This window comes from Streptomyces sp. NPDC055099 (assembly GCF_053607685.1).
The window spans coordinates 23,094-118,722 of sequence record NZ_JBSGUA010000020.1 but is presented as its reverse complement, the minus strand read 5'-3'; the positions used below and the strand labels follow the sequence as shown (position 1 = coordinate 118,722).

Here is a 95,629-nt window from a genome sequence, read left to right as displayed (position 1 = left end):
GGCCCGGGCCGCCGAGAGGCGGACCGGGCCGACGTACGTTTCGGTTTTGCTCAGGGAGAAGCCGGCGGATACAGGTCGCGCGGCAGCTGCGAGGCCGCCGCCTTGTCAAGGAGCCACAGCGTCCGCGACCTGCCGTACGCGCCCGCGGCGGGCGCCTGCACCTCGCCCGCGCCCGACAGGGCCATCGCCGCGGCGTTCGCCTTGTCCTCGCCGGCGGCCAGCAGCCACACCTCACGCGCCGACCGGATCGCCGGGAGCGTGAGCGTGATGCGCACGGGCGGCGGCTTGGGCGCGCCGTGCACGCCCACCACCGTCCGCTCCGTCTCACGGACCGCGGGCAACTCCGGGAAGAGCGAGGCGACATGGGTGTCGGGGCCGACGCCCAGCATCAGCACGTCGAACGTCGGCACCGGGCCGTGGTCCTCGGGCCCCGCGGCCGCGGTGAGCTCGGCCGCGTACATCCCGGCCGCCGCGTCCACCTCGTAGGCGCCGTCCGACGCGGGCATCGGATGCACCCGGGCCGGGTTGAGCGGCACCGAGTCGAGCAGTGCCTCCTTGGCCTGGGTGTAGTTGCGCTCCGGGTCGCCGTCCGGCAGGAAGCGCTCGTCGCCCCACCACAGGTCCAGGCGCGACCAGTCGATCGCGTCCTTCGCCGGGGACGAACTCAGCGCCGCGAGCAGGCCGTTGCCGTTGCGTCCGCCGGTGAGGACCACCGACGCGAAGCCGCGGGCGGCCTGTGCGTCGACGATCTTCGTGATGAGGCGGGCCGCGGCGGCCTGCGCCATCAGCTCCTTGTCGCGGTGCACCACCAGCTGCGGGGCCGCGCTCACTTCGTCGCCGCCTTCTTGGCCGCGGTCTTCTTCGCGGGGGCGCTCTTCTTCGCCGCCTCCGCGGGCTCCTCCACCGCGGGGACCGCGGTCTCCTCGTACTCGCCCAGGCGGTCCACGCCGTACCTCAGCGCGGACGCGTAGGTGTCGTCCGGGTCGAGACGGCGCAGCTCCTCGGCGATCAGCTCGGCCGTCTCGCGGCGCTTGAGCGCCACCGCACGGTCGGGCTGCCCCTGGATGGAGAGCGTGGCCAGCGAGCCGTCGGCCCGGCCGAGCACGATGGGACCGCAGTCGGTGTCCATGCGTACGCCGGTGAGGCCGGGGCCCGCGGACAGCGAGCGCTTCACGGGGACGGAGAGCCGGTCCGCGAGCCACATGGCGAGCAGCTCGCAGCTCGGGTTGAACTCCTCGCCCTCCACCTCGACCGACGTCACCTTGCAGGCGATCTGGTCGAGAGCGGCCGCGAGCATCGAGCGCCACGGAGTGATCCGGGTCCAGGAGAGGTCCGTGTCGCCGGGGTGGTAGGCCTCGGCGCGCGCGGTCAGCTCGTGGATCGGCTGCTCGGCGGCGTACGTGTCGGTGACGCGGCGCTGGCCGAGCGCGCCGAGCGGGTCCTTGGCCGGGTTGAGCGGCGCGTTGACCGGCCACCACACGACCACGGGGGCGTCGGGGAGCAGCAGCGGCAGGACCACCGACTGGGCGTGGTTGATGACCTCGCCGTACAGCCGCAGGACCACCGTCTCGCCGGTGCCCGCCTCGACGCCGACCCGCACCTCGGCGTCGAGACGCGACGTCGTGCGGTCACGGGGCGAGCGCGCGGCGCGCTTGATGACGACCAACGTGCGCGAGGGGTGCTCGCGGGACGCCTCGTTGGCGGCCTTCAGGGCGTCGTAGGCGTTCTCCTCGTCGGTGACGATGACGAGGGTGAGCACCATGCCGACGGCCGGGGTGCCGATCGCCCTGCGCCCCTTCACGAGCGCCTTGTTGATCTTGCTGGACGTGGTGTCCGTAAGGTCGATCTTCATGGGCGACGCCAGCTCCGTCCGTCTCGTGCGAGCATTTCGTCCGCCTCGGACGGGCCCCAGGTCCCGGACGAATACTGCGCGGGCTTGCCGTGCTTGTCCCAGTACTCCTCGATCGGGTCGAGGATGTTCCAGGACAGCTCGACCTCCTCCGTGCGCGGGAAGAGGTTGGCGTCGCCGAGCAGGACGTCCAGGATCAGGCGCTCGTACGCCTCCGGGCTGGACTCGGTGAAGGACTCGCCGTAGGCGAAGTCCATCGACACGTCGCGGATCTCCATCGAGGTGCCGGGCACCTTCGAGCCGAACCGGACCGTGATGCCCTCGTCGGGCTGAACGCGGATGACGATCGCGTTCTGGCCCAGCTCCTCCGTCGCCGTGTGGTCGAAGGGGGAGTGGGGCGCGCGCTGGAAGACGACCGCGATCTCGGTGACGCGGCGGCCCAGCCGCTTGCCCGTACGCAGGTAGAAGGGGACGCCCGCCCAGCGGCGGTTGTCCACCTCCAGCTTGATGGCCGCGTAGGTGTCGGTCTTCGACTTGGGGTCGATGCCGTCTTCCTGGAGGTAGCCGACGGCCTTCTCGCCGCCCTGCCACCCCGCGGCGTACTGACCGCGGACCGTGCTCGAACCGAGGTCCTTGGGCAGCCGCACGGCGCCCAGGACCTTCGCCTTCTCGGCGACCAGCGCGTCCGCGTCGAAGGAGGCGGGCTCCTCCATCGCGGTCAGCGCCATCAGCTGGAGCAGGTGGTTCTGGATGACGTCACGGGCCGCGCCGATGCCGTCGTAGTAACCGGCACGGCCGCCGATGCCGATGTCCTCGGCCATCGTGATCTGGACGTGGTCCACGTACGACCGGTTCCAGATCGGCTCGAACATCTGGTTGGCGAAGCGCAGCGCCAGGATGTTCTGGACGGTCTCCTTGCCGAGGTAGTGGTCGATCCGGAACACCTGGTCCGGGGCGAACACCTCGTGCACGATCGAGTTGAGCTCCTTGGCGGACGCCAGGTCGTGTCCGAAGGGCTTCTCGATGACCGCGCGGCGCCAGGAGCCCTGCGGGGCGTCCGCGAGCTCGTGCTTCTTGAGCTGCTGGACGACCTGCGGGAAGAACTTCGGGGGCACCGACAGGTAGAAGGCGAAGTTGCCGCCCGTGCCCTGTGCCTTGTCGAGGTCCTGAATGGTGGCCTTGAGCTGCTCGAAGGCGGCGTCGTCGTCGAAGTTGCCCTGGACGAAGCGCATCCCCTGGATGAGCTGCTGCCAGACCTCTTCGCGGAACGGCGTACGCGAGTGCTGCTTGACGGCGTCGTGGACGACCTGGGCGAAGTCTTCGTCCTCCCAGTCGCGGCGCGCGAAGCCGATGAGCGAGAAGCCCGGCGGCAGCAGGCCACGGTTGGCGAGGTCATAGACAGCGGGCATCAGCTTTTTACGGGACAAATCGCCCGTGACGCCAAAGATGACCAGGCCCGACGGCCCCGCGATACGCGGGAGCCGTCGGTCTGCGGCGTCACGCAGCGGATTGCTGCTTGACAAGATGGTCAGCCCTCCGAAGGGGTGAGGCGCTTGAGCTCCGCCTCGGTGGACTTGAGCAGGTCGTTCCAGGACGCCTCGAACTTCTCGACGCCCTCGTCCTCGAGCAGCTGCACCACGTCGTCGTAGCTGATGCCGAGCTTCTCGACGGCCTCGATCTCGCCGCGCGCGGTGTCGTACGTACCGGCCACGGTGTTGCCCGTGATCTGGCCGTGGTCGGCGGTGGCCTCCAGGGTGGCCTCCGGCATCGTGTTCACCGTGTTCGGCGCGACCAGGTCGTCGACGTACAGGGTGTCCTTGTACGCCGGGTCCTTGACGCCGGTCGAGGCCCACAGCGGACGCTGCTTGTTGGCCTGCGCCTTGTCGAGCGCGGCCCAGCGGTCGGACGAGAAGACCTCCTCGTACGCCTCGTACGCCAGGCGGGCGTTGGCGAGCGCGACCTTGCCCTTGGCGGCCTTGGCCTCGTCGGTGCCCAGCGCGTCCAGGCGCTTGTCGATCTCGGTGTCCACGCGGGACACGAAGAAGGACGCCACCGAGTGGATCTTGGAGAGGTCCAGGCCGCGCTCCTTGGCCTTCTCCAGGCCGGCCAGGTACGCGTCCATGACCAGGCGGTAACGCTCCAGCGAGAAGATCAGCGTGACGTTGACGCTGATGCCCAGGCCGATGACCTCGGTGATCGCGGGCAGGCCCGCCTTCGTCGCCGGGATCTTGATGAGCGTGTTCGGGCGGTCCACCAGCCAGGCGAGCTGCTTGGCCTCGGCGACCGTCGACTTCGTGTTGTGCGCCAGGCGCGGGTCGACCTCGATCGACACGCGGCCGTCCTGGCCGTCCGTCGCGTCGAAGACCGGGCGCAGGATGTCGGCGGCGTCACGGACGTCCGCCGTCGTGATCATGCGGATGGCTTCTTCGACGGTGACACCGCGGGCGGCGAGGTCGGAGAGCTGCTGGTCGTAACCGTCGCCCTGCGAGATCGCCTTCTGGAAGATCGACGGGTTGGTCGTGACGCCCACGACGTGGCTCTGGTCGATCAGCTCGGCGAGGTTGCCGGACGTGATCCGCTTGCGCGACAGGTCGTCCAGCCAGATCGCGACGCCTTCGTCGGAAAGGCGCTTGAGTGCGTCTGTCATGAGGATTACATCTCCTACTTGGTCGTATGTCGGCGTCAGCGCTGAGCGGCGTCGATCGATTCCCGGGCGGCCGATGCGACCGCGTCGGCGGTGAACCCGAACTCGCGGAACAGCACCTTGCCGTCGGCCGAGGCACCGAAGTGCTCCAGCGAGACGATGCGCCCGGCGTCACCCACGAAGCGGTGCCAGGTCAGGCCGATGCCCGCCTCGACCGCCACGCGCGCCTTGACGGACGGCGGAAGGACGCTGTCGCGGTACCCCTGGTCCTGCGCCTCGAACCACTCGACGCACGGCATCGAGACGACGCGCGTGGGAACGCCCGCGGCCTGCAGCTGCTCGCGCGCCTCGACGGCGAGCTGCACCTCGGAGCCGGTGCCGATGAGGACGACCTCGGGGGCGCCGCCGTCGGCCTCGAACAGGACGTAGCCACCCTTGACGGCGCCCTCGGTGACCTCGCGGTCGTACGTCGGCACGCCCTGACGGGTCAGCGCGAGGCCGTGCGGGGCGCCCTTGCCGAACTCCTTGGTGTAGCGCTTGAGGATCTCGCGCCACACGACGGCGGTCTCGTTCGCGTCCGCCGGGCGGACCACGTTCAGGCCCGGGATGGCACGCAGCGAGGCCAGGTGCTCGACCGGCTGGTGCGTCGGGCCGTCCTCGCCCAGACCGATGGAGTCGTGCGTCCACACGTACGTCACCGGGAGGTGCATCAGCGCGGAGAGACGCACGGCGTTGCGCATGTAGTCGGAGAACACCAGGAAGGTGCCGCCGAAGATGCGGGTGTTGCCGTGCAGCGCGATGCCGTTCATCTCCGCGGCCATGGAGTGCTCGCGGATGCCGAAGTGGATCGTGCGGCCGTACGGGTTCGCCTCCGGCAGCGGGTTGCCCGCCGGGAGGAACGACGACGTCTTGTCGATCGTGGTGTTGTTCGAGCCCGCGAGGTCGGCGGAGCCGCCCCACAGCTCGGGGATCACCGCGCCGAGCGCCTGCAGGACCTTGCCGGACGCGGCACGCGTCGCGACGCCCTTGCCCGCCTCGAAGACCGGGAGCTTCTCCTCCCAGCCCTGCGGCAGCTCGCCCGCGGCGATGCGGTCGAACTCGGCGGCGCGCGCGGAGTCGGCGGTGCGCCAGGCGGCGAAGCCCTTCTCCCACTCGGCCCGGGCGTCACGGCCCCGGTCGAGCGCGGCGCGGGTGTGCGCGAGGACCTCGTCCGAGACCTCGAAGGTCTTCTCCGGGTCGAAGCCGAGGACACGCTTGGTGGCCGCGACCTCCTCGTCGCCGAGCGCCGAGCCGTGCGCGGCCTCGGTGTTCTGCGCGTTCGGCGCGGGCCAGGCGATGATCGAGCGCATCGCGATGAAGGAGGGGCGCTCCGTCTCCGCCTTCGCGGCCAGGATCGCCTTGTAGAGGGCGGCCGGGTCCAGGTCGCCGTTCTCCTTGGGCTCCACGCGCTGGACGTGCCAGCCGTAGGCCTCGTACCGCTTCATGGTGTCCTCGGACACCGCGGTCTCCGTGTCGCCCTCGATGGAGATGTGGTTGTCGTCCCACAGCAGCACGAGGTTGCCGAGCTTCTGGTGCCCGGCCAGCGACGACGCCTCGCCGGAGATGCCCTCCTGGAGGCAGCCGTCACCGGCGATCGCGAAGATGTGGTGGTCGAACGGCGACTCGCCCGGGGCGGTCTGCGGGTCGAACAGGCCGCGCTCGTAGCGGGCGGCCATCGCCATGCCCACGGCGTTGGCGACGCCCTGGCCGAGGGGGCCGGTCGTCGTCTCCACGCCCGTGGTGTGCCCGTACTCCGGGTGGCCCGGGGTCTTCGAGCCCCAGGTGCGGAACGCCTTCAGGTCATCGAGCTCCAGGCCGAAGCCGGCCAGGTAGAGCTGGATGTAGAGGGTCAGGGACGAGTGGCCCGCGGAAAGGACGAACCGGTCGCGTCCGGTCCAGTCGGCGTCCGCGGGGTCGTGCCGCATCACCTTCTGGAAGAGGGTGTACGCGGCGGGCGCGAGGCTCATGGCCGTACCAGGATGGCCGTTGCCGACCTTCTGTACGGAGTCCATGGCCAGGACGCGGGCAGTATCAACAGCCCGCTGGTCCAGTTCGGTCCACTCGAGGTCTGTGGTGGTCGGCTTGGTGCTCACCCTGAGTCAGGGCTCCTCTCCACATGTCGAATGCCGGCGATGTAGATCCCACCGGCCGATGTCGAGCCTACCGCTGTAAAGACGTGCATTTTTTCGAGTCATTCCAGAGTGCCGGGGTGCGCCGCCATCCGCCTCCCGAAAGGGATCCACGGTGTTCACCATGTGATCCGCGAGCCGCTCATCTGGACTCTCACAACGAGTGCGGGACCGCTCATCTGAACGGGTGTCGGGCCGTGTTTCGGGCGCACCAACACGCCGCTCAACACGACCCCACCCCCGCGAAGGGCGAGGTATGGGCAACGTCTACAGTGGCGTGGTACGCGCGAGCCTTTACCGGATCTTCATGTCTGAACGTCCGATGCGGCTTGCTGGGAAGTCTCTGTCAGGGGTGTGCGTGACGGCCGTTGAATCCCGTCCAGCGGGAGCAATTGGGACGAGCTCTAGCCCAAGCCACCGGCCGCTCGGGGCCCGTGTCATGGCGTTCGTGGCGCTGACCAAGCCGCGAATCATCGAACTCCTCCTGATCACCACCGTTCCGGTGATGTTCCTCGCCGAGCAGGGGGTGCCCGACCTCTGGCTGGTTTTTGTGACCTGCCTGGGCGGTTACCTCTCGGCGGGCGGCGCAAACGCGCTCAACATGTACATCGACCGTGACATCGACGCCCTGATGGACCGTACGTCCCAGCGGCCCCTGGTCACGGGAATGGTCAGCCCCCGGGAGTGCCTCGCGTTCGGCATCGCGCTCGCGGTCGGCTCGACGCTGCTCTTCGGTCTCGCCGTCAACTGGCTGTCCGCCTGGCTCGCCCTGGGCGCCCTGCTCTTCTACGTGGTCATCTACACGATGATCCTCAAGCGCCGCACCTCGCAGAACATCGTCTGGGGCGGCATCGCGGGCTGCATGCCGGTGCTCATCGGCTGGTCCTCGGTGACCAACTCCCTCTCCTGGGCGCCGGTCATCCTCTTCCTCGTCATGTTCTTCTGGACGCCGCCGCACTACTGGCCGCTGTCGATGAAGGTCAAGGACGACTACGCTCGCGTGGGCGTGCCCATGCTGCCGGTCGTCGCGTCGAACAAGGTGGTCGCGCGTCAGATCGTCCTCTACAGCTGGGTGATGGTCGCCGTCTCGCTGCTGCTGCAGCCGCTGGGCTACACCGGCTGGTTCTACACCGTCGTCGCCTTCGTGACCGGCGGCTGGTGGCTGTGGGAGGCGCACGGCCTGCAGAACCGTGCCAAGGCCGAGGTCACGGGCGGCAAGCTCAAGGAGATGCGGCTCTTCCACTGGTCGATCACCTACGTCTCGCTGCTGTTCGTGGCGGTCGCGGTGGACCCCTTCCTTCGCTGAGCCCAAGACTTTCCCGACGGGCGGGGCACGTGGTGTTGAACGCCACGTGCCCCGCCCGTCGCCAGTTGATCTACCCGTCGGTAGCATCCTGCACATGGCAGAGACGCAGCAGGTCGAGGACAGCAAGCAGGCAGCCCGCGCGGACAAGAAGGCGGCCAAGCTGGCCAAGCAGATCGGTGCCTTCGCCCGGGCGCACGGCGGCGCCGAGGGGCAGGTCGCGTACATCGGGCACGAGGGCACCCGCATCGTCCTGGTCGGTGACGACGGCGGCTGGGGCGACCTGGTGGCCCCCACCTACGAGATCGCGCAGAGCGCCGTCGAGAAGGCCGGGATCACCGTCCACGAGGACTTCGACGGTGACTTCGCCGCCAAGGTGGAGACCGGCCCGTACGAGTGGTCGCGCATGGCCGGCATCCAGCTCGGCGGCAAGAGCAACCGCTGACGGCGTAGAGGCCGTGGCCAACAGAACGGCCGTGAGCAACACCTGACACCCGGGTCACCCGTTAGGACGGTAGGAGCACGTCCGTCTACAGGGAGCCCGGATGATCGAAACGCCGTCCCTGGTGGACCAGTACTGCCACGGTGTGCTGCGTACGGAGCTGGGCCTCGGGACCTTCGAGGCCCACCTCGGCCGCGGCGAGGGCCCGCCCGCGCCCGGCACCACCTTCTTCGACACCCAGACCGGCTTCGCCGTGCGCCGCTGGTGCCCGCCGCTGCTCGGCCTCGAACCGCACTGCCCGCCCGCCCGCTACCTCGCCCGCCGCCGCGACCTGGGCGTCCTCGAAGCGGGGCGGCGGCTGCTGCGGGGGAGCGGCATCACGACGTATCTGGTCGACACGGGGCTGCCCGGCGATCTGACGGGGCCCGGCGAGATGGCGTCGGCCGGGGACGCCGACGCCCATGAGATCGTCCGCCTGGAATTACTGGCCGAACAGGTGGCCGACACCTCCGGCACCGTCGACTCGTTCCTCGCCAACCTCGCCGAGTCCGTGCACGCGGCCGCCGCGAACGCCGTCGCCTTCACCTCCGTGGCGGGCGTCCGGCGCAGCCTCGCCCTGGCGCCCGAACCGCCGGGTCCCGGGGAGGTGCGAGGGGCGGCGGGACGCTGGCTGGCCCGGCGGCAGGTGGGCGGGGCGCTCCAGGACCCCGTACTGCTCCGGCATCTGCTCTGGATCGCCGTCGCGTCGGGGCGCCCGCTGCAACTGCACGCGGGGGCCGGTGACCCGCAGGGGTACTTCGGCGGTTTCGCGCGGGCGACCGCGGGGCTCGGCACCGATCTGGTCCTGCTGCACGGCTATCCGTACCACCGCAACGCCGCGGACCTCGCCGGTCTCTTCCCGCACGTGTACGCCGACCTGGGCCCCGCCCTGGTGCGCACGGGCGCTCGCGCGGCCGCCGTGCTCGCGGAGATCCTGGAGCTCGCGCCCTTCGGCAAGCTGTTGTTCTCCAGCGGCGCGCACGGGCTTCCCGAGCTGCACGTGGTGGGTGCGCGGCTCTTCGGGGAGGCGCTGGGGCGGGTGCTCGGCGGATGGGTCGCGGAGGGCGCGTGGTCGCTGCCGGACGCGCAGCGGGTGGCGGGACTCATCGCGGCGGGCAACGCCCGCCGCGTGTACGGCCTGACCGACGGCTGAGGTCAGACCGCCGAGAGCTGCGAGTCGTCGGCCTGGGCCGGCAGGCCGGCGGTGGTGTACGGCCGTTCGCGCAGCGACAGCAGGACACGCATCACGGCGATCCAGACCACGCACGAGCCGAACATGTGCAGGCCGACCAGGACCTCGGGCAGGTCCGTGAAGTACTGGACGTAGCCGATCGCGCCCTGGGCGAGCAGGATCAGGAAGAGGTCGCGGGTGCGGTGCAGCGGGCCCTTGGGGGCGTCGACCGCCTTGAGGACGAACCACAGGGCGAACGTCAGTGTCACCACGATCCAGGCGAGCACGGCGTGCAGCTTGCTGACGGTCTCCCAGTCGAAGCCCATCCGCGGCACCTCGCTGGAGTCACCCGCGTGCGGGCCGGAACCCGTCACGACGGTGCCGATCGCGATGAGCAGCACGGACGCCGCGACCAGGAACCACACCAGCTGCACCACGGCCTTGCCGACCAGCGGGCGGGCGTCGGCGTCGCCCTCGCGGGTGCGCTGCCACATCGTGACGGCGACCGCGATCAGGGCGGTGGAGAGCAGGAAGTGCGCCGCGACCGTCCACGGGTTGAGGCCGACGAGCACCACGATGCCGCCGAGCACCGCGTTGCCCATGACCAGCCAGAACTGGGTCCAACCAAGCCGGGTGAGGCTGCGCCGCATCGGCTTCTGCGAGCGCGCCGCGATGATGGCCCAGCCGACGGCCGCGCACAGCACGTACGTCAGCATGCGGTTGCCGAACTCGATGGCTCCGTGGAAGCCCATCTCGTGGGTGGCCGTCAGGGAGTCGTCCGTGCACTTGGGCCAGGTCGGGCAGCCGAGGCCTGATCCGGTCAGGCGGACGGCGCCCCCGGTGACCACGATGCACACCGTCATCGCGAGCGAGATGAGGGCGGCGCGCTGGACGGTCCGCTGCTGCGGGGTCCAGCGTCCGGCGATGAAGGCGAGCGGGTTGCGCACGGCGGAGACGGCGTCGGCTCGGGTCACGTTTGGCACGGGGACCATCGTAGGGGGCCGCTTGTGCACGGCTTCACGAGGGGGACGTATCCGGTGCTTCTGTGACGCCGGTTACGCCCTCTGCTACTCCCAGCGGAAGAACCTGCCCGCGGCGCCGAGGCCGACGACGGCCCACACCGCCAGGATCGCGAGGTTCCCCCACGGCATCCCCGCGCCGTCCTGGAGCACGTCCCGCAGGCCGTCGGAGAGGGCGGAGATCGGCAGCAGGCCGAGCACCGACTGGGCCGCGTCGGGGAACTTGTCCAGCGGCACGATGACGCCGCCGCCCACCAGCAGGAGCAGGAAGACCAGGTTCGCGGCGGCGAGCGTCGCCTCGGCCTTCAGGGTGCCCGCCATCAGCAGGCCGAGGCCCGAGAAGGCCGCCGTGCCGAGGATCAGGAGGAGGAGCACGGCGAAGGGGTTGCCGTGCGGCGACCAGCCGAGCGCGAAGGCGATCGCCGTCAGGAGCGCGATCTGCAGGACCTCGGTGACCAGGACCGACAGGGTCTTGGCCGCCATCAGCGCCCAGCGGGGCAGGGGCGAGGCACCGAGCCGCTTGAGCACGCCGTAGCGGCGCTCGAAGCCCGTGGCGATGGCCTGCCCGGTGAACGCCGTCGACATCACGGCGAGGGCGAGGATGCCGGGCGCGAGGAAGTCGACCGCCTTGCCGTCGCCCCCCGCAGTTTCAGTGGGCACAGTGACGATGTCGACCGCGCTGAACAGCACGAGGAGGAGGGTCGGGATCACCACCGTGAGGAGGAGCTGCTCGCCGTTGCGCAGCAGCATCTTCGTCTCCAGCGCTGCCTGCGCGGCGATCATGCGGGGGAGCGGGGCGGCGCCCGGCTTCGGCGTGTACGTACCGGCGGCGCTCATCCGCGCAGCTCCTTGCCTGTGAGCTCCAAGAAGACGTCTTCCAGGGTGTGGCGTTCGACGGCGATCTTCTCCGGCATCACGCCGTGCTGGGCGCACCAGGAGGTGACCGTGGCGAGCAGCTGCGGGTCGACCGTGCCACTCACGCGGTACGCGCCCGGGGTGAGTTCGGCCGCAGCGGAGTCCGGCGGGAGGGCCTTGAGGAGGGAGCCGACGTCGAGGCCGGGGCGCCCGGAGAAGCGCAGGGTGTTCTCGGCGCCGCCACGGCACAGCTCTTCCGGCGTGCCATGGGTGATGACCTTGCCCGCGTCGATGATCGCGACCTCGTCGGAGAGCTGCTCGGCCTCGTCCATGTGGTGGGTGGTGAGGATGACGCTGACGCCGTCGGTGCGCAGATCGCGTACGAGATCCCAGGTGGCCCGGCGTGCCTGCGGGTCGAGGCCCGCGGTCGGCTCGTCCAGGAAGACCAGTTCGGGCCGGCCGACCACGGCCATGGCGAGCGCGAGGCGCTGCTGCTGGCCGCCGGACAGGCGCCGGTAGGTGGTGCGGCCGCAGCTCTCCAGGCCCAGGCGCTCGATCAGCGCGCCCACGTCGAGCGGGTGCACGTGCAGCTTCGCCATGTGGCGCAGCATCTCGTCGGCGCGGGCGCCGGAGTAGACGCCGCCGGACTGGAGCATCACGCCGATGCGGGGGCGCAGCGCGCCGGCCTCGCGGACCGGGTCGAGGCCAAGGACGCGGACCGAGCCCGCGTCCGGCCTGCGATAGCCCTCGCAGGTCTCGATCGTGGTGGTCTTGCCTGCGCCGTTCGGCCCGAGGACCGCGGTGACGGTGCCCGCGCGGACGCGGAGGTCGAGGCCGTCCACCGCGGTCTTCTTGCCGTACCGCTTGACCAGGCCGGTGACCTGGACGACGGACTCAATTCCCATGCCGGGAAGTCTAGAGAGGGGCGGGGGGCCCGTGGGCAGGGGGCTGCTACCCGGCCCACTCGGCGCGCGAGCGGTGGGTGCCGAGCCAGCGCTCGGCGTACGCGACCGCGTCGGCCACCGGGAAGAGGCGGGCTGTCGCGGCGCCCACCTTGCCGCGCACCACGGGGCGGTCCCGCTCGAAGTCCGCGCCGAGTTCGTCGAAGCGTTCCTCGGAGATCGAGGTCTCGCTCACCGTCATCCAACGCCGGCCCCGCGGGGTCATGGCCGCGAAGGAGTTCTCGACCCGGGGAGCGGGGAGGCGGTACTCGGCCAGGTGGAAGGAGGTGCAGGAGTCGAAGCCCGCGCCGAGCAGCAGGACCCGGGCGCCCGATGCCTCCAGGCGGGCCAGCGGGCTGCGCTCGCCGAGGCGGCAGTCGAGCGCGTGCCCCTCCATCAGCGCCTGCGCGCGGGGGCCGACCGCCGCGAAGGACGTCTGGGGGTGGGCGCTGCGCAGGGCGCCGGGCCAGGTCCGTACGGTCTCGGGGATCACGCCGACGCCTCGGGTGGGGGCGGTGCGCGGGTCGTAGGCGGGGATGGAGGCGCGGATCTCGGGCCACCAGGACTCCGGCACGGGAGGGTTCTCCCACTCGGCCGGGTCGGAGTTGTCGCTCGACTGCGTGGGAACCACGAGCGTGCCCGTTCGGCCCAGTGCGTCGAGCAGTGCCTCGACGACGGCGATCTGGCCTCCGACGACCCAGCCCAGGGAGCTGAGCGAGGAGTGCGCGAGGAGGGTCTCGCCGGGGCTCACACCGAGCTCGCGGAGGTCGGCCGCGAGGGACGCGCGCGTACACAAAGGGCCGGTCGGAGGGGGTGTCGACATGGTCAGGGAGTCTCCACGGCCCCGCCGTCACGCGCCACCGATTTGATCGATCAGTGATCATTTCCGCAGGTCAGCTTAGGTATGCCTAAGTGATGCAGCGCACCGGACCGTGATCCCGACGCGGGTTGTCAGGCTCTGAGGAATTACGCAACAATGGCGTTGTGAAAAACGTCGGCGAGGCTCCGCAGGAGGAACTCGCGACCGGGGAGCGCTCGACGCGCAACCGGGTCGCGCGCTCCATCCTGGACCACGGCCCCTCCACGGTGGCCGACCTCGCCGGCCGCCTCAAGCTGACCCAGGCCGCCGTGCGCCGGCACCTCGACACCCTCGCCCACGAGAACGTGGTCGAGCCCCGGGAGCAGCGGATCTACGGCGCACGTACGCGCGGGCGGCCCGCCAAGGTCTTCGCGCTCACCGACTGCGGCCGGGACGCCTTCGACCAGTCGTACGACAAGCTCGCCGCCGACGCCCTGCGCTGGATCAGCGAGCGGCACGGCGAAGGAGCGGTCGTCGAATTCGCCCGCGAGCGGATCGCGGCCCAGGCCGAGGTCTACCGCAAGGCGATGGAGGCGGCGCCGCCCGAGCAGCGCACGGAGGCTCTCGCGAAGGCGTTGACCGCTGACGGGTACGCTGCTACGGCCCGCACGGCCCCCGTAGGCGAGCAGCTGTGCCAGCACCACTGCCCGGTCGCCCACGTCGCCGAGCAGTACCCACAACTTTGCGAGGCGGAGACAGAGATGTTCTCCGCCCTCCTCGGGACGCACGTCCAGCGGCTCGCCACCATCGCCCACGGCGACGGCGTCTGCACGACGTTCATCCCGCGCAACACCCCACAGTCTTCACAGACCACTGATAAAGCATCCGCAAGCAAGGCCGGGAGGAACCCCGCATGACGCTCCCCACGGAGACTGCCCACCCCGAACTCGAGGGTCTGGGCACGTACGAATACGGCTGGGCCGACTCCGACGTGGCCGGGGCGTCCGCCAAGCGCGGCATCAACGAAGACGTCGTGAAGGACATCTCGGCCAAGAAGAACGAGCCGGAGTGGATGACCAAGCTCCGTCTCAAGGGCCTGCGCCTCTTCGACAAGAAGCCCATGCCGAACTGGGGCTCGGACCTCTCCGGCATCGACTTCGACAACATCAAGTACTTCGTGCGGTCCACGGAGAAGCAGGCGGAGTCCTGGGAGGACCTGCCCGAGGACATCAAGAACACGTACGACAAGCTCGGCATCCCCGAGGCGGAGAAGCAGCGCCTCGTCGCCGGTGTCGCGGCCCAGTACGAGTCCGAGGTCGTCTACCACCAGATCCGTGAGGACCTGGAGGAGCAGGGCGTCATCTTCCTCGACACGGACACCGCCCTGAAGGAGCACCCGGAGCTCTTCAAGGAGTACTTCGGCACGGTCATCCCCGTCGGCGACAACAAGTTCGCGTCGCTGAACTCCGCCGTGTGGTCCGGTGGCTCGTTCATCTACGTCCCCAAGGGCGTGCACGTCGAGATCCCGCTCCAGGCCTACTTCCGCATCAACACGGAGAACATGGGCCAGTTCGAGCGCACGCTGATCATCGTCGACGAGGACGCGTACGTTCACTACGTCGAGGGCTGCACGGCGCCGATCTACAAGTCGGACTCGCTGCACTCCGCGGTCGTCGAGATCATCGTGAAGAAGGGCGGCCGCTGCCGCTACACGACGATCCAGAACTGGTCGAACAACGTCTACAACCTGGTCACCAAGCGCGCCGTGGCGTACGAGGGCGCGACCATGGAGTGGATCGACGGCAACATCGGCTCCAAGGTGACGATGAAGTACCCCGCCGTCTACCTGATGGGCGAGCACGCCAAGGGCGAGACGCTGTCCATCGCCTTCGCGGGCGAGGGCCAGCACCAGGACGCCGGATCCAAGATGGTCCACATGGCGCCCAACACGTCCTCCAACATCGTCTCGAAGTCCGTGGCGCGCGGCGGTGGCCGTACCTCCTACCGCGGTCTCGTCGAGATCGGCGAGGGCGCCGCCGGATCGAAGTCGAACGTCCTGTGTGACGCGCTGCTCGTCGACACGATCTCCCGCTCGGACACGTACCCCTACGTGGACGTCCGCGAGGACGACGTGTCCATGGGCCACGAGGCGACCGTCTCCAAGGTCTCCGACGACCAGCTCTTCTACCTGATGAGCCGCGGTCTGACGGAGTTCGAGGCCATGGCGATGATCGTGCGCGGCTTCGTCGAGCCGATCGCCAAGGAGCTGCCCATGGAGTACGCCCTGGAGCTGAACCGGCTGATCGAGCTGCAGATGGAGGGCTCGGTCGGTTAAGACCGGCCGACCGTCCCCCGCAGCGACTGACTTCTTGACCCAGAGAGAGAGCACGACGACAGCCATGGCTGAGGCTCAGAACATCCCGGTCGGGTCCACGACCGCCGGATCCATCGCGGTGGCCGCCGAGTCCACCGTCGCGACCCGCATGAGCGCTCCCCCGTCCTTCGACGTGGCGGACTTCCCCGTCCCCCACGGCCGCGAGGAGGAGTGGCGGTTCACGCCGCTGGAGCGCCTGCGCGGGCTGCACGACGGCACCGCGGTCGCCACCGGCGGCATCCGCGTCGAGGTGACGGCTCCGGAGGGCGTGACCCAGGAGACCGTCGGCCGTGACGACGCGCGCGTGGGCAAGGCGGGCAAGCCCGTCGACCGCGTGGCCGCGCAGGCCTACTCGTCCTTCGAGAAGGCCTCGGTCGTGACCGTCCCCAAGGAGACGGTGCTCACCGAGCCGATCCGCATCGCCGTGCACGGCGAGGGCGGCACCGCCTTCGCGCACCAGGTCATCGAGGTGGGCGCGTTCGCCGAGGCCCTCGTCGTCATCGACCACACCGGTGACGCCGTGCTCGCGGCCAACGTCGACTACCTCCTGGGCGACGGCGCCAAGCTCACCGTCGTCTCCGTCCAGGACTGGGACGACACGGCCGTGCACATCGCGCAGCACAACGCGCTGATCGGCCGGGACGCCTCCTTCAAGTCGGTCGTCGTGACCTTCGGCGGCGACGTCGTCCGCCTGCACCCCCGCGTCGAGTACGCGGGCACGGGCGGCGAGGCCGAGCTCCTCGGCCTGTACGTCACCGACGCCGGCCAGCACCAGGAGCACCGCCTCCTGGTCGACCACAACCAGCCGCACTGCAAGTCGAACGTCATCTACAAGGGCGCGCTGCAGGGCGACGACGCCCACGCGGTGTGGATCGGCGACGTCCTCATCGAGGCCGCCGCCGAGGGCACGGACACGTACGAGATGAACCGCAACCTGGTTCTGACCGACGGCGCCCGCGTCGACTCCGTGCCGAACCTCGAGATCGAGACCGGCGAGATCGTCGGAGCGGGCCACGCCTCGGCGACCGGCCGCTTCGACGACGAGCAGCTCTTCTACCTCCAGTCGCGCGGTATCCCGGAGGACGAGGCGCGCCGCCTCGTGGTCCGCGGCTTCTTCGCCGAGCTGGTCCAGCAGATCGGTCTGCCGGACGTCGAGGAGCGCCTCATCGCGAAGATCGAAGAGGAGCTGGAGGCGACGGTCGCATGACCTTCGTACGCGCCTGTGGCCTGAGCGAGCTGATCGAGGACACCCCGAAGCGGGTCGAACTCGACGGCACGCCGGTCTCGGTCGTCCACACCGAGGGCGAGGTGTTCGCGATCAACGACATCTGCTCGCACGCGAACGTCTCCCTCTCCGAGGGCGAGGTGGAGGACTGCCAGATCGAGTGCTGGCTGCACGGCTCCGCCTTCGACCTCCGCACCGGCAAGCCGTCCGGCCTTCCCGCGACGCGCCCCGTCCCCGTATACCCCGTAAAGATCGAAGGGGACGATGTGCTCGTCTCCCTCACCCAGGAGTCCTGAGGCACATGGCAACGCTTGAAATCCGAGACCTGCACGTCACCGTCGAGGCCGACAACGCCACGAAGGAGATCCTCAAGGGCGTCGACCTCACCGTGAAGCAGGGCGAGACGCACGCCATCATGGGCCCGAACGGCTCCGGCAAGTCGACGCTCGCCTACTCCATCGCGGGTCACCCCAAGTACACGATCACCCAGGGCACCGTCACCCTCGACGGCGAGGACGTCCTGGAGATGTCCGTCGACGAGCGTGCCCGCGCCGGCATGTTCCTCGCCATGCAGTACCCGGTCGAGGTCCCCGGCGTCTCGGTCTCCAACTTCCTGCGTACGTCGGCGACGGCGATCCGCGGCGAGGCCCCCAAGCTGCGCACCTGGGTGAAGGAGGTCAAGGGCGCGATGGAGCAGCTCCAGATGGACCCGGCCTTCGCCGAGCGCAACGTGAACGAGGGCTTCTCCGGCGGTGAGAAGAAGCGCCACGAGATCCTCCAGATGGAGCTCCTCAAGCCGAAGATCGCGATCCTCGACGAGACCGACTCCGGCCTGGACGTCGACGCCCTGCGCCAGGTCTCCGACGGCGTCAACCGCGTCCGTGAGACCGGTGAGGTCGGCACCCTGCTGATCACGCACTACACGCGCATCCTGCGCTACATCAAGCCCGATTTCGTGCACGTCTTCGCGAACGGCCGCATCGCCGAGTCCGGCGGCGCCGAGCTCGCCGACAAGCTCGAGGCCGAGGGCTACGAGGCCTACACGAAGGGTGGCGTATCCGCGTGACAGTGGCCCACCAGGGGCTCTCCGGCCTCCTCGACACCGAGGCGATCCGCAAGGACTTCCCGATCCTGGATCGCACGATCCACGACGGCAAGAAGCTCGTCTACCTGGACAACGCGGCGACATCCCAGACGCCGCGCCAGGTGCTCGACGTACTCAACGAGTACTACGAGAAGCACAACGCCAACGTCCACCGCGGCGTGCACGTCCTCGCGGAGGAGGCCACGGCGCTCTACGAGGGTGCCCGTGACAAGGTCGCGGCGTTCATCAACGCGCCGAGCCGCGACGAGGTGATCTTCACCAAGAACGCCTCGGAGTCGCTCAACCTCGTGGCCAACATGCTGGGCTGGGCCGACGAGCCCTACCGCGTGGACCACGAGACCGAGATCGTCATCACCGAGATGGAGCACCACTCCAACATCGTGCCGTGGCAGCTGCTCTCGCAGCGCACGGGCGCGAAGCTGAAGTGGTTCGGTCTCACGGACGACGGCCGGCTCGACCTGTCCAACATGAACGAGATCATCACGGAGAAGACGAAGATCGTCTCCTTCGTCCTGGTCTCGAACATCCTGGGCACGCAGAACCCCGTCGAGGCGATCGTCCGCCGTGCGCAGGAGGTCGGCGCGCTCGTCCTCATCGACGCCTCGCAGGCGGCACCGCACATGGTGCTCGACGTGCAGGCGCTGCAGGCCGACTTCGTGGCCTTCACCGGCCACAAGATGCTGGGCCCGACGGGCATCGGCGTGCTGTGGGGACGCCAGGAGCTCCTGGAGGACCTCCCGCCCTTCCTCGGCGGCGGCGAGATGATCGAGACCGTGTCGATGAACTCGTCGACCTACGCTCCCGCGCCGCACAAGTTCGAGGCGGGCACGCCCCCGGTCTCCCAGGCCGTCGGCCTGGGCGCGGCCGTGGACTACCTCTCGGCCATCGGCATGGACAAGATCGCCGCTCATGAGCACGCGATCACCGAGTATGCGGTCAAGCGCCTCCTGGAGGTCCCCGACCTCCGGATCATCGGCCCGGCATCGGCCGAGGACCGCGGCGCAGCGATCTCCTTCACGCTCGGCGACATCCACCCGCACGACGTGGGCCAGGTCCTGGACGAGGAAGGCATCGCGGTCCGCGTGGGTCACCACTGCGCCCGCCCCGTCTGCCTCCGCTACGGAATTCCTGCGACCACGCGAGCGTCGTTCTATCTGTACTCCACGCCCGGCGAGATCGACGCTCTCGTCGACGGCCTGGAGCACGTACGGAACTTCTTCGGCTGAGGGGCTGGCTGGGAACGTGAAGCTGGATTCGATGTACCAGGAAGTCATCCTGGACCACTACAAGCACCCGCACGGGCGCGGTCTGCGTGATGGCGACGCCGAGGTGCACCACGTCAACCCGACGTGCGGCGACGAGATCACGCTGCGCGTCAAGTACGACGGGTCGACGATCGCCGACGTGTCGTACGAGGGGCAGGGCTGCTCCATCAGCCAGGCCAGCGCGTCCGTCCTGAACGACCTCCTGGTCGGCAAGGAGCTCGCCGAGGCGCAGAAGGTCCAGGAGGTCTTCCTGGAGCTGATGCAGTCCAAGGGCAAGCTGGAGCCGGACGACGCGATGGAGGAGGTCCTGGAGGACGCCGTCGCGTTCGCCGGGGTCTCCAAGTACCCGGCGCGGGTGAAGTGTGCTCTGCTGAGCTGGATGGCGTGGAAGGACGCGACGGCGCAGGCACTGGGTACCGGAGACGTCGCTGAGAGGAAGACCGCATGAGCGAGAACGAAACGCTGACCAAGCCGGCCTCGGAAGAAGAGGTCCGCGAGGCGCTGTACGACGTGGTCGACCCCGAGCTGGGCATCGACGTCGTCAACCTCGGCCTGATCTACGGCATCCACGTCGACGACGCGAACATCGCGACGATCGACATGACGCTCACCTCGGCGGCCTGCCCGCTGACGGACGTCATCGAGGACCAGGCGAAGTCCGCCACCGACGGCATCGTCAACGAACTCCGGATCAACTGGGTCTGGATGCCGCCGTGGGGCCCGGACAAGATCACGGACGACGGCCGCGAGCAGCTTCGGGCGCTCGGGTTCAACGTCTGAGGTTCGACAGGTTGTTTTCGGTTCGGCCCCCTGCGCTGGTGCGCGGGGGGCCGAACCGCGTTCAGCTCCCCTGCGGGGAGTCGGCCTGCGCCAGTGTGTGCGCGAGGCCCTCCTTGCGGATGCGCCGGTCGATGTAGAGCAGGGCGGTCACCAGGGGCAGGAACACGCTGGCCGCCAGTTGCGTGACGAGCGTGGCGACCAGGGAGAACAGGGCGAACAGGCCGAACTGGGAGCGCAGTTGGTCCAGGAAGAGGGCCGACGTGGAGTCGTCCGGGTCGACCGACGGCGGAGTCGGCGCGGCGAACTGCAGGGGGATGCGCAGGGCGAGGGAGACGCCCATCACGATGAGACCCGCGAGCAGCGAGATGCCGAAGGTGCGCCACCAGGCGCCCTTGACCAGGCGTACGGAGCGCCGCAGCGCCGTGAACGGACCCGCGGTCTCGAGAGCCGCGGCGGCCGGGGCGAAGGCGAACAGGACGTACAGCCAGGCCGCGAGCGGCAGCGTCACCAGGAACAGCGGGAAGACCAGGCCGATGGGGATCAGCGACTGGGTCATCATCAGGAAGAGCAGCGAGAGGAAGAGCAGGGCGAACGCGGCCACCGGCAGCATCAGGACGATCGAGAGCAGCAGCGTCACGGCCAGCACGGACGGTGTCCGCGACCAGGCCCTGCGCCAGACCGCACCGAACGTCGCCGGGCGGCCGAGGACCGCCTCGTGCAGCGTGGCGGCGCACGCCGCCTGAATGAACGAGTTGACGACGAGCGTGGCGAGCATGAACACCAGCCACACCAGGCCGAACGCGACCAGGAGCGGCCTGCCGTCGTCCCAGGAGAAGTCCGCGCCGGTTTCGTGCAGGACGCGGATGTGCTCCCGGGTCGCGAAGTAGGCGAGCACCCCGCCGGTCACGGCGACGACGGTGAGCAGGCCGTAGGCCGCGGCAGCGGTGCCGAACAGCGGCTTGGCGTAGCGCCGCATGGTGGCGAACGCGCCGCCGATGACGTGGTTGGCGCCCAGCGGCGCGAGGGGTATGACGCCGGGCTTGGGCGGCGGCGGTGGCGGGGTCCAGGCGTAGCCGTTCCAGCCCCAGCCGGGCGGTGCTCCGTACGGCCCCGGCGGTCCGCCCATAGGCGGCTGGGGTCCCCACCCCGATGTGTCTGACATCGCTCTTGCGCTCCGTGGTCTCGTGCGGTTCTCGCCGCGTTGCCCCTGTGGCCCCCCACAGTGATCGCGTCACCATAGCCCGCTCACCGTCACCGCCGTTATGTACGGCCGTACGCAACGATGTGTACCCTCGTACGCATGGGATACGGACTGCTGGCCGGCGCGATCGTGGCGGAGGTGGCCGGGACCACGGCCATGAAATACAGCGAGGGGTTCAGCAGGCTCTGGCCCTCGCTGATCACCGTCGCGGGCTATCTGATCGCCTTCACGCTGCTCGCGCAGACCCTGAAGACGCTCTCCGTCGGCACCGCCTACGCGATCTGGGCCGGGATCGGGACCGCCGCGGTCGCCGCCATCGGCATGATCTTCATGGGGGAGTCGGCGGGCCTGGCCAAGATCGCGGGGATCGCCCTGGTGATCGCGGGCGTCGTGCTGCTGAACCTCGGCGGGGCGCATTGATGGCCCGCCGTTACGACCCCGAGCGGCGTACCCGGATCATCGACGCCGCGATCCGGGTGGTGGGGGAGAAGGGGATAGGCGGGCTCAGCCATCGCTCGGTCGCCGCCGAGGCCGATGTGCCGCTCGGGTCCACCACCTATCACTTCAAGACACTCGACGAGCTGCTCCTCGCCGCGCTGGAGAAGGCCAACGAGGGCTTCGCGAAGGTCGTCGCGAGCCGCGGCGGCTTCCAGGACGCCCGGGTCGACCTCGCCGGTGAGATCGCCGAGGTGCTCGGGATGTGGCTCGGCCAGGAACGCACGGGGATCGAGCTGGAGTACGAGCTGTATCTGGCCGCCCTGCGCAGGCCCGCCCTGCGCCCGGTCGCCGCCTGCTGGTGCGACGGCCTCGCCGGGGTCTTCGCCGAACGCACCGACCCGGCCACCGCACGGGCACTGGTCGCCCTGATGGACGGAATCTGCCTCCAGGTGCTGCTGACGGACGGCACGTACGACGAGGCGTACGCCCGCGAGATGCTGGGCCGGCTGATCCCGCGCGAGGGCTGACCGCCGCCGGGGTTGGCCATGATCTTGAAAGCCCTCCGGCCCGGAGGCTGAGACCGGTTCGCTCGGGTGGTGGGGTGAACGTTAGGTTTTCCCCATGACCGACACGAACGCTTCCCGCACCACCGGCGCCGTCGCCGCAGGCCTCGCCACCCTCACCGCCGACGGCACCGTCCTCGACACCTGGTTCCCCGCGCCCGAGCTCGTCGCCGAAGCGGGCCCCGCAGGCACCGAGCGGCTCACCGCCGAGCGTGCCGTGCAGCTGCTCGGTGAGGGCGCGGCCAAGGCCATCGGCCTGGACGCCCGCCGTGGCGTGGAGACCGTCGCCGTCCGTACGGTCATCGCGTCCCTCGACGAGAAGCCGGTGGACGCCCACGACGTCTACCTGCGCCTGCACCTGCTCTCGCACCGCCTGGTCAAGCCGCACGGCGTGAACCTCGACGGCCAGTTCGCCTTCCTCGCCAACGTCGCCTGGACCTCGCTCGGCCCGGTCGCCGTCGACGACGTCGAGAAGGTCCGGCTCAACGCCCGCGCCGAGGGCCTGCACCTCGCGGTGACCTCCGTCGACAAGTTCCCGCGCATGACGGACTACGTCACGCCGAAGGGCGTGCGCATCGCCGACGCCGACCGCGTGCGGCTCGGCGCGCACCTCGCCGAGGGCACCACCGTCATGCACGAGGGCTTCGTGAACTTCAACGCGGGCACGCTCGGCACCTCCATGGTCGAGGGCCGCATCTCCGCCGGTGTCGTCGTCGGCGACGGCTCCGACATCGGTGGCGGCGCCTCCACCATGGGCACCCTCTCCGGCGGCGGCAACGTCCGCATCGTCATCGGCGAGCGCTGCCTGATCGGCGCCGAGGCGGGCGTCGGCATCGCGCTGGGTGACGAGTGCGTCGTCGAGGCCGGCCTGTACGTCACCGCGGGCACGCGCGTGACCATGCCCGACGGGCAGATCGTGAAGGCCCGCGAGCTCTCCGGCGCCTCGAACATCCTCTTCCGCCGCAACTCGGTCACCGGCGCCGTCGAGGCCCGCCCGAACAACGCGGTGTGGGGCGGCCTGAACGACGTGCTGCACAGCCACAACTGACGTACCGCGCGTCCCTCTCGTCCCGCGCGGCTGCGTATGCTGCGCGGGACGACAGGAGACTGACATGCGCGGAACGGGGACCAGGGCCATGGCCCTGGGCGCGGTGGCGGTACTCGGCCTGGTGGCCGGGTGCGGCGAGAGCGCGGGGCAGGGCGAGGGCGGCGACAGCAAGGCGGCGCAGAGCATCAGCCGGGACGCCGCCGCCGGCGACCACGGCCATCCGCTGGAGAAGAGCGACATCCCCTGGAGCGGCAGCCCCAGCCCCTTCAACGCGCAGGTCAAGCTCGCCGACGGCCGACGCGTGGCGATGCACTACATGAAGGGCAAGGGGCTCTTCGTGCAGGACTACAGCCCCCAGGCCAAGGGCTGGTCCAAGTCGGCCGTCGTGTACGGGACGAAGACCGACGCCTGTCAGGGCATCACGCTCAAGGCCAAGGACGGCACCGTCGCGGCCTTCGGGGACTTCGGCCTGTACTGCGCCGACGGCGAGCCGCCGACCGAGTCGGTCGCCGCGGTCGCCACGGGCCCGCTGACGAAGTGGGCCACGCACCTCACGAAGGACTTCGACGGCTGGGAGAAGATCGCCGTCGCCGCCGGGGGCAAGAAGGTCACGTTCAGCAGGGGCGGCGAAACGCTCCTGTGGACGAAGCGCGGCGGCTTCCCCGCCGCGGGCTGACTCACCGCCGCCGGCCGCGTCACAGCGCTTCGTACGCGGCGAGCAGCCTGTCGGTCGCCTCGCGGCCTGCGGGGCGCAGCGGGGCGCGGACCGGTCCGCCGGGCAGGCCGAGCGCTCCCAGCAGCGCCTTGGAGGTGACCGTGCCGGGCAGGCCGGCGCCCATCATCAACTCGATGAGTTCCATGGACTGTTGCTGGAGCCGGCGGGCCCCGGACGTGTCGCCCGCGTCGAACGCGTCGATGATCGAACGGAGTTGGCCCGGAACGGCGTTGGCCACCGTGCTGATGTAGCCGACGCCCCCCACCGCGTACAGCGCCAGGATGAACTCGTCACAGCCGGTGTAGTAAGCCAAGTCGGTGCGTGACAGGACCTTCTGAGTCCCCATCAGGTCGTACGCGCAGTCCTTTACGGCGACGATCCGCGGATGCTCCGCGAGCCGCAGCATCGTGTCCGGCTCGATGCGCGTCCCGGTGCGCCCAGGGATGTCGTAGAGCGCGAGCGGGAGTCCCGTCGCGTCGGCGACCTCCAGGAAGTGTGCCTCGACGGCGTCCTGCGGCGGCTTGCTGTAGTAGGGCGTGACCACCAACAGGGCGTCCGCGCCCGCCTTTTCGGCGGCCAGCGCCATCTCGACCGTGTGCCGGGTGGCGTAGCTGCCCACGCCCGCGACGATCGAGGCCCGGTCGCCGACCGCCTCGGCGACGGCGCGCACGAGCGCGGCCTTCTCGTCGTCGGACGTGGTGGGGGACTCGCCGGTGGTGCCGGACAGGACGAGCCCGTCGCAGCCTTCGGCCACCAGACGCTCGGCGAGCACCTGGGCGCCGTCGAGATCGAGCACGCCGTCGTCCGTGAAGGGCGTGACCATCGCGCAGAGGGCGCGGCCGAGGGGAGGGGCCGGAGCCGTGGATGAGGGTGAGGTCATAGGGGCAGTGTCGGTACGCCGACGCTGAAGCTCCACTTAATTCTGCTACGAGGTATGCGACAGGAACACTAAGAAGTGGCCGTGAGTCGACGGTGGGCGGGGCGGGGGCTAGTGCCAACTCGCCCCCGTATGCGCCACCATGGGCCGACGGTAGTCGACGGGCGGCCGCGCGGCGGCCGGCCACAGGAGGCGTCATGAGGCTGGGCAAAGCACTCGCCACCGGGATCGCCGAGGAAGACCCGCAGGAGCGGCTGCGGCAGAAAGATCTTGGCAGCACGTGGAGTCCGAGCCCGAACCGGCGCCGACGGCCACGGAGCCGACGGCCGGGGTCCCGGCGCCCGGGGTCCCGGCGGCCCGGTGAGACTGCGGCTCCCCGCGGAACACCCGAAGGAGCCGCCGACCGGATACAAGATCGCCCGCCTCGCGCTGTCCCAGGACGGCGCGCGGGCGGGGTTCACCGGCGTCTCCCTGGGTGCCGCCCTGCCCTACGGCGTGCTCGACGAGGCCCGCTGCGTCTACGGGCGGCGGCACGCGGCCCCGCACCGCCGCTGCGACTGCGGGTTCCACTGCGTCCACGAACGCGCCACGGCCCAGGCTCTCCTGTGCACCGCCGAGCACCGCGGGGCGGCGCTGCTGCGGGTCACGGTGCTCGGCGCGTACATCCTCCCCCACTGCTTGAGGCGTGGGGGTGCCCCCAGAGCGGGGCTTCCGGTACGCGCGCCAACGGGTGCGCGCCGTGACGGTGCAGCCCTGTCGCTGCGGGGCGCGGGCCTCGGTCCTCGCGGACGCCGGGTGGGGCAGGCCGGGGTGGCGCGTGGTCGAGGGGGCGTGCGCGGTGTGCGCGGGCAGGCGTACGTCGATGCGGCTCGCGGAGTTCGCCCGCCTCGCCGGCGAGGGCCTCACGGTCGCCGCGGAGGGTCCCGAGTCCGTGCCGGGGTCGCCCTCCGAGGCCATGGGGGTGCCCGAGCTGGTCGCGGAGGCGGCGCTGCTGCAAGCCCGACTCGACCTGTTCCAGGGGGAGTTGGCCCGCCTGTCGGAGGACGAGTAGAGCCGGTGGCGCACTGTCCGGCACGGTCGCAGCGGCCTCCGTCGCGTTGACGTGCCATGGCTGCGGGGAGAGGCTCTGGCCATGACGACGCATGCGTACGCCCGTTATGTCGCGATCGGCGACAGCCAGACGGAAGGGGTCGGCGACGGTGACGAGGTGCACGGATACCGCGGCTGGGCCGACCGGCTCGCCGAGATCCTGGCCGAGGGGAACCCGGGGTTCGGATACGCGAACCTCGCCGTACGGGGCAGGCTGACGGCCCGCATCAAGGCCGAGCAGCTGGCCCCGGCCCTCGCGCTGCGCCCCGACCTGGTCACGGTCATGGCGGGCATGAACGACCTGGTGCGCCCCGGCTTCGACGCCGCGCGGGTGGCCGGCGACATCGAGGACATGTTCACGGAGCTGACCGCGGCGGGCGCGCGCGTGGCCACCGTGACCTTCCCCGACCTCGGGCGGATCTCGCCGCTCGCGCGCCGGGCGCTGCCCCGCGTCCTGGACCTGAACGCCCGCACCCGCGCGGCCGCGGACCGCCATGGAGTCGTCGTCCTCGACACCTTCCCGCACCGGGTCACCACGGACCCCCGGCTGTGGAGCACCGACCGTCTCCACGCGAGTCCGCTGGGACACGCCCGGATCGCCGCGGGCATGGCGGACGCGCTGGGGGTTCCCGGCCACCAGGACTGGACACGGCCGCTGCTGCCCCCTGCGCCCCCGGTCTCCGCGCTGCGTGCGGTGGTGGCGGAGACGTCGTGGTTCGCGGGGTTCATGGGCCCGTGGTTGTGGCGACGCGTCCGCGGGCGCTCCTCGGGCGACGGGCGGGCGGCCAAGCGTCCCGAGCTCGGACCGGTCGCCGCGTCTCCCGAACGGGCTTGACCTCAAGTTAGCTTGAGGTCGCAGGCTGTGGGCAACGGGCCGAGCAGGGCCCGTCCACACGCTGAAGGAGCAGGCCATGAAGGCACACGTCGACGCCACCACCCTCCCCGACCCGGCCCGAGCGGACGGCGGCCTCGTCTTCCTCAGCACATGGAGCACGGGCACACCGGAGCGGCAGCGGGCGACGGCCGACGCGATCGCCACGGCCTGGGGGAGCCGCCCGTGGCCGCACGAGGGCCTGCTCTCGTACACCGTGTACGCCGGGGCGGACGGCTCGACGGTGGCGCACCGCTCGCACTGGCGGGACGACGAGGCGTACCAGGACTTCTTCGCCCACGGCAGGGACGAGCGGAACGCCGAGATCGACGAGGCGGTGCCGGGCATCGAACGGCTGGGGCTGCACAAGACGCGGCTGCGGGACGGGACGGCGCGTGCGGCCGGTGACGGCCGGGCGGCCCAGGTGGTCGTGATCGCCGAGGGGGAAGCGGGGACGGTGGCGGCGCCGGGCCTGATCTCCGTCCACTTCCACGTGACGACGGACGGCGGGCGGGTGATCCGCTACGAGGAGTGGGAGAGCGGCGAGGGGCTGCCCGATGAGGGCAAGTACCGCCTGGCGTACGGGATCGAGCCCCGCTGACACCTCGTGGCCGTGTGCTCCGAAGCGGCCGGCGATTTCTCACCCATCACGCACTCCCTGCCCGGTCGTCGCGCGCCCCTTCCCCGGCACCACCGTTGCCCTGGACGGGAAGGGGAGCCGGTGGGATGTTGAAGCGATCTGGGACGTCAGGGGGTCGCCATGGCCGCAGGCAAGGAGTTCGAGATCGAGCGGGAGTTCGAGGTCGATGCCTCTCCCGCCGAGGTCTGGGACGCGTTCACCACCGGCACCGGCGGCTGGTTGTGGCCCATGGTGGAGTACGAACCCCGCGAGGGCGGAGCCGCCCCCCACGGCGGCACCGTCATTCACTGGGAGCCGCCGCACCGCCTCACCGACCGCGTCGACGACCCCGAGGGACTCCCGCCCGGCCAGACCGTCAACCGGCTCGACCGCACCATCGAGCCCCGCGACGGCGGGCGCCGCTCCTGGGTCCGCTACGTGCACAGCGGCATCCTCACCGACGACTGGGACAACCAGTACGAGGGAGTCAGCAAGCACACCGACTTCTACCTGCACACCCTGCGCCAGTACCTGACGTACTTCATGGGCCTGCCCGTCACCTTCACCACCCTCGACGGGCCCGCCCCCTCCACCGCCCCGCACGCCTTCGTCAAGCTGGGCCGCCGTCTCGGTCTGCCCGACGACGCGTCCGAGGGCGCCCGCGTACGGGTGGACGCCCCCGGTGAAGCCCTCGACGCGATGGTCGACTTCCGCAGCAGGCACTTCATCGGCCTGCGCACGGACACCGCGCTCTACCGCTTCTTCGGCCGCAACCACTTCGGTGCCCCGGTGGGCATCAGCATTCACGACTTCGCGCCGCAGGCGGACGCCAAGGGCACCGAAATGGCATGGCGGGACTGGCTGCTCAGGCTCTACGCGTAACCCCTGGTTACGGCTTGAACCTCAGCACCTGCGGGTCGTGGTCACTGTTCTGCTCGGCGAACTCCGCGTTGATGTGCACGCTGTCGTACGAGAAGCCCTTCGACCCCGGGCGCCCCACGCCAGGGCTGGTCAGGATCTGGTCGAGGACCTGCGAGTTGCCCTGGTAGACGTACGAGTAACGCTCCGACCGGGGCAGGGACTTGACCGCGGACTTCAGGGCGCCGCCCGCCTCGAGGGCGGCCGTCGTCGCCGAGAACTCGAAGTCGTTCACGTCACCGACGACCACCACGTCGGCGTTCTTCTCGACCTTCCGCACGTCCCGCACGAAGGAGTTCACGGCCTGCGCCTGCCGCAGCCGCTTCGCCTCCGATGACCGCACCGGCGGCTGGTGCCGAGAGGTGAGCCCCTCGTCGCCGCCCTTCGACCCGAAGTGGTTCGCGACCACGATCACGCTGCGCCCCCGGAAGCGGAACTCCCCGGCCAGCGGCTTGCGGCTGTCCGCCCACGCGGTGTTCGCGGGGTCGACACGCCCGGGGGAGAGCGTCAGCGCGGCACGCCCGGAGGACCGTACGACCTCCGTGCCCGTCGTCGCGTCGCCCTCGCCGCGGTCCGTGAAGGAGACCCGCTCGGGGTTGAACAGGAAGACCTGGCGGATGTTGCCGCCCGGCTCCCCGCCGTCCTTGTTGTTCTCCGGGTCGATGGACCGCCACTCGTAGCGCGGCCCGCCCGCGGCGACGATCGCGTCCGCGAACTTCTTCAGGGTCGCCTCGGCCGAGACGGTTCCGTCGTTCTTCGCGCCGTTGTCGTCCTGGATCTCCTCCAGGGCGAGGATGTCGGGCGAGGCGAGATTCGTGACGACGGCCCCGGCCAGCGCGTCGAACTTCGTCTGCGGGTCGCCCGGGTCGAGGTTCTCGACGTTGTACGTCGCGACGGCGAGCTCGCCCTTGGCCTGGCGCCGCGTCTTCTCCCGTACGAGCCCCTTGTCCTCGACCTCGCCGAGCGTCCGCGCGACCAGCGTGTAGCCGCCGAACTGGTTGAAGTCCAGGGGTCCTTCGGCGCCGCCGGACAGCGAGTCGCCGACGTTCGCCTTCGGGAAGGGCCGCTCGGAGACCGGGGCCAGCTGCTGGATCTGCAGCCGCCCGGTGTTCTGGTCGTCGTAGGACCCGTACACCGTGCCGCCGCGCCGGTTCGCGTTCTCGTGCGGCTTCACGGTGACCCACAGCTCCGAGTACGGATCGGTGGCGCCGACCACGCGCGAGGTGCCGACGCGTACGTTCATGCCCTCCAGGGACTCGTACAGGTCGAGGGCGTACGAGCGGGGCTTCAGGGGCAGCGCGTTGATGCTCCCGCCGTCAGCGGGGTCCCCGGCGGGCGCGTACGCGGACGGCACCGACTTGGCGCTCACCGTGACGGGCGCGGGCAGCGTGTTGCCGGACGACTCGACCGTCACCGTCGGCTTGGTGAGCTGGGTCAGGGACTGGTTGCCGGACGCCTCGCCGCCGGGGACGTACTCGCCGACGGTCCCGGAGACGCGGACCGCGTCGCCGGCCTTCACGGTCAGGGCGGCCGAGCCGGTGTAGACGAAGACGCCCTCGCTGGTCGCGGGGTCGGCGTCGGCCTTCGGGTCCTGGATCCAGAAGCCCTTCGAGCCGTAGGTACGGACGCCGGTCACGATGCCCGTCACGTCCGTGACCTGCTGCCCCGCCAGGGGCGAGAGGCGGGTGGTGCCCTGGATGTCGTGGACGCGCACCTCGGCGGCGGACGCGGAGGAGGTGCTCACGGCGAGCAGACCGGCGGCCAGGGCGGTGGCCACGACGGTGGAGACGGCGGCGGATCTCACGGCGGGCCGGGTGGCACGGGATATGTGCGGCATCAAGGAACTCCGGATGAGGGTGAGGTCGTATGACGAGGGTGAGAGCGAGCGGGACGGGCCGGTGGGCACCCAGCGCTCTACGCGCGTCAATCTCTTGTGTGCCCAGGGGAGTTGTCAAGGTTCGGCGGGTGTTCTCACCGTGTATGTCTCCTGACAGGGACATGAACCGGGCGGCATGGGGCGAAATCCGTCTAGGCTTCGGTCCAGCAGACCTTTCCCCGGGTGCTCGGCCCCGCCCGAGCAGGGGACGCCCCATCCTTCGGAGGAGAACCAGCCGATGTCCGTAAGTCCCGCCACCCTGCCGCCGGTGCTGCTGCACTCCGAAGCGGAACTCGCGCGGGCCGCGCTCGCCACGCCGCTGCTCTCCCGCGCCGCGCGGCTCGCCCGCTGGGCGGGCCCCGAGACGCGTGTCGGGGCGGGCGGTGAGCTCATCGAGGAGCAGCTCCCGGCCGCCGCGGCCGAGCTCGGCCTCGCGGTGGACGACCCGGATGCCGCCGCGTACGCGAGCGAGGCCTGGCGCGTGGCCGTCGACGCGGGCCTGGTGGACGTCACGGACGCGGACGAGTCGGAGGGTGAGGACGCGCCGGGCACGGTGGCCGCGGGCGAGGACCTCGCCGCGCTCACCTCCGGCAGCCCGCAGGACATCCTGGCCGTCTGGCTCAACGCCCTGGACACCGTCTACTCGGACGCGACCGTGCCTGACATGGACAACCTCCTCGACGTCCTGGAGGAGAAGGGCGAGGTCGACTTCGAGGAGCTCGGCTGGGACCCGCAGGCCGAGGCGGACTTCCTGGACGGCGTGCTCGGCAACCTCTACCTGCTCACCGCGGGTGACGCCGGGGCGGGCGAGGGCCCGGTGCCGTTGCCCGCGCTCGCCGCGTCGATGATCGTGCCCGACGACATGGGTGAGCCGACCGACGACATCCTGGAGCAGGTGTCGGACGCGATGATGAAGCTCGACGACCAGTTCCGGCTCTTCGAGCCGCTCGGGCTCGTCGAGTACCAGCCGGTCGACGAGGCCCTCATGGTGGACATCGACGAGGCCGAGGCGCCGCTGCCGGACGACGACGAGGACGTCACGCGGTACGGCATGGTCCGCCTCACCCCGCTCGGTGTGTACGGCATCAGGGCGCGGATGCTGGAGGCGGGCGTGGACGCCCCCGCGGTCGGCGACCTCACTGACAAGGGCGCCGACGCGCTGCTCGAAGGGACGGCCGGCTTCCCGCAGGCCGCCGCGCAGGCTGAGATCGAGCAGTGGCTCGCCCGGCACGAACCGCTGGGCGCGGCACGGGAGTTGCTGACCGCCGCACGGGGCGGCGACGAGGGTGCGCCGCTGCGGCGGCTGCGGTGCCAGCAGGCGCTCTCGCTGGTCGGAGACGAGGCGGAGCCCGCCCTGCGGGAGGTGCTCGACGACGCCGAGCTCGGCGGGCTCGCCCGGGTGTGGCTGGCCGAGCACGGGGCGGCCGACGTGCCCGCGCCCTCCGAGGCGATGGTCTTCTGGCTGACCATCGACACGATCGCCGCGCAGCTCGCGGCCGAGGGCAACTCGGACGAGCTGCAGGGCCTCGTGGAGGGTCTTTCAGAGCAGCACAGCGGCTTCTTCGCCGCGGCCTGGCGGGTCGAACACCCCGCCACCGCGGACGTCCTGGAGGCGATGGGGCGCCTGCACCCCGACAAGAAGGTGGCCAAGGAAGCCCGCAAGGCGGCCTTCAAGGCCCGTTCGCAGCAAGGGATGTGACCGCCGCAGCCGCCGGGCCGGAACTCCCGGCCCGGCGGCCGTCCGGTTCAGCTCAGCACTGATACATCGTCGTGTGCTTGAACGACGACGTCGCGCCGTCGAAGCCGTACGTCCCCCGGTACGCCGGAGGGTTCTGGTACTCGCCGACGATCGTGATCGTGCCGGCGCAGGGGCCCTGGCCGGCGCGCTTGGCGTCCAGCCGGATGGTGTCGCCGATGAATCCGCCCGTGATGTCCCACGGGGCGCCGCAGATGCCGGAGGTGATCTGCCCGCCGAGAACCACGTGCGGGTAGGTGTTCGGGTTGAACTTCACCTCCATCGCGAAGGTGACCGCGCCGTTGTGCAGCTCCAGCTTGGAGGTGGTGGACACCGCCTCGGCGGACACCTCCTGGGGCGCGGAGAACGCCTCGTCGCGGGTCTTGACCTCGGCGCCCTGCGGATTGTGGAAGCGGTGCTCCGCGCGGGCCTGGCCCTTCTGCTTGCGTGCCTGAGTGGTCATGGAAGCCCTCCTCTCGTGGTGCGACCGGTCAGGCCAGCTGTTCGGAGACCTCGACCCGCAGCAGCGCGCGGACGTTCTCGAAGTGGTTGAGCACGGTGACGGTCGAGGAACCGGCGAACAGCAGGCCGAGCGCGACGTTGTCGAGCGAGGTCACCAGGGACCCCGAGTCGCCGCCCGCCGAGATGTTCGTCGTCAGGATCTGGTCCTTGAAGCGGGCCGTGCCCGCCGTGCCGTAGTTGACGTCGATGGTGGCGTCGACGGCGATGATCCGGCCGAAGGAGATGTTGGTCGTACGCCCGGTCTTCTTCACCAGGTCACCGACCGCGACATTGGCCTTGCGGCGCCAGGCGCGCGGGGCGCCGCTGAAGTACGTCTCGCGGGTCGCGTCCTGGAAGTCGACGGTGCCGAGCGCCGCGTCGACGACGTTGTTGTGCCGATCCAGCGGGATCTGCGGGGCGAACTGGATCGTGATGAAGCGCTCCAGGGTCGCGATGCGGTCGGCCGGGTCCTGGCCGCCGTCGAAGACACCCGGCTGCACGATCGCGCTGCCGAGCTGGGCGCGGTTGGAGTCGGCGAGCACGTGGTTGTTGGACAGGATGTAGAACTTCGCCGGGATGCCGAGACCGGGGCCCGGCGGGTCGACCGAGGCGCCGGGCAGGAAGTCGTAGACCACGCTGCCGAGCGTGCCGGCCGTCACGCGTACGTTGCCGACCGAGGCGCCGGAGGGGCACGGGCGCATCCGGCGCTTGAGGAGCTGCGGCTCGAACGCGCCGAGCCCGGAGAGCTCTTCGAGCATGGGCCGCGAAAGGCCCGCGAGCTGCTCGCTCACACCGCCGTCGGGGCCGTACGTCACCGAGCGGTCGTCGGTGCGCCCCGCCTTGCGCTGCTGCCGCTGCGCGGCGACGTGACCGACCGCGACCACGTCGGTGGGGGTGCCGTCGTCCATCTGGGAGGGGATGACGTCCCGCTCCGGGAGCATGGACTCCGGAACCTTCTGGGTCACGAACACGATGACCGCGGGTTCGCCCGTGGGCTCTCCCTCGATCCACTTCACGCCGTGGCCGAAGCCGACGACGTTGGCCAGTGACGTCTGGGTGCCCAGGAAGTCCCCCGCCGCCTGCCGGCGCGAGCTGTCGCTGAGCTGACCGCCGGTGGGTCCTCGCATCAATTCGGGCTGGCTCACCACGCCAGACCACCTCTTCCCCTTGGTTGAAGGGTGGAGTTCCGGTCGGCTTCCGCGGGTCGTCCTACTGCGCCGCGGGCTCACCGATGGCGAGTACGCGTACGGGGACGCCTTCTAGCACTGCCGGAACCACATCTTCGTCCCGGAGCCGGTCACGGGGGACCTTGCGGGTCACGAACACGACGATCACGTCCGCTCCCGACCGGTCGTCCTTGCCGATGCCGACGCCGTTGACATTGGCCAGCTTCATCAGCCGGTCCTCATGGAGGCTGCGTGCCTGCGATGCGTCCACGCGGCTCGCCTCCCCCAACGGGTGATGCAGGTAGGGGATGTCTATTGCCGTGTGGAGGGCGGGTCAAGGCGTTCCGCACGAAATCTTGGCTTTACGGGTGATCTGCTCCTGTTGACCTTGTTTACGAAGATTCTTCCGACCACTGGCTCGGGGGCCCGGGAGCACCCGCTCACGTACGCAGATGTGAGGCGCCGTTCAGGTCGAGGACCGTGCCCGACGCCCACTCCGCGACCGGCGAGGCCAGCCACAGCACCGCCGCGGCGATCTCGTCCGCCGTACCCGCGCGGCCGAACGGGCTCTGCGCGCGGATCGCCGCGCCCTCGTCACCGCTCAGCCGGTGGGCCACCCGTTCGGTCTCGAAGAAACCGGGGGCCACCGACGCCACCGCGATCCCGTACGGCGCGAGCGACACCGCGAGGGACTGGCCGAGCGCGTGCACGGCCGCCTTGGTCGCCCCGTAGGCAGGGTGGTCGGGCTCCCCGCGGAACGCGCCGCGCGAGCCGATGTTCACGATCCGGCCACCCGTGCCCTGGTCGATCATCCGGCGCGCGGCCAGATGACTGAGGTTCGCCGTCGCGAGAAGGTTCACCGACACATGCCGCTGCCAGAGCGCCGCCCAGTCCTCGTACGACGTGTCGGCGAGGGGGTGCGGCAGATTCACGGCGGCGTTGTTGACCAGCACGTCGAGCCCGCCGAGCGCGTCGGCGGCCCGCCCCGCGACGTCCGCCGCGCCCGCCGGATCGGACAGGTCGCCGCCCACCAGGACGTGGCCCTCGCCCTTCAGCGAGGCGAGCGTGGCGCGCGCGTCGTCCTCGCGCGAGCCGTAGTGCACCGCGACGCGGTCGCCGTTCGCCGCGAAGGCCCGGGCCAGGGCCCTGCCCAGGCCGCGGGAGGCGCCGCTGATCAGGACACGGCGGTCGGTGCCTGGCAGGTTCATGGAAGGAAGCCCCTTGACGTCGGACGGCGTTCAACCGCCGTTTATACGTGAGCGGGAACGTGACGCCGACAGCAGCCCGGCCGGAACCCGCCCCAGGAGACATCATGTCGCTCACCCGCAGGGACTTCGCCAGACGCTCCGCGATCACCGGAGCGGGGGTCGCGCTGACCGGCAGCGTCGGCGCGCTCGCCACCGCCCCCCATGCGCTCGCCGCGGAGGAGACGACGGAGGGCGGGGCCGACCGGCTCGGCCGCGACCCCGGCTACGGCCCCCTCGTACCCGACCCGAAGGGCCTGCTGGCGCTGCCCGCCGGATTCTCGTACCGCGTCCTCACCCACAGCGGCAAGACGAAGCTGGAGACCGGCGAGTTCACGCCGTCCAACCATGACGGCACGGCCGCCTTCGAGGGCCCGCGCGGCGTCACGCTGCTCGTCAACAACCATGAGCTCGGCGGGCCCCGCTCCAAGTGGGCGCACCCGGTCCCGCTGACCGAGGGCCTCGTCTACGACCCGGCCGCGGCCGGCGGCTGCACCGTCGTCGAGGTCCGCCGCGGCGGACATGTCGCCGAGTGGGTGGGCATCGCGGGCACCGCCACCAACTGCGCCGGCGGCAGCACTCCCTGGGGCACCTGGCTGACCTGCGAGGAGACCGAGGACAAGGCCGGCCAGAACGGCATGACCAAGGACCACGGCTACGTCTTCGAGGTCGACCCCTACGACCGGCGGGCCAACCGCGCCCCCAAGCCCATCAAGGCGCTGGGCCGCTACGCCCACGAGGCCGTCGTCGTCGACCCCAAGCGTGGCCACCTCTACCTCACCGAGGACGCGTCAAAGCCGAACGGCCTGCTCTACCGCTGGACCCCGCCGCAGGGCTTCGAGCACGGCCGCGGCAAGCTGCGCACCCTCGCGGACGACGCGGGCGTCCTGAAGGCGCCCAAGTGCTTCGACTCCGGCGGCCGCTTCGTGGACGACCTGTCCCGCGCGACCAGGATCGGCACCGTGTACGGCGTGGACTGGGTGGAGGTCCCGGACCGCGACGCCCGCACGGTCCCGGTGCGCGAGCAGTTCGACGACGGCGACATCACGCGCGCCCGCAAGCTCGAAGGCATGTGGTGGGGTGACGGCGGCGTCTACATCGTGGCCTCGTTCGCCCGCGACGAGAGCCCTGTCGCGCACGACGGGCAGGTGTGGTTCTACCACCCCTCGCGCCGCACCCTCACCCTGAAGGTCCTCCTCGGCGTCAACCCCGATCCTTCCAAGGACGGCGCCTTCGACGGCCCCGACAACATCACCGTCTCCCCGTACGGCGGCCTCGTCATCGCCGAGGACGGCGACGGCGTCCAGCACCTCTTCGGGGCGACCGAGCGCGGCCGCACCTACCCCATCGCACGCAACGAACTCAACGCGGGCACCCCCGAAAAACCCTCCTACAGCGAATTCTGCGGCGTCACGTTCTCCCCGGACGGCAAGACCCTCTACGCCAGCATCCAGTCCCCCGGAATCCTCCTGGCGATAACCGGCCCGTGGCGGCGCCGGCGCCCTTGATCGCGGGCCGCGGGCCGCGCCGCCGAAAAAGCATTGGTGCCCCCTGAGTTCACTCTCCTAAAGTGGGACTCGTCCAGGTGCGAAGGCAGGACTTACTTCCACTCATAATGGGGAGCGGACGGGTTCGAGTCCCGTCTCCGGCACCAACAGGCCGGAGTAGCTCAGGGGTTAGAGCACCATCGTCAGTTCAGCCGAATGGGATCTCTGGACACCCGAACTCGCCGTGCCGTCTTCCCCAGCGATGTAATTCGGGGGAATTCACATGGCACGCTTCAACACCAAGGCCGCGAAGGCGCTCGTCACTTCCGCCGTGAAGTCGACCGGGCGCATCGCGCCGACCCACGAGGGCGGCCGAGGCCACCTGCGCGACCCGCGCTCCGAGCTGTTTCTGCTCGCGGTCGCGAATTTCGTGTCCCAGCGGACCTTTTACGAGGACGGGGTCGACCGCGACGACCGCTTCTCCGCGCTCGTGCGGCGCCTCGCCGTCGAGGACCCGGAGTGGACCGCGGGTCTGCTCGGCTGGCTGCGGGGCGAGGGCAACATGCGTACGGCCTCGCTCGTCGGCGCCGCCGAGTACGTGAAGGCGCGCCTCGACGCGGGCGTCACCGAGGGCCCCGCCAACCGCCAGGTCGTCGACTCCGTGCTGCGCCGCCCGGACGAGCCCGGCGAGCTGCTCGGGTACTGGACCGCGACGTACGGCCGCAACGTCCCCAAGCCCGTCAAGCGCGGCATCGCCGACGCCGTGCGCCGCCTGTACGGCGAGAAGGCGCTGCTGAAGTACGACACGGCGCCCAAGGGGTACCGCTTCGGCGACATCCTCAACCTCGTGCACGCCGCGCCCGACGCGGACAAGCCGTGGCAGGGCGCCCTGTTCCAGTACGCGCTCGACCGTCGCCACCACCCCGAGACCGCGGTCCCGCCCGAGTCCGCCCGCGTCCTGGCCGCGCACCGCGCGCTGATGGCGGTGCCGGTCGCCGAGCGGCGCGCGGTGATCACCGGGGCGGGCGGGGCCGAGCGGCTCGCCGCGGCGGGCATGACCTGGGAGGCGCTCGCGGGCTGGCTGCAGGGGCCGATGGACAAGGCGGCCTGGGAGGCGGTCATCCCGTCCATGGGCGTGATGGCGCTGGTCCGCAACCTGCGCAACTTCGACGAGGCAGGCGTCTCGGACGAGGTGGCCGGCGTCGTCGCGGCGAAGCTCGCGGACCCGGCACAGGTCGCGAAGTCGCGGCAGTTCCCCTTCCGCTACCTCGCCGCGTACCAGCACGCGCCGTCGCTGCGCTGGGCGTATCCGCTGGAGCAGGCGCTCGGCCACTCGCTGGCCAACGTGCCCTCGCTGCCCGGACGTTCGCTCATCCTGGTCGACCGCTCCGGCTCGATGTGGTCGCCGCTCTCGGACCGTTCGCAGCTCGACCGCGCGGACGCCGCGGCGGTCTTCGGCACGGCACTCGCGATGCGGGCGGCCAAGGCTGACCTGGTCGAGTTCGGCACGACCAGCGCACGGGTGACGTACGGCAAGGGCGAGTCCGTCCTGAAGGTCCTCGAGCGCTTCGGCAGCCTCGGCGGCACGAACACCACCGAGGCGGTGCGCCGCTTCTACAAGAAGCACGACCGGGTCCTGATCGTCACCGACGAGCAGGCGACGTACAACTACCACGGTGACCCGACCGAGCAGGTCCCGGCGCACATCCCGGTCTACACCTGGAACCTCGCGGGCCACCAGGTGGGCCACGGGGCGTCGGGCACGGGCAACCGCCATGTGTTCGGCGGGCTCTCGGACGCGGCTTTCCGGATGGTGCAGTTGCTCGAGACGGGCTCCTCGTGCGACTGGCCGTGGGTGCGGGCGTGGGTGCGGGCGTGAGTGCGGGTGTGAGTGCGGGCGCCCAAGACCATTGCCCGCACCGCCAGTTGACATCTAACATTTCAGTGCATGGGAGCCATGCAGCCGGTGCGGCGCGTTCTTCTCAGGGATCAGGCGTACGCGTCGATCCGTGACGCGATCGTCGGCGGGGACATCGCGCCGGGCAGTGTCGTGCGGGACGCCGATCTCGCCGCGTCGCTCGGGCTGTCGAGGGCGCCCGTCCGGGAGGCGTTCGCGCGGCTCGTCGACGAAGGGCTCCTGGAGACGAAGCCGCAGAGCCACACCCGTGTGACGCCGCTGGACGCGGCCGACGTGCGGGACGCCGCCGCCGTCGTCCGCGCCATGCACGAACTCGCCGCCCGCGGCGCGGTGCCCCGCCTGGAGCCCGCGCACCTCCAGGCCATGCGGGAGGCCAACCGGCGGTTCGCGGCGGCCGTCGCGTCCGGTGACGTGGAGGGTGCACTGCGGGCCGACGACGAGGTGCACGGCGTCCTCGTCACGGCCTGCGGCAACGCCGCCGCCGCGGCCACCATCGCCCGCTACACCCCCCTCATCCGCCGCCTGGAGAGGCAGCGCTTCGGCGAGGGCGTGTCCTGCGGCTCCGCCGCACTGCACGAGCGCCTCATCGACGCGTGCGCGGACGGCGACGCGGAAGCCGCGGCGGCCGTCACCACGGAGATCTGGCGCGTCCTGGAAGAACTCGTCCACCCCTGAAGCCCTGAACCGGCCGGAGGCCCACGTGTCCACACCTCTCGACTCGTACTCCCGCTATCCCCTCCTCTTCGGCCCCTCGCCCGTCCACCCCCTGGACCGCCTCACCCACCACCTCGGCGGCGCCGCGCTCTGGGCCAAGCGCGAGGACTGCAACTCCGGGATCGCGTACGGCGGCAACAAGACGCGCAAACTGGAGTTCCTGGTGGCCGACGCGCTCGCGCAGGGCTGCGACACCCTCGTGTCGATCGGCGGCGTCCAGTCCAACCACACCCGCCAGGTAGCGGCCGTCGCCGCCCGCGCCGGACTCAAGTGCGTGCTGATCCAGGAGAGTTGGGTCGACTGGCCCGATTCCGTCTACGACAAGGTCGGCAACATCCTCGTCAGCAGGCTCGCGGGCGCCGACGTGCGCCTCGTGCGCGCCGGGTTCGGCATCGGCATCAAGGAGAGCTGGGAACAGGCGGTGCGCGAGGTCGAGGAGGCGGGCGGCAAGCCGTACGCGATCCCGGCTGGCTGCTCCGAGCACCGCCTCGGCGGTCTGGGCTTCGCCCGCTGGGCGTACGAAGTGGCCGAGCAGGAGGAGGAGTTGGGGGTGTTCTTCGACACCGTCGTGGTCTGCTCGGTGACCGGGTCCACGCAGGCGGGCATGGTCGCCGGCTTCGCCGCGCTCGCGGAGGAGGGTGCCCGTCCCCGCCGCGTCCTCGGCATCGACGCCTCCGCCGATCCCGGCCGTACCCGCGAGCAGATCGCCAGGATCACCCGCGGGACCGCCGAACTCATCGGCGTGCAGGCAGAGGTGAAGGACGCCGACATAGAGCTGGACGCGCGCTATCACGCGGGCACCTACGGACTGCCCGACGAGGCCACTCTCGACGCGATGCGGCTGGCGGCCCGCACGGAGGGCATGGTGACCGACCCGGTGTACGAGGGGAAGTCGATGGCCGGGATGATCGATCTGGTGGACAGGGGAGAGATCGCGCGCGACGCGACCGTCCTGTACGCCCACCTCGGTGGGCAGCCCGCCCTGAATGCCTACAGTGCCCTGTTCTGATCCCTCCTGTCCCGGCCGGTGGATCAGGGGCTCCGTCGGGGGCCGTGGGGCACGTATGTGCGCGTCGTGCGCGTGGTGCCACGGGGCAACTACGTACCGCTACGAGGAACCTGCAGTTGTGTGTCGGTTTGATGCCGATGTGAGGACCGTGTGAGCTCGGAGCATGGTGCGGCGGGGTCCGGAGGGCGCATACTCAGAACATGACGAGGCCCCCCGGTACCCGACGCCACCTGCCGAACAGCCCTTTCAACGTTCCGCCGCCCCCCGCGCCGCCCATCGAGCAGTTCGCCGTGGGCGACCGGGTCTCCCACGATCAGTACGGACTCGGACGGATCGTCGGAGTGGAAGGCGAGGAAGCAGTGGTCATCGACTTCGCAGGCCGCCAGGGAAGGTTCCTGAGCCCCTATCCCAAGCTGGCCAAGCTCTGACCTGACGCACGCCCGCGCGCGCGTCCCCACGTACGACAAGGGGCGGCCGACGGGGAAGGTTCATCCCTTCCCGGCGGCCGCCCCTGCGCTTGCCCTCAGCGGTCTTACGCGTCCGCCGGCGGTCTCTCGTGACCGTCGGCGGACGCGCGGTGGCTACAGCGCCTGCGCCGCCGGCTTCACCATTCCGCGCACGGTGCGTGACTTGACGAAGTCACCCATGGCGGTCATTTCCCACTCGCCGGTGAACTGCTTGATGAGCTTGGCCATCATCACGCCCGTCTGCGCCTCGGCGTTCGTGAGGTCGAAGCGGACCAGCTCCTCGCCCGTCGCCGCGTCGAGCAGGCGGCAGTACGCCTTGGCGACCTGCGTGAACTTCTGGCCCGAGAACGAGTTCACCGTGAAGACGAGACCCGTCACGTCCTGCGGCAGCCGGCCCAGGTCCACGACGATCACCTCGTCGTCACCGCCGCCCTCGCCGGTGAGGTTGTCGCCGGAGTGCTTGATCGCGCCGTTCACGATCGACAGCTTGCCGAAGTAGCAGCTGTCCACGTGGTTGCGCTGCGGGCCGTACGCGATGACGGAGGCGTCCAGGTCGATGTCCTTGCCGCGGAACGCGGGCTCCCAGCCGAGGCCCATCTTGACCTGCGAGAGGAGCGGCTTGCCGCCCTTGACCAGGGACACCGTCTGGTTCTTCTGGAGGCTGACCCGGCCCTTGTCCAGGTTGATCTTCCCGGCGCCGGGCGCGGGGGCCGCGGGCGCCGGGGGAGCGGCGGGGGCGGCGGGCGCGGCGACGCGGGGGTCCGCGACCGGCGGGGGCGGACCCTGGACCGGGGCGCCGGACGGGGGCGCCATCGGAGCGGCGGGCGCCGGGGCGGCCGGGGCGGCGGGCTCCTCGACCGAGACACCGAAGTCCGTGGCGATGCCCGCCAGGCCGTTCGAGTACCCCTGACCGACGGCGCGCGCCTTCCACGCGCCGTTGCGCAGATAGACCTCGACGATCACCAGAGCGGTCTCGCCGCCGAGCTGCGGGGGCGTGAACGAGGCGAGGACGGTTCCGTCGTCCGCGTTGCGGATGGTGGCGGTGGGCTCGATGCCCTGGAAGGACTGGCCCGCCGCGTCCGGGCTCGCGGTGACGACGATCTTCTCGATGCCGGCGGGCACGGCACTGGTGTCCACCGTGATCTTGTCGGGCGTGGTGCCGCCACCCGACTGATAGGTCACACCGGGGCCCGAGGGCTGGTTGAAGAAGATGAAGTCGTCGTCGGAGCGCACCTTGCCGTCGGCGGTGAGCAGCAGGCCCGACACGTCGAGCCGCACCGGAGCGGCGACGTCAACCGCCACACGGGTGGCGGAGAGAGGGATGTTCGAGCCGGGTGTCATAGCGGTCATGTCCGGGGTAACGAACGTCCCGGCTTTGCCGTTCCCTTACCCGCGGAAGTTTCTCTCTCCGCCCCGCGGCCTCTCTAGGGCACCACCACGATCTTCCGGCCCACACCCGAGGCGAACCGCTCCAGTGCCTGGGGGTAGGTGTCCAGGGGGAGCCTGTCGCTGATGAAGACGTCCGGGTCGAGGACACCCCCGGCGAACAGCTCCGCCGCCCGCTCGTAGCTGTGCAGGACCGCCATCGACCCGGTGATGGTGATCTCCTGGTTGTAGATGCGGTACGGGTCGATGCTGACCCGCGTCGCGTAGTCGGCGACGCCGAACTGCAGGAACGTCCCGGCCTTGGCGACGCGTCCGATGCCGTCCTGGATCGCGTTCGCGTTCCCCGTGGCGTCGACCACGATGTCCCAGCCCTGCGGCCGGTCAAGATCGTCGGCGCCCGCGGCCGACCCCGAGACACCCAGCTGCCGGGCCGTGGCGAGGCGGTCCGGGTTGAGGTCCACGATGTCCACGCTCGCCGCCCCCGTCCGCTTGGCGAGCTCCAGCATCATCAGGCCCATCGTCCCGGAGCCGTAGATCAGGACGTGGGCGCCGAGCCGGGCGCGCAGCACGTCGTGGCCGCGCACCGCGCAGGACAGCGGCTCGATGAGGGCCGCGTCCTGGGTGCGTACGTGCTCGGGGAGCCGCACGCAGTTGGCGACGGGCGCGACCGCGTACTGGGCCGCGCCGCCCGCCGTGGTGACGCCGATCGCGGCCCAGCGCTCGCAGAGGTTGTTGTGGCCGGTGCGGCAGTAGCGGCACTCGTGGCAGTACAGCGAGGGATCGACGGCGACCCGGTCGCCGACCGCGAGCTCCGTGACCTCGCGGCCGAGCCCCACGACCTCCCCGGCGAACTCGTGCCCCGGCACCACCGGCAGCGTGGGCGCGAACTCGCCCTGCAAAATGTGCAGATCGGTTCCGCACAGACCGCACGCGGCGACCTCGACGACGACCTCGCGCGGCCCCGGGGTGGGGTCGGGCACCTCGCCGACGACGGCCTTGCCGACGGACTCGATGATGGCGGCCTTCACTTGACGGCTCCCAACGACAGGCCCTGGACCAGCTTGTCCTGGGCGGCGAACCCCGCGGCGAGCACCGGCAGGGAGATCACGAGCGACGCGGCGCACACTTTCGCCAGGAACAGGCCTTGGCTGGTGATGAAGCCGGTCAGGAACACGGGCGCGGTCTGGGCGACGACGCCCGTCAGGACCCGCGCGAAGAGGAGTTCGTTCCAGCTGAAGATGAAGCAGATCAGGGAGGTCGCCGCGATGCCCGGCAGCGCGATGGGGGCCACCACGCGCGCGAGGATGGTGGGCAGCCGCGCCCCGTCGATCTGCGCGGCCTCGATGATCGCGACCGGCACCTCGGCGAGGAAGGACTGCATCATCCACACCGCGATCGGCAGGTTCATCGACGTGTAGAGGATGACGAGCAGCCAGATGTTGTCGAGCATCTCGGCGTTCTTGGCGAAGAGATAGATCGGCAGGAGGCCCGCCACGACCGGCAGCATCTTGGTGGAGAGGAAGAAGAACAGGACGTCCGTCCACTTCTTCACCGGCCTGATGGAGAGCGCGTACGCGGCGGGCAGCGCCAGGACCAGCACGAGCAGGGTCGAGGCCACCGAGGCGACCGTCGAGTTGATGAGCGCGGGCCAGGGGCTCGCGCCGCCGCCCGAGCCGAAGAACTCGCGGTAGCCGTCCAGGGTGAGGGAGGCGGCGACCGAGGGCGGATTGGTCGCCGCGTCCTCCTCCGAGTGGAAGGAGGTCAGCGTCATCCAGGCGATGGGCAGGAAGAACAGGATGCCGGCCAGCCAGGCGGCGAGGCCGAGGCCCGCGGAGCCCCGGATACGAAAGCGGCTCCCGGGCTGTGACTGCGGCTGTGGCTGTGGCCGGGTACGTGTCTGCGTCGCGACGGTGCTCATGCGCGGGACGCCTCCTCACGGAACAGGGACGAGACGACCCGCAGCGCGAAGGTCGCGATGATGATGGAGCCGATGACGACGAGGACACCGGCGGCGGACGCCAGGCCGTTCTCGTGGGCCTGGTAGAAGCTCTGGTAGACGGTGTAGGGCAGGTTGGCCGTGCCCAGACCGCCCGACGTGATCGTGAAGACGGCGTCGAAGTTCTGCACGATGTAGATCGAGCCGAGCAGCGCCCCCAGCTCCAGATAGCGGCGCAGATGCGGCAGCGTCAGATACCGGAACACCTGCCAGTTGCCCGCGCCGTCCATCCGGGCCGCCTCGATGAGCTCACTGTCGCGGCTCTGCAGCCCGGCGAGCAGGATCAGCATCATGAAGGGCGTCCACTGCCAGATCAGGGAGGCCTCGATGGCGATCAGCGGGGTGTTGGACACCCAGTCGGGCTGCGCCGCGCCGTCACCGCCCACCCAGTGCAGCAGGCCGTTGAAGAGGCCGTACTCGGGGTTGTAGAGCGCGTGCTTCCACAGCAGCGCGGCGGCCACCGGCACCAGCAGGAACGGCGCGATGAGCAGCGTGCGCACCAGTCCGCGCCCCCGGAACTTCCGGTCGAGGAGCAGGGCGAGCCCGAGGCCGATGACGAGGCTCGCGAGCACCACGGTGGCCGTGAGCACGATGGTCGTCAGGACGGACTTGCGCAGGTCGGGGTCGGTGAGGACCTCGGAGTAGTTGTCGAGCCCGGCGAAGCTGCGGGCATCGGGGTAGAGGGCGTTCCAGTCGAAGAAGGAGATCACCAGCGTGGCCACGAAGGGGAGCTGGGTGACGACGACCATGAAGATCAGGGCGGGCAGGAGCGGGGCCCTGGTGGCCCAGGCGCGCAGCCTGCCGCCCGGCTTCCTGGCCGGGGACACGTGCGCCTGCGTGGGCGCGACGGCGGGGGTACTCGCGGTGGCGGTCATCGTCCCTCGTACTCCTCGGCGATCTTCTCGGCGAGCTTCTGTGACTTCTTGAGGGCCGAATCGACGGACTGGCGTCCGGCGATGGCCGCGCTGATCTCCTGGGAGACCTTCGTGCCGAGGTCGGTGAACTCGGGGATGCCGACGAACTGGATGCCGGGCGCGGGCCGGGGCTGCACGCCCGGGTCACGCGGTTTCGCGCCCTCGATGGCGGCATGGGTGACGTCCTGGAAGGCCGCGGCTTCCTTGCGGTACTCGGGGTTGGCGTACGTGGAGGCGCGCTTGCCCGCCGGGACGTTGGACCAGCCGATCTTCTCGCCGACCAGTTCCTCGTACTCCTTGCTGGACGCCCAGGAGACGAACTTCCAGGCCTTGTCCGGGTTGCGCGACGCCTTCTGCAGGCCCCAGGCCCAGGTGTAGAGCCACCCGGAGCTCTCGGTCTTCTCCACGGGCGCGGGTACGTAGCCGATCTTGCCCTTGACCGGGGACTTGGCGGACTCCAGCGAGCCGGCGGCGGCCGTGGCGTCGTACCACATGGCGGTCTTGCCCTGGGTGAGGTTGTTCAGGCACTCGGCATAGCCGGACTGGGCGGCGCCGGATTCGCCGTGCTCGCGGACGAGGTCCACGTAGAAGCGCGTCGCCTTCTTGAACTCGGGGGAGTCGAGGCGCGCCTTCCACCCCTTGTCGAACCACGTCCCTCCGAAGGTGTTCACCACCGTCGTCAGGGGCGCTATCAGCTCGCCCCAGCCCGGGAGCCCGCGCAGACAGATGCCCTTCATCCCGGGCTCGGCGCCGTCCACCTCGGCCGCGAGCTTGGCCACCTTCTGCCAGGTGGGCTTCTTCGGCATGGTGAGGCCGGCCTTCTCGAAAACGTCCTTGCGGTACATCAGGAAGGACGACTCCCCGTAGAAGGGCTGTCCGTAGAGCTTGCCGTCGTCCCCGGTGAGGGACTGGCGCATGGACGGCAGTACGTCCTTCTCGTCGTACTCCGTGTCCTTGCGGGTGTACGAGCCGAGTTCGTGCAGCCAGTCGTTCTTGGCGTAGATCGGGATCTCGTAGTTACTGAGGGTGGCGACGTCGTACTGGCCCGCCTGGTTGGCGAAGTCCTGGCTGATCTTGTCGCGGACGTCGTTCTCGGGCAGGACCGTGAAGTTCACCTTGATGCCCGTTTCCTTGGTGAAGTGGGCGGCGGTGAGCTTCTGCAGTTCGACCATCTGCGGGTTGTTCACCATCAGTACGTTGATGGAGTCGCCGCCTGAACCGGTCCCGCCCGCCCCGGCCCAGCAGCCGGAGAGCAGCGGGGCAAGCAGCGTCCCTGCGGCTGCCGCGGCGAGTGCGCGCGGCCTCCGTCGGCTCTGGGTTCGCATGGATGCTCCTGGACGTATGGGGACTTATGGGGTGCGTGAGAGGTGGGTCGGGATGGATGCGGGCGTGCGAGATCACGAGAGTGCGAGAGGGGAGCGAGGCCGGGCGAGGGGGAGGGGGAGGCGAGCGGGGGTGTCAGACGCGGATGACCTGGGGGCCCTGGAGCGAGTAGCGGTGTGCCTCGGAGGCGGGCAACTGCGTGCTCGTGACGATCGCCTCCAGCTCACCGACGTGCCCGAACCGGCAGAAGCTCGTCGCCCCGAACTTGGTGTGCACGCCCGCGAACACGGTGCGCCGTGACGCGCGGATGGCCTGCGTCTTGACCTCGCTGACCGCGGGGTCGGGCGTGGTCAGGCCGTGCTCGCGGGAGATGCCGTTGGCGCCGATGTAGGCGAGGTCGATCACGAACCCGGCCAGCATCCGCGTCGTCCAGTGGTCGACGGTCGCGAGGGTCCCGGGGCGGACGCGGCCGCCGAGGAGCAGCACGGACATGTTGTCGGCCTCGGCGAGGGCGCCGGCGGTGGCCAGGGAGGCGGTGACCACGGTCAGCGGGCGGCCCTTGGCGGCCTCGGGGAGTGCCTCGGCGATGAGCTGCGGGGTGAAGCCCTCGTCCACGAAGACCGTTTCGGCGTCGCCGAGGAGGTCGGCGGCGGCGGTGGCGATCCTTCGCTTCTCCGGGACGTGCATGGTGGTGCGGAAGGCGAGGGTCGTCTCGAAACCGGCGCTCTCCACGGGGTAGGCGCCGCCGTGGGTGCGGCGGACCAGGCCGTGGTCCTCCAGGGCGCGGAGGTCGCGGCGGACGGTTTCCTTGGCGACGCCCAGTTCGGTGGCGAGGGCGGTGACGTCGACGGAGCCGGAGGTTCTCGCGGCCCGGACGATTTTTCGCTGCCGCTCTTCCGCGGTCATGGCCACCGCCTCCTTCCCTCGCTGTGCCCGTTCGGGCCCTGGGGGAAAGTTCTACAGCGGGGCGGTCTGTGTGAACAGGCTCGGAGCGGGGGCGATGGTGCCCGTCTCTGCCCGTTTGCCGGGGCTGCGGCCTCTGGTTCGGGCTTGGCCGGTGCCCGTTCGGGGGGTGGAGCGTGCCCGTTCGCTGCCCGCTTGGGGGTTCAAGGCCTTCCTTTCCCCAACCCCGCCCCTTCCCGAAAACCCGCTGCGCGGGGGCGTCCTCAAACGCCGGACGGCTGAAAGTTCAGGCCGTCCGGCGTTTGAGGACCCTCAGTACGGCCACACCGGAGGGTTCGTGCAGAAGTGGCCCCCCAGGTTCGCGTGGTCCGGGTTGGCGGGGTCAAGCTCTCCCTGCTCGGCGACCAGCTTCGCCGCGTACCGCTCGGAGTCGTCCTGCGGCGAGTAGCCCAGCGCACGCGCCGACGAAAGGTCCCACCACAGCCGCGTGTTGGCGGACGAGCCGTACACCACCGTGTGCCCCACGGACGGAGCGGTCAGCGCCGCGTCGAAGAGCCGGGCGCCGTCCCCGGGGCTCATCCAGACCGACAGCATCCGCACGCTCGTCGGCTCCGGGAAGCACGAACCGATCCGCACCGAGACGGTCTCCAGGCCGTGCTTGTCCCAGTAGAACTGGGCGAGATCCTCGCCGAAGGACTTCGACAGGCCGTAGAACGTGTCGGGGCGGCGCGGCGTGTCCACCGCGATCAGCGGATCGTCGCCGACGGGCCGCGGGGTGAATCCCACCGCGTGGTTCGACGAGGCGAAGACGATCCGGCGGACGCCCTCCTCGCGCGCCGCCTCGTAGAGGTTGTACGTCCCCTCGATGTTCGCCCGCAGGATCTTGTCGAAGGAGGACTCCAGGGAGATGCCCGCGAGATGGATGACCGCGTCGACCCCCCGCACGGCCTCCCGCAGCGCCTTCTTGTCGGCGAGGTCCGCCGTGATCGCGTCCGGCTCGCCCTCGACGGGCCGTACGTCGAGCAGCCGCAGGTCGTAACCGTGGGCCGGGAGGAGCCCCCGCATCAGGGTGCCGAGGCCGCCTGCGGCGCCGGTGAGCAGGACGGTGCGGGGAGCGGGCATGAGGAGGTCTCCTGTGTATGTGTACGTACAGCATTCACATTTGTGGACACGCTAGGGATCGACGGCTCGTCGCGTCAAGTGTCGTGCGGAGGTGGATGGTCCGCTCGCGAATCGCTCTCAAATCACGGTTCTCTTGCCGACCTTGACGCTTGACCGGGGCTCGACGGGCGCCTTAGCGTGGCATCGTTCAGAAATATGGACGTGGATCAGAAACGTGGATCGGAAAACGTGCACGCTAAGGGAGAGCCCGTGACGTCAGCACCCCTCGCCGCTCGACTCGACATCCCCAGCGGGCCGCTGTTCTTCCCGGTCACCGCGTACGCGCCGGACGGCTCCGTCGACCTCGACGTCTTCCGCGCGCACGTGCGCGCGGGCGTCGAGGCGGGTGCGGCGGCCGTGTTCGCCTGCTGCGGCACGGGGGAGTTCCACGCCCTGACGCCCGAGGAGTTCCGGGCGTGCGCCGCCGCCGCCGTCGAGGAGACGGCTGGGCGTGTGCCGGTGGTCGCGGGAGCGGGCTACGGCACCGCGCTCGCCGTCAGGTACGCGAAGCTCGCCGAGGAGGCGGGCGCCGACGGGCTGCTCGCGATGCCTCCCTATCTCGTCGTGGCCGGGCAGGAGGGCCTGCTCCGGCACTACGCCGAACTGGCCGCGGCCACCTCCCTCGAAGTCATCGTCTATCAGCGCGACAACGCCGTGTTCACCCCCGAGACCGTGGTCGAACTCGCCCGCACCGAGGGCATCATCGGGTTCAAGGACGGCCTCGGCGACATGGACCTGATGCAGCGCATCGTCAGCGCCGTACGGGCGGAAGTCCCGGAGGATTTCCTCTACTTCAACGGCCTGCCCACCGCCGAGCTGACCGGGCTCGCCTATCGCGGCATCGGCGTGACGCTCTACTCGTCGGCCGTCTTCTGCTTCGCGCCCGACATCGCGCTCGCTTTCCACCGGGCCTTCAACGCCCGGACCGCCGAGGGCGACGCCACCGTGAACCGCCTCATCGACGGCTTCTACCGCCCCTTCGTGGAGCTGCGCGCCGAGGGCAGGGGGTACGCCGTCTCCCTCGTCAAGGCGGGCGTACGCCTGGCCGGGCTCGACGTCGGCGGGGTGCGGTCGCCGTTGCACGAACCTGCCGACGAGCACATCAAGCGCCTTGCCGAGCTGACCGAGCGCGGGCGCGCCCTGCTGCGGGAGGAGAGCGCGTGAGGACCTCCGCCTTCCTGTACCCCTGGGACGTCGTCGGCGACCCCGCGGCGCCCTCGCGCGTCGCAGGCCTCGGCGTCCGGCAGGTCACCCTCGCCTCCGCCTATCACTCCACCCGCGCGCTCACCCCCCGCCACCCGCGCCACCGCATCGTCACCGCCGAGCACGCGGCGGTCCTGTACGAGCCGGGCGACCGGTGGCAGGGGCGCGCGCTGCGCCCGTACGCGGCCGGAAGCTGGGCCCCGGGCGATACCTACGGAGAGGCCGCCGAAGCCCTCGCGGCCGCCGGGCTCGACGTGCACACCTGGGTCGTCCTCGCCCACAACTCCCGTATGGGCGCCGAACACCCGGACACCTCCGTCGTCAACGCCTACGGAGACCGCTACCCCTGGGCGCCCTGCATCGCGCAGCCCGCCACGCGCGCGTACCTCGTCGATCTCGCCGCCGAGGCCGCCGTCCGGCCCGGAGCGCGCGGCACCGAGCTGGAGTCCCTCGGCTGGTACGGCCTCGCGCATCTGCACGCCCACGACAAGATCGCCGGGGTGCCGCTGGGGGAGGCCGGGCAGTACCTGATGTCCCTGTGCTTCTGCGCGGACTGCCGTACGGGGTACGCCGGGGAAGGCCTCGCCCCCGACGAGCTGGCGGCCGGGGTCCGCCGCGCCCTGGAGCCCGTGTGGCGTGGCGAGGAGCCTTCCGGCGGCTGGGAGGCGGTGGAGAAGCTCCTGGGCGCGGAGACGGCGGCCGCCACGCGCGCGTGGCGCGAGGAAACCGCCCGCACGCTCCAGGAGGCGGTGATCGCGGCCGTACGCGCCGCCGCCCCGGACGGCTTCCAAGTGCTGCTGCACGCCGACCCGGTGGCCTACCACTGCGGTGCCAACGCCGGTGTCGACCCCGCGCACATCCTCTCCGTGGCCGACGGCGTGGTCGTGCCCTGCACGGGCGGCGCCCAGGCGCTTGCGCCCTTCCAAAAGCACCACTCCGACCGCACCGTCCTCGCCGCGAACCTCACCGTCGTCTCCGGCATGGGCGGCAGCCCCGCCACCCTCGCCGCCGACGCCGAGAACGCGGTCGCGCTGGGCGCGGACGAACTGCGGCTCTACCACGCCGGGTTGGCGTCCGACGCGGACCTCGCACACGTGACGACGGCGCTGGAGCGCCTCGCGTAGCCCCTGTCGCACCGCGAGTGGAAGCGCCCGGCATCCGCGCCGCGGACCAGGCCGAGGCCATCGCCGCCATCGCCGCGATCAAGCGTTGGGCCGACGTGAGGTCTCGCCGATGAGTTCCGGGTCTCGGGCCGGTCTACAGGGCAGGACAGCGGTCCATGGGGAAGGGCCGCCGAGATTCAGGAGGACCCATGACGAAGATCGTCGACTTCGAGCGGCAGGCCCGGCTGGTGGCGGCCGTCGCGGAGGGCGTCACCGACGAGCAGCTCGCGGGACCCACCCCCTGCCCGGAGTACCAAGTACGGCACCTGCTGGGCCATCTGGTCGGTCTCACGGGCGCGTTCCGGGACGCCGGGCGCAAGGACCTGGGACCGCGGCTCGACCAGAACCCAGGGGACTCCCTTCCCGACATCGGACCCGAGTGGCGCGCCGAGCTGCCGAAGCTGCTCGACGAGCTGGTGGAGGCGTGGCGCGACCCGGCCGCGTACGAGGGCATGACGAGGGCGGGCGGCATCGATCTGCCGGGTGCCGTCGCCGGGGCCGTGGCCCTGGACGAACTCGTCGTGCACGGGTGGGACTTGGCGCGCGCGACCGGGCAGGCGTACGCACCTGACGAGGCGAGTCTCGCGGTGGCGCTGGAGCTGCTCACGCCCCAGGAGGGCGACGCCTCCGAGGACAGCCCGTTCGGGCCCCCGGTCCCGGTGCCTGACGACGCCCCTCTCCTCGACCGCGTGATCGGCCTCAGCGGCCGTGACCCGGGGTGGACGCCCGGAGCGTGACCCCAGGCTTTCCCCGGATCAGGTATTGATCGGGTAAAGGGTCTCGCAGGGTGACGTGTGATGCGCGTAGACAGTGCGCGTAGACAGGCCTTGACCTGCCTGAACACGTGAACACGCATCCCCGCAAGAGACTCTGATCCGGAGAAATCGTCCTATGCGCAAGTCCCTTCGGGTGGCCGGCATCGCCACCGCCTGTGCCGTCGCCGGCGCCGCGCTGTACGGCACCGGCGCGGCCACCGCCGACAACGCGGCGGCGCGGCACACCGCCGAACCCCAGAACATCGGCCTGCTCGTCGGCGAGATCGATGACTACTACGGCGCCCACGAGGACGCCGACGGCGTCTGGCGCTCCTCGCCCGACAGCCCGTACGCCAAGGATCTGGCACGCATCCAGGCGAAGGCGAAGAAGGACATCAGGAAGGCCGCGGCCGTGCACGGCAAGAAGCCCGGGAAGGCCAAGAAGCCCGCGATCGTCCTCGACGTCGACGACACCTCGCTGCTCAGCTTCGACTACGAGAAGCGCACCAACTACACGTACAACAGCGCCACATGGGACGCGTACGTGAAAGCGGCCAAGCGCCCCGCCGTCTTCGGCATGCCCGAACTCGTCACGTACGCCAAGAGCAAGGGCGTCGAGGTCTTCTTCCTCACCGGTCTGAGCGAGTCGCAGCGCGAGGGCGCCGTCACGAACCTCGCCAGAGCCGGGTACGACACGCAGCTCGACACCGCACACGTCTTCACCAAGAACAAGACGGCTCCGCCCGCCTACCTGAGCGACTGCGCCACGCCCGCCAAGTGGGAGTGCACCACCGTGCAGTTCAAGGAAGGCACCCGCAAGCACATCGAGTCGACCGGCTACAACATCGTCGGCAGCTTCGGTGACCAGGTCTCCGACCTCGCGGGCGGATACGCGGACAAGACCTACAAGCTGCCGAACCCGACGTACTTCGTGGAGTAGTCCGGGGTGGGCCCCGGGGTTCACGCGCCGCACGGCTCGGCATCGCTAGATAGGTTGTATTCCTGACTAGGTCGCTCTACGGTCTAGGTAGCTCACATGCTCATGGGGCCGTGCGGCACGCGCCGCGCGGCCCCTTCGGGAAGGGGGGATCCCACCATGACCGCCTCGCTGTCGCCGGAGTTCTCGGCCGCCTCCACGGTCGTCACCGTCGTACTCGGCGCCTATCTGCTGCTCGGCGAGCCCTGGCTCGGCCGCCGTCTCTACGGCTCGCTCGCCCGCCGCCGTGACACCGAACCACGCGCCCTCGTCGGCTACTTCACCTTCGTCCTCGTCTTCTGGTGGGTCCTGGCCGCGCTCGCCGGGGCGGTCCTGCTGCTCTCGCCCGCCATGGCCGCCGCAGATCTCGGCATCGCGGCGCCCGAGTCACCGGTGACCACGATCGTCGTCATCGTCACGATGGGGGCGGTCACGGTGGTGTCGGGGCGCAAGATGCGCGCCCTCGCCGCGGGCGGCAGGAACGTGCCGGGGCTCGCCTCCATCCAGGCGATGCTGCCGCGCACGGCCAAGGAGCGCCGCCTCGCGATCGCCGTCGCCGTGACGGACGGCATCTGCGCCGAACTCGTCTACCGCGGGCTCCTGATCGCCTTCGCCGTCGGCGTGCTCGACCTCAACCTCTACGTGGCGGCGGCGCTTTCGGCGCTCGTGTACGCCGTCGCCGGCGTCTACCAGGGCCGCAGCGGCGTCATCGCCTTCGGCCTCGTCGGGGCACTGTTCGCCGGGCTCTACGTGTCGACCGGCAGCCTGCTGCTGCCCGTCGCCGTCCACATCGCCCTCTCCGTGCGGGACCTGACCCTCCCCGAACCGGAGCCGGTCAGCAGCTTCCCCACGTACGAGCCGACCCCGAAGGGCAGCTGACCATGACCCCACCCGCCTCCGGCGGCGCGAAGACCGACCGCCGGGCCAGCTGGTTCAAGGGCGTGCTCGATCTGCTCGTGCTCGCGAGCCTCACCGACGGCGAGAGCTACGGCTACGAGATCGCCAAGCTGCTCGGCGCCGCCGGCTTCGGCCAGATCAAGGGCGGCACGCTCTACCCCGTGCTCAACCGCCTCGAAGAGGCGGGCCTGGTCGCCGCCGAGTTCCGGGCCACCGAGAAGGGGCCGGGCCGGCGCTACTACTCCCTGACGGACGCCGGGCGCGCCACGCTCGGCGAGCAGGGCGGGCTGTGGCTCGCCTTCGACGGCTCCGTGCGCGAGGTCCTGGCGAAGGCGGGTGTGCGATGAACGAGGGTTACGTGCGCGACAGCTACCTCCTCGACCTCGCCGACCGGCTGCGGGAACTCGGGCTGCCCGCCGACCGCGTCGAGACCACCGTCGCGGATCTCGGCGCGCACCTGGACGAGTCGGACGGGGCCGATCCGGAAGCCGAGTTCGGCCCGGTCGACGAGTTCGCCCGCGAACTGGCACCGGCCGGGGCGCAGCGGCCCGACACCCCCGAGGCGCACGTCGAGACGTGGCGGTGGACCGCCGACACGTACGTCGACGAGGAGCTGCTCAACCGCTTCGGCGACGAGGGGTGGGAGGTGGAGCGGGTCGACGCGCTCGGCCGTTTCGTCAGCCACCGTGACCTGGAGCGGCCGCAGCGCTGGGAGTACCGCCGTGAGCTGGTCACCCGGGGGCGTGAGGGGCTCGACGAGCGGCTGGCTCCCGAGGGCTGGGAGGCCTGCGGGAACTGGATCGTCTACGCGTGGTTCAAGCGGCCGCTGGCCGCGAGCCTCGGGCCGGGGGCGGAGGTGGGGTCGCCGCCGCCTGCGCCGGGGCGGCGGAACTTCTTGAGCCGCAAGTTCTACCTGCTGGTGGCCGCGATGGTCGTTGTCGTCGTCCTGGCGGGACTGACCGTTGCCGTGAACGACGGTGACACCGAGTCGGGGCTCGGCTTCGCCGGTGGGCTTCTTGTAGGGGCCCTGGTCCCGCTCGCCGCCCTGTGGAGCCGGCAGGTCTGGCGCTCGCGCCGTTGACCCCGCGGGGTGCCGTCACTCCTGACCGGCACCCCGCGGACACCGCCGTCACGACTTCAGCGCCGCCGACATCATCGACTTCGCGATCGGCGCCGCCAGGCCATTGCCGCTGACCTCCGACCGCGCCGCGTCCGAGGACTCGACGATGACCGCCACCGCGACCTCCTTGCCGTCGCCGCCCTTGGCGTACGAGGTGAACCAGGCGTACGGCGTCTTGCTGTTGTTCTCGCCGTGCTGGGCCGTGCCCGTCTTGCCGCCCACGTCCGCGCCGCTGATCCGCGCGTTCGTGCCGGTGCCCTTCTCGACGACCGTCTCCATCGCCGACTGAAGCTGATTCGCCGTGCTCTCGCTCATCACGCGCTCGGAGTCCGCGTCGTCGAACGAGTCGAGCACGTCGCCGTTCGCGTCGGTGATCTGGGACACCATGTGCGGCGACACCAGCTCGCCGCCGTTGGCGATCGCCCCCGAGACCATCGACATCTGCAGCGGAGTCGCCGTGACGTCGAACTGGCCGATGCCGGTCAGCGCCGTCTGGGCCTTGTCCATGTCGGACGGATACACGCTCTCGGAGGCGCGTACCGGCACGTCCAGCTTGTCGGTGTTGAAGCCCATCTTCTCGGCCATCGACTTGACCTTGTCCTGGCCCAGGTCGACCGCCATCTTCGCGAAGACGTTGTTGCACGAGTACTGCAGTGCCGTACGGATCGTGGCGTTCTCGCAGGGCGCGCTCGCGCTCTCGTTCTTCAGGACCGTGCGCGTGCCGGGCAGCGTGTACGGGTTCGGGCTGTCGGTCCCGGTGTCCGCCGAGCCGTAGAGCCCGTCCTCCAGGGCCGCCGCCGCGACGACCAGCTTGAACGTCGAACCGGGCGGCAGCGGCTGCCGCAGCGCGCGGTTGACCATCGGCTTCTCCTTGTCCTTCAGGAGCGCCTGCCACTCCTTGGAGTCCGTGGAACCGCTGATGTCCGAGGGGTCGTACGAGGGCGTCGACACCATGCCGAGGATCTTGCCCGACTTCGGGTCGACGGCGACGGCCGCGCCCTTCTTGTCGCCGAGCGACTTGTACGCGGCCTTCTGCACCGCCGGGTCGATCGTCGTGACCACGTCACCCGGGTCGGCGCGCTTGTTCGTCAGCGTGTCCAGCGGGTTCTTCAGCCGGTTGTCGGTGCCGTCGAGGACGTCCTTGTAGATGCCCTCCAGCTGCGTGGCCCCGTAGACCTGCGAGCTGTAGCCCGTGACGGACGAGTACAGATCACCGTCCTTGTACGTGCGCTTGTACTTGAGGTCGCCGCCCTTCGTCCGCTCGGAGCCGGTGACGGCCGCACCGCCCACGATGATGTCGCCCAGCGGGTTCGCGTACTGCTCGATCGCGTTGCGCCGGTTCAGCTTGTCGTCCGCGAGAGCCTTCGAGTCGTAGAACTGCACCCACGTCGCCCGCACCAGGAGGGCGACGACGAGCAGCAGCGTGAAGACCGAGGCATGCCTGATCGTCTTGTTCATCCCGTGAAAGGACGAGCGGCGCGGATGTATTCGTTCCGTTCTGCCGGGTTTCTTAGAGATTCCTCATACTGCGGGGGCGTCACGGCCAGGGCCTCAGTCGGCGTTCATGAAGCCCGCCTCGTACGCCGCGATCACCGCCTGCGTGCGGTCCCGCGCCCCCGTCTTGGCGAGGACCGAGGCCACGTGCGTCTTCACCGTCGCCGGGCCCACGCCCATCCGCCCGGCGATCTCCGCGTTGGTCAGGCCCGCGGCCATCAGCCGCAGCACCTCGCTCTCGCGCCCCGTCAGCCTGCCCACCCAGGCCGGCGGCGCGGGCTTCGCGCGCGCGTGCTCGGCGGCCAGGGCGCGGACCGCGGCGGGGAACAGCAGCGAGTCGCTGCGCGCGACGAGCCGCACCGCCTGTACGAGCGAGTCCGCGTCGGCCCGCTTGAGCAGGAACCCGGAGGCCCCGGCCCGCAGCGCCTCATACACGTAGGAGTCGTTCTCGAAGGTCGTCACGACCACGATGCGCGGCGGTTCTGCCTGCGTCCGCAGGATCCGCTCCGTGGCCCGGATGCCGTCGATCTCCGGCATGCGTACGTCCATGAGTACCACGTCGGGCTTCGCCTCGCGCACGACGGACACCGCCTCGGCGCCGCTCGCCGCCTCGCCGACGACCTCCAGATCGGGCTCGGCGGAGAGGATCACGCGCAGGGCGGTGCGCACCATGCGCTCGTCGTCGGCGAGCACGATGCGGATCGGGCGGCCGGCTGCCGTCTCGGTCATGCGGGTCCCTTCAGGGGAAGTCGTACGTTCAGTCGCCAGGTGCCGTCCGCGGGTCGCGCGTCGGCGGTGCCGCCCAGGAGCCGGGCGCGATCGGTGATGCCGCGCAGGCCGTGGCCGCCGCCTGGGCGGGATGCGGGGGCGCCGTGGGGCAGCGGGTTCTCCGCGAGGATCTCCAGGTCGGTGCCGTCAAGGGCGATCCGCAGGGTCACCGGGGCGTCGGGGCCCGCGTGCCGCAGTGCGTTGCTCAGGCTCTCCTGGACGATGCGGTACGCCTCGCGGGACACCATCGCGGGCAGGGCGTCCGGCCCGTCGGGGCCGAGGTCGACCGTGGCCTTCACCCGCAGGCCGCCCGCGCGGGTGCGCTTGAGGAGCCCGTCGAGATCGCCCGCGAGTGTCGGGGCGGGGGCGGTCGGGCTCGTCCGGTCGTCGCCGCCCTCCCGCAACACCCCGAGGACCGCGTCGAGTTCGCCCACCGTGCGCCGCGTGGTCTCCTCGATGGCGGCAAGGGCCTCGCGGACGAACTCCGGGTCACGGTCCAGGACCCTGCGGGCGGCGCTCGCCTGGAGCGTGACCGCGCTCAGGGCGTGGCCCACCGAGTCGTGCAGCTCCCGGGCGAGGCGATTGCGTACGGCGAGGTCCGCGGCGCGCTGTTCGGCCGCCGCGAGCCGGTCGGCGGGCGAGGGCCCGAGGAGTTCCGGCGCCCAGCGCGCGAGCAGGCCCCCGGCCGCCGCCGCGCACCCCGCGAGGGCGACCAGGGAGAGGATGCCGATGACCGGGGAGAGCGCCAGCATCCAGCTCTCGCCGAAGACTTCGGGCATCCCGATCCGGTCGTCCCGCAGTGCCGCGGCGAACGGCAGCGCGATCAGCACCGCCGCGAACGGTGGCAGGGCGAGGGACATTCCGCTGATGAGCCCGCCGAGCCCGAGGTGCAGCGTGAACCACGCGACGGTGCGTCCGCGTGCCTGCCGGGACCGTGCGGGCCCGTCGGCGAGCGCGTCGCCCGGCACGTCGCACAGCGCGCGCACCGCGGCCACCGACATGGGCCGGGTGAGCGGGAAGAGCGCGGTGATCGCGGCGAGCGGCAACCCCACCACGAACGCGAGGAGTTGGGAGGTGAGCGAGCCGAACACGTTGTCCTCGCCGAGCAGCGGTCCCACCGCGACGGAGCCCACGAAGACGTACGGCATGGCGAGCGCGCCGCCGAGGATCAGATGGATCCACCGGCGCCGCGTCCGCCGCCCGAACAGGGCCGGGAGGGCTGCCGCGAGAGGTCTCACGCCGGTTGCCGCGGGGCACGGACGGCCGCGCCCGCCCGCTCCTTGAAGAAGACCACCCCGAGGGTGGCCACCAGTGCCCCGACGATCATCTGGACAGAGTAGGTCAGGAGCATCGCCGCCGTCGGCTGACGGGCGATGTCGTCCACGCCGATGACCGAGGCGAACAGCAGCCACCCGCCCCAGCAGGCGACCGCGCCCGAACCAAGCCAGGCCAGGGCAAGCGGCACCATGAGGGGCAGTGCGGGAGCCCGCCGGAAGGTGAGGAGCAGACCGCCGGCGACCGCGGAGCCGAGGTAGACCATGTCCATCGCTTCGAGGACGTAGAAGTCGGTCGTACGCTCGTCGATCCGCGCCTCGTTGAGGCCGGCCGTGGAGCCGGTGGCCCAGAGGAGGTGCATGGCCAGGGGCGCGAGGGCGAGGAGGGCGGCCGCGAGGGCGACACCTCGGGGAAGGCTCCGGCGGCCGGTTGTCCCGGGCAGGTCCCGGACGAGGCCTCGCCATACATGACCCCAGCGGTCTCGCGCGTAGAGCACGAACAGGGCGCCCAGGGCGAGGCCTTGGAGGATGAAGCCGCCGTAGACGACGCCGAAGACCCACTCGTGGAGGAAGTCGCCGCTGCCGTCGCCGCCCTGCGAGGGGTTGTCGACGCTGCCGCCGAGCGCCTTGACCAGGAGCTGGAGCGGGAACCCGGCCATGATCGGCGTGAGCAGGCCGGTGGCGGCCCACATGGGGAACGCGAGCAGCCAGGCGGGGGTGCGCAGGCCCCAGGGGCGGGTCAGGAGCAGCGCGAGGACGATGACGCTCGCATCCATCAGCAGGGTGAGGCCGTTGGCGAAGATCATGGTGGTGCGGTGCTCGAGGAGGCTGCTGCCCTCGGGGATGCCGATGTGGCTGCCCGCGATCCACGCGATCTTCAGGGCGAGGTAGGGGAGGGCGGCGAGGATGGCGGCGGTGCGCAGGACCTGTCTCATGCGCCCCAGCCTTCCGGCGGGCGGTCCCGGGCACCTCCTGCCCGGCGATGATCCGGGTCCGCCGTGCGGGGGAGGGGGCTTTTCCTTTCCCCAACCCCGCCCCTTCCCGAAAACCCGCTCTGGCGGCGCGGGGGCCTTGGCGGACCTCATCACCGGCTCCGCCGAGTTCGTCCTCAAACGCCGGACGGGCTGAGATCCCTACGCCAGCACCAGCACCGCCTCGTCGATCTCCTCGCCCCGCGCATGCGCGAAGCCCCGCGCCGCGGCGGTCACACGGAAGCCGCACTTCTCGAGCACCCGCAGGGACCCTGCGTTGTCCGCCGCGGCACGGGCGTACAGCGGGCGCTCCGGGACCTCGGTGAGGAGAGCCCGCAACGCCGCCGTGGCGAGCCCCCGGCCCCAGTAGTAGCGGTCGATCCAGTACGTGACCTCGCGCTCGCCCGGCTCGCCGTACACCGACACGTTGCCCACGACGTCGCCGTCCGCGAGGACCGTCCGCACGACGACGTCGGCCGACTCCCGGATTCCCTTCCAGTGGGCTTCGAAGAGCGTGCGGTCCGCCGTCTTCGGCGACGTGAACGCGGCGAGGCGGCTTGCCTCCGGATCGTTCATCTCGCGGTAGAAGACCGGCAGATCGCTGTCGTGCACCGGGCGCAGACTGACATCCATGCTCATTGTGCTCACCATGCTCAAAGCCTACGAGTCGCCAGTGTCAGCCGGTCCCGCGCGTCGAACAACGCGTCCTTCACCATCTGTTCGTGCGCGGGCGTCAGCCGGGCCACCGGCACGGAGCAGCTGATCGCGTCCCGCGCGGGCGTGCGGTAGGGGATCGCGACGCCGAAGCAGCGCAGGCCGAGCGTGTTCTCCTCGCGGTCCACCGCGAAGCCCTGCTCGCGGACCGTGCGCAGCTCCTCGATCAGCTTCTCGCGGTCGGTGATCGTGTGCTCGGTCAGCGCGGGCAGCGTCTCCGGGAGCATCTTGCGGACCTGCTCGTCGGTGTGGGTGGCCAGGAGCGCCTTGCCCAGGGACGTCGAGTGCGCCGGGAGGCGGCGGCCCACCCGCGTGAAGGGCCGCAGATAGTGCTGCGACTGGCGTGTGGCCAGATAGACGACGTTCGTGCCGTCCAGGCGCGCCAGGTGGATCGTCTCCGTGGTGTCGTCCGAGAGGCGGTCCAGCGTCGGACGCGCCGCCGCCACCACCTCGTCACCGTCGATGTACGAGGTGCCGACGAGCAGGGCCCGCACCCCGATGCCGTACCGCGTGCCGGTCGCGTCCGTCTCGACCCAGCCGAGCTCCACCAGCGTGCGAAGGAGCATGTAGAGGCTGGACTTGGGGTAACCGACGGCTTCCTGGACGGCGGCCAAAGAGTGCATTCCGGGACGTCCCGCAAAATACTCGAGCAACTCAACCGTCCGCACAGCGGACTTGACCTGTGCCCCGCCAGTCTCGCCAGCCGACATCGCCCTTGACCCCTTAGTTCGACGAGAAATAGTCTCCGAAGTCTCCGGTTCATCATCGGAGACAGCGTTCAGCATATCGAACAGCCCAGGTGGGTGGCAGCACATCTGTGGCATCACCTCTGGAGGACCCCGCGGTGGCAGCAGCACCAGTCTGGAGTGTCGACCCCCGAACCGGGAAGCAGCGCGAACAGGTTGCGGTCGAAGCCACAGTCCAGGAGGTGGACCAGGCGGTGCGTGCCGCCCTGGCCGCCCAGGACGCCCTGGCCGACCGCACCGTACGCGCCGCCTTCCTGCGTACCGCGGCCGAACTGCTCGACGCGGCCAAGGACCACCTGGTGGAGGCCGCGGACGCGGAGACCGCGCTCGGTCCCGTCCGGCTCACCGGTGAACTCGCCCGCACCTGCTACCAGTTGCGGGCCTTCGCGGACATCGTCGACGAGGGCGGCTTCCTGGGCGTCGTCATCGACCACCCCGACAACAGCGCCACGCCGCCCATCCCCGACCTGCGGCGCTACAAGATCCCGCTGGGCGTCGTGGCCGTCTACTCCGCGTCCAACTTCCCCTTCGCCTTCTCCGTCCCCGGCGGCGACACCGCGAGCGCGCTCGCCGCGGGCTGCCCCGTGGTCGTCAAGGCGCACCCGGACCACCCGGCCACCTCCGAGCTGGTGGCGTCGACGCTGCGCCGGGCCGCGGCCCGGCACGACATCCCCGAGGGTGTCCTCGGCCTCGTGCACGGCTTCGACGCGGGCGTCGAGCTCGTCAAGCACCCGCTCGTGTCCGGCGCGGGCTTCACGGGCTCGATCCGCGGTGGCCGCGCCCTCTTCGACGCGGCGGCGGCACGCCCCGTGCCGATCCCCTTCCACGGAGAGCTCGGCTCGCTCAACCCGGTCGTCGTCACCGAGGCCGCGGCCGTCGAGCGCGCCGAGGAGATCGGTGCCGGTCTCGCGGGCTCGATGACGCTCGGCGTCGGCCAGTTCTGCGTCAAGCCCGGCCTGGTCTTCGCGCCGTCCGGCGCGGGCGGCGACCGGCTCCTGAAGTCCCTGACGGAGGCGGTCAGCGACACCGAGGCAGGGGTGCTCCTCGACCACCGGATGCGGGACAACTTCGTGGCGGGCGTGCGCGAGCGCGTCGAACTCCCGGACGTGGACGCCCCGGTGACGCCGGGCGCGGGCAGCGAGCACACGGTGAGCGCGGGCTTCCTGACGGTTCCCGCGGCGAAGCTCGCCACCGAGGGCGAGCACGACCTGCTCCTGGAGGAGTGCTTCGGGCCGGTGACGGTCGTCGCGCGCTACGAGGACAACGCGGAGATCACCGCCGCCCTCACCCGGCTCTCCGGCAACCTCACGGCCACGGTGCAGCTGTCCGCCGAGGAGGCCGCGGGCGAGGGACGCGGGGCCGAACTGCTCGCCGAACTGACGCCGCTGGCCGGGCGCCTGCTGGTCAACGGCTGGCCGACCGGGGTCGCGGTGGCGCCCGCGCAGCACCACGGCGGGCCGTACCCCGCGACGACGTCCACCTCCACCTCCGTGGGCGGTACGGCGATCGAGCGCTGGCTGCGGCCCGTGGCGTACCAGAACACGCCGGAAGCGCTGCTCCCGCCCGAGCTGCGCGACGACAACCCGCTGGGGCTCCCGCGTCGCTACGAAGGGCGCCTGGAACACTGACGTCCATGGACGTCAACATCCCCGAACTGCCCTTCTCCCTGCGCACGTACGGCCCGGACGGCAACTGGTCGTACGAGGACGGTGTGCTCACCGGCTGGGCGGGCGCCCGGCAGGACCGCTTCGTGCCGCCGACGGGCGAGGCGCTCGACCCCGCGTCGGACGCGCCCCGCCTTCTCGGGGCGCCCGAGGGCGACTTCCAGCTGATCGCGCGGGTGACGGTCGGGTTCGCGGCGGCGTTCGACGCGGGCGTGCTGTACCTGCACGTGGGCGACCGGGAGTGGGCCAAGCTCTGTCTGGAGCGGTCGCCGGACGAGGCGACGGTCTGCACGGTCGTCACCCGCGGCCGTTCCGACGACGCGAACGCGTTCGTGGTGGACGGCAGCAGCGTCTGGCTGCGGATCAGCCGCACGGGTTCGGCGTTCGCCTTCCACGCATCCCTCGACGGCAAGCGCTGGACGTTCGTGCGGATCTTCTCGCTGGGCGAGGAGAAGACCGCGGGCGCGGCCCTGGTCGGCTTCATGGCGCAGTCGCCGGTGGGGGAGGGGTGCGTGGTGACGTACGACGGGATCGAGTTCCGTCCGAACTGGCCCCAGGGTCTGCGGGACGGCTCGTAGGGGCCGGGCTCCGGGCCGTCCGGCGCTCGCGCGTCCGGTTCTGCCGCCGCGGAACTCAAGGCTTCCGGAACACGTCTATGGCAGCGTGATCCACTCAGCACTTCCCACGACGATGCGGACCGTGATGCCGACCGTCATACGCAGCGCCGTCACCGCCGACGCCCCGGCCCTCGCGGCCCTGCACGCCCGCGCCCGCGCCACGTACTACCCCGAGGGGCTGCCGGACGAAGCCGTCGACGCGACGGCGATGTGGCGGGCGGGCATCGAGCGCCGCGGCGGGCACGTGCTGTGCGCGGTCCGCGAGGGCCGGATCGTGGGCCTCGCCTCGTTCCGTACGCCCGAGGACGAGGCCGCGGACACCGTGACGCTCTTCCAGTTCCACGTCGACCCCGACCACTGGCGCGCGGGGGTCGGCGCGGCGCTGCACGCCGCGTGTGTGGAGGAGTGGCGGGCCGACGGCATCCGGCAGGCCTCCCTGGACGTCCACCGCGAGAACACGCGGGCCCAGGCCTTCTACGCCCGCCACGGCTGGCGGGAGGCGGAGCCCGGCGAGGGCGCCGGCACGCATCTGCGGATGCGGCTCTCCGTTCCGGCCGGGGAATGAGCGGGGCAGGTCGTACGTTCTTCAACTGACCGGAGGGACCCTCCGCACTACCGTTCGATTGAAGAGAGCTAGTCACATGCGCGTCGAGATCTGGTCCGATATCGCCTGTCCCTGGTGCTATGTCGGCAAGGCACGCTTCGAGAAGGCCCTCGCCGCCTTTCCGCACCGCGACGACGTCGAGGTGGTGCACCGCTCCTTCGAGCTCGACCCCTCGCGCGCCAAGGGCGACAGCGGGCTCGTGATCCCGATGCTCGCCAAGAAGTACGGCATGAGCGAGGAGCAGGCCCAGGAGGCCGAGCGGAACCTCGGCGTGAACGCCTCCTCCGAAGGCCTCGACTACCTCACCGAGGGCCGCGACCACGGCAGCACCTTCGACATGCACCGCCTGCTGCACTTCGCCAAGGAGCAGGGCAGGCAGGACGAGCTGCTCGGGCTCCTGTACCGCGCCAACTTCGCCGAGGAGCGCTCCGTCTTCGACGACGACGAGCGGCTCGTGGAGCTCGCGGTCGCGGCCGGCCTCGACGCGGACGCGGCCCGCGCGGTGCTCGCCGACCCCTCCCGGTACGCCGACGACGTACGCGCCGACGAGCGCGAGGCCGCCGAGCTCGGCGCGAACGGAGTGCCGTTCTTCGTCCTCGACCGCAAGTACGGCGTCTCCGGCGCCCAGCCCGCCGATGTCTTCGCGCAGGCCCTGGAGCAGGCGTGGGGCAGCCGTTCGCCGCTGACCACGCTCGCGGACGGCGACGCCTGCGGCCCCGACGGCTGCGCGGTCCCGCAGGCCTGAACCGACCGGTGATGGACGTGGGTGCGACGGGGCGCGAGAGTTGATCCCATGGGGAACATCAACGGCGCCGAGTTCGCGCCCACGTCGACGTATCTGAACACGGCGAGCTGCGGCCTGCTGCCGGCCAGGGCCGTCGAGGCGATCCAGGGCCTCGCGGCGGAGAACGGCGCGGGCCGACGCGGCGGCTCGGGCGACTTCGGGATCGTGCAGGCCGCCCGTGAGTCCTTCGCGCGGCTCGTCGGGGTGCCGCACGCGCGCGTGGCCAACGGCGGATCGGTCGCCGTGCACGCCGGGCTGATCGCGGCGGCGCAGTCGCCGGGCTCCGAAGTCCTCTTCCCCGAGGGCGACTTCAGCTCGATCATCAACCCCTTCGTCGTGCGCGGCGACCTCAAGATCCGCTACGCGCCGCTGGAGGACCTCGCCGAGGCGATCCGCCCCACCACCGCCCTCGTCGTGTACTCCGTCGTCCAGTCGGCCGACGGCCGGACCGCCGACGACGCGGCGGTGCGCGAGGCCGCCGCCGCCCACGGCGCCCGTACCCTCAACGACGCGACACAGGCGGCGGGTTGGCTGCCCTTCGACGCGAGCCTGTACGACTACACCGTCACCGGCGCCTTCAAGTGGCTGCTCTGCCCGCGCGGCACGTCGTTCCTCACCGTGAGCGAGGAGGCGCAGGAGTCCCTCGTCCCGCTGCACGGCGGCTGGCTCGCGGCGGCGGAGAGCTGGAACGCCACCTACGGCCCGCTCTCCCGACTGGCCCCCGACGCACGCCGGTTCGACGAACCCCCCGCCTTCCTCGCGTACCACGGCGCGGCCCAGGCGCTCGCGTACCTGGAGGAGACCGGAATCGAAGCGGTCCACGCCCACGACACGGCGCTGGCGGCCCGCTACCGCGCCGGGCTCGCGGAGCTGGGACACGAGCCGGTGCCCGGCACGTCGCCCATCGTCTCCGTACCCGGACTCGCCGACAGTCAGGAGCGGTTGAGCCGGGCCGGGATCATCACGTCCGCGCGGGCGGGACACCTGAGGGCCTCGTTCCATCTGTACAACACCGAGGCGGACGTGGACCGGATCCTCGACGTGCTCTCCGGCTGAACCCTGGCGCGCCGGGCGGCGGGGCGCTAGGAAGGCATGACGGGGTGGCCTCACGAGGCGGTGGTGTCAGTGGCTCAGCAGCCCCATCCGGACACCGGCCTGCACCAGCGCCTGGTGTACGGCGACGAGACGGCGCTCGCCGAGGTCTACGACACGTACGGAGCCCTCGTCCACCGCGTCGCGGCACGCGTCACCCGCAGCCCCGCCGCGGCGGAGGACGTCGCCCAGGAGGTCTTCGCCCATCTCTGGTCGCGGCCCTACGCGTTCGACGCGCGGCGGGGCAGTCTGCGGACCTGGCTGTGCATGCTGGCGCATCGCAGGGCGGTGGACTGGGTACGCGGCGAGGAGCGCCACCGCAAGGCGGCGCACGCCGACGACGCGACCCTGCACACCATCCCCACCCCGGACCCGCCCCCGGAAGACGTGGTCATGGCACGAGAACGCTCCCTGCTCCTGCATTCGGCGCTGGCGAGACTGCCGCTCCCGCAGCGCCAGGTGGTGCACCTCGCGTACTTCGCGGGCTGCACGTACCGCCAGGCGGCGGTGGAACTCGGCATCCCCGAGGGCACGGCGAAGACCCGATTACGGGCGGCCCTGCGCAGACTGGCCGAAGCCCTGGCCGACCCACCGGACCCACCTGACCCACCGAACTCGTCCAACCCGGCCGACCCGGCACTTGCCGACGCTCCAGGCGAAAGAGGCGCGTGATGACCACGGATCACGAAGCCGTACGTGAACTTCTCGGGGCCTGGGCGTTCGGCGCGCTCATGCCGGGCGACGAACGAACGGTCGCCCCGCACCTGGCCGAATGCGACCCCTGCGCGGCCGAGGCGGGGCGGCTGCGGGCGACCGTGCGCGACCTGGACGGTCCGCCCCTCGCCGACGGGCCCGCCCCCGCGGGACGGGACGGCGCCCTCGCCCTCGCCCTGCGCACCCGCGCCGCGCCCCCGCGCACCGCTGCGCACGCCGCTCCGTACGCCGCCGCCGTGGCCGGGCTCCAGGCGCTGCTGCGGGAGATGGACGAGCACGGGCGGTGGGACACCCCCGTCGTGCACGACTGGGACGTGCACGACACGATCGCGCATCTGCTGGCCGCGGACGAGCCGCTGGCCGTGCGGCTCGGGCTGCGCGCGCCGGGACCGTGCGACGGCGTGGACGGCACACCGTGGCGGGTGGCGTGGGCGGCGCGTACGGAAAGGGTGCTCGCCCGCGAGCGGGCCCGCACGCCCGCACAGACCGTGGCGTCCTGGCAGGCCCAGGCCGCCGCGCTGCTCTCCTCCCCGGAGGCGCACGACGTCGAACTGGCCGGACGGGCGACGCAGTTGATGGGCGCCCGGCTGCCGCTTGCGGACCACTTCCTGGTCCGGGCCTTCGAGGCGTGGGTGCACGCGGACGACATCGGCAGGGCCCTGGACGTACCGGTGCCGCCGCCTCGCACCGCGCACCTCTGGCAACTGGTGCGCCTCGCCGTACGCATCCTGGAGCTGGCCCTGGGCTCCAAGGCGCCGGCCGTCGCGCTGACCGTCGCGGTGGAGGGAGGCGAGATGTCCTGGGTCCTGGGGAGCGGGGCGGAGCCGGTGAGCGCCGAGCTGGTCCTTGACCCGGTGGACTTCTGCCTGCTCATGGGCGGACGCGTGGACCCCGCGGTGGTGCCCCGCGGAGTGTCCGGAAGTGAGGCCGCCGCGTCGCAGGTCCTGACCCGGGCCGCTTCCCTGGCCTGGCTCTAGGGCCCGCCGTGAGGGCCCTGGCCCTTATGCGCCCCCGCCCCTCGCCTCCAGGGGGCAGTCCGCCGTCTCCGTGCAGAGGTTCGTCTCGACCTTGCCCAGGAGGCGCGCCAGCTCTGCCCTCTCCGTCCCGTCCAGGCCCGCCAGCGTGTGGGTCTCCAGTTCGCCCCAGGCCCGCTCCACCTGCGCCAGGAGCCCGCAGCTCGTGTCCGTGGCCTCGACCAGGACGGCCCGGCGGTCGTCCGGGTCGGGACGGCGGCGCACATGTCCTGCCTGTTCGAGGCGTTGCAGCATCTTCGTGACCGTCGACGGGTCCAGGTCGACCGCCCTGATCAGCTCCGACTGCCGTACGGGCCCCGCGTCCCAGAGGTACATCATCACGAACTCCTGGCCGGGATAGAGCCCGAGCCCCTTCAGCGCCTTGCCCGCCGCGATCCGGTGCAGCCGGGCGACCCGGCTCACGGTGTGGCTGACGGGTCCCTGCCGCGCGGCGGTAGGGAGCTCGGTACAGGCGGGGTCGGTGTCGGGGGCGGCCGAGTCGTTCATCGGGGCTCCAGTGGCGGGATCGGTGGCGGTGTTCCACAACATTAGCTTGGTCGGCCAAGGAATGAGTTACAGTGGCGTCCGGTTCAATTACTTGGCCGACCAATAACTTTTCCCTGGGGGCATCAGATGACCACCGCGTTCGACTCCCTCGACCTCGCGGGCACCCCGCTCGCCAACCGCATCGCCATGGCTCCCATGACCCGGAGCCGGGCGGGCGAGGGCGGCACCGCCACGGAACTCACCGCCGAGTACTACGCCCAGCGCGCATCGGCCGGCCTGATCATCACGGAGGGCATCCAGCCCTCCGCGGTCGGTCAGGGCTATCCCGACACCCCGGGCCTGCACTCCGACGAGCAGGTCGAGTCATGGCGCAAGGTCACCTCCGCGGTGCACGCCGCGGGCGGCAGGATCTTCGCCCAGATCATGCACGTGGGCCGCATCGGCCACCCAGTACTCCTCCCCGACGGCCTGGTCAACGTGGCCCCCTCGCCCGTCGCGGCCCAGGGGCAGGTCTACACGGCCGAGGGTCCGAAGGACTTCGTCACGCCCCGCGAGCTCACCGCCGAGGAGATCCGCGCGACCATCGCCGACTTCGTGACCGCGGCCCGCAACGCCGTCGACGCGGGCTTCGACGGGGTCGAACTGCACGGCGCCAACGGCTACTTGATCCACCAGTTCCTCGCGCCCGGCTCCAACAAGCGCACCGACGAATGGGGCGGCACCCCCGAGAACCGCATCCGTTTCGCGGTCGAGACGGCCAGGGCCGTTGCCGCGGAGATCGGCGCCGCCCGCACCGGCCTGCGCCTCTCGCCCGGCAACCCCTTCAACGACATCTCCGAGCCGCGGGAGGAGCTCGAAGCGACGTACACCGCCCTGGTGAAGGAGCTGAGCGCCCTGGACCTGGCCTATCTGCACGTCATGGAGGTGGGCCCGATCCGCGACCTGGTGACCACTCTGCGCCAGGGCTTCGACGGGCCCTTCATCCTCAACCCCGCGACCGAGGGCCCCACCGGGCACGACGCGCTCGCCCTCGTCGAGGACGGCACCGCGGACGTCATCGCGTTCGGCGCGCTGTTCCTGGCCAACCCCGACCTGCCGGCCCGCCTCAGGACCGAGGGCCCGTACAACACGCCTGACCCGGCCACCTTCTACGGCGGCACGGAGAAGGGCTACACGGACTACCCGGCGCTGTAGGCACAGAGCCAAGAACCAAGTGTGGCCCGGCACCCCCAGGTGCCGGGCCAACTCGCGTACGAGAGCGCTTACTTCACCGGCGTGAAGTCACGGGCCCCAATGAATTCCGGCCGCCGGACCGGCGCCGCGAACGGCTCCACCGCCGTGTTCTCCACACTGTTGAACACGAGGAAGACGTTGCTGCGCGGGAAGGGCGTGATGTTGTCCCCCGAACCGTGCATGGCATTGCAGTCGAACCAGGTCGCGGAGCCCGCCTCACCGGTGAAGAGCCGGATGCCGTAGTCCGAGGCGAGGCTGGTCAGCGTCTCGTTCGAGGGAATGCCCGCGTCCTGCATCTGCAGGGACCGCTTGTAGTTGTCCTTCGGCGTCGCACCCTCACAGCCGAGGAACGTCTTGTGCGACCCCGGCATGATCATCAGGCCGCCGTTGGTGTCGTGATTCTTGGTGAGCGCGATGGAGACGGAGACGGTCCGCATGTTCGGGAGTCCGTCCTCGGCGTGCCACGTCTCGAAGTCGGAGTGCCAGTAGAACCCCGAGGCCCCGAAGCCGGGCTTGACGTTGATCCGGGACTGGTGGATGTACACGTCGGACCCCAGGATCTGCCGGGCCCGACCCACCACGCGCGGATCGGCGGCGAGCTTCGCGAACAGCTCGCTGATCTTGTGCACCTCAAAAATGGTGCGGATCTCCTGGGAGCGCGGCTCCACGATCGAGCGCTCGTCCGCCCGCATCGTGGGGTCGTCGATCAACCGCGAGAGCTCCGCGTGGTAGACGCTCACCTCGTCAGGGGTGATGAGCTGGTCGATCGCCAGGAATCCGTCCCGGTCGAACCCCGCCAGTTCGTCGGCCGTGATCGGCCCCGGCGTACCCGGCTCGGACCACACGACGGGGTCCTTGCGCTCGATGAGGACCTCTTCGGTGCCTCGGGTCGGGTACAGATCGGCGGTGCGTTCGGGTGCGGTGGTCATGGTGTTGCCTGCCTCTCCTCTCGTACGGCCCTTTCCGGGATGTACACCCCCGCCGCCCAGAGGAAGAGGGCGGCGGGGGAGATTTTCGGGTGCGCGCTCCGGCTAGGCCGGCTCCGGCTCCGTGAGCAGCGGGTACACGCCGTTCTCGTCGTGGTCCTCACGACCCGTGACGGGCGGGTTGAAGACACAGATGCAGTGGAAGTCCTCCTTGATCCGCATCGTGTGCTTCTCGTGCCCGTCCAACAGGTACATGGTTCCCGGCGTGATCGTGTACTTCTCGCCGGTCGTGTCGTCGGTCAGCTCGGCCTCGCCCTTGGTGCACACGACGGCCTCGATGTGGTTGGCGTACCACATCGACGTCTCCGTACCCGCGTACAGGATGGTCTCGTGGACCGAGAAGCCCACCCGCTCCTTGGCGAGGACGATGCGCTTGCTCTCCCAGGTGCCGGACGCGGACTTCACGTGCCGGTCGGTGCCTTCAATGTCCTTGAACGAACGGACGATCACGGTGAGTTGGTTCCTTTTCTCTTACGGGGGTGAGGACGCGGCCCGGAGACCGCTCAGGCGGTCTCGCGCACCGCGCGGGCGAGCGTACGGAGTCCCTCGTCCAGCTCGTCGGCGGTGATCGTCAGCGCCGGAAGGAGCTTGACGACCTCGCTCTCGGGGCCGGAGGTCTCGATCAGCAGACCGAGCTCGAAGGCGCGCTTGGCGATGGCGCCCGCGCGTGCCTTGTCGATGAACTCCATGCCCCAGACCAGGCCGCGGCCGCGGTACTCCTTGATCGCGCCCGGGTTCTCGTCGGCGATCGCGGCGAAGGCCTCCTCGACCTGCTCGCCGCGGGCACGGGTCTGCTTCTCCATGGCCGGCCCGTCGGACCAGTAGGTCTCCAGGGCGGCGGCGGCCGTGACGAAGGCCGGGTTGTTGCCGCGGAAGGTGCCGTTGTGCTCGCCCGGCTCCCAGATGTCCAGCTCGGGCTTGAACAGCGTCAGGGCCATCGGCATGCCGTAGCCGCTGATGGACTTGGACACCGTCACGATGTCCGGCGTGATGCCCGCCTCCTCGAAGGAGAAGAACGCGCCGGTGCGGCCGCAGCCCATCTGGATGTCGTCGACGATGAGCAGCATGTCCCAGCGCTCGCACACGTCGGCGAGCTTGCGCAGCCACTCGGCGCGGGCGACGTTGATGCCGCCCTCGCCCTGCACCGTCTCGACGATCACGGCGGCGGGCTGGTTGAGGCCGGAGCCCTGGTCCTCCAGGAGACGCTCGAACCAGATGAAGTCGGGGGTCTTGCCGTCGAAGTAGTGGTCGAACGGCATCGGCGTGCCGTGCACCAGCGGGATACCGGCGCCGGCGCGCTTGAAGGCGTTGCCGGTCACGGCGAGCGAGCCGAGCGACATGCCGTGGAAGGCGTTCGTGAACGACACGATCGACTCGCGGCCCTTGACCTTGCGGGCCAGCTTCAGCGCGGACTCGACGGCGTTGGTGCCCGTCGGGCCCGGGAACATGACCTTGTAGGGCAGGTCACGGGGGCGCAGGATGATGTTCTGGAACGACTCCAGGAACGCGCGCTTGGCGGTCGTCGACATGTCGAGGCCATGGACGACGCTGTCGCGCTCCAGGTAGTCGATCAGGGCGCGTTTGAGGACCGGGTTGTTGTGGCCGTAGTTGAGCGAGCCGGCCCCGGCGAAGAAGTCGAGGTACGAGTGGCCGTCCTCGTCGAACATGCGGCTGCCCTGCGCACGGTCGAAGACAGTGGGCCAACCGCGGCAGTAGCTGCGCACCTCCGACTCCAGGGTCTCGAAGACGCTCAGGTCGGGCTGGGTGATGGTCACAGCAGATCTCCTGGGAGATGGAAAGACGTGGGAGGTGGGGGGATGACTGATGGTGCGTGGGGGGATCGGCGGAACTCAGCCGACCGGCTCGACCGGTTCGATCTGCGCGACTTTCCCGGTCTGGGCTATCGGCTCGATGAGGAACAGGACCTCGGGCTCGTGCCCCTCGTCGGGGAAGAGTCCGGCGTCGAAGAGCACCGTGCGCTCGACCGACGCTCCGTGGCGCTGTGCGTACGAGGTGAAAAGCCGCTGGGACGGTGCGTTGTCCGGCGTGATGGTCGTCTCGACCGAGACCAGCTCCCGGTCGGCGGCGACCTTGGCGGTGAGACCGTCGAGCAGCGCACCGGCAAGGCCGCGGCCGCGGTGCGCCTGGTCGACGGCCACCTGCCAGACCACCAGGGTGCGCGGCCGCTCGGGCCGGATGTAGCCGGTGATGAACCCGGCGGGCTCACCGTTCGCGTCCCTGGCCACCACGGAGGTCGCCGCGAAGTCACGGCACCACAGCAGGTAGCTGTACGAGGAGTTGAGGTCCAACACCTTCGAGTCGCGGGCGATGCGCCAGATGGCGGCTCCGTCGGCGACATCGGGGGTGTCGAGGCGCAACCCCTCGGGCATTTCCAGGGAATTCGCTAGCAGGTCGGTCGGTAGATCGGCTTGTGCAGCGGTCATGCGGATTGAATTTACCGAGCAATTTCTCGAATTGCATCGGCGGGAGGGGTTACGTCAGAACGTTCGATGTGTTATCACGCGGGGGTGCGCGCCCGCAGGAAACCTCGGCAGTTTGGCCTGATTTGATGGGGTCATACGGCACATACCGGGCGCGATGTGGAGTACGTCACAGAACCGTAACTCCCTCGAAGCATGTCCGAATTGTGAGACTTGGTGCTGTCGGAATCTTAGTGTTTAGGTCTCCGGAAAGCGGGCAGAAGAATACGGGAAGCTGTGCTGATAAAGTGGATAAAGAAGCGGTGAGAATTCGTCCGTGAATTTACGTAGAGTATTTACGGCCCCGTTACGACCACTTCATGCTCACGCGTGCGCCTCATGCCCCGCAGGCCCCTCAGGTCCTGGGTGAAGCTCCCCGCCTGACCGCCCGCCCCGCCCCCCGGGACCGCCTACTGCCAGGCGGCCGTCACCGCGCGCCGGGCCGCCTCGAGGTCGACCGTGAGACCGGCCTCGCTCATCGCGGCGCCCAGCGCGGCCAGCGAGGCGTGCACGACGCCACGGGTCGCGTCAGGACCGTAGTGGTTCACCCGGATCATCTCCTTGGCGAGGGCCCCACCACCGGCGACCAGCGGAAGCACCGGGTCCGCGGCGAGCGCCTTGGCGACGAGCGCCGACGCGTCGACACCCTCCGGGGCGCGCAGCGTCGTGGCGACCGGAGCGGCGTCCCGCGCCTCGTGGACGTACGGGGTCGAACCGCCGCCCAGCGCGATCGCGCCCGCGCGCGTTGCCGCGGCGGCGGTCGCGTGCCGCGCCGTCAGCGCGTCAAGACCCTCCGCCTCGATGCGCTCCACGCACGCTTCGAGGGCGAGCATCTCCAGCTGGGCCGGGGCGTGAAGCAGCGCCTTGCGGCCGCCGTCGATCCAGCGCTCCTTCCAGTCCAGGAGGGAGAGGTACGAGCGGCGCGGCGCCCGCGGGTTCGCGGCCAGGCGCGCCCAGGCCCGCTCGCTCACGGAGACGGCCGAGACACCCGCCGGGCCGCCCATCGCCTTCTGCGCGCCGATCACGCACAGGTCCACGCCCCACGCGTCCGGAAGCAGCGGCTCGGCGGCCACCGAGGCGACGGCGTCGAGCATGAAGAGGGCGCCGTGCTCGCGCACGACCTCACCGATCTCGGCCACGGGATTGGTGTTGCCGGTCGCGGCCTCGGCGTGCACGAGCGAGACGAAGTCGATCTCGGGGTGCGCGGCCAGGGCCTCGCGGACCTGCTCGGCGGTCACGGCCGTGTGGAAGGGCACGGCGAGGTCGACGACGGTCGCGCCGCAGTCCCGCAGCCAGTTCCCGAAGGTCTGCCCGTACGGGCCGGTGATGACGTTCAGCGCGGTCGTGCCGGGCTGGGCCGCACCTCGGATGCAGCCCTCCAGGGGCAGCAGCGCCTCGCCCTGCATGATCACGACGTCCTGCGAGGTGGAGAGCAGTCCGGCGACGCGCTCCTCGATGGAGGCGAAGTGCCGGGCACTCAAGGGGGCCAGGTCAAGGAATGGATGCGTCGTCACGTGTGTCGTACCGGTGCTGCTCACTTCGCTGCTCACTTCGCTCACGAGTTCGTTCGGGCTGCCGGACCGAGCGTACCGACAGGCTCCTAAGCTGCTGTACATGAGCGATCACACGGTGCTGCACGTGAAGGGGCGGGTGCTCGTCGGCCCGGAGGAGGTCCGGGACGAATTGTGGGTGGTCGGGGGCAGGGTGACGTACGACCGTCCGGCGCGGGCGGCGGACGTCACGACGATCGAGGGCTGGACGCTCCCGGGCCTGGTCGACGCGCACTGCCACGTGGGCCTGGACGCGCACGGCCCGGTGGAGCCGGAGGTGGCGGAGAAGCAGGCGCTGACCGACCGCGAGATCGGCGCCCTGCTGATCCGTGACGCGGGCTCACCGTCCGACACACGCTGGATCGACGACCGCGACGACCTGCCCCGCATCATCCGGGCGGGCCGCCACATCGCGCGTACGCGCCGCTACATCCGCAACTACGCCCACGAGATCGAGCCCGCCGACCTCGTCGCGTACGTCGCCCAGGAGGCCCGTCGCTCAGACGGCTGGGTCAAGCTGGTCGGCGACTGGATCGACCGCGACGCCGGAGACCTGACGGCGTGCTGGCCCCGGCCCGAGGTGGAGGCGGCGATCGCCGAGGCGCACCGCCTGGGCGCGCGGGTGACGGCGCACTGCTTCGCCGAGGACTCCCTGCGGGACCTGGTGGAGGCGGGCATCGACTGCATCGAGCATGCCACCGGACTGACCGAGGAGACCATTCCGCTCTTCGCCGAGCGGGGCGTCGCGATCGTCCCGACCCTGGTGAACATCGCGACGTTCCCGCAGCTCGCCGACGGCGGCGAGTCGAAGTTCCCCAAGTGGTCGCGGCACATGCGGCGGCTGCACGAGCGCCGCTACGACACGGTGCGGGCCGCGTACGACGCGGGCGTGCCGGTGTACGCGGGCACCGACGCGGGCGGCTCCCTTGCCCACGGCCTGGTCGCCGCCGAGGTGGCCGAGCTGCGGCTGGCCGGAATCCCGGCGGTGGACGCGCTGTCGGCGACGACCTGGGGAGCGAGGTCCTGGCTGGGACGCCCCGGCCTGGAGGAGGGAGCGCCGGCGGACCTGGTGGTGTACGGCGCCGATCCGAGGGAGGACGTCGGGGTACTGGCCGCGCCGCGGAGGGTTGTGCTGAACGGGAGGGTGGTGGGGTAGGGGCGCTCCTCTTGCCCCAGCCCCGCCTTTACCCGATCACTCCGGCTTCGCCGAGGTCGTCCTCAATCGCCGGAGTCTGGGGCGGAGCCCCAGTTCGGGAAGGGGCGGGGTCGGGGAGGAGAAAGCCCCATCCACCAGCACCGGCACCCCCTCCGAAGCCTCCACCTCCACGGCCACCGCCACATCCTCCGCGAAGCCGTAAGACCGCAGCTCCCGCCCCGACGCGCAGTCGGCGACGGCCGAGGCGACGTCTCCGCATGACGTGTACGTGGCGGCCGCCACCGCCGCCTCCGGCGAGAGCTCCGCCCCGCGGATCGCGGAGACGATCGCCCCCGCCCCCAGCGAATCCTCCAGGGCGGGGCGCAGACTCCCGTCGGCCCATCGCTCACCGGCGGCGATGACGGCGACCGGTCGGTCGGGCGCTCCGTACCCCTGCCCGGCCAGCCAACTCCCCACGGCCGCCGCGTTCCTGAGGCACCCCGCGACCACCACCCCGGAAGAGCCCGCCGCCGCGGCGATCGCCGAACCGTTGGGCGAGGGCAGCACGAGGCGGGGCGTGAAGGGGGCCCGGCGCAGGGCGGCGGGGGAGAGGGACCACGGGGACCCTTCGGTCACCCCGCGCCGCCCGACCGCGAGGGCCGCGTCCCGCTCGCGCGCGAAGGCCACGGCACTCTCGTCCCGCCACGCGTACGGGAAGACCTTCGTCCCCGCTTCCACGGCGACCGACACCGCCGTCGTGAACGACAGCACGTCGACCACGACCAGGCAGGCCACGTCCCCGCCCGCCATGAGTCGCCGAGCCCCTTCCGGCCCCCACTCGAACCGCACCGCGTACGCGTCTTGCGCGGACCACTCGTCGCCACGTTCGTGCCTCGTCCGTCCCATGGGACTCATATTGACGGAGCGTTACGTGCAAGGGCCTTGGTTCGTTGGACATCATTCGGCCACGGCGTCGGCGTCAACCGACGTGTTCGAGCCAGGGAGTTGCCCGGGTGACTTGAGGGAACGCCCGTGCCGGAAGATTCGAAAGCAGGGGCGGAAACCTCCCTTTGGAGTGAACTCACGCTTCGTCGCTGGCTATTCACTCTCAGTGCGTAAAGATTCCCTCTGTCGATGTTGCCGGTGTCGTGCTCATGCGATGTCCCCATCCAGCGAAGCGCGAGGCCGCCGGCGACTCCGTAACTCTTGTGGGGGTTCCACCACCTTGAACAGCAACGCCTTCCGCCTGCCCGCACGTCGCCTCGGCGTGATCGCCACCGCCACGGTGCTCGTCGCGGGACCCGCGGCGCTCGCCACCGCGGGACCCGCCGCGGCGACGGGCGGCGACAAGGGCCGCGCGAACGCCGTCGTGCTGCGCACCGGCCTCGACGTGTCCCTGCTCAACAAGACCCTGAACGTCCCGCTCAAGGTCTCGCTCAACGAAGTGCAGGCGCCGGCCGGCGCCGACAAGACCGCGCTCACCGCCACGCTGGACGGGGTCAACGGCGGGCAGCCGTTCAGCGTGCTGCGGGCCGACGTGGCCACCGCGAGGGCGACCGCCGACAAGGGCAGGGCGGAGGGGTACAGCAACATCGCGCGGGCGAAGGTGCATGTGCCGGGTCTGCCGCTGCTTTCCCTGATCGAGGTCGAGAAGGTGACGTCCAAGGCGGTCTGCGAGGCGGGCAAGCGGCCGGTCGCCGAGTCGAATGTGCTGGGCGCCGTGACGGTGCTCGGCAAGAAGGTCACGCTGTCGGCCGGGGGGACGACCCAGGTGAAGGTGCCGGGGGTCGGGGAGGTGCGGCTCGACCTGTCCAAGACGCATACGACGTCGCGTACGGCTGCGGCGTCCGCGCTGGAGCTGACGGTGTCCGTGAACCCCCTGAAGCTGAATGTGGCGGAGGTGGAGGGGACGGTGACGTTGGCGGGGGCGTCCTGCGAGGCGCCGCGCGCTGCCGCGGCCAAGCCTGAGCCTTCGGCTCCGGTGAAGCCGCAGGGGGGTGCGGGGGAGAAGCCGGTCGCCGAAAAGCCCGCGAAGCCGGCGGAGGCGAATCTCGCGGAGACCGGGGGGAACTCTTCGACGCCGTACCTGGTGGCGGGCGGGGCGCTGCTTCTCGCCGTGGGGGGCGGGGCGGTGGCGGTGACTCGCCGGGGGCGGAAGGTGTGAGGTAGGGCGTTCCCTGCGGGGCTCTCCCCAATCCCACCCCTTCCCGAAACCAAGGGGCTCCGCCCCCTGGACCCCCGAAAAGATGGCCTCAAACGCCGGCCGGGCTGAGATAGCCCGTCCGGCGATTGAGGGCCGGGGTCTGGGGCAGAGCCCCTGCGCGGCGAAGCCGCCAATCGATACAGCCGGGAAGGGGCGGGGTTGGGGAAAATCAACCCCGCAACAACCCCCGCACCGCCCCCACCAACCGATCCGAAGTCCCCCGATCCCGCACAGCCACCCGAAGCCACTCAGCCCCCAGCCCGGGAAACGTGTCCCCCCGCCGCAAGGCGAACCCCCGCTCCCGCAACCGCTCCCGCAGAGCCACGGCATCAGGAGCCCGCACCAGCACGAAGGGCCCCTCCGCAGGCTCGACGGCCCGCACCCCGAAGGGGGCGAACTCCCGCAGCCCGGCGAGGAGATGGGCCCGGTCAGCGGCCACCCGTACCGCCGCCTCCGAAGCCTCGGCAAGCGCCGCAGGAGCCACGCACACCTCCGCCGCCGCGAGGGCAGGCGAAGACACCGGCCACAGAGGCTGAGCCCGCGACAGGGAAGCGATCGTCTCCGGGTCGGCAAGGACGTAACCGATCCGCAGCCCCGCAAGTCCCCACGTCTTGGTGAGGCTTCGCAGGACCACGAGCCCAGGCACATCCGTGCGACCCGCCAGCGCCTCCCGCTCCTCCGGCACCGCGTCCATGAACGCCTCGTCCACCACCAACACCCGGCCGGGGCGGGCCAGTTCGGTGATCGAGGCGGCCGGGTGGAGTACCGACGTCGGGTTCGTCGGGTTGCCGATCACGACCAGGTCGGCGTCCTCGGGGATCTTCGCCCCCGTGAGACGGAAGCCGTTCTCCTCCCGGAGCAGTACCCGCCCCACCTCGTGCCCCGCGTCCCGCAGCGCCGCCTCAGGCTCGGTGAACTGCGGGTGCACCACGACCGGCCTGCGCACCTTCAGTGCGCGGGCGAGAAGCACGAACGCCTCCGCCGCGCCCGACGTGAGCAGCACCCGGTCCGGCGTCACGCCGTGCCGCTCGGCCACCGCCTCCCGCGCCGCCCGGCCGTCCGGGTAGGCGGCGAGGCCGTCCAGCGAGGCGGCGATGTGCCGCTTCAGCCAGGCGGGCGGGGTGTCCGCGCGGACGTTCACCGCGAGGTCGGTGAGGCCGGCGGCGCCCCGGACCTCGGCATCCCCGTGATGCCGCAGGTCCGGGCCACCCTCGTACGTGCTCTCAGGGGGAGTGCGGCCCTCAGTGGGAGTGCGCATGCGAACCGTGGTGGTGGCCGTGTCCGTGACCATGACCGTGCCCGTGCCCGTGCCCGTGGTCCCCGTCGTCGTCCGGGTGGAAGTGCGGCTGCTGCGGGGCCCCCACCTTGTCCTCGAAGCCGGGCAGGGCGATGCGGTAGACGCAGGAGTCGCAGTTCATCCGCAGGTCGCCCTTGACCGCCTCGCGGTAGCGCTCCATGACGAGGTCGAGCAGCTCCTCCTCGGGGCCGATCACGTTCGCCGAGAGGACCTCGGTGTCGGGGTGCGCCGCCGCCCAGCCGTCCGTCTGCTGGCGGACCCGGTCCGGCAGGATGCCCGTGAAGAGGAAGTAGGGCAGGACCACGATCCGCTTCGCGCCCAGGCGCACGCAGCGGTCCAGGCCCGAGGGCACGTCCGGCGCCGCCAGCGACACGAACGCCGTCTCCACGCCCGCGTAACCGCGCCCCTCCCACAGCAGCCGGGCCGCCTTGTACACCTCAGCGTTGGCGTCCGGGTCGGTCGAACCGCGGCCCACGAGCAGCACCGTGACGTCCGCGCGGTCCTCGGGCGTGCGGACCGAGCCGCCGAGCGCCTCGTCCAGACGGCGGTCGAGGACTTTCAGGATCGAGGGGTGCGGGCCGAGCGGGCGGCCGTAGGTGTACGAGATGCCGGGGTGGCGCTCCTTCTCGCGGGTGAGCGCCGCGGGGATGTCGCCCTTGGCGTGCCCGGCGGACACCAGCATCAGCGGGACCGCCGCGAAACGTTTGACGCCCCGGTCCACGAGGTCGGTGACCGCGTCGCCCAGCGGCGGCGGGGACAGTTCGATGAAGCCGCCGGCGACCGGGAGTTCGGGGTTGCGGCGGGCGAGCTCCTGCACGAAGTCCCGGAAGGCGGCCGCCCCGGCGTCGTCACGGGTGCCGTGTCCGGCGATGAGCAGTGCGGGCGGGGTGGTCACTGGGACTCCTTGGATGCTTCGGTGATTGTTTCGTTCGGGCCGGGCGTCGGCGCGGGGTGGTACAGGAGCGCGTTCAGCGCCGCCGCGGCCACCGCCGAGCCGCCCTTCTCCGACACGTTGCTGACGGCGGGCAGACCGCTCTCGCGCAGTGCCGCCTTGGACTCGGCCGCTCCCACGAAGCCGACCGGCAGGCCGATCACCAGCGCGGGCGCGGCGTCGAGGACGAGCAGCTCCTCCAGGGCGGTCGGCGCGCAGCCGATCACCCAGAGCGCTCCGGGGCCCACCTGCTCGTACGCGAGACGGATCGCGTGGGCCGAACGGGTCAGCCCGTCATGGGCCTTGGCGTCCTTGAGGCGGCAGACCGTCTGCCGCTTCGTGATGCCCGCCGCGACCATCTCCACGTCGGCGACCACGGGCGCGCCCGCGTGCAGCGCCGCGTGGGCGGCCACCAGGGCGCTCTCGTCGGTGACGAGATCCGTCGCGTAGTCGAGGTCGGCCGCGGAGTGGATGACGCGTTCCACCACCGCGCGGGTCAGCGACGCGAAGTGCGAGGTGTCCAGGCGGGCCCGCAGCCTCCGGAACGACTCCTGCTCGATGGGGTGGACGACACGGGTCACTTGGTCACCTCCGACTCGTCGGCCTGCTGCCAGCGGTAGCCGCGCGGGGTCACCATGCGGCCCGCGATCTCGCGGGTCGCGGTGTTGCCGACGGTCACGACCGTCATCATGTCGACGACCGCCGGGTCGAGTTCGCCGATGGTGCTCAGACGCGCCGACTCGTCCGGGCGGGACGCGTTGCGCACGACACCCACGGGCGTCGTGGGCTCGCGGTGCTCGGCGAGGATCGACAGGGCCTTCGGGAGCTGCCAGTCGCGGCCCCGGCTGCGCGGGTTGTAGAAGGTGACGATGATGTCCGCCTCGGCCGCCGCGCGCACCCGGCGCTCGATGACCTCCCACGGGGTGTGCAGGTCGGACAGGCTGATGGACACGTGGTCGTGTCCGAGCGGCGCGCCCAGGATCGCCGCCGCGGCGAGCGCGGCCGTCACGCCGGGTACGCCGATGACGTCGATGTCGTCGCTCGCCTCGGCGAGCGCGGGCGACGCCATCGCGTACACGCCCGCGTCACCGGAGCCGATCAGCGCGACCGCCTGCCCCTTCTGAGCCTCGGCGACAGCGGTACGGGCCCGCTCCTCCTCGGCTCCGAGCCCCGACTCGATGAGCTTCGTGCCGGGCCTGAGCAGGTCGCGGATCTGGTCGACGTACTGGTCGAGGCCGACCAGGACCGAGGCCCTGCGCAGCTCCTCGCGGGCACGCGGCGTCAGCAGATCGCGTGCGCCGGGGCCGAGCCCGACCACGGCCAGCCGCCCGCGGGGCGTGCGGCGCACGACCGCGCAGGTCGCCATCGGCGCACGGCCCTCGGGCGCCGACTTCCGCTTGGGCACGAGGAGTTGGCCGCCGCCGCGCAGTGCCGCTGCTTCCGCCACCGAGGGCGTACCGACGGCGGCGAGCGGCGCGTCGGAGGGGTTCGGGACGTCGACAGCGGCCAGTTCGTCGGCCGCGTACGTCACGACCGGCACCCCGAGCCGCGCCGCCGCCTCGACGATGCCCGGCTCCCCGGCCTTCGCGTCGACGGTCGCGAGCGCGGCGACGGACGCGGGGGAGAGCCCCGCGTCGCGCAGGGTGTCCTCGATGAGCCCGAAGACCTCATCGGCGGGCGCGTCCTTGCTGGCGCCCACGCCCACGGTGAGGGACGGCGGACGCAACACGACCTCACCCGGGCCGAGTTCGAGCACCCGGTCCGTCACCCGGATCACCGGCCCGCCCGGCTGCCGCTGCCCCTGCTGAGGTGCGACGTTGGACGGCAGCGGAGGCAGCGGGTGGCTGAACTCCGCGTCCAGGGCGACCGGTTCACCGTCGAGGACCGCGCGGGAGACCCCGGCGACGTCCCCCTCGACCGGCAGACCGAGCGTGTCGAGCCCCGGCACGTCCACGGCATCGGTCGCTGTCGTCACGACAGGCGTGGCGCCCAGGACGTCCGCCACCTCGTGGGCCAGCGCGTTCGCGCCGCCCTCGTGCCCGCCGAGCAGGGCGACGGCGAAACGCCCCGCCTCGTCGACACAGACGACACCCGGGTCGACGTCCTTGCCCCGCAGGAGCGGCGCGGCAAGGCGCACCACGGCGCCGGTGGCGAGGAAGCACACCACCTGGTCGCACTCCGAGAAGGCCAGCTCCAAGGCCTCCCGCACGGGACCCTCGTACACCCGCGTCCGCGAGGGCCACGCCGCGACGACGCGGTCGCGTGCCGCGCCGCCCGCCGATGTGGCGGAGATCAGGCCGATCACTGAACTTCTCCTTCAGGCAAGGAATCAGACATGGACTCAGACATGGACTCAGACATGGACTCAGACAAAGAAGACGCGGGGCGGGTGCCCCACACCAGGAAGACCGGGTTGGTCGCGGCGAGCCGCGAGACCTCGCCGGGCAGCGGCGCGAGCCGCGAGGACTGCAGGAGTACGCCGTCGCAGTCGTACCCGGCGTCGCTCAGCGCGGCCCGGACCGCGGGCACCCGGTCGATCGCCGCCATGGCGACCACGACGGTCCGCCGCGCCCGCCGCGCGCACGCGGCCACTATGGCGGGCAGCTCACGGCCGCCGCCCCCGATGAACACGGCGTCCGGGTCCGAGAGATCCGACAGGACGGTGGGCGCCGCCCCGTGCACCGCGCGTACGTCGACACCGTGCGCGGCGGCGTTGGCCCGCACCCGCTCGACCCCGTCGGCGGTCTTCTCCACGGCGACGACGGCCGCTCCGAACCGCGCGCACTCCACGGCGACCGAGCCCGAACCGGCGCCGATGTCCCACACGAGGTCACCGGTGCGCGGCCCGAGCCGGGCCAGGGCGAGCGCCCGCACCTCGAACTTGGTGATCATCGAGTCGCGGTGCGAGAACTCGTCCTCGTCCAGGGCCCATCGGCCGGGGGAGAGGCGCGGTCCGGCCACGGTGCGCACGGGCGCGAGGGCCCGCTCCTCGTCCAGGCACAGCACGACGCTCACCGCGGTGCCCCAGTCGCGGCCCGCGGCCTCGGCCGGGGTGACCCGCTCGATCCGCTCGTGCTCCGGGTCGCCCAGGCAGGAGGCGACGACGAGGGTGCGGGTGTCGGCGCGGCGCACCAGCTCGGCGCCGAGCTCGGCGGGGCCGCTGCCGGGGCCGGTCAGGACGGCCACCTTGGGGTGCGCGCGGCAGGCGTTCACGGCGGTGCGCGGATCGCGTCCGTGCGCGCTCACCACCACCGCGTCGTCCCACGGGAGCCCGACCCGCGCGAACGCGGTGGCCACGGACGAGACGCCGGGCCGGACGTCGAGCGCGGCGGACCCGAACCGCTCGGCGAGCGCCCGCACGATCCCGAAGAACCCCGGGTCACCGGAGGCGAGCACGACGACACCGCCGACGCCTGTCACCCCGTCCGCCTTGGCCAGCTGCTCCTCGATGGCGTCGAGTGCGGGGGCGAGCGGCCCCATCACGACCCGGGCCGTACCCGGAGCCAACTGGACGGCGTCGATGTGCCGCCGGGCGCCCACCACGAGCCCCGCGGCGCGCACGGCGTCCAGGGCCGCCGCGTCGAGCGGCGCCCCCGTGCCCGTACCGACGACGGTGATCATGAGGTGGCCCTCTCGGCGCGTAGCGCGGCCCGCGCCTGCGGGTCGGCCTTGCGGAAGCCGTGGAAGTGGCCCGGGTGGTACAGGTGCGAGCGGGTGCCGTGCGCGGCGAGGGCGGGGCCGACCAGGAAGAGGGTGTGCTTCCAGAGCTTGTGCTCCTTGACCGTCTCCTCGAGGGTCTCGATGGTGCAGTGCAGCACGAGCTCCTCGGGCCACGTCACCTGGTACGCGATGACGACGGGCGTGGTCGTCGGGTAGCCGCCCTCCAGAAGCTCCCGCACCAACTGCCCGCTGCGCGCCGTCGAGAGGAACAGCGCCATCGTCGTGCCGTGCCGCGCGAACTCCCGCACCTCCTCGCCGGGCGGCATCGGCGTCTTGCCGCCGCCGAGCCGGGTGAGGATCACGGACTGCGCGACCTCGGGGATCGTCAGCTCCCGCTGTGCGATCGCCGCGACCGCCGAGAACGACGAGACGCCGGGCACGATCTCGGTCTCCACGCCGATGTCGGCGCACCGGTCGACCTGCTCCTGCGTGCCGCCCCACAGAGCCGGGTCGCCGGAGTGGATCCGGGCGACCTTCAGGCCCTCGGCGGCGGCCCGCTCGTAGACGGAGACCACCTCTTCGAGTGACATCGTCGCCGAGTCGAGGATCTCTGCGCCTTCGCGCGCGTGTTCGAGGACTTCGGCCTGGACGAGGCTGGCGGCCCAGATGACGACATCGGCGTCCGCGATCGCCCGGGCGGCACGGAAGGTGAGCAGGTCGGCGGCGCCGGGCCCTGCCCCGACAAAGGTCACCTTGCCGGTGGTGGCTTCGGCGTCGGCCATGGGTGGGTTCCTCTCGTACGAAACAGAAAAACAATGGGTGTCGCCCCGCGCCGGATGTGCGGGGCGGGGGGTCAATCGGCTAGCAAGGGCGCATGGCGGTGTTCGTGGCGCTCGGCGCTTTTGTGATGACCCTGGTGGGCGGCTGGACGGCCCAGCGGGTCACTGACCGGCGCCACCTCGTCCTGGGGCTCGCGGGCGGTCTGATGCTCGGCGTGGTCGGCCTGGATCTGCTGCCGGAGGCGCTGGAGGCATCGGGCACCCCGGTCTTCGGCGTACCGGCGGCGCTGCTCCTGTTCGTCGCGGGCTTCCTCGCCGCGCACCTGGTGGAGCGTCTCCTGGCGGGCCGGCACGCCGCGCACGGGGCGGACGAGCACAACGGCCGCGTTCCTCAGGTGGGTCTGACGGCGGCCGGCGCGATGGTCGGGCACAGCGCCATGGACGGCATCGCGATCGGCGCCGCGTTCCAGGTGGGCGGCGGCATGGGCGCGGCGGTGGCCCTGGCGGTCGTCGCCCATGACTTCGCGGACGGCTTCAACACGTACACGATCACCAGCCTGTACGGGAACGCACGCCGCAAGGCCCTCGCGATGCTCTTCGCGGACGCGGTGGCCCCCGTGGCGGGCGCCGCCTCGACGCTCCTGTTCACCATCCCGGAGCAACTTCTCGGCGGATATCTCGGTTTCTTCGGCGGAGCACTGCTCTACCTCGCCGCCGCGGAGATCCTGCCCGAGGCCCACCACGAGCACCCGGCCCGCTCGACGCTGCTGTGCACGGTGGCCGGGGCGGGGTTCATCTGGCTGGTGGTGGGCATCGCGGAGTGAGGCGCCCGCGGAGGGTGTCACAGTTTTCCGCCCCGGCCGCTCTCGCGCCGTGCGGGAGCGATGAGGGTGGACAGGTAGGGCAGCGGCGCGTCGCCGAGTTCGGCGGCCCCCTGGATGGACTCCTCGGGCAGCCCCAGGGCCGACCCCCACACCGCGTCCTCGGTCCGCCCGGTCTCCCGCAGCGCGGCGGCCACCTCATGGGCGAGCCGGCCGAACTTGTAGGCGACGACCGTGCCGGGCCCGGCGAGCGCGTCCTTGAGCACGGCGGCGCCCGCGGTCACCGGCACCAGCGTCAACGGCTCGGTGCCCTCGGTGAGGACGGCGCCGCTGCGCGCGGCGAGGTCCTGCATGGCGGTGATGCCGGGCACGGTCTCCACCTCGACGCCGGGCACGAGCTCCGCGATGGTCTGCGCGAGATAGGTGAACGTCGAGTACACGTTGGGGTCGCCGATCGTCGCGAACGCCACCGAGCCGTGCTCCCGCAGCAGCGCGGCGACCCGCTCCCCGGCGGCGTCCCAGGCGGCCTCGCGGCGCTGCCGGTCACTGCGCTCGTTGAGCGCGAACACGACGCGTACGACCTTGTCCTCGGGCACGTAGTGCAGCACCGTCGACTCGGCGCGCCCGCGCTCGCCGCCGTCCGTGCCGTCAGGCGCGGCCATGACGGGCACGACGACGACAGCGGCGGCACGCAGCGCGTTGACGCCCTTGACCGTGACGAGCTCGGGGTCTCCGGGGCCGACCCCGACGCCGACCAGCTTGCTGCTCATGCTGCTGCCCATCCTCTGCACCTCTCTACGAACCGACGGGCGATACCGGGTTCGGCGGCCCAATGCGTGTGCAGGTAACTCGCGTGCACACCTTGCTGTACGAAGCCTTCGAGGCGCCGCTCGGGCGCGTGCATCCCCCAGGCGGCGACCGCCCCGGCGCCCGGTTCGACGACGGTGCGGTGGAACTCGTGCCCCCGCATCCGTGTCCCGGCGACGGCGAGGGAACTGTCGGACACGGCCACGGCGTCGCGGTACCCGAGCGTGAGCCGCTCGGACATCCGCGCGTGCGCGTCGAGCACCCCGCACATCGGCTTCCCGTCCAGCTCCCTCGTCAGGTACAGCAGTCCGGCGCATTCGGCGGCCACGGGCGCACCGCCGAGCGCCAGCTCGGCGACGGCTTTGCGCAACGGCTCGTTGGCGGAGAGCTCGGGCGCGTACACCTCGGGGAAGCCACCGCCGATGACCAACCCGGCGGTGCCGGGCGGCAGCTCTTCATCGTGCAGAGGATCAAAGGTGACGACATCGGCCCCGGCGGCGGTCAGCAGCTCGACATGCTCCGCATAGGAGAACGAGAAGGCGGGGCCACCTGCGATGGCGACCACGGGGTTGGCCGGATGGTGCAGTCCCTGGGGGGCACCCACCGCAACCGGATCCCACGCGTCACCCGACAACGCAGGCGCACTGCGCGCCAGCGCGAGAATCGCATCGAGGTCGCACCCCTCGCGGACCTGCGAGGCCAACGCCGCAACAGACTCCAAAGCCTCAGCCCGCCGCTCGGCGACCGGCACAAGCCCCAAGTGCCGCGACGGAGCCTGGACCTGCGGGGCGCGCCCCAGCGCCCCGAGGACCGGGACCCCCGACTCATCCAGCGCCTCCCGCAGCAACGCCTCATGCCGCGCAGACCCCACCTTGTTCAGAATCACGCCCCCGATCCGCACCTCCGGATCCCACGAGGCGAACCCATGCACAAGCGCGGCAACGGACCGCGACTGCGAAGAAGCATCCACGACAAGCACCACAGGTGCCCGCAGCAGCTTCGACACCTGCGCGGTGGAAGCGAGTTCGCCCTGCCCGGAGGCTCCGTCGTAAAGGCCCATGACGCCCTCGACCACGGCGAGATCACATCCCCGCGCCCCATGGGCGAACAAGGGCGCGACCAGCTCGGGCCCGCACATGAAGGCGTCGAGGTTCCGCCCGGGGCGGCCCGTGGCCAGCGCGTGATACCCGGGGTCGATGTAGTCGGGCCCCACCTTGTGCGGGGACACGGCGAGCCCGGCCGCGGCGAACGCGGCCATCAACCCCGTGGCGACGGTCGTCTTCCCGCTTCCGGAAGACGGCGCTGCCACCACAAGCCGAGCTACCACTCGATGCCCCTCTGGCCCTTCTGCCCGGCGTCCATCGGATGCTTGACCTTGGACATGTCCGTCACGAGATCGGCGAACTCGACCAGCTCAGCAGGCGCGTTGCGCCCCGTGATGACGACATGCTGGTTCCCGGGCCGCGCCCGGAGCGTCTCGACGACCTCGTCCGTGTCGATCCACCCCCAGTGCATGGGGTAGGCGAACTCGTCGAGCACGTACAGCTGGTACGTCTCGGCGGCGAGGTCTCGCTTGACCTGCTCCCAGCCCTCGCGGGCCTTCTCCTCGTTGCTCTGCTCGCCGTCGGCCGGCGCGCGCTGGATCCACGACCAGCCCTCGCCCATCTTGTGCCAGTCGACGGACCCGCCCTCGCCGGAGGCCCCGAGGACCTTGAGGGCGTTCTCCTCGCCGACCTTCCACTTCGCCGACTTCACGAACTGGAAGACCCCGATGGGCCACCCCTGATTCCAGGCCCGCAGCGCGAGCCCGAAGGCGGCGGTGGACTTCCCCTTGCCGATCCCGGTGTGCACGACCACCAGCGGACGGTTGCGCCGCTGACGCGTGGTGAGCCCGTCGTCCGGCACCACGCTCGGCTGCCCCTGAGGCATCAGGCCACGCTCCTCATACGAGTTCCCTGTACGTCCTTGACGAGCCCGGCGATGGACTCCGCCCGCAGCTCGTCGAGCGTCACGGCGGTCCCGCCGAGCTCACCCGCGAGCTGCCCCGCGAGACCGAGCCGTACGGGCCCTGACTCGCAGTCCACGACCACCGAGGCGATCCCCGCGGCCCCGAAGAGCCGCGCCGCACGCCCCGCCTGGGCCACCGGCTCCACGCCACCCGTGGCCCGGCCGTCCGTCACGACCACCACCAGCGGACGCCGCGCGGGATCGCGCAGCCGCTCCACCCGCAGCACCTCGTGCGCCTTGAGCAGCCCGGCCGCGACCGGGGTACGTCCGCCCGTGGGCAGCGTCTCCAGGCGGGCGGCAGCCGCGTCGACGGACGACGTGGGCGGCAGCGCCACCTCCGCGTCGGCCCCCCGGAAGGTGACCAGGCCGACCTTGTCCCGCCGCTGGTAGGCGTCGAGCAGCAGCGAGAGCACCGCGCCCTTCACCGCGCTCATCCGCTGCCGCGCGGCCATGGACCCGGAGGCGTCCACGACGAAGAGCACGAGGTTGCCCTCACGCCCTTCCCGCGTCGCCTGCCGCAGATCGTCACGCCGTACGACGAGCCCCCGCCCGGAGCGCCCGCGCGCCCGCTGATGCGGGGCCGCCGCCTGCACGGTGGCCGCCAGGTGCAGCTTGGTGAGCGCACCCTGGGGCCGCCGGGCCCCGGTGGTCCGCCCGTGCTCGGTCCGCGCCCGTGAGCGCCGCCCCGCGGCACCCTCGCCCAGGCCGGGCACGCTCAGCATCTTCGTGCGGAACGGCTCCGCGGCCCGCACGGGCTGCTGCTCACCGCCACCGGCTGCCGGAGCCTGCGCGGGGGACGCCTCGTCCTCCTGGCCCGTGTCGCCCTGCGTTTCCGGCTGTTCCGGCTGCGACTCCGGCGAGCCGGGCGTGTCGGGCGTGTCGGGCCCGCTCTCCGGGGGGTTGCCGCCACCGCCGGGGCCGTCCGGGTCCGGGTCGTCGTCGCCCTGGTCACCGTCGGAAGCCTGCTCCAGCGTGTCGTCGAGCTTGTCCTCGTCGAGTCCCGGCGCGTCGAAGGGGTTGCGCCGGCGCCGGTGCGGAAGCGCGAGGAGCGCGGCCTGGCGCACGTCCTCGGCGAGCACGTCCTCGCGGCCCGCCCAGGCGGCGAGCGCCGTCGCCGTACGCGCCATCACGATGTCGGCCCGCATCCCGTCGACCTCGAAGGCCGCGCAGGTGGCCGCGATCTGCCGCAACGCGCCGTCGCCGAGCCGCACGTGGGGCAGCAGCGCGCGGGCCGCGACGATCCGGGCACGCAGCGCGGCCTCCTCGTCGTGCCAGCGCGCGGCGAACCCCTCCGCGTCGTCGTCGTACGCGAGCCGCCGACGGACGACCTCCACCCGCTGATCGGTCTCGCGCGACGCGGCGACCTCGACGGTGAGCCCGAACCGGTCGAGCAACTGCGGTCGCAGTTCGCCCTCTTCGGGGTTCATGGTGCCGACGAGCAGGAACCGCGCGGCATGGCGCACGGAGACGCCCTCGCGCTCGACGTACGAGGCGCCCATGGCGGCGGCGTCGAGCAGCAGGTCCACCAAGTGGTCGTGCAGCAGGTTCACTTCGTCGACGTAGAGGATGCCGCGGTGCGCGTCGGCGAGCAGGCCGGGCTCGAAGGCCTTGACGCCCTCGGCGAGCGCGCGCTCGATGTCGAGCGCGCCGACCAGACGGTCCTCGGAGGCGCCCACGGGCAGCTCGACCATCCGCGCGTCCCGCACGGAGGCCCCGCCCGCCTCGTGCGGGCCGTCGGGGCAGGCGGGGTCGGGGGCGGCCGGGTCGCAGGAGAACCGGCAGCCGGCGACGACGGGCACCTGCGGGAGCAGCGCCGAAAGGGCGCGCACCGCGGTGGACTTGGCGGTGCCCTTCTCGCCGCGTACGAGGACACCGCCGACGGCGGGTGACACGGCGTTGAGCAGCAGGGCGAGCCGCAGGTCGTCCTGGCCGACGAGGGCGGTGAACGGATAGGGGGTACTCACAAGGCCTCCATTGCGTGTTCCAGGTCTTGGCAGGGGACGGTGGGCCTCACCCGTCCCCCTCAAGATCGCCCTCAAGCTCCAGGTAGGTGGCCCGCAGCCGCTCCAGCGTCCCCGCGTCCGGCTCGGCCCACAGGCCACGCTCGGCCGCTTCGAGCAGCCGCTCCGAAATGCCGCGCAGCGCCCAGGGGTTGGACTTCTGCATGAACTCCCGGTTCTCCGGGTCGAAGACGTACTCGGCGGAGAGCTTCTCGTACATCCAGTCGTCGACCACGCCCGCGGTCGCGTCGTACCCGAAGAGGTAGTCCACGGTGGCGGCCATCTCGAAGGCGCCCTTGTAGCCGTGGCGCCGCATGGCCGCCATCCAGCGGGGGTTGACCACGCGGGCCCGGAACACGCGGTGGGTCTCCTCGCCCAGGGTCCGCGTCTTCACCTGGTCGGGGGTCGCCGAGTCGCCCACGTACGCCTCGGGGGACTCGCCCGTCAGGTGCCGCACCATGGCGACCATGCCGCCGTGGTACTGGAAGTAGTCGTCGGCGTCGACCAGGTCGTGTTCGCGCGTGTCCACGTTCTTCGCGGCGACGGCGATCCGCCGGAACGCGGTCTCCATGTCGCCGCGCGCGGCCTTGCCGTCGAGCCCGCGCCCGTAGGCGTAGCCGCCCCAGACCGCGTACACCTCGGCGAGGTCGGCGTCGCTGCGCCAGTTCCGCGCGTCGATCAGCGGGAGCAGGCCGGCGCCGTAGGCTCCGGGCTTGGAGCCGAAGATCCGGGAGGTGGCCCGGCGCCGGTCACCGTGCTCGGCGGTGTCCTCGTCGGCGTGCGCCCGTACGTAGTTGGACTCCGGGGCCTCGTCCAGTTCCGCCACGGCCCGTACCGCGTCGTCGATCAGGCCGACGACGTGCGGGAACGCGTCCCGGAAGAACCCGGAGATCCGTACGGTCACGTCGATGCGCGGCCGTCCGAGCTCCTCCGCCGGCACGATCTCGAAGCCGGTGACGCGCCGGGACGCGTCGTCCCACACAGGACGGCACCCGAGGAGCGCCAGGATCTCCGCGATGTCGTCGCCCTGGGTGCGCATCGCCGACGTGCCCCACACGGTCAGGCCGACCGACTTCGGGTAGTCGCCGGTGTCCGCCAGATAGCGGGCGATCAGCGAGTCGGCGAGCGCCTGGCCGACCTCCCAGGAGAGCCGCGAGGGGATCGCCTTGGGGTCGACGGAGTAGAAGTTGCGGCCGGTCGGCAGCACGTTCACGAGGCCGCGGGTGGGCGACCCGGAGGGCCCGGCCGGGACGTAACCGCCGTCGAGCGCCCGCAGGATGTGCCCGATCTCGTCCGTGGTCCTGGCCAGCCGGGGTACGACCTCCTCGCACGCGAAGCCCAACACGGCCACGGCGGGCGGCAGTTCGACCCCGATGGTCTCGCGCACCAGCTCACGCACCGCGCCGAGCTCCCAGCCGCGCTCCTCCATGCCCTCGGCGAGGCGGCGGCACAGCTGCTCAAGGAGGTCCAGGGCGTCCGCGCCGGTCCGGGCGGGCCCGTCGACCAGCGAGGTCAGGCCGTCCGCGACCTTCACCGCCGCGCCCGGCTCGGCGAGCAGCTCCTTCTCGCTGAGCCCGAAGTGCTCGGCGAGGCAGGCCCGCAGACCCGGCAGGGCGTTCGCCTGACCGCCCCAGACCTGCGAGGCGCGCAGCACGGCGAGGACCAGGTTGACGCGCGCCTCGCCCTCGGGGCCACCGCCGAGGATGTGCAGGCCGTCACGGATCTGCACGTCTTTGATCTCGCACAGATAGCCGTCGATGTGCATGACGAACTCGTCGAACTCGCCGTCGTCGGGCTGCTCGTCGACATGCAGGTCGTGGTGCAGCTCTGCGGCCTTCACCAGCGTCCAGATCTGTGCCCGCACGGCGGGGGCCTTCGTCGGGTCCAGGTCGCTGACCAGCGCGTACTCGTCGAGCAGCTGCTCCAGCTTCGCCAGGTCCCCGTACGTGTCCGCGCGCGCCATCGGCGGCACCAGATGGTCCACCACCGTGGCGTGCCCGCGCCGCTTGGCCTGGGTGCCCTCGCCGGGGTCGTTCACGATGAACGGGTAGATCAGCGGCAGCTCGCCGAGCACCGCGTCCGGAGCGCAACCACCGCTCAGGCCGAGGCCCTTGCCCGGCAGCCACTCCATCGTGCCGTGCTTGCCCATGTGGACGACCGCGTCGGCGCCGAAGGACATCTCCAGCCAGCGGTAGGCCGCCATGTAGTGGTGCGAGGGTGGCATGTCGGGGTCGTGGTAGATCGCGATCGGGTTCTCGCCGAAGCCGCGCGGCGGCTGGATCATCACGACGACGTTCCCGAACTGCAGGGAGGCGAGCACGATGTCGTCGCCGTCCACGTACAGGCTGCCGGGCGGCTCGCCCCACGCCTCCAGCATGCCGTCGCGCAGCTCCGGGTCCAGCTTGTCGAACCACGCCCGGTAGTCGGCGAGCGGCACGCGCGCGGGGGCGGCGGCCAGCTGCTCCTCGGTGAGCCACTCGACGTCGTGGCCACCGGCGTTGATGAGCCGGTGGATCAGCTCGTCGCCGTTGTCGGGGTGGCCCTCGACGACGTACCCCGCGTCCCGCAGGGAGTCCAGCACACGCACCGCCGACGCGGGAGTGTCCAGGCCTACCGCGTTGCCGACGCGCGAGTGCTTGGTGGGATAGGCCGTGAAGACGAGCGCGAGCTTCTTCTCCGCGTTCGGCTTGTGCTTCAACTGGGCGTGCCGCAGGGCGATTCCGGCGACCCGCGCGGCGCGCTCGGGGTCGGCCACGTACACCGGTACGTCGTCGGGGCCCTGCTCCTTGAAGGAGAACGGCACGGTGATGACACGGCCGTCGAACTCGGGGATCGCCACCTGCATGGCGGCGTCCATGGGGGAGAGCGCGGCGTCCGACGCCTCCCACGTGGCACGCGACGAGGTCAGGCAAAGTCCTTGCAGGACAGGGATGTTGAGGTCGGCGAGCGCGCCGATGTCCCAGGCCTCCTCGTCGCCGCCCGCGCTCGCGCCCGACGGGTGGGTGCCGCCCGCCGCGAGGACGGTGGCGACCAGGGCGTCCGCCTTCCCCAGGATCTCGTACAGGCCCGCGTCGGCGCCGCGCAGCGAACCGCAGTACACGGGGAGCGCGTTGGCGCCGCGCGCCTCGATCGCGTCGCACAGCGTGTCGACGAAGCCGGTGTTCCCGGAGAGCTGGTGCGCGCGGTAGAAGAGCACCCCCACGGTCGGCCGGCCCTCGACGTACGCGCGCGTGCCGTGCACCCCGTACTCGGGCATCTTCCGCGGCTCGGCGCTCCGTCGCTCGTGGGCGTCACCGGAGCGCGCGTGCCCCGCCGCCAGGACGTCCTCCTTGAGGAAGCGCGCCAGCTCGCGCAAGTTCTCCGTGCCGCCCTCGACGAGATACCGCAGCGCCTCCGCCACGGACCCCGCGTGCACGGTCGACTCCGCCATCAGCTCCGCGTCCGGCACGGCCTCGCCGCCGAGCAGCACCGTCGGAATCCCGGCGGCCTTCAGCGCCGCGAGCCCGTCCTCCCACGCCCGCTTCCCGCCGAGCAGGCGTACGACGGCGATGTCCGCGCCCTCGATCAGCGCGGGCAGCTCGGCCTGCGCGTCGACCCGGGTCGGGTTGCCGATGCGGTAGGGGGCGCCGGAGGCACGGGCGGCAAGGAGGTCCGTGTCGGCGGTGGACAGAAGCAGGACGGTCATGAGGGTGCCCCCGGTGCGATGAAGGGGAGGCCGGCGGGTGTGCCGGTCTCGATCAGGCTGAGCAGCGCGTCCGTGTCCGCGTGTTCTTCGATCAGGTCTCCGAGCAGGTCGAGCTGCTCCTCGCGCAGGACGCCGAAACTGGTGTCGGGCGCGGGCACGAAGCGGCGCCCTGCGGCGCGGGCGACCTCGGTGAGGAAGCGCCGCCGGAACGCGTCGGACTCCAGCGAGCCGTGCCAGTGCGTGCCCCACACCTCGCCGACGCGGCAGCCGTCCAGGAAGGGCTCCCCGCCCAGGACTTCGGCGACGCCGTGATGGATCTCGTACCCCTCGACGGGTTCACCGAGCGCCTCGCCGACCGGCCGCGCGAGGGTCTTCTCGCGCGCGAAGCGCACGCGCACGGGCAGCAGCCCGAGCCCGTCGACGGCTCCCGCCCGCGACTCGACGTCGTCCTCGATGTGCTCGCCGAGGACCTGGAAGCCGCCGCAGATGCCGAGGACGGGGCGACCCTCGGCGGCGCGCCGCGCGAGGGCGTCGGCGAGGCCGCGCTCGCGCAGCCACTCCAGGGCGCGCACGGTGCCGCGCGTGCCGGGCACGACCACGAGATCGGCGTCGACGAGTTCCTCGGCCCGGTCCACGAACCGCACGACGACGCCGGGTTCGGCGGCCAGCGCGTCCACGTCCGTGAAGTTCGACATCAGCGGTACGGCGCAGACGGCGACCCGCAGCACGTCCTCGCCGACCGGGGGAGCGACGACGGACTCCCGTACGGCACCCCGCAGGGAGACCCGCAGGCCGTCCTCCTCGTCGATGCCGAGGCCGTGCCGGAACGGCAGCACACCGAACGTGCGCCGTCCGGTGAGCCCATGGAGCATGTCGAGCCCCGGTTCGAGCAGCGAGACGTCGCCCCGGAACTTGTTCACGAGATACCCGGCGACCAGCTCCTGGTCCTCGGCGCTCAGCAACGCCGTCGTCCCGAAGAAGGAGGCGAAGACGCCCCCGCGGTCGATGTCTCCCACCACGACCACGGGGAAGCGGGCGGCCCGCGCGATCCCCATGTTCACGATGTCCGTACGCCGCAGATTGATCTCGGCGGGACTGCCCGCGCCTTCGCAGATCACGGCGTCATAGCTGCCCCGAAGTTCCTCCAGGCATCCCACGACGGTCGACAGCAGCGCTTCCTGTCGCCCCCCGTGGTAGCCGCGCGCGCTCATCTCGCCCACGGGCTTGCCCATCAGGACGACCTGGCTGCTGCGGTCGCTGCCCGGCTTGAGCAGTACGGGGTTCATCAGCGCGGTCGGCTCGACCCGGGCGGCCTGCGCCTGCATGGCCTGGGCGCGCCCGATCTCGGCTCCCTCGCGCGTGACGAAGGAGTTGAGGGACATGTTCTGCGCCTTGAAGGGCGCGACGGAGACGCCCTTGCGGGCCAGCCACCGGCAGATCCCGGCGGTGACGACGCTCTTGCCCGCGTCGGACGTGGTCCCCGCGACGAGGAGTCCACCACTCATGAGGCCCTGCCTTTCCGTAGCGTGCTCACGGCGGCCGCGACGCCCAGGGCAAGCAGACCGACCCGCCGCGACAGCTTCACGGCCCGCTCGATGTCCGCGACGTCCACGCCCCGCCCGTCCCCGTTCAGGACAGGCCGGTGCTCGACCCGCCCCCCGTACGAGAGCGTCCCCCCGAGCCGTACGCCCAACGCCCCGGCGAAGGCGGCCTCGACGGGACCGGCGTTGGGGCTCGGATGCTTTGCGGCGTCCTGGCGCCAGGCGCGCACGGCACCCCGCGGAGAGTCCCCGGCGGCAGCCGCGAGCACGGCGGTGAGCCGGGCGCCCGGCCACCCCAGTACGTCGTCGAGCCGGGCGGAGGCCCACCCGTAGCGCCGGTACTTCGCGGACTTGTGCCCGACCATGGCGTCGAGCGTGTTGACGGCGCGGAAGGCGACGAGGCCGGGCACGCCCCCCAGGGCTCCCCACACCAGGGCGCCCACCACGGCGTCGGAGGTGTTCTCGGCGACGGACTCCACCACGGCCCGCGCGATGCCGTCGGCGTCCAGGGCCTGCGGGTCACGCCCGCACAGATGCGGCAGCCGCTCCCGGGCCACCTCGATGTCCCCGGCGGCGAGCACCCCGCCCACGGCCCGCGCCTCACGCCCCAGCGAGGTCCCGCCGAGCACGGCCCAGGTCGTGGCGGCGGTCAGCGCGACGGAGGCGGCGCGTGAGTCACGTACGAGAGAGGAGGCCAGGGCGGCCGCACCGGCAGCGCCTCCGGCACACACCACGGCGTGCAGGGCGCCCCACCCGCGGTGGTCACGCCACAGGACACGCTCGACGGCACCGGCGGCCCGCCCGAACGCGGCGACCGGATGCCCGCGGCGAGGATCGCCGAGGAACAGATCACCGAGAAGGCCGGCGGCGGCGCCGTACGCGAAGTCGCGATCGGCACGCATGGCTTCAGCCGGTCGCTGTGCCGAGAAGTGAGCTCACGCTCGGGAACTGGTCCGGCAACGGGCGGCCGCGCATGGCGATATGTCCTCACTCAGGGTGTCCGCGCCCTGGTTCGACGTGATCGGCGGCGAGAGTTCCTGGCTTCCGAGGAGTCAGCTCCTCGATGACAGTGGCGGGACCGCGCCGGATTCACACCGGCTTCCTCTCCTGCTGCCGTATTGGCTCCGGCAGTCCACCACGGCCCGCGAAGGCCCGTCAACTCGCCGTTGACCTGCGACGGGAGAGTGTGCGGAGGCCCACATACGAAGGTGGGGTGGGGGGGGGGGGGGGGGGCGCGGCGCCCCCCCCCCCCCCCCGCCGGGGGGCCGGCGTTGTATAATAAGGCGGGGGGGCGGGCCCCCCGCCGGCGGGGCGGTGGCA

General features: G+C 71.3%; 91 protein-coding genes, 1 pseudogene and 1 riboswitch. Of the genes and pseudogenes, 43 read left to right on the top strand and 49 right to left on the bottom strand.

What is annotated here, in order from left to right:
* Positions 1 to 50: 50 nt before the first annotated feature.
* Genes pgl through tkt form a run of 5 tightly spaced genes read right to left on the bottom strand, consistent with a single transcriptional unit; the run spans position 51 to position 6,625 of the window.
* Positions 51 to 830, bottom strand: a complete 780-nt coding sequence (pgl, locus tag ACWFRU_RS36300) for a 6-phosphogluconolactonase (protein ID WP_363208049.1) — start codon at positions 828 to 830, stop codon at positions 51 to 53.
* The gene (gene opcA, locus ACWFRU_RS36295; RefSeq protein WP_365827265.1) at positions 827 to 1,852 is read right to left on the bottom strand and encodes a glucose-6-phosphate dehydrogenase assembly protein OpcA; all 1,026 of its coding nucleotides are present in this window, start codon (positions 1,850 to 1,852) and stop codon (positions 827 to 829) included. The genes pgl and opcA overlap by 4 nt, the downstream gene beginning before the upstream one ends.
* On the bottom strand, positions 1,849 to 3,372 hold the full coding sequence (gene zwf / locus ACWFRU_RS36290) for a glucose-6-phosphate dehydrogenase (RefSeq protein WP_453692355.1): 1,524 nt from the start codon (positions 3,370 to 3,372) through the stop codon (positions 1,849 to 1,851). Before zwf ends, opcA begins: the two co-directional genes overlap by 4 nt.
* Before the next feature lie 5 nt (positions 3,373 to 3,377).
* Positions 3,378 to 4,496, bottom strand: a complete 1,119-nt coding sequence (tal, locus tag ACWFRU_RS36285; protein ID WP_453692354.1) for a transaldolase — start codon at positions 4,494 to 4,496, stop codon at positions 3,378 to 3,380.
* Between the two features lie 35 nt (positions 4,497 to 4,531).
* Positions 4,532 to 6,625 carry a transketolase gene (gene tkt, locus ACWFRU_RS36280; RefSeq protein WP_453692353.1) on the bottom strand — a complete coding sequence of 698 codons (2,094 nt, stop codon included), beginning with the start codon at positions 6,623 to 6,625 and terminating at the stop codon, positions 4,532 to 4,534.
* A gap of 388 nt (positions 6,626 to 7,013) precedes the next feature.
* Here tkt and ACWFRU_RS36275 point away from each other — a divergent pair, with 388 nt between their 5' ends.
* The 3 genes from ACWFRU_RS36275 (at position 7,014) to ACWFRU_RS36265 (ending at position 9,598) form a co-directional block, all read left to right on the top strand.
* Positions 7,014 to 7,967 carry a heme o synthase gene (locus ACWFRU_RS36275; RefSeq protein WP_453692360.1) on the top strand — a complete coding sequence of 318 codons (954 nt, stop codon included), beginning with the start codon at positions 7,014 to 7,016 and terminating at the stop codon, positions 7,965 to 7,967.
* Between the two features lie 94 nt (positions 7,968 to 8,061).
* On the top strand, positions 8,062 to 8,409 hold the full coding sequence (locus tag ACWFRU_RS36270) for a hypothetical protein (protein WP_453692352.1): 348 nt from the start codon (positions 8,062 to 8,064) through the stop codon (positions 8,407 to 8,409).
* Positions 8,410 to 8,509: 100 nt separating this feature from the next.
* Complete coding sequence (locus ACWFRU_RS36265) at positions 8,510 to 9,598, top strand: amidohydrolase (RefSeq protein WP_453692351.1); 1,089 nt, start codon at positions 8,510 to 8,512, stop codon at positions 9,596 to 9,598.
* Positions 9,599 to 9,600: 2 nt separating this feature from the next.
* Here the strand turns inward: ACWFRU_RS36265 and ACWFRU_RS36260 are convergent, their stop codons facing one another.
* The 4 genes from ACWFRU_RS36260 to ACWFRU_RS36245 form a co-directional block, all read right to left on the bottom strand.
* Positions 9,601 to 10,608: a COX15/CtaA family protein gene (locus tag ACWFRU_RS36260; protein WP_453692350.1), complete on the bottom strand. Its 1,008-nt coding sequence runs from the start codon at positions 10,606 to 10,608 to the stop codon at positions 9,601 to 9,603.
* 75 nt (positions 10,609 to 10,683) lie between these two features.
* Complete coding sequence (locus tag ACWFRU_RS36255; RefSeq protein WP_453692349.1) at positions 10,684 to 11,472, bottom strand: ABC transporter permease; 789 nt, start codon at positions 11,470 to 11,472, stop codon at positions 10,684 to 10,686.
* Positions 11,469 to 12,395, bottom strand: a complete 927-nt coding sequence (locus ACWFRU_RS36250) for an ABC transporter ATP-binding protein (RefSeq protein WP_453692348.1) — start codon at positions 12,393 to 12,395, stop codon at positions 11,469 to 11,471. Before ACWFRU_RS36250 ends, ACWFRU_RS36255 begins: the two co-directional genes overlap by 4 nt.
* A gap of 46 nt (positions 12,396 to 12,441) precedes the next feature.
* Positions 12,442 to 13,254: an aminoglycoside N(3)-acetyltransferase gene (locus tag ACWFRU_RS36245; protein ID WP_453692347.1), complete on the bottom strand. Its 813-nt coding sequence runs from the start codon at positions 13,252 to 13,254 to the stop codon at positions 12,442 to 12,444.
* A 161-nt stretch (positions 13,255 to 13,415) separates the two neighbouring features.
* Here ACWFRU_RS36245 and ACWFRU_RS36240 point away from each other — a divergent pair, with 161 nt between their 5' ends.
* The 8 genes from ACWFRU_RS36240 to ACWFRU_RS36205 all read left to right on the top strand — a co-directional run bounded on the left by ACWFRU_RS36240 (position 13,416) and on the right by ACWFRU_RS36205 (position 19,979).
* A complete protein-coding gene (locus ACWFRU_RS36240) occupies positions 13,416 to 14,147 on the top strand; it encodes a helix-turn-helix transcriptional regulator (protein ID WP_453692346.1) in 732 nt (243 codons plus the stop codon).
* Positions 14,144 to 15,565: a Fe-S cluster assembly protein SufB gene (gene sufB, locus ACWFRU_RS36235; RefSeq protein WP_190083270.1), complete on the top strand. Its 1,422-nt coding sequence runs from the start codon at positions 14,144 to 14,146 to the stop codon at positions 15,563 to 15,565. Before ACWFRU_RS36240 ends, sufB begins: the two co-directional genes overlap by 4 nt.
* Positions 15,566 to 15,629: 64 nt before the next feature.
* A complete protein-coding gene (gene sufD / locus ACWFRU_RS36230) occupies positions 15,630 to 16,811 on the top strand; it encodes a Fe-S cluster assembly protein SufD (protein WP_453692345.1) in 1,182 nt (393 codons plus the stop codon).
* Positions 16,808 to 17,125, top strand: a complete 318-nt coding sequence (locus ACWFRU_RS36225) for a bifunctional 3-phenylpropionate/cinnamic acid dioxygenase ferredoxin subunit (RefSeq protein WP_453692344.1) — start codon at positions 16,808 to 16,810, stop codon at positions 17,123 to 17,125. Before sufD ends, ACWFRU_RS36225 begins: the two co-directional genes overlap by 4 nt.
* A 5-nt stretch (positions 17,126 to 17,130) precedes the next feature.
* Positions 17,131 to 17,895, top strand: a complete 765-nt coding sequence (sufC, locus tag ACWFRU_RS36220; RefSeq protein WP_365827241.1) for a Fe-S cluster assembly ATPase SufC — start codon at positions 17,131 to 17,133, stop codon at positions 17,893 to 17,895.
* Complete coding sequence (locus ACWFRU_RS36215; RefSeq protein ID WP_363208036.1) at positions 17,892 to 19,160, top strand: cysteine desulfurase; 1,269 nt, start codon at positions 17,892 to 17,894, stop codon at positions 19,158 to 19,160. Before sufC ends, ACWFRU_RS36215 begins: the two co-directional genes overlap by 4 nt.
* Positions 19,161 to 19,176: 16 nt before the next feature.
* Positions 19,177 to 19,647 (top strand): Fe-S cluster assembly sulfur transfer protein SufU, encoded by a 471-nt coding sequence (gene sufU, locus ACWFRU_RS36210; RefSeq protein ID WP_453692343.1) that lies wholly within the window; start codon positions 19,177 to 19,179, stop codon positions 19,645 to 19,647.
* Positions 19,644 to 19,979 (top strand): metal-sulfur cluster assembly factor, encoded by a 336-nt coding sequence (locus ACWFRU_RS36205; protein WP_160504340.1) that lies wholly within the window; start codon positions 19,644 to 19,646, stop codon positions 19,977 to 19,979. The genes sufU and ACWFRU_RS36205 overlap by 4 nt, the downstream gene beginning before the upstream one ends.
* A gap of 61 nt (positions 19,980 to 20,040) precedes the next feature.
* Here ACWFRU_RS36205 and ACWFRU_RS36200 read toward each other — a convergent pair whose 3' ends face one another.
* Complete coding sequence (locus ACWFRU_RS36200) at positions 20,041 to 21,141, bottom strand: DUF7847 domain-containing protein (RefSeq protein WP_453692342.1); 1,101 nt, start codon at positions 21,139 to 21,141, stop codon at positions 20,041 to 20,043.
* 138 nt (positions 21,142 to 21,279) lie between these two features.
* On the opposite strand from ACWFRU_RS36200, the gene ACWFRU_RS36195 reads away from it, so the two are divergent.
* The 4 genes from ACWFRU_RS36195 to ACWFRU_RS36180 all read left to right on the top strand — a co-directional run bounded on the left by ACWFRU_RS36195 (position 21,280) and on the right by ACWFRU_RS36180 (position 23,905).
* Entirely contained in the window at positions 21,280 to 21,600 is a 321-nt protein-coding gene (locus ACWFRU_RS36195; protein ID WP_453692341.1) for a DMT family transporter, read from the top strand.
* Complete coding sequence (locus ACWFRU_RS36190) at positions 21,600 to 22,145, top strand: TetR/AcrR family transcriptional regulator (RefSeq protein WP_453692340.1); 546 nt, start codon at positions 21,600 to 21,602, stop codon at positions 22,143 to 22,145. The genes ACWFRU_RS36195 and ACWFRU_RS36190 overlap by 1 nt, the downstream gene beginning before the upstream one ends.
* A 94-nt stretch (positions 22,146 to 22,239) precedes the next feature.
* Positions 22,240 to 23,229, top strand: a complete 990-nt coding sequence (gene dapD / locus ACWFRU_RS36185; protein ID WP_453692339.1) for a 2,3,4,5-tetrahydropyridine-2,6-dicarboxylate N-succinyltransferase — start codon at positions 22,240 to 22,242, stop codon at positions 23,227 to 23,229.
* 64 nt (positions 23,230 to 23,293) lie between these two features.
* Positions 23,294 to 23,905, top strand: a complete 612-nt coding sequence (locus ACWFRU_RS36180) for a hypothetical protein (RefSeq protein ID WP_453692338.1) — start codon at positions 23,294 to 23,296, stop codon at positions 23,903 to 23,905.
* A gap of 19 nt (positions 23,906 to 23,924) precedes the next feature.
* On the opposite strand, the gene dapA is transcribed toward ACWFRU_RS36180, so the two are convergent.
* On the bottom strand, positions 23,925 to 24,824 hold the full coding sequence (gene dapA / locus ACWFRU_RS36175) for a 4-hydroxy-tetrahydrodipicolinate synthase (protein WP_453692337.1): 900 nt from the start codon (positions 24,822 to 24,824) through the stop codon (positions 23,925 to 23,927).
* 357 nt (positions 24,825 to 25,181) lie between these two features.
* Between dapA and ACWFRU_RS36170 the strand changes: the two are divergent.
* From ACWFRU_RS36170 to ACWFRU_RS36155, 4 genes and pseudogenes are all read left to right on the top strand, one after another.
* Positions 25,182 to 25,872: pseudogene (locus ACWFRU_RS36170) on the top strand (hypothetical protein).
* Between the two features lie 81 nt (positions 25,873 to 25,953).
* Complete coding sequence (locus tag ACWFRU_RS36165) at positions 25,954 to 26,745, top strand: SGNH/GDSL hydrolase family protein (protein WP_453692336.1); 792 nt, start codon at positions 25,954 to 25,956, stop codon at positions 26,743 to 26,745.
* Between the two features lie 76 nt (positions 26,746 to 26,821).
* Entirely contained in the window at positions 26,822 to 27,382 is a 561-nt protein-coding gene (locus ACWFRU_RS36160) for an antibiotic biosynthesis monooxygenase (RefSeq protein ID WP_453692335.1), read from the top strand.
* Between the two features lie 159 nt (positions 27,383 to 27,541).
* Positions 27,542 to 28,282: an SRPBCC family protein gene (locus ACWFRU_RS36155; protein WP_453692334.1), complete on the top strand. Its 741-nt coding sequence runs from the start codon at positions 27,542 to 27,544 to the stop codon at positions 28,280 to 28,282.
* A 7-nt stretch (positions 28,283 to 28,289) separates the two neighbouring features.
* On the opposite strand, the gene ACWFRU_RS36150 is transcribed toward ACWFRU_RS36155, so the two are convergent.
* Positions 28,290 to 30,155 carry an endonuclease/exonuclease/phosphatase family protein gene (locus ACWFRU_RS36150; protein WP_453692333.1) on the bottom strand — a complete coding sequence of 622 codons (1,866 nt, stop codon included), beginning with the start codon at positions 30,153 to 30,155 and terminating at the stop codon, positions 28,290 to 28,292.
* 277 nt (positions 30,156 to 30,432) lie between these two features.
* Between ACWFRU_RS36150 and ACWFRU_RS36145 the strand changes: the two genes are divergently transcribed.
* Positions 30,433 to 31,893, top strand: coding sequence for a hypothetical protein (locus ACWFRU_RS36145; RefSeq protein WP_453692332.1), 1,461 nt, complete (start codon positions 30,433 to 30,435; stop codon positions 31,891 to 31,893).
* A 52-nt stretch (positions 31,894 to 31,945) separates the two neighbouring features.
* Here the strand turns inward: ACWFRU_RS36145 and ACWFRU_RS36140 are convergent, their stop codons facing one another.
* The 4 genes from ACWFRU_RS36140 to ACWFRU_RS36125 all read right to left on the bottom strand — a co-directional run bounded on the left by ACWFRU_RS36140 (position 31,946) and on the right by ACWFRU_RS36125 (position 34,804).
* A complete protein-coding gene (locus ACWFRU_RS36140) occupies positions 31,946 to 32,392 on the bottom strand; it encodes a hypothetical protein (protein WP_453692331.1) in 447 nt (148 codons plus the stop codon).
* A gap of 28 nt (positions 32,393 to 32,420) precedes the next feature.
* A complete protein-coding gene (locus ACWFRU_RS36135) occupies positions 32,421 to 33,575 on the bottom strand; it encodes a hypothetical protein (protein ID WP_453692330.1) in 1,155 nt (384 codons plus the stop codon).
* A gap of 64 nt (positions 33,576 to 33,639) precedes the next feature.
* Positions 33,640 to 33,867 (bottom strand): hypothetical protein, encoded by a 228-nt coding sequence (locus ACWFRU_RS36130; protein WP_453692329.1) that lies wholly within the window; start codon positions 33,865 to 33,867, stop codon positions 33,640 to 33,642.
* Positions 33,868 to 34,036: 169 nt separating this feature from the next.
* A complete protein-coding gene (locus ACWFRU_RS36125) occupies positions 34,037 to 34,804 on the bottom strand; it encodes an SDR family NAD(P)-dependent oxidoreductase (RefSeq protein ID WP_453692328.1) in 768 nt (255 codons plus the stop codon).
* A 104-nt stretch (positions 34,805 to 34,908) separates the two neighbouring features.
* Here ACWFRU_RS36125 and ACWFRU_RS36120 point away from each other — a divergent pair, with 104 nt between their 5' ends.
* The 5 genes from ACWFRU_RS36120 (at position 34,909) to ACWFRU_RS36100 (ending at position 40,396) form a co-directional block, all read left to right on the top strand.
* Positions 34,909 to 36,348, top strand: a complete 1,440-nt coding sequence (locus ACWFRU_RS36120) for an alkaline phosphatase PhoX (protein WP_453692327.1) — start codon at positions 34,909 to 34,911, stop codon at positions 36,346 to 36,348.
* 262 nt (positions 36,349 to 36,610) lie between these two features.
* Entirely contained in the window at positions 36,611 to 38,206 is a 1,596-nt protein-coding gene (locus ACWFRU_RS36115; RefSeq protein ID WP_453692326.1) for a TROVE domain-containing protein, read from the top strand.
* Between the two features lie 69 nt (positions 38,207 to 38,275).
* The gene (locus tag ACWFRU_RS36110; protein WP_453692325.1) at positions 38,276 to 38,920 is read left to right on the top strand and encodes a GntR family transcriptional regulator; all 645 of its coding nucleotides are present in this window, start codon (positions 38,276 to 38,278) and stop codon (positions 38,918 to 38,920) included.
* A 25-nt stretch (positions 38,921 to 38,945) separates the two neighbouring features.
* Positions 38,946 to 39,968 (top strand): 1-aminocyclopropane-1-carboxylate deaminase, encoded by a 1,023-nt coding sequence (locus ACWFRU_RS36105; protein ID WP_453692324.1) that lies wholly within the window; start codon positions 38,946 to 38,948, stop codon positions 39,966 to 39,968.
* 200 nt (positions 39,969 to 40,168) lie between these two features.
* Entirely contained in the window at positions 40,169 to 40,396 is a 228-nt protein-coding gene (locus tag ACWFRU_RS36100; RefSeq protein WP_135329399.1) for a CarD family transcriptional regulator, read from the top strand.
* A 153-nt stretch (positions 40,397 to 40,549) separates the two neighbouring features.
* On the opposite strand, the gene ACWFRU_RS36095 is transcribed toward ACWFRU_RS36100, so the two are convergent.
* The 7 genes from ACWFRU_RS36095 to ACWFRU_RS36065 all read right to left on the bottom strand — a co-directional run bounded on the left by ACWFRU_RS36095 (position 40,550) and on the right by ACWFRU_RS36065 (position 48,079).
* Entirely contained in the window at positions 40,550 to 41,776 is a 1,227-nt protein-coding gene (locus ACWFRU_RS36095; RefSeq protein WP_453692359.1) for a TerD family protein, read from the bottom strand.
* Between the two features lie 83 nt (positions 41,777 to 41,859).
* Positions 41,860 to 42,849 (bottom strand): zinc-dependent alcohol dehydrogenase family protein, encoded by a 990-nt coding sequence (locus tag ACWFRU_RS36090; protein ID WP_453692323.1) that lies wholly within the window; start codon positions 42,847 to 42,849, stop codon positions 41,860 to 41,862.
* Positions 42,846 to 43,739 (bottom strand): carbohydrate ABC transporter permease, encoded by an 894-nt coding sequence (locus ACWFRU_RS36085; protein WP_453692322.1) that lies wholly within the window; start codon positions 43,737 to 43,739, stop codon positions 42,846 to 42,848. The genes ACWFRU_RS36090 and ACWFRU_RS36085 overlap by 4 nt, the downstream gene beginning before the upstream one ends.
* Entirely contained in the window at positions 43,736 to 44,692 is a 957-nt protein-coding gene (locus ACWFRU_RS36080; protein ID WP_453692321.1) for a carbohydrate ABC transporter permease, read from the bottom strand. Before ACWFRU_RS36080 ends, ACWFRU_RS36085 begins: the two co-directional genes overlap by 4 nt.
* Positions 44,689 to 46,056 (bottom strand): ABC transporter substrate-binding protein, encoded by a 1,368-nt coding sequence (locus ACWFRU_RS36075; protein ID WP_453692320.1) that lies wholly within the window; start codon positions 46,054 to 46,056, stop codon positions 44,689 to 44,691. Before ACWFRU_RS36075 ends, ACWFRU_RS36080 begins: the two co-directional genes overlap by 4 nt.
* A 133-nt stretch (positions 46,057 to 46,189) precedes the next feature.
* Positions 46,190 to 46,960, bottom strand: coding sequence for a DeoR/GlpR family DNA-binding transcription regulator (locus ACWFRU_RS36070; RefSeq protein WP_365827192.1), 771 nt, complete (start codon positions 46,958 to 46,960; stop codon positions 46,190 to 46,192).
* Between the two features lie 309 nt (positions 46,961 to 47,269).
* Positions 47,270 to 48,079 carry an NAD-dependent epimerase/dehydratase family protein gene (locus tag ACWFRU_RS36065; protein WP_453692319.1) on the bottom strand — a complete coding sequence of 270 codons (810 nt, stop codon included), beginning with the start codon at positions 48,077 to 48,079 and terminating at the stop codon, positions 47,270 to 47,272.
* Positions 48,080 to 48,328: 249 nt separating this feature from the next.
* Between ACWFRU_RS36065 and ACWFRU_RS36060 the strand changes: the two genes are divergently transcribed.
* The 7 genes from ACWFRU_RS36060 (at position 48,329) to ACWFRU_RS36030 (ending at position 54,193) form a co-directional block, all read left to right on the top strand.
* Positions 48,329 to 49,282: a 5-dehydro-4-deoxyglucarate dehydratase gene (locus ACWFRU_RS36060; RefSeq protein WP_453692318.1), complete on the top strand. Its 954-nt coding sequence runs from the start codon at positions 48,329 to 48,331 to the stop codon at positions 49,280 to 49,282.
* The gene (locus tag ACWFRU_RS36055; RefSeq protein ID WP_453692317.1) at positions 49,279 to 50,445 is read left to right on the top strand and encodes a hypothetical protein; all 1,167 of its coding nucleotides are present in this window, start codon (positions 49,279 to 49,281) and stop codon (positions 50,443 to 50,445) included. Before ACWFRU_RS36060 ends, ACWFRU_RS36055 begins: the two co-directional genes overlap by 4 nt.
* 188 nt (positions 50,446 to 50,633) lie before the next feature.
* Complete coding sequence (locus ACWFRU_RS36050; RefSeq protein ID WP_453692316.1) at positions 50,634 to 51,221, top strand: TIGR03086 family metal-binding protein; 588 nt, start codon at positions 50,634 to 50,636, stop codon at positions 51,219 to 51,221.
* A gap of 154 nt (positions 51,222 to 51,375) precedes the next feature.
* Positions 51,376 to 52,179: an HAD family acid phosphatase gene (locus ACWFRU_RS36045; protein ID WP_453692315.1), complete on the top strand. Its 804-nt coding sequence runs from the start codon at positions 51,376 to 51,378 to the stop codon at positions 52,177 to 52,179.
* Positions 52,180 to 52,335: 156 nt separating this feature from the next.
* A complete protein-coding gene (locus ACWFRU_RS36040; protein WP_453692314.1) occupies positions 52,336 to 53,094 on the top strand; it encodes a CPBP family intramembrane glutamic endopeptidase in 759 nt (252 codons plus the stop codon).
* Between the two features lie 2 nt (positions 53,095 to 53,096).
* Complete coding sequence (locus tag ACWFRU_RS36035) at positions 53,097 to 53,459, top strand: PadR family transcriptional regulator (protein WP_453692313.1); 363 nt, start codon at positions 53,097 to 53,099, stop codon at positions 53,457 to 53,459.
* Positions 53,456 to 54,193 (top strand): hypothetical protein, encoded by a 738-nt coding sequence (locus ACWFRU_RS36030; protein ID WP_453692312.1) that lies wholly within the window; start codon positions 53,456 to 53,458, stop codon positions 54,191 to 54,193. The genes ACWFRU_RS36035 and ACWFRU_RS36030 overlap by 4 nt, the downstream gene beginning before the upstream one ends.
* A 48-nt stretch (positions 54,194 to 54,241) precedes the next feature.
* Here the strand turns inward: ACWFRU_RS36030 and ACWFRU_RS36025 are convergent, their stop codons facing one another.
* The 6 genes from ACWFRU_RS36025 to ACWFRU_RS36000 all read right to left on the bottom strand — a co-directional run bounded on the left by ACWFRU_RS36025 (position 54,242) and on the right by ACWFRU_RS36000 (position 60,163).
* Positions 54,242 to 55,690 (bottom strand): peptidoglycan D,D-transpeptidase FtsI family protein, encoded by a 1,449-nt coding sequence (locus ACWFRU_RS36025; RefSeq protein ID WP_453692311.1) that lies wholly within the window; start codon positions 55,688 to 55,690, stop codon positions 54,242 to 54,244.
* Between the two features lie 93 nt (positions 55,691 to 55,783).
* Positions 55,784 to 56,455: a response regulator transcription factor gene (locus ACWFRU_RS36020; protein ID WP_453692310.1), complete on the bottom strand. Its 672-nt coding sequence runs from the start codon at positions 56,453 to 56,455 to the stop codon at positions 55,784 to 55,786.
* Positions 56,452 to 57,732, bottom strand: a complete 1,281-nt coding sequence (locus ACWFRU_RS36015) for a sensor histidine kinase (RefSeq protein ID WP_453692309.1) — start codon at positions 57,730 to 57,732, stop codon at positions 56,452 to 56,454. The genes ACWFRU_RS36020 and ACWFRU_RS36015 overlap by 4 nt, the downstream gene beginning before the upstream one ends.
* Positions 57,729 to 58,703 carry a hypothetical protein gene (locus ACWFRU_RS36010; protein WP_453692308.1) on the bottom strand — a complete coding sequence of 325 codons (975 nt, stop codon included), beginning with the start codon at positions 58,701 to 58,703 and terminating at the stop codon, positions 57,729 to 57,731. The genes ACWFRU_RS36015 and ACWFRU_RS36010 overlap by 4 nt, the downstream gene beginning before the upstream one ends.
* A gap of 198 nt (positions 58,704 to 58,901) precedes the next feature.
* Positions 58,902 to 59,372, bottom strand: coding sequence for a GNAT family N-acetyltransferase (locus ACWFRU_RS36005; RefSeq protein WP_453692358.1), 471 nt, complete (start codon positions 59,370 to 59,372; stop codon positions 58,902 to 58,904).
* Positions 59,373 to 59,392: 20 nt separating this feature from the next.
* Positions 59,393 to 60,163, bottom strand: coding sequence for an IclR family transcriptional regulator (locus ACWFRU_RS36000; RefSeq protein ID WP_160504308.1), 771 nt, complete (start codon positions 60,161 to 60,163; stop codon positions 59,393 to 59,395).
* Positions 60,164 to 60,297: 134 nt separating this feature from the next.
* Here ACWFRU_RS36000 and ACWFRU_RS35995 point away from each other — a divergent pair, with 134 nt between their 5' ends.
* The 7 genes from ACWFRU_RS35995 to ACWFRU_RS35965 all read left to right on the top strand — a co-directional run bounded on the left by ACWFRU_RS35995 (position 60,298) and on the right by ACWFRU_RS35965 (position 66,651).
* A complete protein-coding gene (locus ACWFRU_RS35995) occupies positions 60,298 to 61,827 on the top strand; it encodes an aldehyde dehydrogenase (NADP(+)) (protein ID WP_453692307.1) in 1,530 nt (509 codons plus the stop codon).
* A 5-nt stretch (positions 61,828 to 61,832) separates the two neighbouring features.
* Entirely contained in the window at positions 61,833 to 62,441 is a 609-nt protein-coding gene (locus ACWFRU_RS35990) for a DUF1349 domain-containing protein (protein WP_453692306.1), read from the top strand.
* 124 nt (positions 62,442 to 62,565) lie between these two features.
* Positions 62,566 to 63,045 carry an N-acetyltransferase family protein gene (locus ACWFRU_RS35985; RefSeq protein ID WP_453692357.1) on the top strand — a complete coding sequence of 160 codons (480 nt, stop codon included), beginning with the start codon at positions 62,566 to 62,568 and terminating at the stop codon, positions 63,043 to 63,045.
* A gap of 76 nt (positions 63,046 to 63,121) precedes the next feature.
* The gene (locus tag ACWFRU_RS35980) at positions 63,122 to 63,829 is read left to right on the top strand and encodes a DsbA family oxidoreductase (RefSeq protein WP_453692305.1); all 708 of its coding nucleotides are present in this window, start codon (positions 63,122 to 63,124) and stop codon (positions 63,827 to 63,829) included.
* Between the two features lie 48 nt (positions 63,830 to 63,877).
* A complete protein-coding gene (locus tag ACWFRU_RS35975; RefSeq protein WP_453692304.1) occupies positions 63,878 to 64,924 on the top strand; it encodes an aminotransferase class V-fold PLP-dependent enzyme in 1,047 nt (348 codons plus the stop codon).
* 69 nt (positions 64,925 to 64,993) lie between these two features.
* Positions 64,994 to 65,632 (top strand): sigma-70 family RNA polymerase sigma factor, encoded by a 639-nt coding sequence (locus ACWFRU_RS35970; RefSeq protein ID WP_453692303.1) that lies wholly within the window; start codon positions 64,994 to 64,996, stop codon positions 65,630 to 65,632.
* Positions 65,632 to 66,651 (top strand): maleylpyruvate isomerase family mycothiol-dependent enzyme, encoded by a 1,020-nt coding sequence (locus ACWFRU_RS35965; RefSeq protein ID WP_453692302.1) that lies wholly within the window; start codon positions 65,632 to 65,634, stop codon positions 66,649 to 66,651. Before ACWFRU_RS35970 ends, ACWFRU_RS35965 begins: the two co-directional genes overlap by 1 nt.
* Positions 66,652 to 66,675: 24 nt before the next feature.
* Here the strand turns inward: ACWFRU_RS35965 and ACWFRU_RS35960 are convergent, their stop codons facing one another.
* Entirely contained in the window at positions 66,676 to 67,194 is a 519-nt protein-coding gene (locus ACWFRU_RS35960; RefSeq protein ID WP_453692301.1) for a MarR family winged helix-turn-helix transcriptional regulator, read from the bottom strand.
* Positions 67,195 to 67,320: 126 nt separating this feature from the next.
* Between ACWFRU_RS35960 and ACWFRU_RS35955 the strand changes: the two genes are divergently transcribed.
* On the top strand, positions 67,321 to 68,388 hold the full coding sequence (locus ACWFRU_RS35955; protein ID WP_453692300.1) for an alkene reductase: 1,068 nt from the start codon (positions 67,321 to 67,323) through the stop codon (positions 68,386 to 68,388).
* A 68-nt stretch (positions 68,389 to 68,456) separates the two neighbouring features.
* On the opposite strand, the gene thpD is transcribed toward ACWFRU_RS35955, so the two are convergent.
* The 5 genes from thpD to ACWFRU_RS35930 all read right to left on the bottom strand — a co-directional run bounded on the left by thpD (position 68,457) and on the right by ACWFRU_RS35930 (position 73,407).
* Positions 68,457 to 69,356: an ectoine hydroxylase gene (gene thpD / locus ACWFRU_RS35950; protein ID WP_453692299.1), complete on the bottom strand. Its 900-nt coding sequence runs from the start codon at positions 69,354 to 69,356 to the stop codon at positions 68,457 to 68,459.
* Between the two features lie 102 nt (positions 69,357 to 69,458).
* Positions 69,459 to 69,863, bottom strand: coding sequence for an ectoine synthase (locus ACWFRU_RS35945; protein WP_361826232.1), 405 nt, complete (start codon positions 69,861 to 69,863; stop codon positions 69,459 to 69,461).
* A gap of 53 nt (positions 69,864 to 69,916) precedes the next feature.
* Positions 69,917 to 71,188, bottom strand: a complete 1,272-nt coding sequence (ectB, locus tag ACWFRU_RS35940; RefSeq protein ID WP_363207982.1) for a diaminobutyrate--2-oxoglutarate transaminase — start codon at positions 71,186 to 71,188, stop codon at positions 69,917 to 69,919.
* 75 nt (positions 71,189 to 71,263) lie between these two features.
* Positions 71,264 to 71,857, bottom strand: a complete 594-nt coding sequence (gene ectA, locus ACWFRU_RS35935; protein WP_363207981.1) for a diaminobutyrate acetyltransferase — start codon at positions 71,855 to 71,857, stop codon at positions 71,264 to 71,266.
* A 446-nt stretch (positions 71,858 to 72,303) separates the two neighbouring features.
* On the bottom strand, positions 72,304 to 73,407 hold the full coding sequence (locus tag ACWFRU_RS35930; protein WP_453692298.1) for a pyridoxal-phosphate-dependent aminotransferase family protein: 1,104 nt from the start codon (positions 73,405 to 73,407) through the stop codon (positions 72,304 to 72,306).
* A 100-nt stretch (positions 73,408 to 73,507) separates the two neighbouring features.
* Between ACWFRU_RS35930 and ACWFRU_RS35925 the strand changes: the two genes are divergently transcribed.
* On the top strand, positions 73,508 to 74,599 hold the full coding sequence (locus ACWFRU_RS35925) for an amidohydrolase family protein (RefSeq protein ID WP_453692297.1): 1,092 nt from the start codon (positions 73,508 to 73,510) through the stop codon (positions 74,597 to 74,599).
* A gap of 36 nt (positions 74,600 to 74,635) precedes the next feature.
* On the opposite strand, the gene ACWFRU_RS35920 is transcribed toward ACWFRU_RS35925, so the two are convergent.
* Positions 74,636 to 75,484 carry a 2-phosphosulfolactate phosphatase gene (locus ACWFRU_RS35920; protein ID WP_453692296.1) on the bottom strand — a complete coding sequence of 283 codons (849 nt, stop codon included), beginning with the start codon at positions 75,482 to 75,484 and terminating at the stop codon, positions 74,636 to 74,638.
* Between the two features lie 319 nt (positions 75,485 to 75,803).
* On the opposite strand from ACWFRU_RS35920, the gene ACWFRU_RS35915 reads away from it, so the two are divergent.
* Positions 75,804 to 76,742, top strand: coding sequence for an SCO1860 family LAETG-anchored protein (locus ACWFRU_RS35915; protein ID WP_453692295.1), 939 nt, complete (start codon positions 75,804 to 75,806; stop codon positions 76,740 to 76,742).
* A 208-nt stretch (positions 76,743 to 76,950) separates the two neighbouring features.
* Here the strand turns inward: ACWFRU_RS35915 and cobC are convergent, their stop codons facing one another.
* The 6 genes from cobC to cobM are packed head-to-tail and all read right to left on the bottom strand — an operon-like array spanning position 76,951 to position 83,451.
* Positions 76,951 to 78,039 (bottom strand): Rv2231c family pyridoxal phosphate-dependent protein CobC, encoded by a 1,089-nt coding sequence (gene cobC / locus ACWFRU_RS35910; RefSeq protein WP_453692294.1) that lies wholly within the window; start codon positions 78,037 to 78,039, stop codon positions 76,951 to 76,953.
* A complete protein-coding gene (locus tag ACWFRU_RS35905; RefSeq protein WP_453692293.1) occupies positions 78,023 to 78,973 on the bottom strand; it encodes a sirohydrochlorin chelatase in 951 nt (316 codons plus the stop codon). Before ACWFRU_RS35905 ends, cobC begins: the two co-directional genes overlap by 17 nt.
* Positions 78,970 to 79,590, bottom strand: a complete 621-nt coding sequence (locus ACWFRU_RS35900) for a precorrin-8X methylmutase (RefSeq protein ID WP_453692292.1) — start codon at positions 79,588 to 79,590, stop codon at positions 78,970 to 78,972. Before ACWFRU_RS35900 ends, ACWFRU_RS35905 begins: the two co-directional genes overlap by 4 nt.
* Positions 79,587 to 81,314, bottom strand: coding sequence for a precorrin-3B C(17)-methyltransferase (gene cobJ, locus ACWFRU_RS35895; protein WP_453692291.1), 1,728 nt, complete (start codon positions 81,312 to 81,314; stop codon positions 79,587 to 79,589). The genes ACWFRU_RS35900 and cobJ overlap by 4 nt, the downstream gene beginning before the upstream one ends.
* On the bottom strand, positions 81,311 to 82,630 hold the full coding sequence (gene cbiE, locus ACWFRU_RS35890; protein WP_453692290.1) for a precorrin-6y C5,15-methyltransferase (decarboxylating) subunit CbiE: 1,320 nt from the start codon (positions 82,628 to 82,630) through the stop codon (positions 81,311 to 81,313). Before cbiE ends, cobJ begins: the two co-directional genes overlap by 4 nt.
* Complete coding sequence (cobM, locus tag ACWFRU_RS35885; protein ID WP_453692289.1) at positions 82,627 to 83,451, bottom strand: precorrin-4 C(11)-methyltransferase; 825 nt, start codon at positions 83,449 to 83,451, stop codon at positions 82,627 to 82,629. Before cobM ends, cbiE begins: the two co-directional genes overlap by 4 nt.
* 92 nt (positions 83,452 to 83,543) lie before the next feature.
* Here cobM and ACWFRU_RS35880 point away from each other — a divergent pair, with 92 nt between their 5' ends.
* Entirely contained in the window at positions 83,544 to 84,272 is a 729-nt protein-coding gene (locus ACWFRU_RS35880) for a ZIP family metal transporter (RefSeq protein WP_453692288.1), read from the top strand.
* A gap of 17 nt (positions 84,273 to 84,289) precedes the next feature.
* On the opposite strand, the gene cobI is transcribed toward ACWFRU_RS35880, so the two are convergent.
* Genes cobI through ACWFRU_RS35845 form a run of 7 tightly spaced genes read right to left on the bottom strand, consistent with a single transcriptional unit; the run spans position 84,290 to position 95,211 of the window.
* Entirely contained in the window at positions 84,290 to 85,039 is a 750-nt protein-coding gene (gene cobI, locus ACWFRU_RS35875; protein ID WP_453692287.1) for a precorrin-2 C(20)-methyltransferase, read from the bottom strand.
* Complete coding sequence (locus ACWFRU_RS35870; protein ID WP_453692286.1) at positions 85,036 to 86,385, bottom strand: cobyrinate a,c-diamide synthase; 1,350 nt, start codon at positions 86,383 to 86,385, stop codon at positions 85,036 to 85,038. Before ACWFRU_RS35870 ends, cobI begins: the two co-directional genes overlap by 4 nt.
* An 11-nt stretch (positions 86,386 to 86,396) precedes the next feature.
* A complete protein-coding gene (gene cobO, locus ACWFRU_RS35865) occupies positions 86,397 to 87,005 on the bottom strand; it encodes a cob(I)yrinic acid a,c-diamide adenosyltransferase (protein ID WP_453692285.1) in 609 nt (202 codons plus the stop codon).
* Positions 87,005 to 89,047 carry a putative cobaltochelatase gene (locus ACWFRU_RS35860; protein WP_453692284.1) on the bottom strand — a complete coding sequence of 681 codons (2,043 nt, stop codon included), beginning with the start codon at positions 89,045 to 89,047 and terminating at the stop codon, positions 87,005 to 87,007. Before ACWFRU_RS35860 ends, cobO begins: the two co-directional genes overlap by 1 nt.
* Before the next feature lie 46 nt (positions 89,048 to 89,093).
* Positions 89,094 to 92,768 carry a cobaltochelatase subunit CobN gene (gene cobN, locus ACWFRU_RS35855; protein ID WP_453692283.1) on the bottom strand — a complete coding sequence of 1,225 codons (3,675 nt, stop codon included), beginning with the start codon at positions 92,766 to 92,768 and terminating at the stop codon, positions 89,094 to 89,096.
* A complete protein-coding gene (locus ACWFRU_RS35850) occupies positions 92,765 to 94,273 on the bottom strand; it encodes a cobyric acid synthase (RefSeq protein WP_453692282.1) in 1,509 nt (502 codons plus the stop codon). Before ACWFRU_RS35850 ends, cobN begins: the two co-directional genes overlap by 4 nt.
* Positions 94,270 to 95,211: a cobalamin biosynthesis protein gene (locus ACWFRU_RS35845; RefSeq protein ID WP_453692281.1), complete on the bottom strand. Its 942-nt coding sequence runs from the start codon at positions 95,209 to 95,211 to the stop codon at positions 94,270 to 94,272. Before ACWFRU_RS35845 ends, ACWFRU_RS35850 begins: the two co-directional genes overlap by 4 nt.
* Before the next feature lie 107 nt (positions 95,212 to 95,318).
* Positions 95,319 to 95,464: riboswitch (cobalamin riboswitch) on the bottom strand.
* Positions 95,465 to 95,629 lie beyond the last annotated feature (165 nt).

Coding starts and splice junctions, on each gene's coding strand:
- opcA (WP_365827265.1), bottom strand. CDS start 1,852: ATGAAGATCGACCTTACGGACACCACGTCCAGCAAGATCAACAAGGCG.
- tal (WP_453692354.1), bottom strand. CDS start 4,496: ATGACAGACGCACTCAAGCGCCTTTCCGACGAAGGCGTCGCGATCTGG.
- ACWFRU_RS36270 (WP_453692352.1), top strand. CDS start 8,062: ATGGCAGAGACGCAGCAGGTCGAGGACAGCAAGCAGGCAGCCCGCGCG.
- ACWFRU_RS36265 (WP_453692351.1), top strand. CDS start 8,510: ATGATCGAAACGCCGTCCCTGGTGGACCAGTACTGCCACGGTGTGCTG.
- ACWFRU_RS36260 (WP_453692350.1), bottom strand. CDS start 10,608: ATGGTCCCCGTGCCAAACGTGACCCGAGCCGACGCCGTCTCCGCCGTG.
- ACWFRU_RS36255 (WP_453692349.1), bottom strand. CDS start 11,472: ATGAGCGCCGCCGGTACGTACACGCCGAAGCCGGGCGCCGCCCCGCTC.
- ACWFRU_RS36250 (WP_453692348.1), bottom strand. CDS start 12,395: ATGGGAATTGAGTCCGTCGTCCAGGTCACCGGCCTGGTCAAGCGGTAC.
- ACWFRU_RS36245 (WP_453692347.1), bottom strand. CDS start 13,254: ATGTCGACACCCCCTCCGACCGGCCCTTTGTGTACGCGCGCGTCCCTC.
- sufB (WP_190083270.1), top strand. CDS start 14,144: ATGACGCTCCCCACGGAGACTGCCCACCCCGAACTCGAGGGTCTGGGC.
- sufD (WP_453692345.1), top strand. CDS start 15,630: ATGGCTGAGGCTCAGAACATCCCGGTCGGGTCCACGACCGCCGGATCC.
- ACWFRU_RS36225 (WP_453692344.1), top strand. CDS start 16,808: ATGACCTTCGTACGCGCCTGTGGCCTGAGCGAGCTGATCGAGGACACC.
- sufC (WP_365827241.1), top strand. CDS start 17,131: ATGGCAACGCTTGAAATCCGAGACCTGCACGTCACCGTCGAGGCCGAC.
- ACWFRU_RS36205 (WP_160504340.1), top strand. CDS start 19,644: ATGAGCGAGAACGAAACGCTGACCAAGCCGGCCTCGGAAGAAGAGGTC.
- ACWFRU_RS36200 (WP_453692342.1), bottom strand. CDS start 21,141: ATGTCAGACACATCGGGGTGGGGACCCCAGCCGCCTATGGGCGGACCG.
- ACWFRU_RS36195 (WP_453692341.1), top strand. CDS start 21,280: ATGGGATACGGACTGCTGGCCGGCGCGATCGTGGCGGAGGTGGCCGGG.
- ACWFRU_RS36190 (WP_453692340.1), top strand. CDS start 21,600: ATGGCCCGCCGTTACGACCCCGAGCGGCGTACCCGGATCATCGACGCC.
- dapD (WP_453692339.1), top strand. CDS start 22,240: ATGACCGACACGAACGCTTCCCGCACCACCGGCGCCGTCGCCGCAGGC.
- ACWFRU_RS36180 (WP_453692338.1), top strand. CDS start 23,294: ATGCGCGGAACGGGGACCAGGGCCATGGCCCTGGGCGCGGTGGCGGTA.
- dapA (WP_453692337.1), bottom strand. CDS start 24,824: ATGACCTCACCCTCATCCACGGCTCCGGCCCCTCCCCTCGGCCGCGCC.
- ACWFRU_RS36165 (WP_453692336.1), top strand. CDS start 25,954: ATGACGACGCATGCGTACGCCCGTTATGTCGCGATCGGCGACAGCCAG.
- ACWFRU_RS36160 (WP_453692335.1), top strand. CDS start 26,822: ATGAAGGCACACGTCGACGCCACCACCCTCCCCGACCCGGCCCGAGCG.
- ACWFRU_RS36155 (WP_453692334.1), top strand. CDS start 27,542: ATGGCCGCAGGCAAGGAGTTCGAGATCGAGCGGGAGTTCGAGGTCGAT.
- ACWFRU_RS36150 (WP_453692333.1), bottom strand. CDS start 30,155: ATGCCGCACATATCCCGTGCCACCCGGCCCGCCGTGAGATCCGCCGCC.
- ACWFRU_RS36145 (WP_453692332.1), top strand. CDS start 30,433: ATGTCCGTAAGTCCCGCCACCCTGCCGCCGGTGCTGCTGCACTCCGAA.
- ACWFRU_RS36140 (WP_453692331.1), bottom strand. CDS start 32,392: ATGACCACTCAGGCACGCAAGCAGAAGGGCCAGGCCCGCGCGGAGCAC.
- ACWFRU_RS36125 (WP_453692328.1), bottom strand. CDS start 34,804: ATGAACCTGCCAGGCACCGACCGCCGTGTCCTGATCAGCGGCGCCTCC.
- ACWFRU_RS36120 (WP_453692327.1), top strand. CDS start 34,909: ATGTCGCTCACCCGCAGGGACTTCGCCAGACGCTCCGCGATCACCGGA.
- ACWFRU_RS36115 (WP_453692326.1), top strand. CDS start 36,611: ATGGCACGCTTCAACACCAAGGCCGCGAAGGCGCTCGTCACTTCCGCC.
- ACWFRU_RS36110 (WP_453692325.1), top strand. CDS start 38,276: ATGGGAGCCATGCAGCCGGTGCGGCGCGTTCTTCTCAGGGATCAGGCG.
- ACWFRU_RS36100 (WP_135329399.1), top strand. CDS start 40,169: ATGACGAGGCCCCCCGGTACCCGACGCCACCTGCCGAACAGCCCTTTC.
- ACWFRU_RS36095 (WP_453692359.1), bottom strand. CDS start 41,776: ATGACACCCGGCTCGAACATCCCTCTCTCCGCCACCCGTGTGGCGGTT.
- ACWFRU_RS36085 (WP_453692322.1), bottom strand. CDS start 43,739: ATGAGCACCGTCGCGACGCAGACACGTACCCGGCCACAGCCACAGCCG.
- ACWFRU_RS36080 (WP_453692321.1), bottom strand. CDS start 44,692: ATGACCGCCACCGCGAGTACCCCCGCCGTCGCGCCCACGCAGGCGCAC.
- ACWFRU_RS36075 (WP_453692320.1), bottom strand. CDS start 46,056: ATGCGAACCCAGAGCCGACGGAGGCCGCGCGCACTCGCCGCGGCAGCC.
- ACWFRU_RS36070 (WP_365827192.1), bottom strand. CDS start 46,960: ATGACCGCGGAAGAGCGGCAGCGAAAAATCGTCCGGGCCGCGAGAACC.
- ACWFRU_RS36065 (WP_453692319.1), bottom strand. CDS start 48,079: ATGCCCGCTCCCCGCACCGTCCTGCTCACCGGCGCCGCAGGCGGCCTC.
- ACWFRU_RS36050 (WP_453692316.1), top strand. CDS start 50,634: ATGACGAAGATCGTCGACTTCGAGCGGCAGGCCCGGCTGGTGGCGGCC.
- ACWFRU_RS36045 (WP_453692315.1), top strand. CDS start 51,376: ATGCGCAAGTCCCTTCGGGTGGCCGGCATCGCCACCGCCTGTGCCGTC.
- ACWFRU_RS36040 (WP_453692314.1), top strand. CDS start 52,336: ATGACCGCCTCGCTGTCGCCGGAGTTCTCGGCCGCCTCCACGGTCGTC.
- ACWFRU_RS36035 (WP_453692313.1), top strand. CDS start 53,097: ATGACCCCACCCGCCTCCGGCGGCGCGAAGACCGACCGCCGGGCCAGC.
- ACWFRU_RS36030 (WP_453692312.1), top strand. CDS start 53,456: ATGAACGAGGGTTACGTGCGCGACAGCTACCTCCTCGACCTCGCCGAC.
- ACWFRU_RS36025 (WP_453692311.1), bottom strand. CDS start 55,690: ATGAACAAGACGATCAGGCATGCCTCGGTCTTCACGCTGCTGCTCGTC.
- ACWFRU_RS36020 (WP_453692310.1), bottom strand. CDS start 56,455: ATGACCGAGACGGCAGCCGGCCGCCCGATCCGCATCGTGCTCGCCGAC.
- ACWFRU_RS36010 (WP_453692308.1), bottom strand. CDS start 58,703: ATGAGACAGGTCCTGCGCACCGCCGCCATCCTCGCCGCCCTCCCCTAC.
- ACWFRU_RS36005 (WP_453692358.1), bottom strand. CDS start 59,372: ATGGATGTCAGTCTGCGCCCGGTGCACGACAGCGATCTGCCGGTCTTC.
- ACWFRU_RS36000 (WP_160504308.1), bottom strand. CDS start 60,163: ATGTCGGCTGGCGAGACTGGCGGGGCACAGGTCAAGTCCGCTGTGCGG.
- ACWFRU_RS35990 (WP_453692306.1), top strand. CDS start 61,833: ATGGACGTCAACATCCCCGAACTGCCCTTCTCCCTGCGCACGTACGGC.
- ACWFRU_RS35985 (WP_453692357.1), top strand. CDS start 62,566: ATGCCGACCGTCATACGCAGCGCCGTCACCGCCGACGCCCCGGCCCTC.
- ACWFRU_RS35980 (WP_453692305.1), top strand. CDS start 63,122: ATGCGCGTCGAGATCTGGTCCGATATCGCCTGTCCCTGGTGCTATGTC.
- ACWFRU_RS35975 (WP_453692304.1), top strand. CDS start 63,878: ATGGGGAACATCAACGGCGCCGAGTTCGCGCCCACGTCGACGTATCTG.
- ACWFRU_RS35965 (WP_453692302.1), top strand. CDS start 65,632: ATGACCACGGATCACGAAGCCGTACGTGAACTTCTCGGGGCCTGGGCG.
- ACWFRU_RS35960 (WP_453692301.1), bottom strand. CDS start 67,194: ATGAACGACTCGGCCGCCCCCGACACCGACCCCGCCTGTACCGAGCTC.
- ACWFRU_RS35955 (WP_453692300.1), top strand. CDS start 67,321: ATGACCACCGCGTTCGACTCCCTCGACCTCGCGGGCACCCCGCTCGCC.
- thpD (WP_453692299.1), bottom strand. CDS start 69,356: ATGACCACCGCACCCGAACGCACCGCCGATCTGTACCCGACCCGAGGC.
- ectA (WP_363207981.1), bottom strand. CDS start 71,857: ATGACCGCTGCACAAGCCGATCTACCGACCGACCTGCTAGCGAATTCC.
- ACWFRU_RS35925 (WP_453692297.1), top strand. CDS start 73,508: ATGAGCGATCACACGGTGCTGCACGTGAAGGGGCGGGTGCTCGTCGGC.
- ACWFRU_RS35920 (WP_453692296.1), bottom strand. CDS start 75,484: ATGGGACGGACGAGGCACGAACGTGGCGACGAGTGGTCCGCGCAAGAC.
- cobC (WP_453692294.1), bottom strand. CDS start 78,039: ATGCGCACTCCCACTGAGGGCCGCACTCCCCCTGAGAGCACGTACGAG.
- cbiE (WP_453692290.1), bottom strand. CDS start 82,630: ATGATCACCGTCGTCGGTACGGGCACGGGGGCGCCGCTCGACGCGGCG.
- cobM (WP_453692289.1), bottom strand. CDS start 83,451: ATGGCCGACGCCGAAGCCACCACCGGCAAGGTGACCTTTGTCGGGGCA.
- ACWFRU_RS35880 (WP_453692288.1), top strand. CDS start 83,544: ATGGCGGTGTTCGTGGCGCTCGGCGCTTTTGTGATGACCCTGGTGGGC.
- cobI (WP_453692287.1), bottom strand. CDS start 85,039: ATGAGCAGCAAGCTGGTCGGCGTCGGGGTCGGCCCCGGAGACCCCGAG.
- cobO (WP_453692285.1), bottom strand. CDS start 87,005: ATGCCTCAGGGGCAGCCGAGCGTGGTGCCGGACGACGGGCTCACCACG.
- cobN (WP_453692283.1), bottom strand. CDS start 92,768: ATGACCGTCCTGCTTCTGTCCACCGCCGACACGGACCTCCTTGCCGCC.
- ACWFRU_RS35850 (WP_453692282.1), bottom strand. CDS start 94,273: ATGAGTGGTGGACTCCTCGTCGCGGGGACCACGTCCGACGCGGGCAAG.
- ACWFRU_RS35845 (WP_453692281.1), bottom strand. CDS start 95,211: ATGCGTGCCGATCGCGACTTCGCGTACGGCGCCGCCGCCGGCCTTCTC.